Source organism: Rhodococcus sp. NPDC055024 (assembly GCF_053608585.1).
In genome coordinates this window covers 208041-322683 of sequence record NZ_JBSGVT010000002.1, presented here as the reverse complement: position 1 = coordinate 322683, position 114643 = coordinate 208041, and the positions used below count along the sequence as shown (strand labels likewise).

The following is a 114643-nucleotide window of genomic DNA, read 5'->3' as shown; positions in this document are numbered from 1 at the left end:
GGCGGATTTGGAGCCGGAGAGGAAGGTGACGCCGAGAGCTGCGACCGGACGGCCGTCCCGCGTGATCACAGGACTGGCGATGCAATTGATCCCGGATGTCGTCGCATTTTCTTCGACCGCATACCCGCTCTCGCGTGCTGCGGCGAGCAGTTCTCGCAGTTCGGGAAGCGTCGACGGTCCCGTTCCGGTCCGCGTCGGCCAGGTGTATCCCTCGTAGAGAGCGCTGATCTGTTCTGCATCCAGACGGCTCAGAATCGCCCGCCCGACTGCGGTGAGGTGAGCCGGAAGGCGTGTCCCGATTTCGGTCACCAACCGCACGCCCGGCTTGAGCGGTTCACGTTTGTCGAGGTAGATGACATCGGAACCTTGAAGTACCGCCAGATGGGACGTCTCATCCGTCGACTGAGTAAGGGCCAGCATGAATCGTTGGCCCTCGCGGTGCAGTGGGCCGGACCGCATGTACGACGCACCGACTTCGAACGCCGAGACACCCAGGGTCCAGGCGCGTTGATCAGCCCAGTACGAGACGAACCGTCGATCTCGCATGACGTTGAGAAGATGATGCGTCGTGCTCTTCGGTAGCTCGAGGGCGCTGGAGATTTCCGCGGTCGCCAGCGGCACACCCCGGCGAGCCAGGAGATCGAGCACGTCGAGAACACGCTCAGCGGATTTCACGCGGCTCGTGCTCATGTGGGTATGTCCTTACAGGTAGGTCGGAAGGCGGAGCGGGGGAATCACATTGTCTCGGATACGAGACTGGATCGCCAAGTGTTCGGGGCGGTCAGGGAGTCTGGCTGCCGAGTTCCGCGGACAACCGGGCGCAGTGCTCCACCAAGACACGACCGTGGCTGGCGCAGACCTCGTCCGTCAGACGGAATGTCGGGCCGACGACGCTGAGCGCTCCGGCTATCTGACCGACCGCGTTGTAGATCGGCGCGGCAACCCCGGTCGAGTGATCCTCGATTGTGTCGTGCGCAATGGCGTACCCGCTCTCGCCTACCTTGCCGCTCAACGCTGCGCCGACGGCGGTGCCGTCCAAGGGAACGCTCTGGCCCACCCACCCCATGTGGCGGATCGCGTGCGTGCCCTCGATCTGATCGAGATACAGCGCAGTGTCTTTCGGTCCCCTCGTCGACAGGTAGGTCGACTCTCTCGTGGTTTCGGCGATGGCCTTCATCGCGGGCCGGGCTCTCGGCAACAGTTGATTGTCACCGAGAGCGCGAGCCCCGATCTGTAGTAGCCGCGGGCCTACGCGATAGACGTTGTCCTCGCCGCGGACGACGAACTCGGTTTGTTCGAGGCTTCTGATCAGGCGAAGCGCGGTACTGGTTGCCAGATCGGTCGCCTTGGCGGCGTCGCCGAGCGTCAACCCACCGTGCTCGACGATCGCACCGAGAAGTTCGAACGTGCGATTCGCGCTGCGGGTCACGTCGCCGGGGGCCATGTCCTACTCCAAGTGCCGAGGGATGTCTGCGCTGAATCTATCGCGAGCCCGGCAGTACCTCACCGTGGTGCTCGTCCAGCAGGGGGCTGCGGCGAACCCGCGGGCGTCGGCTCTCACCGAACACGACGGGTTGTCGTACGTAGGAGATCTTTCCTGCTACCGGGTGCTCGAACGATTCGACGACCCCCCGATACTCGGCCTGCGCGGAGGTGAGTGCCTGCTGGACGTCCCAGATCTCCGAGCCGGCGAGGCCCGCGTCGCCGAGAATGCCGACCACGCCGGCGACGGTCTTTCCGGCAGCCCAGTTTTCGATCTCCTTACGCAACGCCGGCTCGTTCTCGGTCCGGGCGGTGTCGTCGGCAAAACGAGGATCTGCGATCAGGTCAACGCGATTCATCGTCTGCGCCAATTTCTCGAAGCCCGATTGGCTCGCAACCGCGAGGACAAAGAGTCCGTCGTCGGCCTTGTAGGTGTCGAAGGGTGTGGAGACCGGATGTCGGTTGCCGACGCGTGGGGGAGTGAGCCCGGTGGACTGCAGCTGGCTGTGCGCTGTCGGCAGCATGGCGAGCATGCTGTCGAACATCGCGACGTCCAGGTGCTGCCCGAGTCCTGTCGCCCGTGCACTCAGCAGGGCGGTGCTGATTCCCCAGGCAGCGAACAGCCCGGCGACCAGGTCTCCGAACGACTCACCCAACCGGGTCGGCCCGGATTCTTCCGAACCGGTGATGCTCATGATTCCCGAAAGAGCTTGGACTACAAGATCGTAGGCGGCGGCTCCGGACATCGGTCCGTCCTGTCCGAAACCGGAGATGGACGCGTACACGATCCGGGGATTGCGAGCCCGCGCAGCCTCGTAGTCGATTCCCAGGCGCTTGGTGACACCCGGGCGAAAGTTCTCGACGACGACGTCCGCGGTCTCGATGAGCGTCAGCAGCGCCTCACGGTCCTCGTCGTTCTTGAGGTTGAGCGCCACCGAACGCTTGCCGCGATTGAGCACGTTGAAGTAGATGCTCTCGCCGTCGCGGAACGGGCCGAGGTGCCGAGAGTCTTCACCGTGTTCGGATTCGATCTTGACGACGTCTGCGCCGGCATCGGAAAGCAATGCGGTGCAGTAAGGCCCGGCGAGGACACGTGAGAGGTCGATGACCCGGATGCCGTCGAGTGGGGGAAGTGCAGTCATGTCCGCGCCTTTCAGAATTCGGTGGAACGCGGCGACGGAGCATTGCCGGCAATGGTGAGCAATTGGATCTGCGAGGTGCCCTCGAAGATGCGGAGAATGCGGCAATCGCGGTACAGGCGTTCGATTTCCGATTCGCGCATGAAACCTGCGCCACCGTGGATCTGCACGGTTTGATCGACGATCGAGAAGCAGGCTTCGGTGGCGACGTACTTCGAAATCGATGCGGCGCGGCGGATGTCCTGGCCGGCGTCCTTGACGTCGGCGGCCCAGTCGGCGGTGACGCGTGATGCGACAAGTTGCGCGTCGCAGCCACCGAGAAGTAGCTGGATTGCCTGGAAGTCGAAGATCGGCGTGCCGAACTGCCTTCGCTCCGTTGCGTACTCGCGTCCCAATTCCCAAGCGCGCAAAGCGATGCCGTTTGCCATTGCCGCCACGTCGATGCGCGCGCGGTTCAGGGCGGTCAAGGCGATGTTGCCGCCGCGACCTTCGGTACCGATCACGGAGTCGAGCGGCAGAACGACGTCGTCGAGGTAGACGGTGTACGTCGGAGCCGAACGAATTCCCATCTTGTCCTGCGGCTCCGAGTAGCTGATTCCCGGAGTTCCCTTGGGGACGACGAAGGCGGTGATGCCTCGGAATCCTGCGCTCGGGTCCGTCTTGGCGAAGAGCACGACCAGGTCGGCTTCCTTGGCGTTGGAGATGTACGTCTTGGATCCGGAGAGATGCCAGCCGTCGTCCTCGCGTCGGGCGACGGTACGCATCGAGGCGATGTCGGAGCCGGCATCGGGTTCGGTGAGTGCGAAGCCTGCCAGCAGTTCGCCCGAGGCGAGCCGGGGCAACCAGCGCAGCTTCTGTTCTTCGGACCCGCCGACGAGGATCGGCTCGAGGCCCAGGTAGTGGGCGGTGTAGATCGATGCCAGCGCGGCATCGGTGCGTGCAACTTCTTCGATGGCGACCAGTTGGGTTCGTGTCGACAGACCCAGTCCGCCGAATTCCTCCGGCACGGAAATGCCCATGAGGTCCTGCTGCCCGAGGCGCTTGACCAACCGTGCCGGGAACTCTTTGGACTCGTCGCGTGCGGCTGCTCCCGGGTGGATCTCGGCGTTGGCGAAGGCTCGGACGGTACTGCGGAACTCTGCGAGATCAACGCTGTCGATGTCGTGCGCGGTCTGGGTAGTCACGGGGGCTCCTTCGAGGCGAGGTAGTTACGAATTTCATCTAATGAAATCTAATTGCCACTAGTCGGCATGATTTGACTATGGCTGAGGGTGGCGAATTTGTCCAGGGGTGAAGCTGTTGTGTCGCGGCTCACGTTCTGCAATGATCAACTTGTCTAAGCCTGTATAGACAAGTTGATCGCGGATGGAACCCACTACCAGTCGGAAGCAGCGTGGCTTTCGGCGGAAGGTGCTGACATGAGCCTCGTTTCAGTCGACACGACACCGGACTCCGAGCATGTGAGGAGGGTGTCCAGTACGTATTTCGAGGGCTTGTCGGCTGATCGATACGCGGCGCTTGCCGAAGACCGCAAGCTTGCGATTGTCGCCGCGCACATGGACCTTTCGCACCGAAGAGGACTCAATTCGTCGATCTCGCGACTCGCGCCGGCCGGGGAGTTAGGGGATGGCCCGGCGATTCAATACGTCGGCGACGACATGCCGCAGCTCGTCGAAGCGGTACTGGCGACACTTGCCCGCGCCCGCGTGGAACCGGAATTCGTGGTGCACCCCGTGCTTCGCACAGTCGTGCAACAGGCGCCCAGCACTGAAGACGCCCTGGTTGGGGAGCGCACCGAATCATGGATCCACATAGGACTACCCGCGCATTGTTCGGACGAGCAGGCGCAGTTGATCGCTGACGACGTCGCCGGAATCCTCGACCGTATTGCGCGTGCCTTCCGCGATTCCGTGCCCCTGTGGGATCTCGTCGACGAGGCGCGCGAGCAACTGGACTCGAACGGCTACGCCGAAGAAGCTGACTTTCTCCGGTGGTGCAGCGCCGGAAACTTCAGTGTCGTCGGCGGTGTGCGGACTGTCGACAGTGACGAGCCGTACGCCCTCGGCGTGCTCCCCGATCCGACCGGCTCTTCGGATGCGAAAGCGGCGCCCCTCTCGATCGCAGTGGTGTACCTCCGGCAAGGGTTCGGTGGATCCGAATACGCCACCGAGATCGACATGTCCATCGGTGACCGTGCGTACCGATTCATCGGGTTCTTCACCGCGACCGGTCTGGTCGCCGACGTCAGGCGAACCCCGCTCGTGCGAGGACGCGTCGCAGACATCTTCGATGCCTCCGGATCCACCGTCGATTCGTTTGTCGGACAATCGATGCTGGCAGTTATCCAGTCGATTCCGGTCACAGTGCTCCTGGCAGCCGAGCCGGCCCGAATCGCGGACGCGCTGGACGAACTCACTTCCGTGGACGGCCGAACGTCGATCCATCTGTTCTTGCAACCGGTGGGAAGTTCCCCGGCGACGGGGCGAGATCAAGAGTTGTCGGCTTTGCTCTTCGTTCCGCGCGAGAAATTCAGTACGACGATCAGGACAACGGCCGAGTCGGTATTCGCCGACGCACTCGGTGCCCGCAATATCGAGTTCTCCAGTCGAGTCTCGGAATCCCCCTTGGCCGTCGTACATTTCACGGCCACGGTCGGCGGCGGCGCGAACTTCGCGTCGGCGCGACAAGCACGGGAGATTCGGGACCTCGTCGTCGACGCGTGCCTGACCTGGGACGAGCGGTTCGTTCTGGATGCTTCGAATCACGAAGAGCGGCGCAGGCGTGCTCAGTTCGCCGAGCGAGTTCCGGTGGCGTACAAGCAGGATTTCGACGCCGCCCGAGCCGCCGAGGACATGGTGTTGTTCGAGGGCCTCGCGCCCGGAGAGGTGAGTCCACGACTGGCCCGATCTGTCGACGGACCCGGTACTCACCGACTCGGACTGTACGTATCGGGTGACCCGCTCTCGTTGGGCGAGGTACTGCCGGTATTGCAGAGCCTGGGTGTCGACGTGGTCGACGAACGGCCGTACGAGATCGCACCGGTGGGATCGGAACAGTCCTGGATCTACGAGTTCACGCTCGACTATCCGAGCGCTCCGGTCGAGCGCTTCGACAACTTTGCCGCGCGGTTCGGGGCGGCGTTTGCCGCAGTTCGAAACGGCTCCGCCGAGCCGGACTCGTTCAACGAACTTGTCGCGATCGCGGGACTCGGTTGGAAACAGGTAGTGGTGCTGCGGGCATATGCGGAGTTCTTGCAGCAAGCGGGATTTCCGTACAGCACCAGTCGCGTCGCCGAGGTGCTTGCCGATCATCCCGAGATCGCCGGCAGATTGTGCGAATTGTTCGAGAGCCGTTTCGATCCCGACGTCGTCGACGGCGATAGAGGTACACGTGCAGCAGCGGAGGTGGAAACGGCCGTGGCACAAGTGCAAGGACTCGACGCCGATCGGATCCTGCGCGCATTGTCCGAACTGGTCCGTAACACGTTGCGTACCAACTATTTCGTTTATCCCACTGAATCGATCGGTGCGCTCTCGTTGAAGTTCGATTCGGAGAAAGTGTCCGTATTGCCGTTCCCTCGACCGAAGTTCGAGATATTCGTGTACTCACCCGATGTCGCAGGTGTGCACCTTCGCTTCGGTACGGTGGCTCGCGGCGGCTTGCGCTGGTCGGACCGGAAAGAGGACTTTCGCACCGAGGTACTGGGATTGGTGAAGGCGCAGGCAGTCAAGAACGCAGTCATCGTGCCTGTCGGCGCGAAGGGTGGATTTGTCGTCAAACGCCCACCGGTTCCAGGACTGGGTGCAGACGCAGACCGGGAAGCTGCGTTGGCGGCCGGGATCGATTGCTACCGAACCTTCATCAGCGGACTACTTGATCTGACCGACAACGTCGACAAGCAGAGCGGCGCAGTTGTTGCGGCGCGAAGGGTCGTTCGCCACGACGGTGACGACACGTATCTTGTAGTCGCCGCGGACAAGGGAACTGCAAAGTTCTCCGACATCGCGAACGAGGTGGCCGCGGAGTACGAATTCTGGCTCGGCGACGCCTTTGCATCCGGTGGGTCGGTCGGGTACGACCACAAAGCCATGGGTATCACCGCGAAGGGCGCCTGGGAAAGTGTCAAGCGGCACTTCCGTGAGCTCGGCGTCGACACCCAGAACGACGACTTCACTGCGGTGGGGATCGGAGACATGAGCGGCGATGTCTTCGGCAACGGCATGTTGTGCAGCAAGCACATTCGCCTGATCGCGGCGTTCGATCATCGGCACGTGTTTGTCGACCCGAACCCGTCGCCGGAGCGCTCGTACGTCGAGCGATCACGTCTGTTCGCTCTCCCACGATCCTCGTGGGCCGACTACGACCCGGCGTTGATCAGTGCAGGCGGCGGAGTGTGGGAACGCTCGGCGAAGCGCGTCCCGATCAGTGACGAGATGCGTCAGGCACTCGGTCTCGAAGACGACGTCACCGAACTGACTCCACCGCAGCTGGTTCGGGCGATTCTGTGCTCACCGGCAGATCTGTTGTGGAACGGCGGCATCGGGACGTACGTCAAGGCGTCCGGTGAGTCCGACCTCGAAGTCGGAGACAAGAGCAACGACACGGTTCGGGTGAACGGCAACGAAGTCCGTGCTCGGGTGATCGGTGAGGGAGGCAACCTCGGCCTCACCCAGGCGGGACGAATCGAGTACGCACGCGGCGGCGGGCGGATCAACACAGACGCCCTCGACAATTCCGCGGGAGTCGATTGCTCCGATCACGAGGTGAACATCAAGATTCTTCTCGACTCCCTCATCAGTTCAGGCGCCGTCGCAGACTCGCATCGTGTCGAACTACTGGAATCGTTGACCGACGAGGTCGCCGAACTCGTTCTTGCAGACAACCGTTCACAGAACGAACTGATGGGCACCACGCGTGCGGACGCGGCGGCGATGATCGGTGTGCACGGCAGGGTGATTTCCAGCCTCGAATCCAGAGGGATCGTCGACCGAGCAATCGAGGGGTTTCCGACCAAGAAGCAGTTCGCCGCGGCCGAGAAGACGGGAACGGGGCTGACGTCGCCGGAACTCGCCACACTGATGGCGCACGTCAAGCTCGATCTGAAATCCACGCTGTTGGCGGGAAGTTCGATAGACAATCAGATCTACCGCCAGACGCTGGCGAACTATTTTCCGGAGGGTGTTCGAGATGCCGGGGGTGACGCCCTCGACCGGCACCCGCTGCGGCGCGAGATCGTTGCGACCGTGCTGACGAACAACGTGGTCGATCGTGGCGGCATCACCTATGCGTATCGGCTCGGTGAAGAAGTCGGCGCTGATCCGGAAGACGCAGTACGTGCATTCACCGTGGTCTCCGAGGTATTCGGACTCTGGGAGTTGTGGAACGACATCAGCGAAGCCTCGATCTCGACTGCCGTGTCCGACGAGTTGATCCTGCTCACCAGACGACTGCTCGACCGGGCGTCACGGTGGATGCTGACGCGTCGGCCTCAACCGCTGGCCGTCGGGGCCGAGATCAGCCGATTCGGTGATCGCATCGCGGAGGCGTCGGCAGAACTCGGTGGCTGGCTGGTGGGCGCCGATCAGCGGAACCTGGCTGCGCGAACGGTCCTCATCACGGACAAGGGCGCACCCGAGAACCTGGTCAGGCGAGTGGAGATCCTGCTCGATCAGTTCGGACTGCTCGACGTCGTGGAGATCGCGGACCTCGCCGATCGCGCGATCTCGGAGACCGGCGAACTCTACTTCCGGCTCGGTGAGCACGTCGGGCTCGTGCCGATGCTTAACCGAGTGTCTGCATTGAGCAAGGACGGAAAATGGAATGCGTTGGCGAGGTTGTCGTTGCGTGACGAGCTGTACTCGACGGTGCGAGCCTTGACCCTCGACGTCTTGGCCGACGCGGAAACAGGTGACTCGACAGCGGAAAAACTTGCGAGGTGGGAAGAAAGGAATGCGTCGAGAATAGAGAGGTCGACTCTCGCGCTCGCAGAGATCGAGGCATCCGGGCAACACGATCTTGCTGCGCTTTCGGTTGCGACGAGCCAATTGCGGCGCATGGTGGGCTAGGTCGGGCGCCGGCACTCGCGGTTGGATCGGAAAGGTGCACCAGGCGGATAGACTTCGGAGGCCGAACGGGAGAACCGACTCGGTGGTTTTCGACGAACGGGTGGTGGCGATGGCGATTGCTGAAGTGGACGCAGAACTCGCCGTGCTGTTCAACGAGGCAGGCGGCGAGTCCGCCCCTGCCTACGAACGGGTCAAGAACCTCGTGATCTCGCAGATCAATTCGGGTCGGTGGACCGAAGGTGATCAGTTGCCTTCGGAGAATCAACTGGTCAGTGCGCTGGGGTTGTCACGTATGACGATCAATCGAGCGCTTCGCGAACTCACCAGCGACGGTCTGATCGTGCGGATGATGGGGGTCGGTACCTTTGTCGCCGCCACGAAGACCGCGTCCCCGCTGTTCGAAGTCAAGAACATCGCCGACGAGATTCAGCGGCGCGGCCACCGTCATCGAACCGAGGTCGTGTTCGTTCGTGAGGAAGAAACCGACCACGGGCAGACGTTCCTTCGTGAATCGGTGGGCAAACGGGTGTTCCATTCGCTGATGGTGCACTTCGAGGACGAAACTCCGATTCAGGTGGAAGACCGGTTCGTGAATCCGAACGAGGCGCCCGACTATCTGCGCCAGGACTTCACTGCGATCACCCCCAACAACTACCTGAGTGACGTTGCGCCTCTGGTTCGCGGCGAGCACGTCGTGGAAGCGGTGTTGGGGAGCCCGGACGAATGCGAACTGCTCCGCATAGATCGAGGGGAACCGTGCCTGCTGATTCGCCGCCGCACCTGGTCGGCCAACGGGTTGGTCAGTGCGGCGCGCTTGATCCATCCGGGTTCACGCAATCGCTTGGAAGGAACCTTCGAGCGCTGATCGCTTCGAATGGCGAGACCTGAACACAGGCTCGTCCGATCGCACCATTTTCGGGTGCAACTTCGGTGCAATCGACCAGGACGTGACTGCGAGCACACTGAGATCATGGGTGGACGGTTATCGCTTCCGCAACCTCACGTCCCGACGAGTGAGACCCGAGCGGATCGCAGCAACACCGTCCAAGCCACTCGCTTCCATGATCGAAGGAGTTCGACCTGTGACCGACTTGCCCAAGGACCTACTTGTCGCCCCGAAGTGGCAGGAACGCCTCGACGAACTGGCAGCCAAGCATTCGGTACCGGGTGCGCAGGTCGGTGTGATCGCGCTGGGCGAAGACGGCACTGCGGACATTCGTGTCATCACCACCGGAGTGACGAGCCTGAACACGCGCGTCGACGTCGACGCAGACACGCTGTTCCAGTACGGATCCGCGAGCAAGATCTGGACGACGACGCTGACCATGCAACTCGTCGACGAGGGCAAGCTGACGTTGGACACCCTGGTGGTGGAGGTGCTTCCGGAGTTCACGATCGCAGACCCTTCCAACACGAAGGAAATCACGATCCGCCAGTTGCTCACGCACACAAGCGGTATCGACGGAGACCTGTTCAACGACACCGGTGACGGTGACGACTGCGTCGAGAAGTACGTCGACGAACTCGCTACGGCGATCAGCGTCACCAAGCCCGGTGGGCATCTGAGTTACAGCAACGCGGGTTTTGCCGTTGCCGGCCGCATCGTCGAGGTCCTTCGTGAGATGACGTGGGACGAGGCGTTGGTCGAATACCTCTGGAAGCCACTCGGATTGACGCACATCATCACCAAGGCCAAGGACGCCCCGCTGTTCCGCACCGCCGTCGGCCACGTGGCCAACCCGGATCGGACGGCGCCGGACAAGGTGGTTCCGACCAAACAGTGGCTGCTCCCGCGCGGTATCGGACCGGCCGGCATCATCACCGGATCTGTCAGCTCTCTGCTGACGTTCGGAGCTGCACACATGCGTGACGGACTCGCTCTGACGGGTGAGCGCATTCTGTCCGAAGAATCCGCGCGTCTGATGCGCACCCCGCAGTTCGACCTGACCGCGGTCTCGAGCGTCGATCAGGCTTGGGGTCTCGGCTGGATCCTGTCCGACTGGGGCGGTGTGACGTCCGCGCAGCACGGTGGTGCGACGATCGGCCAGATCACTCGTTTTCACACCTTCCCCGAACTCGGCCTGGCCATGGCCGTTGTCACCAATTCGCGTGGCGGCGGTGCACTCGCCCACGACATCGAGAAAGAGATCGCTCAGGAGCTTGATCTCGTTCTGCCGGAACCGAAGTCCGAGGCAGATGCGGCTGAGATCGACCTGTCGCACATTCTCGGAACCTATGAATCGACCACCGTTCGAATCGAACTCACGCGCGGCGACGACGGCGGATTCCAGGTTCAGAACTTCGCCAAGGTCGAGATCGACGGCGAGCCCCCGGCCCCGCCCACCAAGGTCGTGCCGCTGTCTGCTTCCCGGTTCTCGATCAGTAACGAGAGCGCCTCGGGGGAGATGGCTCATCTCACGATCGATGGCGAAGAATACTTGTACATGACAAGGCTTTTCAAGAAGATTTCCGACTAGCCGCGGCGAGATGATTCTCTCCGCTGAATGAAATCTCGGGCAGGTCGAGGGCGATGAGGGCCCTCGACCTGCCCGCACTACTTTCTCGAGGAAAACTCATGATGAAACCTCTCGCTCCCTTTCCCGACGTGAATCACCCAGCGGCACTGGACGCTTACGGCCTTGCGCCGGTCATCGACGGTCACAACGATCTGGCATGGACGGCTCGCGAGACTGCCGCCTACTCGGTGAAGAATCTCGAGAAGGATTCCATCTTCCAAACCGACATCGACAAACTCGGTCGCGGTGGCGTCGGTGCGCAGTTCTGGTCGGTTTACACCCCGTGTGACATGACCGAGCCAGAGGCGGTTCAGTACACCCTCGAACAGATCGACTTCGTGTATCGGATGATCGAGCGGTACCCGGATACTTTCGAATTCGCGCGCACAGGCGACGACGTGCGTCGAATCTGGAGTGAGGGCAAAGTCGCGTCCTTGTTGGGCGCGGAGGGCGGTCACAGTATCGGCAGCTCGCTCGGTGTCTTGAGAATGATGGCGCGCCTTGGTCTTCGGTACATGACCCTGACGCACAACGACAACACCGGGTGGGCGGACTCCGCGACGGATACGCGAGTGCACGGCGGTCTCACCGACTTCGGTCGCGAGATCGTGCGCGAAATGAATCGGCTCGGCGTACTCGTCGACCTGTCGCACGTCTCGGTGGAAACGATGAGAGATGCCATCGAGACGTCGTCGGCACCGGTGGTCTTCAGTCATTCGTCGTGCTCTCAGCTATGCGGTCACCCCCGCAACGTTCCCGACGACGTCATGCGGTTGCTCGCGGACAACGGTGGTGTGATCATGATCGCCTTTGTGCCCATGTTCCTTTCTACCGAATACAACGAGTGGTTCAAGGGCGGACGGGTCGGCCCACGGCCGGCGATGACGGTGGACCATCTGGCCGATCACGTCGAGCATGCCCGAGACGTCGCGGGCATCGACCACATCGGTTTGGGTAGTGACTACGATGGGTTCGACGACTTTCCGGACGGTATGCAGGACGTATCCGGTTTCGCGGTGTTGATAGACCGTCTGGCGGAACGCGGTTGGTCCGCGGAGGACTTGGCAAAGCTGATGGGCAACAACGTGTTGCGTGTGCTCGACGAGACCAGTGCGGCCTCGATATCGAGCCTTTACTAGCCGTATCGACGCCCGAGAAGATGAGGATGAGAATGAAGAAGATTCGTACCGTTGCACTGAAGGTGGTTGCTTCGGTGTCCGTAGTTCTAGTTGTGCTGGTATCGATTGCGCTCGTGTTCAATGTCAGCTCCAGCAAGGCGAGCGTCCCGACCGGGGACACGGGCAACCAGTTCGTGTCCGTCGACGGAAAGAACATGAGCTACTCGATCCGCGGCAACGGCGATCAGACCATAGTGCTGCTGCCCGGGTTCGGAACGTCCGCACCGATTCTCGACTTCACACCGCTTGTCAACGAGCTGGCGCCTGACTACCGCGTCGTCACGATCGAGCCCTTCGGCTACGGGCACAGTGACCAAACGGACAAGGACCGCACGACTGCGAACATCGTCGAAGAGATTCATACGGCAGTACAGTCGCTGGGGATTGAGGAATACATCCTCATGGGACACTCGATCACTGGTGTCTATGCACTGGACTACACCGCGAAGTACCGCGACGAGGTCACCGCATTCGTGGGCATCGACAGCAGTGTTCCAGGGCAGCCGAATATGGATACCAAATTTCCGATCGACGCACTCCGAGTGGGAAGGCAGTTGGGCTTGTCGGAACTGCTGTCCAAGTTCGTCGGTGGTGAGAACTCGGACGAGTACCTCGACGCTGCAGCAAAGGACGAGATGCGACAGTTGACTGCGAAGAACAACTTCAGCGACACCTACCTCAACGAGATGGACCATCTTTCCAGCAACTTCGCAGAAGCAATCGGCAGGACGTTCCCGGCCGATCTTCCGATTCTGTTGTTCGCCGTGCAGAATTCCGAAGTCGAGGGCTGGACTGCGCTGCACGAAGGGCAGGCCGCCTCCGTTGATCACGGAGAGTTGATCTTGCTGGACGGGGACCACTACCTGCACCACACCCGATCAAAGGAGATCGCCGAGAACGTCAACAGGTTCTTGGGCGAGCTGAACTAGATTTGGTAGACGTTGAGTTGAACGCGGAGTCATCGCATTGCGATGGCTCCGCTTCTTCCATCTCTACCGATCGTTTGGAGGCATTGTGGCGCAGATCTTTTCACGCCTCGAACTGATGAGTGAGCTGGACTCGGCATATTCGAAACTCGACGTGTTACTTGACGGCGCCGCCGAGGCCGATTTGTTCGACGTCATTGCCGTCGATGCGTGGACGGTGCACGACGTACTCGCGGTGCGTGTCTGGTGGGCAGAGGCCGTCGTAGAGTGGATAGGCGCCGGACTGCGTGACGAGACACCACAAACGCCGGCTGCAGGTTACAAGTGGACGCAAACTCCCGCACTGAATCAGTCGGTTGTCGACGCGAGCACCGACGTTCCGATTCCGGTGCTTCGCGATCGATTGCAAGCTGCCGTGGCGTTGTTACGCAGCTACGTCGAGACCCTCGACGACGATCAACTGCTGTCGGTCGGGGTTTTCTCGTGGACCAGGACGTGGCCGGTGTCGAGGTGGATCGCCGTCAATACGATCACCCAATATGCGTCTTTGTCGAAAATGATTCGGCGACTACTGAAATCGGCGAATCAGCTCTGAATGCGGTGCATCCGCCAGACCGTCGGTCCGTCGGTCAGTGAGATTTTGCCTGCGATCGTGAACCCGAATCGTTGGTAGAGCGGGAGATTTCGTTCGGTCGACGTATCGAGCCAGCAATCCTGTTCGGTTCGATCCAGTTCCGCCAAAGCATGTTTCAGTAGCGCGGAACCCAATCCGGTTCCGCGTGAGCGCGGGGTCGTACCGATCGTTGCCAACGACCACGCGTGTTCGGGTACGGGAAGCGCAGACAGTTGTTCGTCAGCCTGAAGTACGCGCTCGAACCGATCTCCGTGCAGTTCGACGATCTTCTCGACAGTCTCTCCATCAGGCTCGGGGGTGTCCGGCGGCAGGACGGCGATGACGCCGTTGCCGGAATCATCGATGTAGGAACGCCCGAACGGTAGTGCCAGGTGTTCGAGGTAGATCCGTTGCAGAGCCGCGACGCGTTCCACGTGGGAGTCTTCGGCGACGCACCAGTTCGTCCAGGGGTAGTCGGCAAACGCCTCACCGAGGACCTCGGCGGCACGGTCGAGGTCGTCGGTGGACAGCGGTCGAACAGAATTCTGCATAGCGCCACTTCAGCACAGTCGAGCCTGACGTCGCCACTCGATTTCGGCGGTGTAGCAGGTGCGCGGGCCGTGGTCACGTACTTGTGAGTTCATTCAAGAAAGTTGGACGCCGCCGTCGAACCTGCGTTCACTGGTAGTGATCGGGTAATCGCCTAGCTGTCAATTCCGGGCATGTGAGATCCGGGTATGGCGATTCTCCGCGAAGGGAACGGATATGAACAGGCTCGAAGGAAAGAACGTAGTGATCACCGGCGCCGCCAGTGGAATCGGGCGTGCAGCAGCAGAACTCATGGCGGAAGAAGGCGCCAAAGTGCTGGTTGCCGACCTCGATCCGGCGCGTGCAGAGGAAGCGGCGGCGGCGATTCGCGAGACCGGTGGCAATGCACTGGGTTTCGGCGTCGACGTCATGAACGAGGACTCCTTGGCTGCGATGATCGAAAGGGCGGTCGCCGAATTCGGCGGCATCAACGTCTTGTGCAATCACGTGGGCGGTAGTAATCCGCGCAAGGATCTCGACCTGCTCCGGATGGACCTGGACGAGTGGGATCGCGTGATGTCGCTCAACGTGCGTAGCACCGTGGTCGCTTCACGCCTTGCCATTCCGCACATGAACAGCGCCGGCGGAGGATCGATCGTCAACACGGCCTCGGTGGGTGGATTGATCGGCGATTCCCTGCAATCTGCCTATGGATCAGCCAAGGCGGCGGTCATCCGGTTGACTCAGTACATTGCAGTCCAGTACGGAGCGAACGGTGTTCGGTGCAACGCCGTAGCGCCGGGTGCGATCATGACACCCGCACTCGTGGACAACATCCCAGCTGACGTCATCGAAGGCATGAAGCAGGCCAACGCCCTGCCTTACCTCGGCGAACCCGAAGACATTGCACACGCCATGGTCTACCTGGCGTCGGACGAATCTCGCTACATGACGGGGCAGACCCTGGTGGTCGACGGCGGCCTCACCAGTAAGAGTCCGCTCGCGACCGGCCGTTTGTCGATGTTGAGCTGAGTCAGCTCCGCCAACCGCTGGGGCCGGCGCCCAGAACCTCGATAGATCCCTGACTGGCGTGTGAATGCTTGGTGCGGTGCGTTATTCGCCACGTGCCATCCACCCGAGCCCACGAATCGTGGTAGTCGCCGAGGGTGAAGAAGTTCAGGTGAGCTTTGCTCCCGGTGCCCACATGCATGTCGCTGACGTAGGAGCGACTGGTGGCGAGATCGCCGACCACCTCGACCAGAACGTTGCCGATCAGATGTTGGGTGGGTCCGCACTCGTCGAGGAACGAGCGGATGGACGCCACGACCTCGGCGGGTCCGCGGAGAGTTCCGGTGCCCAGTTCCGCCGTAGCGTCCGGCGTCATGATCCGGTGGAGTTCATCCCAGTCGCGGGCGTCCATGGCTCGCGCGAACTCGAAGACGGCGCGGGTGATCTCGCGTTCGTCGAGGAGAGTGGTGATGTCGATGCTCATGCTGTGCGCCTTTCTTAACGTCGGGGGGTTAATAAAGGCGCACAGCAGAAGTCAGCGGTTCAGTAGCTTGCGCATCGCTTCGGCAGCGCCCTTCACCATCTTGTCTCGGGGGAAGCCACTGCGCTTCTTGGCGCCTTCGTAGTTTCCTGCGGCGACCCAGATCGGGCCGTCGGCAAGGTGTTCGAGACCTTCACGTGCAACATCTTCGGGCTCTGCGACGTTCATACCCGGGATGTCGAAGTTCAGTCCCGCGCGAATCATAGCCGGTGTGCGAGTGACACCGAGAATGAACTCGACGACGTGAACACCGTACGGCTGGAGTTCGAGCCACAGGCTTTCGGCGAAGATGCGCCCGAATGCCTTGGACGCCGCGTAGATACTCTGGTGCTCGGAACCCATGAAGCCCGCAAGTGAACCGAGCAGCATGATGCCGCCGCGTCCGCGCTCCTTCATCAAACCGCCGAAGTGGTGCGAGAGTTCGAGTTGCTTGTTGATGTTCAGCTCGATAACCCCGGCAAATCCGTTCAGATCGCCGGTGACGAACTCGTGGCCGTAGCTGTTGGCGCCGGCGTTGAAGATGAGCAGGCCCACCTCGACGTCGTCGGTGACGGCTTTGATCTGATCGAGCGCGTCGGGAACGAGCAGATCCAATGCGAGAGTGCGTACTTCGACGCCATTGGCGCGTGCCTTGGCTGCGGTCTCCTCGAGTGGGCCCGGCTTGCGTGCGATGAGAACGAGGTTGATGCCGATCTTGCTGAGCTCGTCGGCGAACCCCGCGCCGACACCTTCGGAACCGCCGGCGATGACTGCCCACGGACCGTAGTACTGAGGATCGATCATTACTACCTTCTTCGAAAGATGTTGACTTGACTAGTGAAACGGAGCCGGTACGGGTTCGCTGTCGTCGACGATCGGCTTGGGCACCGGGTCTTCGTCGAGGATTTCGATCTCCCCGGCATTCGCAGCATCGACGATGGACGCGATCAAGGCGCCACACTCCTTGCGGGGAGCACCGGGTCGGCCCTCTCTTTGCCCGAATTCACGTTCGTCGGCAATTTCAAGGCACTTGGCGCGGGCCTGGTCGCTCCACTGAACAGTGGTGTGTTCCCAACTGTTCTTCTGGACCAGGACCTGCGCCTTGCACTCAGCGCACTGAAGAGGCTGCATCTTCTTCGGCCTTCTTCGCAGCGAGGTTGTCTTCGACTTCCTTCTGCCAGGCGGCGACGGGGCGCGCGGTGTCGAGTTCGAATTCGAATCGCTCGGTCATTTCGGGGGCGATATCCGCCACGTCGACGTAGAACTGCTCGTACCAGCGGCGGAGCTGATAGACCGGGCCGTCTTCTTCACACAGGAGCGGGTTCTCGATGCGAGTCTTGTTCTTCCAGATCTCGACGTCCTGCTCGAAGCCCTTGGCGATGAAGGTGCCGAAGTTCGCGGCCATCGCGTCGGCGGCTTCGCCCTGGAAACGATCCGACTTCTTGACGATGATGCCGTACTGGAGCACGAACTTGTCCGCACTGACCGGGTAGTGGCAGTTGATGAGCACGGAGTCGACGTTGTAGTCCTCGTACTCGTAGGTCAGGTCGTCGACCATGAAGGAGGGCCCGAAGTACGTGGCGACCGAGTTGCTGCCGACCATCTTCGGGGTGCCTGCTGCGTGGGGACGCATGTCCGAGCGAGCGACGCCGCGCATGTACTGCGTTGCAGCGTGGCCTTCGAAGACGTTCTTGAAGTACGTCGGGAACGAGTAGTGCACGTAGAAGAAGTGCGCCATGTCGACGATGTTGTCGACGATTTCACGGCAGTTCGTGTCGACGGTGGTGGTGTACCAGACCCAGTCGCTCCACTCGTCGCTGAGCGCGCCTTCGATGCGGGGGATGGCCACGTCGTCGGTCGGCGGGTTGCCCTCGGGGTCGTGCCAGACGAAGAGCATGCCATCCTGGTCGAGGGTCTGCCAAGCACGCGTCTTGGCCAGCGGGGGAACGCGGCGTGCGTACGGAATCTTCTGGCACTTGCCGTTGCCGCCCCAGCGCCAATCGTGGAACGGACAGGCAATGGCGTCGCCCTTGACGGTGCCCTGGCTGAGGTCGCCACCCATGTGACGGCAGTACGCGTCGAGGATCTTGACGTTGCCTTCACTGTCGGCGAAGACGACAAGTTTGGTGCCGAACGCCTCGATCGAGTGCGGCTGGCCGTCCTTGAAGGACTCCGTGAGTCCAATGCAGTGCCATCCACGTGCAAAGCGAGTGGGCGCGGTTCCAGCTTGGATCTCGCGAACCTCGTCGTTGTCGGACTGAGTGATCGTCACGATGAGTCCCGTCCTTTCCAGGGGCAGTGTCGACGCCCGACGCTAGGGGAGCGTGAATTGCCTCTGGGCCGTCGTCTCACTGGCCGGGACCAGCGGAGAGCACGAGGATCGGGCAGCTGATCCCGGCCTGCGGGACTTCGGATCACCGGAACGCATGATCGACATATCGTGACGGGGCAGCCGTTATGTCTATCTGCCGATCCGCTCCCTCACGGTTCGGTGCGAGGAGTGTCTCCCATGGTCAACAAGGTTCTGAGCACAGTCCGTGATCTGCTTCCGAAGATCGCGGCCCGCGCTCAGAAGGTCGACGATTCGCGCAAGATCTCCGAACGGACCATCCGAGAACTGTCCGAAGCCGGCGTCTTCTCGATGCTGGCGCCGAAGAGATACGGAGGCGCCGAGTGCGACCCGGTCCACTTCTACGAAGTGATCCGGGCCATCTCCGCTGCCTGTGGCTCGACGGGCTGGGTCGCCTCGGTGGTGGGGGTGCACCCGTGGCATCTGGCGCTTTTCGACGACCAAGCCCAGGCCGACGTGTGGGGAGAGGATCAGACGACGCTCATCTCGTCCGCCTACGCACCGGTCGGACGGCTGACGGCGGTGGACGGCGGCTACGAGCTTTCGGGCCAGTGGGGCTTTTCCTCCGGCTGTGATCACGCGAGTTGGGCGTTGCTGGGAGCGATGGTGGTCGGCATGGACGGCCGTCCCGTCGATTTCATGACGGTGTTGGTGCCGCGCACCGACTACGAGATCCGCGACGTCTGGGACGTCGTGGGAATGAGAGGCACCGCGAGCAACGAGATCGTGGTCAAAGACGCGTTCGTTCCCGAGCACCGATTGAAGCGCAACTACGAAACCGCGCAACTGCGTGGACCCGGCCAAGCAGTCAATCCTGGTCCGCTGTACAAACTTCCGTTCGGGAGCATCTTTACCTCGACGGTGGCCGCCCCGTGCGTTGGCATCGTTGCCGGTTGTTACGAGGGGTACCTGGACGTGATGCGTGAGCGCGTCCGTCTGAGCTTGGGTGGTGGACGGTTCAGTGAGGATCAGTTCGCGCAGGTCGCCGTCGCACGTGCGTCGTCGGAGATCGACGCCGCGATTCTGCAGATGGATCGCAACATCCGGGAGATGTACGAACTTGCTGTGGCCGGCCAGGAGTTGCCGCTCTCGATGAGGCTTCGGGCTCGTCGTGATCAGGTTCGCGCGACGGAACGTTCGGTGGAAGCGATCGACATGCTGTTCAAGACGGCAGGCGGCAACTCCCTCTCCCGTGGAAACCCGATCGAGCGCGCGTGGCGCGACGTGCACGCAGGCAGCGTTCACGTTGCCAACGAACCGGAGCGCGCGTTGGCGCTGTACGGCCGGGCAGCGTTCGGGCTGCCGGTGGAGGACAACCTGATCTGACGGGTTGGCGCGACGCCGGGCGGGGTATTTGCCTCTGGATGAGGGAAGTTCCGGCTCTGACCATCGGCTCGCTCGTCGACATGGCAGGTGTCACACGAGCGAAAGTGATGCCTGCGGCCCGAACCGGTGTCTTCGAGGAAGTCGGTGCGGGCGTCTCACCGAGTTGGAACGTCTTCTGTAGCGATGATCGGATTGCGTTCACCGATTCCTTCTCCGTCGTGGGCGATCTCCGATTACGTATCGACCGATCCGACCTCCGGGATCTCGGCGGTGGTGTGTCCTGGGCGCCCGCGACTGTGCACGAGCAGGACGGTTCGACGGCTGCCGTGTGCACGCGATCCGCGCTTGCTGCTGTCGTTGCGCGGCTCGCCTCCGACGGCCTCGAAGCCCGTGTCGGCCATGAGGTCGAGTTCACGCTTTTCGGTGACGCGTGTGGCGGTGAATGGTCGGCCTACGGGCTGGATGCGGTCGTTCGGCATGAGGACTTTCTCAAGGACCTCCTGCACAATGCCGAACGCGCACAACTACATATCGAGCAAGTCCATGCCGAATACGGGCCCGATCAATTCGAGATATCGATCGCTCCGAGCGCTCCTGTTCAAGCCGCCGATCTCGTGGTGTTGGCTCGGATCTTGATCAGCCGTACGGCCAGAGCGCACGGATTGGCGGCCTCGTTCTCGCCGATTCCCACCCTGGGCGGCGCAGGAAACGGCGCACACCAGCACTTTTCGTTGACCGCGAATGGTAGTTCGGTCTTCTCCGGCGGCAGTCGGGAGCATGGAATGACCGACGCTGGAGCTTCCGCTTTGGGCGGAATCCTCGCTCATCTGACGGAGTTCACGGCCGTCTTCGCGTCTTCACCGCTCTCCGGCCTCAGGCTGCGCCCGGACAATTGGTCGGGGGCCTACGTCTGTTGGGGGCTCGAGAACCGCGAAGCGGCACTGAGGTTCTGCGCAGAGTCGCCGTCGAATCCGCACGGCGCCAACGCCGAAGTGAAAATCGTCGATCCGTCGGCCAACCCGTATCTGGCGACCGCTGCGATACTTGGCCTTTCGCATATCGGTATCGGCAATGCCGCGCCATTGCCGCCGGAAATTGTGGTGAACCCGTCGACTCTCACGGAGGCGGAACGTGATGAGCGCGGGGTGACCCGAGTCCCCACCGATCTGCGCGAGATAGTGCAGAAGTTCAACTCCTCCTCGGTGGCGAAGGAAATCTTCGGGGAGTCGATCATCGAAGCGATGGTGTCTGTGAAGGGAGCCGAGCGGAAGACGTTCTCCCAGATGGACGAGGTGACAACCGTCGAGCGGCTTCGATACACCTGGGGTTGAAAAGGGTTGACGCCCAGGCCGCTGAGTTCTATGTTTAAGTTATTCCTTAATTAAGGAGTTGCTTACATGGACGAGCGAAGTGTCCGGCTCGATGCAGTGTTCAGTGCACTGGCCGACCCGACGAGGCGTGAAATGCTCTCTCGCCTGACGGATGGTTCGATGACCGTCGGCGAGTTGGCTGAGCCGTTCGAGATGAGTCGACCCGCCATCTCGCAGCATCTGAAGGTGTTGGAGAAGGCCGGTCTCATCGAACGGACCGCCACTGCGCAATGGCGCACCTGCACCCTTCGCGCAGAGGGGCTCGACGACGCCAGTGCCTGGGTCGACGAACATCGGCGGGGTTGGAACGAACGCTTCGATCTCCTCGACGAGCGTCTACGTGAGCTGAAGCAACGTCGACCGAAGAAGGAGAAGGACAATGAGTGACCAGAACGGCGATGCCACCGCAGAATTCACCATCACCCGAATCTTCGACGCACCACGTGAACTCGTGTGGCAAGCGTGGACCGATCCCGACGAGGCAGCCCGCTGGTGGCATCCCGAGGGCGTCAGCAGCCCCCGTGAGCATGTCACGATCGATCCCAGAGTTGGCGGAACGTACCGCTACCTGATGATCAACGACGAGAACGGAGCCGAGTACCCCACCGGCGGAACCTATCTCGAGGTCGACGAGCCGAAGAGGCTTGTCTTCACCTGGGGAAATCCAGGTGATCCGGTAGGCGCCGCGCCTCGGATAACGGTCACGCTCGCAGAACGGGGTGACAAAACCGAAATGACCTTCCACCTGGTAGGAATTCCGGGATTCAAGGGCGATGGGAATGTGTACGACGGATGGGAATCCGCTTTCGACGTGTTGGAAGAAGTTCGAGCCGGCGACTAGTCGGGAATCGGACACCGCGACAGCGGTGCCGGTGATTGAATGAGACTGATACTTCATTCATCACCGACTCAGGAGAGCCTGATGGCACCAGAAGTTGCGGTAGTTCTCGAGGGATACACCTACTTCGAATGCCCGCGCTGGCACGAGAACCGGATCTGGGTGTCGGACTTCTACACCTACCAGGTGATTTCGGCCCGCGAGGACGGGACCGACATACGCGTCGAGGCGGAGGTTCCAGGGCAGCCGTCCGGGCTGGGGTGGCTTCCGGACGGCAGATTGCTCGTCGTCTCCATGCGGGACCAGAAGATTCTACGGCGAGAATCCGACGGCGAGTTGGTCGTGCACGCAGACTTGTCCGGGTACGTCAGTGCCAACGTCAACGACATGCTGGTCGACGCGCAGGGACGAGCGTACGTGGGCAACTTCGGGTTCGATCTGATGAACCTGGCGCCCGTCGAAACGGCAGATCTACTCCGAATCGACCCGGACGGGTCGGTGCACGTTGTGGCACGAGATCTCCACTTCCCCAATGGAATGGCTTTGACGTCAACCGGAGATCTGCTCGTGGACGAAACCTTGGGGAATCGAATCAGCGCGTTTGCCGTCCAACCGGATGGCTCGCTGGGGGAGCGCCGCGACTGGGCGTCGTTCGGATCGGTGCCTGGTGGCCCCGAGATGGAGACCACGCTTGCACAGATTGTTGTAGCGGCCGATGGTTGTTGCATCGACGGAGACGATTCGATGTGGGTGGCCGATGCCCTCGGAAGTCGAATTCTCCACGTGGACCCGTCTGGCAAAATAATCGATGAAATTGCCTTCGACAGCGGCGTCTTCGCCTGTGGGCTCGGCGGTTCCGACGGTCGTACGCTGTTCGTGTGTGCCGCCCCGGACTTCAACGAACACGCTCGCAAGGTGGCTACCGAAGGAAAGCTGCTGTCGATTCGTCTGGAGCCGTTGGCCTGACATGGAATTGGTGACCTCGCTACCTGCCGATATCCCGCTGCGGCAGGTAGCTCAGCGTGTCAGACGCATCGAGAACCTCGGTTTCGACACGGTACACATCTCCGAGACCATTCGCGATCCGTTTGCGGTGGCGGCACTCGCCGTCGAGCACAGCACCACCCTCACTGTCCGGACGTCGATGGTTGTCGCGTTTGCACGCAGCCCCATGGTGACGGCTTTGGCTGCGTGGGATCTGGCGGACTTCTCGCGTGGACGATTCCAACTGGGGCTCGCGACGCAGGTGCAGGGAAACATCGTCGGGCGGTATTCGATGCCGTGGACGGATCCTGTTGCGCAACTGCGTGATTACGTCAGCGCAGTACGTGAGATCTTCCGAGTGTTCCAGGAGGGCGGTGAACTCGATCACGCCGGAACGCACTACACCTTCAACCGGCTGCAACCCTATTTCAACCCGGGGCCGATCGGCGTCCCCGCACCCGAGATATGGACCGGGGGAGTGAACTCCCGCATGTGCTCACTGGCCGGAGCTGTCGCCGACGGTTTTGTTGCTCACCCCACCAGCTCCCATCCGAAGGTGCTCGCGGAGAAGATCATTCCAGCTTTGGCGGCAGGAGGAAGGAAACCGAGACTGATCGCCGTTCCGAAGACGATCACCGGCAGAGATCGTGCTGCGATAATTGCGCAGCGAGAAGCGGTGCGCAGTGAGCTTGCCTTTCTCTACTCCACACCGGCGTACCGAGTTGCGCTCGAGGTCCTCGGATTGTCCGAGCTCGGGGAGAAGCTGACTGCGATGGCGCGAACGGGCGATTGGGCTCGACTCCCCGCAGTCCTCACCGACGATGTTCTCGACATCTTGGTCACGCAATGCACATACGCCGAACTCCCCGAAGCGCTGAGTTCGAAGTACGCGCACCTCTGCGACGGGATTGCACTGGCAGTGCCGACGGATCCCGCCGACGACGGAGATTTCACAGCGATGTGTGAGGAGCTCCGAACCGCCGCAGCGTCTGCCCCGTGACGTCCAGTCGGCGCGATCTACACTTTCGGCATGGGGCGCGTCTACGAAGGCATCGATGAAAAGCTCACCACGTGGTTGCAGGCTCAACCGCTGTTCGTCGTTGCCACCGCACCGTTGTCTGCTGACGGGTTGATCAATTGCTCACCCAAAGGTGGAGTCGGATCGTTTGTGGTGCTGACATCCACCCGGGTGGCGTACCTCGACCTGACTGGTAGCGGAGTGGAAACTATCGCGCACGTGCGTGAGAACTCGCGAATAACTCTGATGTTCATGGCATTTGGCGGACCGCCGAAGATTGTCCGGCTTCACGGCAATGCGCGCGTTCTACTGGCAGGGTCGGAACCGTTCAACGAGTTGGTCGGTAAGTTCCCCGACCACCCGGGGCTGCGGTCCATCGTCGTGGTTGATCTGACGCGCGTCTCGGATTCGTGCGGATACGCAGTACCGCTGATGGACTACCAATCCGACCGTGACGTGCTCGACCGCGTAGCGGAGAAGAAGGGCCCGGAGCGGCTCATCGCCTATCGCGCCGAGAAGAACGCGAAGAGTGTGGACGGTTTGCCCGGTATCGACCCGGAGTGACGCGCTGGTTCTGTCCTTCGCTCAGTCGCCATCTCACCTGTGACGGGTGATGCGCGAATTCCGCGTGGCCGCCAGATTGGCTGCAGAGGGTTCCGCGTCAGGTCACGGTCCGATGGCATCGCGTGCTTGCGTGGGCGAGAAGACAAGAACCGGAGGAGAGTACTCATGGGTGCTGAGACCAAGCCCGCAACGCCGTTCACGGTCGAGGTCAACCGCGCGGCAGTCGACGATTATCCGATGTCGGACCGCGAGGATTTCGGCGACGCGGACCGCGGATTCATCGCCGGGTGGGAGAACGATCAGGTCTTCAACGACAACGGTGATCTGATCCACGACGGTCAACCGCTCGAATACATCGCCGATGACAAACAGGCTCCGGAGTCGGTGAACCCGAGCCTGTGGAGGCAGTCGCAGTTGGTGAGGCGCTGTGGGCTCTACAAGGTGGTCGACGGTCTGTACCAGGTCAGATTCGCAGTCAACCTGACCATCGTCGACGCTCCCGACGGACTCGTCATCATCGACACCACCACCAGTGCCGATCTCGCCAAAGCTGGGCTGGAGTTGTTCCGTCGTGAACTGGGCAACAACAAGCCGATCGTCGCGATCATCTACACCCATACGCATTTCGACCATTACGCCGGCGTCAAAGGCCTCGTCGACGAGGCAGACGTAGCTTCGGGCAAGATTCCGATCGTCGCACCCGGAACCATCGAATCGTTCAACAAGTTCGCGATCGGTGAGAACGTCATCACCGGCAATGCGATGTCGCGACGTATGGGATACACCTTCGGTCTGATTCTGCCGCAATGCGATTGCGGTCTGGTGACAGTCGGTCTGGGTTCGGGTGCCGACAACATGAACATCCACATGACGTACATTCCGCCCACCGACGGCATCACCAAGACCGGCGAGGTGCGTAATCTCGGCGGGTGGGAATTCGAGTTCCTGTATGCCCCGGACACCGAGGCGCCGGAAGAGATGCACATCTGGATCCCCGCCATCAAAGCGCTCACGTGCGCCGAGAACGCCAACCACTCGATGCACAACATCCAGACGATCCGCGGCGCGCGTACCCGAGACGCGCGCAACTTCGCCAGGTACTTGGATGAGACGTTGGTGCGATGGGGCGCTGACGTCGAAGTACACCACGGCCCGCACACGTGGCCGGTGTGGGGGAACGCCACAGTGGTGGAATTCCTTGAATCACAACGGGACATGTACAAGTTCATTCACGATCAGGCTCTTCGATTCGCCAACCAGGGTTACACGCCGCTCGAAGCTGCAGAGGTCGTGCGACTGCCGGAGGCCATCGGCCAGAAGTGGTACAACCGCTACTACCACGGCGGACTGCACCACAACGTGCGCGCAGTGTTCCACAAGGAGCTCGGCTTCTGGGACGGAGACCCTGCGACGATCTTGCCGTTGCTGCCCGAGGATCACGCCAAGCGGCACGTCGACTTGATCGGGCGGGAGAAGATACTTACCGAGGGCCGCAATGCTTTTGATGCAGGCGACTATCGATGGGCGGTGCAGCTTCTCCATCATCTGGTTTTCGCCGATCCTGGCGACGAGGAAGCGAAGAATCTGCAGGCAGACGCCTACGAGCAGCTCGGGTATCAGCAGGAAGTTCCGCAGTATCGGTCGATCTTCCTCGCCACCGCAATGGAACTGAGGAACGGGGTGACCGGTGCCGGCCAGGTCAACACCGACAGCGCGGACACGATCTTGTCGATGCCGATCGATCTGCTTTTCGACTATGCGGGCGTGCACCTCGTTGCCGAGAAGGCAGACGACGTCGACATCTCCATCAACTTCAGTTTTGTCGACACCAAACAAGATTGGAACATGTGGGTTCGTCGGGCGGTGCTGAACGCACGCTCCGGACGGGCATCCGACGCGCAACTGACGCTCACGGGTCCGAAGCCGCTACTTGCCGGAATCCTGCTCCAACCGGGCAAGGCGTCCGCGATTCTCGAAAGCGGAAAGGTCACGCACTACGGCGACGTCTCGACTCTGTCGCGCTTCGCCGACATCATGGACGTGTTCAACCCGAATTTCAACATCGCGACGCCGTGAGAAAAGAAAGGCCGTGAGAAAGAAAGGCCGTGAGAAAGAAAGTGGGGCAGACGATTGCGATATCGGCTGCCCCACGATCTGTTGCCACACAATGTGATTGAACTACGTTACTTCGCCATGTCCTGGGCTGCTCGGTAGGAGAAGACCATCGCCGTCCCCAGTGGAACTCCGGGGCCGGGGTAGAAACGCCCGCTCAGTGACGCGCTCGTGTTGCCGGCGGCGTACAGACCGTCGACAGCGCTGCCGTCGGCGCGAAGAACGCGACCGTTGACGTCGGTGACCAATCCTCCCTTGGTGCCGAGGTCACTGAGGACGATGCGAGCTGCGTAGAACGGACCGTTTTCGATGGCCGTCAGCGCCGCATTCGCGCCGCCGTTGGGCGGGCAGAAGAATGCGTCGTACGGGTCCTCTCCGCGATGGAACTCTTCATCGACGCCCAGTTTTGCTGCATCGTTGAACTTTTCGACAGTGCTGCGCAGAGCGTCGGCCGGTAGTCCGGTCTTGGCGGCGAGCTCTTCGAGAGTTTCGGCACCCACCCAGGTTCCAGCTTCGAGATGCTTGGCCGGCGCAGTGTTCGGGATGCAGATTGCGGGCAGCCCGCCACCCTCGCGTGAGTCGAAGATCATGAACGACGGTACGGCAGAACCGTTGTCGTCGTGAGCGTCCATGGCTCGGCCGAACTGGTCGTACGGAAGCGACTCGTTGAGGTAGCGCTCGCCCGCCTTGTCGACGACGAGACCGCCGCGAACGCCGACCATGAAGGCGGCGCTGCCGTCGGGCTGCTCGACGCCGGGGCAGAACCATGCCTGATCGAGCAACGCGGTTGCGCCACCGACAGCGACACCGGCAGAGATCGCGTCGCCGGTATTGGCACCGAACGGGCCCATGCTCCAGATTGCCTTGCCAGGGGTGCCGGCCTGCTCACGCATCTCGGCGTTGCCTTCGATACCGCCCGCTGCCATCAGGACACCGCGGTTGGCCTTGATTCGCTGGGTTTCGCCGTCCGATTCGACCTCGGCCCCGACGACTCGTCCGTCTTCGACGATCAGGGAGGTGAGAACGGATTCGGTTCGAAGTTCTGCTTTGCCGGTGCTCTGGACTGCGGCCAGCAGACGGCCGATCAGTGCGCGCCCACCGATCATCGAGCCGGGAGCATGGCCTTGACCGGTGCGGTCTTGGTCCAGTTCCGGACGCACCTTGCCGGCGAGATCACCGATGTCGGCGGGATCAAGATCGAGCGGGTTGATGGAGCGTCCCGTGTCCATCCGGCCCTCGGCCTTGTAGTAGTCGGGAAACGCCCGGAACTCGAATTCGATGTTCGGGTTCTCCTCGAGGAACGCGACCACTGCCGGTGCGGTCTCGACGTAGGCGTCCTGGCGATCGGACTCGGAGTCGCCGAGCAGCGCGCGCAGATAGGTGCGTGCGTTCTCCGTCGAGTCAGGCAGTCCCGCGCGTTCCTGTACCTGGGTTCCCGGCAGCCAGATGGATGCGCCCGAGTACGCGGAAGTTCCGCCGAAGCGATCGGTTTTCTCGAGGACGATCGTCGTCAATCCTCGAGCTGCCGCGGTGTATGCGCCGGTCAGCGCGCCGCCGCCGGAGCCGACTACCAACACGTCGCACTCGGTGGTCCAGTCCTGCATCATTGCGTCCTTACTCCAAGAGGGTGGGGTGTCCACGGAATACCGCACGGAGAGAGAAGGCCATGCCAGGTCCCACTGAGCGGGCAATATGCCGAGATGGGTGATCGAGATGCGAGAATTGGCGAGGTCGTTCGCGACCGAGACACAGAATCGATGATGGGGGCGACGTTGCCGAGAATTGCCGAGGTCAGGGACGCTGCCGAGCCCAGTTCGGACGAGCAGCGGGCGCGCCATGTGCGAATGTTGGAAGCGGCTGCCGAATTGGGGACCGAGAAGGAACTCTCACGGGTTCAGATGCACGAAGTCGCCAAGCGGGCGGGCGTGGCCATCGGCACCCTTTATCGCTACTTCCCCTCGAAGACGCACCTATTCGTCGCGGTGATGGTCGAGCAGATCGATCAGATCGGCGACAGCTTCGCCAAGCATCAGGTTCAGTCGGACAATCCGCAGGACGCGGTGTACGAGGTGTTGGTTCGCGCCACTCGCGGGTTACTGCGTCGGCCGGCTCTCTCGACCGCGATGCTGCAGTCGTCCAGTACCGCCAATGTCGCGACGGTGCCGGACGTGGGCAAGATCGATCGTGGATTCCGGCAGATCATCCTCGATGCGGCCGGAATCGAGAACCCCACCGAGGAAGACAACACAGGTCTGCGTCTGCTGATGCAGCTGTGGTTCGGGGTCATCCAGTCCTGCCTCAATGGTCGAATCTCCATCCCCGATGCGGAGTACGACATCCGCAAAGGGTGCGACCTGCTCCTGGTGAATCTCTCACGACACTGACGTGACCTCGCCCCCTCGGGGGTGAGTTCGTCATAGCTTCAAAATTGAAATCAATTCTATTATTGAAGGTGTCATGGCGCCGAAGTTGCCGTTTGTGGGGGCATTGCCCTCCTATCATCAATAGAATACATTGCAAAAAAGTTGACGGTGAGCCAGCTCACCGACCGAAAACTCCACGAAGGAGCGCACATCATGGGTCATGCAGTCATCGTCGAGGCCGCGCGGACACCGATCGGACGTCGTCGCGGCGCCCTGGCGGGACTGCACCCCGCCGAGATTCTGGGAGCAGCGCAGCTCGGGGTCCTCGAGCGGGCAGGCGTCGCACCGGAAGACATCGGACAGATCATCGGCGGCTGTGTCACGCAGGCGGGCGAACAGTCCAACAACGTCACGCGTCAGGCGTGGCTGCACGCCGGCCTGCCGTACAGCACAGCCGCAACCACCATCGACTGCGCCTGTGGATCTGCGCAGCAGGCAGTGCATTTGATTTCCGGCCTGATTTCGTCGGGTCAGATCTCGGCCGGTATCGGCTGCGGCGTCGAGGCCATGAGTCGTGTGTTCCTGGGCCAGGCCAATGCGCCCGGAACGGGAAACCCGTACCCGGACGACTGGACCATCGACATGGGTGACCAGTTCACCTCTGCTCAGCGTATTGCCGAGAAGCGTGGCATCACACGCGCGGACGTCGACGCCTTCGGTCTCGAGTCGCAGCGCCGCGCAGCCCAGGCCTGGGCAGAAGGCCGTTTCGACCGGGAGATCGTTCCCGTCAAGGGTCCCGTGGTGGACAAGGAAGGCGTGCGTACCGGCGAGATCGCCACCGTCACTCGCGATGGCGGCCTGCGTGAGACGACGGCCGAAGCGCTCGCCGGGCTCAAGCCGGTTATCGAAGGCCATATCCACACCGCCGGCAACTCGTCGCAGATCAGTGATGGCGCGGCTGCGGTACTGCTGATGAGTGAAGAGCGCGCACAGGAACTGGGATTGAAGCCCCGCGCGCGGATCGTCGCGTCCGGCATGGTCGGATCCGATCCCTTCTACCACCTGGACGGACCGATCGAGTCCACCCAGATGGTGCTCGACAAGGCCAAAATGACCTTGGACGACATCGATCTCGTCGAAATCAACGAAGCGTTTGCCTCGGTCGTGCTCTCCTGGGCGCAGGTTCACGGCGCAGACCTGTCCAAGGTCAACGTCAACGGCGGTGCGATCGCGCTCGGACATCCCGTCGGTTCCACGGGCGCTCGTCTGATCACCACGGCGCTGCACGAACTCGAGCGCTCGAACAAGTCGACGGCTCTGGTCACGATGTGCGCCGGTGGCGCTCTCTCGACCGCCACCATCATCGAACGCATCTGACCCGTACTGACACTGTCGAATTGACGAGGTAGACATGACTATTGGATTGAGTGAAGAAGATCGCGACCTCCGCGACTCCGTACGGGGCTGGGCGGCGCGCCACGCAACACCCACCGTCATCCGTGAAGCTGTCGAGGCGAAGATCGAAACCCGCCCGCAACTCTGGAACGGGCTTGCCGAGCAGGGGCTTCTCGGACTGCACATCGCCGAGGAATTCGGTGGCGCCGGGTACGGACTGGTCGAACTCGCTATCGTCGTCGAGGAACTGGGACGCTCCATGGTTCCCGGTCCGTTCCTGCCGACGATAGTGCTCAGCGCTGTTCTCAGTGACGCCGGAGTATCGGGCAGACTGCCGGCGCTCGTGGACGGCAGCACTCTCGGAGCTGTTGCACTGCAGCCGGGTTCGCTCAAGATCGCGCGTCACGGTGACACTGCCACTCTCAGCGGTACGTCCAGTCAGATTCTCGGCGGTCATGTCGGCGACGTGTTCCTGCTCGCTACGGACAGCGGATTCGTGTTGCTCGAACGCGATCGTCTCGAGGTGACAGACCTGGCCAGCTACGACGTTGTACGTCGTAACTCCGAGGTCACCGTCGACGGACTAGTTCTCGCTGATGCGGAAATCCTCACCATCGACACCCAGCGTGTACTCGACATTGCCGCAACGCTGTTCGCGGCCGAGGCATCCGGCTTGGCGGACTGGGCAGTAACGACCTCAGCTGACTACGCGAAGGTGCGTCAGCAGTTCGGTCGTCCGATCGGACAGTTCCAGGGCGTCAAGCACAAGGCTGCCCGGATGCTCGCTCTCGCCGAGCAGGCACGCGTCTGCGCCTGGGATGCTGCACGTGCCCTGACGCCGGCGAACGGTGTCGGTGCCGAAGAGGCTTCTCTCGCAGCAGCCGTCGCCGGTGCAACTGCTCTGGAGGCCGGCTTCTCCGTCACGCGCGACTGCATCCAGGTGCTCGGCGGTATCGGCTACACCTGGGAGCACGACGCACACCTTTACTTGCGTCGTGCGCAGTCCTTGCGAATTCTGCTGGGTTCCACGGCATCCTGGCGTCGTCGCGTTGCCGAGCTGACCATTGCCGGCACCCGTCGCGTGCTCAGTATCGAATTGCCGCCCGAGGCCGAGGCGATCCGCGCCGACGTTCGCGCCGAGCTCGCACCGGCATTGGACCTCGAAGGTGCCGCGCAGAAGACGTATCTCGCGGAAAAGGGTTACACCGCACCACACTTCACGGATCCGTGGGGCAAGTCCGCCGATGCCGTCAGCCAACTGGTCATCGCCGAAGAACTGCGCGCTGCGAAGATCAAGCCGCACGACATGATCATCGGCAACTGGGTCATCCCGACTCTCATCGCGCACGGCAACGAAGAGCAGCTCGCCAAGTTCGTCCCGCCGTCACTGCGCGGCGACATCGTCTGGTGCCAGCTCTTCTCCGAGCCCGGCGCAGGTTCCGACCTCGCGGCTCTGAGCACGAAGGCCACCAAGGTGGACGGTGGCTGGAAGTTGCAGGGCCAGAAGGTATGGACGTCGATGGCACGCGACGCGCACTGGGGAATCTGCCTCGCCCGCACCGACGCCGACGCCCCAAAGCACAAGGGCTTGTCCTACTTTCTCATCGACATCAAGAACAGCGGTCTCGACATTCGCCCGTTGCGCGAGATCACCGGCGAGGCACTCTTCAACGAGGTGTTCTTCGACGACGTCTTCGTTCCGGACGAGTGCCTGGTCGGCGAGCCGGGTGACGGCTGGAAGCTCGCTCGCACCACGCTGGCCAACGAGCGTGTCTCGCTGTCGAACGACTCGTCTCTGGGATCGGGCGGCGAGGCTCTGCTGAGCCTGGTCGATGGACTGCCCGGTGGTATCGACGACGAGCAGCTGACGGTTCTCGGAAAGGTGCTGTGCGACGCGCAATCCGGCGGTCTGCTCGGTCTGCGCACCACACTGCGCTCGCTTACCGGCGCGCAACCGGGGGCTGAGTCCTCGGTGGCGAAGCTGATCGGCGTCGAGCATATCCAGCAGGTCTGGGACGTGGCGATGGAGTGGGCTGGTCCCAGTTCCCTTCTGGGCGATCAGCATCGGATGTCTGCGACGCAGATGTTCCTGAACTCGCAGTGCATGTCCATCGCGGGTGGTACAACCAATGTTCAGCTCAACATCATCGGTGAGCGAATCTTGGGTCTGCCTCGAGACCCCGAACCGGGAAAGTGACCCGCACATGAGCAATCGCACCTTCGTCATCGGCGTGGGCATGACCAAGTTCGAGAAGATCGAGACCCGCGACTGGGAATACCCGGACATGGTGACCGAGGCAGTCTCGAATGCCCTGACCGATGCCGGGATCAACTACGACCAGATCCAGCGTGCTGCAGTCGGTTACGTGTTCAATGCGTCGACTGCCGGCCAGCGAGCCCTCTACGAGATCGGTCTGACCGGCATCCCCATCTTCAACGTCAACAACAACTGCGCTACGGGTTCGACGGCGTTGATGATGGCGCGCGAATGGGTCCAGGCAGGACAGGCGGACTGCGCCTTGGCTGTCGGGTTCGAGAAGATGACCAAAACGGCGTTGACCGGTACCGGTGAGATGCCCAAGGTCACCACCTTGGACTCACAGCTGAAGATCATGGTCGAGGACTACGGCTTCGCCCGCTCGCCCATGACCGCTCAGCTGTTCGGTAACGCTGCCGTCGAACATATGAAGAAGTACGGCACAACCGTCGAGCAAATTGCAGCCGTGGCGGTCAAGAATCACAAGCACTCGGTCAACAATCCGTATGCACAGTTCCGCGACGAGTACACCCTCCAACAGGTTCTCGGCGACAAGATGATTCACGAGCCGCTGACGCGTTCGCAGTGTTCGCCGACTTCGGACGGCGCCGGAGCTGCCATCGTGGTGAGCGAGAAGTTCGTGCGTGAGCACGGTCTCGAAGACCAGGCGATCGAGATCGTCGCGCAGGCGTTGACCACCGACACCGAGGCGGCGTTCGCCGAGAAGTCGATGATCGATGTGGTCGGTGCACCGATGACGGCCGCCGCGGCCGAGCAGGCCTTTGCGCAGGCCGGGATCACCATCGAAGATGTCGACGTCATCGAACTGCACGACTGCTTTGCGATCAACGAGATCATCACCTACGAGGGCCTGGGGATGTGCTCGGTCGGAGAAGGCGGAAGGCTCGTCGAATCAGGCGCGACCACGTACGGCGGCCGATGGGTCGTCAACCCGTCGGGTGGTTTGATCTCGAAGGGACACCCGCTGGGTGCGACGGGCTTGGCACAGTGCGCCGAACTCACGTGGCAGCTCCGCGGGACGGCAGATGCCCGTCAGGTCGACGGCGCTCGAATTGGACTGCAGCACAACCTCGGGCTGGGCGGCGCGTGCGTCGTGACAGTCTACCGAGCTGGAACTTTGGAGAACTGATGGCTATCGATCTTGCGGTGGCATTGGCCGCCGAACCGACTGTGCGCGAAGCGTCGTGGACCGATCGCGACGTCATGCTTTATCAACTGGGGCTCGGGGCCGCCGTGAACGCGCTGGATCCTGCTGAACTCACCTGGGTGTATGAAAAGGGTCTGAAGGTACTCCCGACGTTTGCAATGGTTGCAGGCCAGGGAGTTTCGGCGGGTGTACTGCCGGCTCCGTCGATGAGCATGCCGGGAATCGACATCGACCTACGCAAGATCCTGCACGGCGGGCAGTCGCTGTCACTTCACGCCCCGATCCCGTCGACGGGTACGGCGCGTATTTCCTCCCGAGTTGCCGACGTCTGGGACAAGGGAAAGGCGGCTGTGATCGTTCTCGAGACCGCAGCGCATGACCTTGACGGGAATCCGTTGTGGACCACAGGAATGCAGATCTGGGCGCGCGGCGAAGGCGGATTCGGCGGCAGCGCCGGACCCGAAGTTGTTGCCGGGGTGCCTGATCGAGCGCCGGACAAGGTTCTGACGTCGAGTACCAGTCCCTCGCAGGCGCTGGTGTACCGACTCAGCGGAGACATGAACCCTCTTCACGCCGATCCTGCCTTCGCGAAGATGGCGGGCTTCGACGCACCGATCCTGCATGGTCTCGCGTCGTACGGGATCGTCTGCAAGGCAGTGGTAGACGGGATTCTCGACGGAGATCCGACCCGGGTGAAGAACTACTCGGTTCGGTTTGCCGGTTCGCTGTTCCCCGGCGAATCCATCACCACCTCGGTATGGCAGGACGGCAACACACTGACCTTGGCGGCGACGTGCCCCGAGCGCGAGAACTCCCCGGTTCTCACACACGCAACAATGGAGATCAACTGATGGACCTCGGTACGCACCCCACGGCAGCAACACATCCGGGCGGCACGATTCTGACGTCGCCGCCGCAGGACGCCCCGGTCGACCGGGCGACGGCAGCGGCGCGTCGCGTTGTCGACGCGATGCTGCGGACCGACCGCGGAAACGCCAATCTGGACCGGGTTGCGGAGGAGCTCAACAGCATTGCCGAGCACCTCGAGCAGCACTCGCCCGAGGTGGCCGAGCGGTTGATCGACATGTGGAACGGTGAGGGCGTGACCCGTCACGATCCAGTGACCGGTCCCGAGAACGCCATTGCGCCGCCGCTCGTCCTGGAAGGGCTCGCTGACGGTTCGGTGCAGGGAGTCGTCACGTTGACTCTGCCGTACCAGGGGCCTCCCGGTCACGTGCACGGCGGCGTTTCGGCGCTGCTGCTCGATCACGTTCTCGGTGTCGCCAATGCCTGGGGTGGAACTTCCGGTATGACAGCACAATTGAGCACTCGCTACCACCGCCCGACTCCGCTGTTCGAGCCCCTCACCATCAGCGGCAAGTTCCTTTCCAAGGACGGCCGCAAGATTCACACCGTCGGCGAGATCAAGACGGCGGACGGCGAAGTCTGCGTGTCCGTAGAGGGATTGTTCATCGACAAGACGGTGCCACGCCCCAGGTAGGGGCTTCGCCCCCGTGCGCCTTTTTGGTAGTGGGAACTACCAAAAAGGCGCACAGGGGTTCTGATGAAGGAGGCCCCCGTGGGCAAGCTCGACGGACGTGTAGCAGTGGTCACCGGTGCCGGTATGGGCATCGGTCGCGGAGTGGCAGGCGCGTTTGCACGTGAAGGTGCGGCGGTACTGGTTGCCGAGATCGACGAGGCAGCCGGTATCGAGACGGCGCAGTGGCTGCGCGACGAATGGGGCGTGGAGGCGGAGTTCATCCGCACCGACGTCACTGACAAAGCACAGGTTGTTTCCATGGTTGACCGGGCCGTCGAGCGGTTTGGACGCCTCGACATTCTGGTCAACAATGATTGGCGGACTTTCGGTTTCGCTCGGTTCGAGAAGATGACCGACGAGCAGTTGCGCGGCGGTTTCGACATGGCAGTGATGGCGGCTTTCTGGGCCATGCAGGCTGCACTACCGGAACTCGAGCGTCACGGCACGGGCCGCGTGATCAACATGTGCAGCCTCAATGGCGTCAACGCCCACATGTATTCGGTGCAGTACAACGCGGCCAAGGAAGCTCTGCGGACGCTCACTCGAACCGCCGCGCGTGAGTGGGCTCCTCGGCAGGTGACCTGCAACGTCATCTGCCCCGGCGCGCAGAGCGCCGCGTACAAGCGTGTTGCCGAAGCCAATCCGGAGAACGTGGCCGTCATGGCCGCACAGAATCCGATGGGGCGGATCGGGGACCCTCTCGACGACATCGGTCCCGTTGCGGCCTTCCTGGCGAGTGACGACAGCCGCTACGTCACCGGCAACACCCTCTTCGTCGACGGTGGTGGGCACATCAACGGTGTGCAGTGGGCGCCGACGGTTGACTGAACGACTGTCGCTGGGCTTGTGTTTCCGCCCGCCAATTCGGAGGCGGGCGGATCCATCAACCCTCTGATCTCACATTCTTGCGAGGATGTCCGCCTTTTTCTGGGCGAACTCGTCTTCGGTGAGGATTCCAGCGTCACGGAGCTGACCGAGCTTCGTGAGCTGCTCGATCGCGTCGGGTGCGGTTGTCATTGGCGGGGTTGCCGCTGGCGGTAGCGCAGGCACCGTGGGTGCCGGGTTGGAGGTGAAATGCCGGGTGCTGGCCATCGTGTGCGCACTGATGCGTGCCTGGTTTGCGACCTCGTTGATTATGTTCACCGCCTCGCGCGGACTCGGAACGTCATTCAAGATTCTCCTGGCGGCTCGCGCAGAATCCAGTGGCGTGTGGCGCGGATCCCACGAAGGGCACCGCTCCATCGCTACCCTCTGGAGGGTGGCGTGGGTACCGTCTCGAGTGGACGGCGAAACTCGTCGCCGGCGACGTAGTCTGAGTTCAGATACAGCGGGAACTCGCTTCGAAAGAGAAGAGGCTCGGGATGTCCGAATGGGTGAAGAAGGTCGAAGCTGAAGCCAGGGGGCTCCTCGCCGAGGCGGAAGAAGAGCTGACCGTCCTCGAAGGCGTCGACACCATCGATCCACTTGCTGAAGACAATCCGCCAACAGACGACGATCCAGCACCAGACGTCGACACCAAACCAACGTCAGGCTGACCCCGGCGACGCGCCTCGGCACCTCAGAACGGTGGCGGGTCGTCCCCGTAATCGATGGGTTCTCGGTTGGCGTGCGGTGAATTCCACCGCCCAGTTTGAACGTGCTTCTCTGCTCTTTTCTGAATCCGTCGGCGCTGGGTATTGCGTTCGCTCTGGATACGGGCAGCCTTGTTCTCTGCCTGGGTCCGCCGATTTCGACCACCTTGCGGCGGTATCGGCTCGAGTAGGCCGGCCATCAACCCTGCGGGCCGCGTTCGGTAACTATGCCCGGTCGGCGACATCAGTGACATCGTCCGATCCTCGTTCGACGTGAACCGCCACCGGTCGGAATGCTTGAGGCGATGATGATTGCGGCAGAACGCACTCATATTCGACTCGACTGTTTTACCGCCGCGCTTGGGGTCGCCATGATGGAACGGTTCATTGTGGTCGAGGTCGGAATTCCAGGCCGGGACATCACAATGCAGCCACTGGCAGCTGCCCGCGATGATCCGCAACCAGGTATCAAGTACTGCACCTGGCCGGTAGACAAACGCCGACGCAGCCACCGGTTCGGTGGCGACATCAGCGGGTACGCAGACCTTTCGAATGACGGCGTCTTGCGCGATGTCGCGAGCATGCTCAGCGCTGATCACTCCGTACCCGTCCAGGTGGGCGGGCTCGCCGCCACCGCGCAGAGTGGAATCAGCCATCACGACGTGGACCACGGGCCGGCGAACGACAACAGCACCCCTACGATCCTGTGGGCAATCAGCACGGTCACAGTTACACGGCAAGAACGGTGATCCGTTGGTCAACTCGAAGAGCGCGTCGGCTCGCCGTTGCTCGTAGGTTCGCGAGTCGTGTCGGCACACCGACATCGCCAACTCGCGCAACCGACCGTCGAAGGCCCGAGCCTGCTCGGCCGGAACGCTTCCCAAGATCTTGGCCATCCCGTCCTCGGCGGCACTGACCCCGACGAACCGATCGGTGAGAGCGCGACGTCGACGTTCTCGCATGCCTTCCGGGTCCACCGCCGCCACGATCCGATCGATCGCCGCCGTCAGTCGCCTTCCCGTCAGACCGGTTCCGCCGGCCACTGGCGGAGCGAGGACCTGCTCGAGCAGTAGTCGTTCGACCTCATCGATCAACTCGTCTTTCACGTTCGCCGTTGCGGAATCGATCAAACCCACGCGGTACAGATCCAACTCGCCACGCGCCATCGCCGCTCGAGTGCGATGCAAACGGGTCTTCAACGAGAAACCCAACCCGATCAACTTCCCGGCAGCTGCGCGACCCATCGTGAGCGTCGCACCGATTTCCGATTCCGCCAGCTCGTGTGCGGTCGACGACCAGGTCCCACTCGCGACATGCTCTGAGCTTCGTCGCGAAAAGAACTCGGCAACGACTGCGAGCTTGCGTTCGACCAGCATCGCCTCGCATGCATGCAGATCGGTCATGAGATCAACCAGGGCACAATCAGTTTCGGTACCGGTCAGCTGTGCTGAGATACCGAAAAGCTCCGTCGCGGGGTTGAACATCCATTGATTCTATTCGAATGCGTGTTCGAATAGAATAGATTCCTCAAATCAGTCGGAAAGGTCCGGTTCCTGAATCTCAGTGCATCTCAAGGGTTCGCCGTAATGCTGTCAGAGGATCCGAGGCATCTCGTCGCCCGCGCGGGCCAGGGCCCTCGGGGTTGACGAAGCGACCCTCGTCCGAGCGGGTCCACTCTCGTACGGCCCATCGCTCCTTGATAGCCCAACGTCCATCACGTCGCTCCATATGGTCGATGAATCGCGCACCGCTGGTGAAGTTGACCATCCCGATGCCTTCAGCGCCGCCCCAGTGAGTGGACATCGAGTATGCCTCGCTGATTGCCTGGTCGCCATGCAGTTCGACCAGATGATTGCCGATGTGGTGCATCGTGCCGCCGATCGCCGAGAGTTTCGGTGTGACCCAAGCGATGTACTCGTCGATGTTGCCGTCGAAACCGGTGTGATGGTCGACCGCATCGGGATGATAGGCGCTGCGGACGAGATCGAAGTCGAGGCGATCGATGCCGCGGCAGTATGTCAGAACCACCTCACGAATAGCCTGCTTGTCGATGAGATCCTGCAGTGCCCGGTCCATGTCACGCCTCCTTGATGTTGGACATCCAGTCGATCCATTCTGGCAATTCTTCAGCAGTGCAATCGAATAGGGCAGGTCGGAGCACGACGACGGACGCGCCGCGGTCAAACCAGTGCCGGGCCTTGTCTGCGGTTGCCGAGAGGTCGACGGACCCGTTGTCGCGTCGAACGGGTGCCGCGGACACCTGCACACGTGCGGTGTCCGGCTCGCGGTCATGGGACTCGAACGTGCTGCGCAACAACGCAACACTGTCGGTGAATGTTTCCAGATCGGTCGGGTTCACGGTCCAGCCGTCGGCAACGCGTGCGATGCGGTCGAAGTTCCGCTGACTGGGTCCGAAACCGAAGAGCACCGGTACACGGGATTGTGTCGGCAGTGGGAGGCTGTGGTAGTTCTCGAAAGCGAAGTCGCGACCCGCGAAGGTGGCCGGGGCATTGGTCCACAGTTCGCGGCACGCTGCGACAGTCTCCTCCATGCGGCCGAACCTGGCATCGAAAGGCATGTTGGTGGCGGTGTATTCGGCTTCTTGCCATCCAACGCCGAAGCCCATGACGGTGCGGCCTTCGGACAATGAGTCGAGTGTGGCAACCTGCTTGGCTAGCAGAGCCGCCGGGCGAACAGTGGCGATCAGAACCGACACCCCGAGGCGAGCGCGATCCGTCACCGCGGCGATCGCGGACAGAAGTGAGATCGGTTCGTACCAAGGGTGATCCAAAGGGAACAGGAAGTTGTGTTCGACTACCCGCTGAGCGTGTGCGTCGGCGTTGAACCCGAGATGATCGCCGGTGCAGATCAGATCGATCCCGGCACGGTCAGCGCGCTCGGCGAAGTCGAGAACCGGGCGGACCTTTCCGTCGAACAGGGCCTCGAGACCCAAAATGTTGACGCCGATCTCCACAGATGCTCCTCTACAGCGCCCGCTTGGCATGAGCGGACATGTCGCCCATGTTGTCCATACAGAAGAGTCTCGAGCTGAACTGCCACGTTCCGTCGACGCAGGTGAAGCGATCGAAGTAGCGCCCGGACAGGATAGGTTGCAGGGCAAGCGCTTCAGTACCTTGTATGACCGTGATGTACGAGAGTGCCGACGCCGATTCGCCGTCGACCGCAATCCGGGTGTTGGTCAGCAGATGTTTGGTTCGCGGAATCGGCGGATCTCCGTACATCCGAATGAATCCCGCTGCATGCTGCAAAGACGGCATCGGCGTCGGACGAAATGAGCGTGGTGGCAACTCCGTCCGGCCCGCACTGCCCGTAGTCGGACTGGGCGAACAATGCGGCGACTTCGCGCAATCTGCCCTGATCGATCAGATGCGTGTACTCACAGAGCAGGTCACGGATCGCCGACTCGGCAACGATCCGTGACAGCTCCGCGGTCATACGGTGATCTCGCGCCGAACCATCTTGCCGGTTGCATTGCGAGGCAACAGATCACCAGTGATGCGCCACTTCGACGGAACCTTGAAGTAGGACAGGCGCTCGGCGGCGTAGTCGCGCAACTCTGCCTCCGTGGTCTCTGCTCCGGGACGCAGGACCACCACAGCGGATACTTCCTGGCCGAGGTCGGGGTGCGGCATGCCGATGACAGCGCACTCGATCACGTCGGGGTGTTCGTCGAGCGTCTGCTCGATCTCGGTGGGGTAGACGTTTTCGCCGCCACGCAGGATCAGGTCGGAACGACGGCCGGTGAGACGGAGACGCCCGTTCTCGATGACGCCGAAATCGCCTGTGCGGAGCCAGCGCCCGGGCGCGATTGCCGACTCGGTAGCCTCGTCGTTCTCCCAATATCCGAGCATGACGAACGGGCTGCGTACACACACTTCACCTTCGATGCCGTCCGGCAGCCACTCGCCGAAGGGATCTCGAATCTCCATCGAGACGGTGATGATCGGACGGCCGAGAGTGCCTGGGAACTCTTCGAGTTCGGCGCCTACGGCCACTGCGATGGCGGTGCTGCATTCGGTGAGGCCGTAGCTGTCGACCAGAGCATTGCGTGCGAACGGCACCTGCTCCTTGAGTCGTTCTTTGAAAGCCGGCGACGACGGCGCGGATGCCAGCGAGAAGGAAGTCAGGGAAGAGACGTCGTACTTGGCAATGTTGCCGTGTTCGAGTAGGCGCGACGCCATTGTGGGTACCGCACCCCAGTTGGTCACGCGCTCGCGTTCGACCAGCCCGAGCACCTTGTCGACGTCGAAGCCGCCCTCGGTCAGGATGACGGCGCTGCCGGTCGCGAGACGGGGGACCACCAGATTGTGCAGGCTGGCGATGTGGAAGAGCGGGGACGTGAGCAGATAACGCAGCGGGCTCGGCTTGGAAGCGTCGTACTCACGGCCGGTGAATGCGGCGCCGATTGCGTCGCTGTAGCGGTGGTAGTCGACGACGGCCATCACGTTGCGGTGCGAGTGGAGTGCGCCCTTGGGACGACCGCTGGTTCCGCTGGTGAACAGGATGACGGCGGGGTCGTCTTCGTCGATATCGGTGCTCGGCACGTCGGAGCCTGCATACTCCGAGATCAGCGCGGGCAGATCCTCTTCCATGGTGAGGACCGTGATGTCTGCCGGCAGCTCGGGGAGAGCGGCGCCGCGCTTGGCGTCGACGACAAGAACCTTCGGACGCGAGAGCTCGATCCCGTGGGTTACCTCTCGCGGAACCCACCAACCGTTGAGACCGACCGCGATCGCGCCGAGCGCCTGGGTCGCGAAGAACGTCATGACCCACTCGGGAGTATTGGCGGCGAGGATGCCCACTCGGTCGCCTTTACGGACCCCGTACTTGTCCCGCAGGGCAGTTGCCAGAGCGGCGACGGAGTCGGCGTGCTCGGTGAACGAGATTCGACGATCGCTGGTGACGAGATAGTCGCCGTCGCCCCAGGCCCGAGATGCCGAGATGAGCTCACCGATGGCGCGACCACGGTTCTTCATCACGGGCATGACGGTGCCGAGAACCTCTTCTTCGACGATCTCGAATGGCCCACCTGGACCAGTGAGGCGTGAGACCGCCTGGTCCAGAAGCAACTGCGGATCTGCGGGGGCAGTCATGGAATGGCCTTTCGTATTGTGGCGCTTTTCACGTCACAAAATCTCACGAGAAAATCATATCTGTGGCGGCGGTTACCACTGAGCGAGACTGGGAGGGTTCCGGCTCTGAGGCGTCGATACGTTCGAGTCGTATCGCAGTTGGAGAAATCGACATTCCGATATCGACTAGGACACAGGACACGATGACGAACACCGCCACCGAAGCATCTTCGAACGCAGCGCTTGCAGCACCCCAGCGCGAGGACGTCGCGCAGATGTTGATCGACCGTCTCGGTGATCAGCACCTGGGGCTGCGGACGCGCACGCAGGACTGGAGCTGGGACGAGGTGGTGCGCGAGAGCGCAGCGCGCGGCTCGCTTGCGAAGTCGCTTCGCGCGCCTGGACCGTTTCACATCGGAGTACTTCTCGAGAACGACCCCGAGTTTCTCTTCTGGCTCGGCGGTGCGGCTCTGACCGGGGCCACGATCGTCGGCATCAATCCGACCAGGCGTGGAGCTGAACTCGAGGCTGAGGTCCGGTACGTCGACTGCCAGCTGATCGTCACCGACAAAGCGGGCTACGAGAAATTGGACGGTCTTGACCTCGGTCTGACTGAAGACCGTTTTGTCCTCGTCGACGATGCGTCCTACGTGGACAAGATTTCAGCTCACCAGGTCGAGTCACCTCAGATCGACCTCGGTGTCGACGCGTCGACCCTATTCCTGCTTCTCTTCACCTCGGGCACCACGGGAATGTCCAAGGCAGTGCGGTGCAGCCAGGGACGTTTGACGCGGTTGGCTTACGCGAACTGCGCCAAGTACGACATCGACCGCGACGACGTCTGCTACTGCTGCATGCCGCTCTTCCACGGGAATGCGCTGATGGCCCTCTGGGCGCCGGCGCTCTCGCAAGGAGCCACCGTCTGCCTCGTTCGCAAGTTCACCGCATCGGGCTTCATGCCGGACGTTCGGTTCTACGGCGCAACATATTTCACCTACGTCGGTAAGGCGTTGGGGTATCTCATGGCGACGCCGGAACAGGCCGACGACATCGAGAACACCCTTACTCACGGCTTCGGAACCGAGGCGTCGCCAGGAGACAAGGCGGAGTTCATCCGCCGTTTCGGTGCACAGCTTTTCGAGGGATACGGTTCGAGTGAAGGTGCCGGTTCGGTGGTGCTCGATCCGAACCAGCCTGCCGGCGCACTGGGCCGTCCCGCGAACGAGAACATCGTCATCGTCGATCCCGATACCCGCGAAGAGCGACCCCGCGCAATTCTCGACGAGCACTCTCACGTGCTGAACCCCGACGAAGCCATCGGCGAGATGGTCGACAAGGCCGGGTCGAAGAAGTTCGAGGGGTACTACAAGAACGAAGACGCGATAGCCGAGAAGATTCGCCACGGTTGGTACTGGACAGGCGATCTCGGCTACGTCGACGAGGCCGGGTTCATCTACTTCGCCGGTCGCAAGGGTGACTGGATCCGCGTCGACGGCGAGAATACGTCGGCCCTGATGATCGAGCACATCCTGCGTCGCCACCCCAAGGTGATTGCAACGGGTGTCTTCGCGGTGCCGGATCCGCGTTCGGGTGATCAGGTGATGGCTGCGATCGAGGTCGCCGATTTTGACGATTTCGATCCGGTCGAGTTCGCGGCTTATCTTGCCGCGCAGGCGGATTTGGGTACGAAGGCGGCGCCGCGGTTCGTTCGCGTTTCGACGGACCTGCCGGTCACAGGGTCCAACAAGGTGCTCAAGCGTGAATTGCAGGTCGACCGCTGGCGTACCGACGAACCGGTGTTCCACTGGGTGGGCCGTGGCGCCCCCGAATACACGTTGATGACCGAAGCTGACGTGGTGAATCTGGAGAAGGAGTTCGAGACACACGGCCGTTCGCGGTTCCTGTGAGTGGAGTTGCGCTGGTAACCGGCGCTTCCCGGGGGATCGGCCGAGAGTGCGCGCTTGCCTTCGCGCGCGCCGGATTCGACGTTGCTATCACTGCTCGCACCGTTCGTGAAGGAGAGGGGCGGGCTGCTCCGCGAACCAGGCAGGGCGAGCAAGTGATTCCGGTGCCCGGCAGCCTGGAGACGACGGTCGCAGAGATAGAGGCCATCGGTGTGCGAGCGTTGGCCGTCCCGATGGACCTGCTCGATCTGGCCTCCGTCCGCGGTGCTGGTGAACGCGTTCTGGCGGAGTGGGGACACGTCGACGTGTTGGTGAATAACGCCTACGCACAGACGGTCGGAAACATGGACCGGGTTCTCGACATCGAGATCGACGACGCTCAGGCGATGGTGATCGGGAATTATCTGCACCAACTCGCTCTGGTCCAGGTGATTCTGCCGTCGATGATCAAGAGTGGCAACGGCGTTGTCGTCAACCTGGCATCGGGCTCGGCCACAATGGATCCGCCTGCGCCGCCGGGGGAGGGCGGCTGGGGATTGTCCTACGCTGCCTCGAAGGCGTCGTTCGGACGTATCGCCGGGGCGATCAACTCCGAATATCGGGGCGCCGGGGTCAAGGCGTTCAATCTGAGTCCGGGATTTGTCATTACGGAATCAGGGAAAGCCCGTGGTGGCGCAGACGCGATAGTCGATGCCGGATTCGCTGCCACACCGGCATCCGTGCCGGCTGCAGCGGCGGTGTGGCTTGCAACAGATCCGGATGCGGACCGGTTCCTCGGTCGCGTGGTGGACGGTCCGAAATTGATGGCGACACTGGAGGAAACGGTATGAAGCTCGGCGTAGTCGTTCCGGTCGAATTGGGTCGAAGTGGAGACCCCGAATGGATTCTGCAATTCGCCCGTGCGGCCGAATCGTTGGGTTTCGACGAGATCTCGGCTGTGGAGCACTCGGTGGTCATCGCCGACACCGAGAGTGAATACCCCTATTCTCCGACCGGCAAGTCGCATCTTCCCGATGACTGCGACATCCCGGATCCGCTTGAACTGCTCTCGTTCGTGGCCGGCGCCACAACCACTTTGGGTCTGTCCACCGGAGTTCTGGTGCTGCCCAACCACAATCCGGTAGTGCTTGCCAAGCGCTTGGCGACGCTTGATCGACTTTCGGCTGGGCGCCTGCGCATCTGCCTCGGACTGGGCTGGATGAAGGAAGAGATTGAAGCGTGCGGCGGTGACTTCGAGCGTCGTGGCAAAGTTGCCGACGAGGCAATCGCGGTGATGCGCGCACTCTGGGCAGGCAAGGAAGCGGTTGACTTCGACGGTGATTACTACTCGTTCAAGGGTGCATACAGCTGGCCGAAGCCTCACCGCGAGTCGGGAGTTCCGCTCTACATCGGTGGACACAGTCTCGCGGCCGCGAGGCGAGCAGGCCGGTTGGGTGACGGTTTCCAGCCGCTGGGACTTGCTGGTGAAGACCTCGACAAGGCCGTTGCAGCGATGAAAGCTGCTGCGGTCAAGGTCGACCGAGATCCCGCCGACGTCTCGCTCGTTCTCGGTGCGACATTACCCAGACTCGACGAAGCAAAGCTGGACTGGGCACGCGGTTTGGGAGCCGATCGAATCGTGCTGTCCGCCAGCCGCCGTGGTACGTCGTTGGAACTGATCATCGACGAGATGGCCGAATGCTCGAAGCGGCTGGGGCTCGGAACGTAAATCCCGTACCTGATCAGGGATGGGCCAGCCCGTTCAGGAGCATCGCGCTGACGAAGGCCGCGTTGTCGGCCGGGGAAGTCAGTCGAGGGTGGTGGCGTCCGTTGTCGGTGTCTTGGCGCCAGGAGTCGCTTCGATGTCGAGAACGACCTGGCTGTCGGTGGCGTCTTCGGGGAAGACGTACCGGCGCATGGCCCACCACCGGAAGGCCGTCGCCAGCAGGGTTCCGATGATCGATCCGCTGATGAAGTCAGCGAAATTCTCCATCAGCACCGATACCTCGGGTTGACGCAGGTGGAACACGTACCTGGAGGTCCAGAGCGGTACCTGGTTGATGGCCAAACCGATACCGGCGACGATGAAGAACAGGGCAGCCTCGTGATGGCGCTGTCTACCACCGCGCTGAGCGAACGACCACTCGCGGTTCAGGACGTAGGACAGAACCGTTGCGATCAGGACCGCGAGGATGTTGGCCGTCACCGGGTGCTGAGGCAGAACCGTCCACTTGATGCCGAAGAACAGCACCGTGGTGACGATGAAGGCGATGCCGCCGACCACCAGGAACTTGAGCATTTCTGCGTGCGGCAAGACGCGCACGAGAACCCGCTCAGGAAGCCTATTGACCATCTTTTCGACAAACGCCATTGTTCGAGGCTAACCCTGAATACAGCCGACGGCACAAATCGTCGACGCACGTGTCGGCCAGATCATCAGAATCCGTACCCGAGAATTGCCGGCTTCGATGTGCTGAACGCGAAGTCGAGATTCCGGATTTCCTGCGATTCAGTTGCCTGGAGTCGGTGCGCCGCAGCAAAGGCCTTGGCCTGGTGCTCGCCGAGGTACAGGCTGCTCAGAACGTCGGCGGGCATCGTGATCGCGGGCCCGGCGTCGGTGGCCGTGCACGTGGCTTTGCCTCCCTTGACCTGAAGTGCAAAAGTTCCGCCCGCGCTCAGGAAAGGATCTTCGACCTTGATGACGGTGTCCAGGTCAGCAGCGTATTCACGAGCCTCGAGCGCCGCGGGCACGTCCATGATGCGCAGCCACAGTCGATCGGAGCGCGTCGTTGTCCGGGCAAGGCGGTAGTCCGTCAGCATCAGCCGTAGGGGATCGGCGGGATGCTGGCGTGTCTCGATCCGGGTGACGAGGTCGAGCCCGCAGATCGTGCGCCACAGCGCCGAGTGCGCATCTTCGGTGATCGTCACGAACTCGTCGATCCGGGCGATGCTGTCGCGGCCCTCGCTCGTGTGCCGGTAAGCGATGTATCCGTCCGCGTGTGTCAGAAAGAACAGTCCGGAGGCTCCGTCACGATCCTCGGACGGGTCGGCGAACATGTGATCCCACAGTGGTTGCGGACGGACCTGCGCGCCGGGAGTCTGCAGTCGCCAGCGGTCGTAGATCTCGGGAAGAAGCGTCGTGGCAGCCTTGACGTCGACAATCGACACACCGCCGTTGTCGGGCACCTCCGGGCGGAACTGCGCGAAGCGTCGGTCAAGGGTGATGCCTTCACTAACGGTGGCCGGGCCGTATCCGAAGCGGTTGTAGATGCCGGCCTCGCTGGCCGTCAGCGCTGCAAGCGGCGCGCCGGTCGACTCGATATGGGCGTGAAGTGCAGTGAACATCGAGCGTAGGACGCCGCGGCGACGATGCGTGGGGGCGACGGATACCCAGGTGATCCCGCGCGTGGGGAGTTGGCGTCCGCCGGGCACGGTGAATTCCATGTCGATCTCGATGGCCACGCCGACAGGTACGTCACCGTCGACGGCAAGGATGATGTCCTCGGGCTTGTAGAGCGCCTTTGTCAGCTCGCTGACCGCGGGAGACGGATGAAAACCGAACCCCACCGAGTCGAGTAGTTGGAGAGCCGGCCAGTCACTCTCGGTAGCGGTGCGGATGGTGATCTTGTTTTCGGGGCTCACGTATATCGACTCTGGCATAGATTGCACGAAGACGCACATGAATATCGGAGCCGACGTTTCTGCACCGACTCCCAGGGGTACCGCCCGACGGACCAGTCCTGCGGCACGGAGAAAAACCGATACGGAGAAAACACTGTGGCGATCACCGACATCAAAGAATATGCCCACCTCACCGAGGAAGACGTCGAGGCGCTCGGGCGTGAACTGGACGCCATTCGGGTCGATATCGAGGAGAAGCGCGGCGCGCACGATGCTCGATACATCCAGCGGACAATCGCGTTTCAACGCTCTCTGATGGTGGCCGGCCGCATCGTCTTGTTCGCCAGCAAGAAGAAGCCCGCCTGGATTCTGGGGACTGCGCTCCTGGGGGTCGGCAAGATCATCGAGAACATGGAACTCGGCCACAACATCATCCACGGCCAGTGGGACTGGATGAACGATCCCGAGATTCACTCGAGCAACTGGGAGTGGGACAACACCTGCCCGTCCTCGGGATGGAAGCACTCGCATAACTTCACTCATCACAAGTTCACCAACATCGTCGGTCTGGACAACGATGTGGGTTACGGAATCATGCGCGTCACTCGAGATCAGAAGTGGCACGCCGACTATCTCTTTCAACCGATCACGAATTTCGTGCTCGCGACACTGTTCGAGTGGGGTGTGGCACTGCATCACCTGGAAACGGACAAACTCCGCAAGGGTGAGGTGAAGTGGTCCGAGAAATCGGAGATGGCCAAGGACGTCGGAAAGAAGATCGCGCGGCAGGTGACAAAGGATTACATCCTGTTCCCCGCTCTGACCGGCCCGGCGTGGAAGACCACGTTGACGGCGAACGTCGTTGCGAACCTCATCCGAAATTACTGGAGTTACGCCGTCATCTTCTGCGGGCACTTCCCCGACGGTGCCGAGAAGTTCACGCTCGAGGAATTCGAGAACGAATCGCGCGCTCAGTGGTACCTACGGCAGATGCTGGGCTCCGCCAACTTTCACGCCGGCCCGGTCATGGCCTTCATGAGCGGCAACCTCTGCTATCAGATCGAGCATCACTGCTTCCCGGATCTGCCGAGCAATCGGTACTCGGAAATCGCGGTGCCGTTGCGCGACCTGTGTGACAAGTACGACCTCCCGTACACGACCGGGCCGCTGTGGAAGCAGTACGGATTGACTCTGCGCACCATCTGGAAGTTGTCGCTGCCCAACAGGTTTCTCTCGGCATCCCAGGACGACGCTCCGGAGACGCACTCGGAGTTGAAGTTCCGTATCCGAGGCGGAATCAAGGAAGTGTTCGGCGTCGATCCGCAGACCGGTAAGCGGCGTGGCTTGCGAACAGCGATCGCAATGGTCTCGAGCTGATCAGTCAGCGCTTGTGCGCCATTGAACGAACCACGAGATCACCGGTCGACTGGATTGCCTGCACCAGCACGATCAAGATCACGACTGCGACGAACAGCACCGGTGTGTTGAATCGTTGGTAGCCGTACTTGATTGCGAAGTCGCCGAGTCCACCGGCGCCGATGGCACCTGCCATGGCTGAGAAACCGATCAGCATCACCGCAGTCAGGGTTGCTCCGGCTACAAGTCCTGGAACTGATTCGGGTAGTAGCACTTTGGTGATGATGTCCTTGTCGGTGGCGCCCATGGACCGTGCTGCCTCGACGCGCCCGGAATCGACCTCACGCAAGGCGTTCTCGACGACGCGGGCGAAGAAGGGCACCGAACCGATGGTCAACGGCACGATCGCTGCCGTGGCGCCGAGCGCTGTTCCGACGATCGCCCTCGTTGCCGGGATGAGGAGGACCAACAAGATGACGAACGGCAGCGAACGGCCGATGTTCACGACGGTGCCCAGAACCGAATTGAGGACGCGGTTGGGACGGATTCCGTCGGGAGCGCTCGCGTGCAACAGAACTCCGAGCGCAATACCGATGATCACGGTGAGCACGAACGAGACGCCGACCATGTAGAGCGTGTCGAGTAGGGCTTCCCATGCTTCGCCCAGGGAATCCTGCCAGGACGTCTTGTTCATGAGAACGTCACCTTCACTCCGCGCTGCGAAAGATGTTCTTCGACAGACTTTCTTGTCTCTTCGTTGCTGGTGAGTCCGGTGTGCGAGGCGAACTCCACGCGAAGGCGACCGACCTGATGAGTGCCGATGTTCTCGATACCTCCGGAGATCACCGTGACGTCGACGTCGAGATCTCGCGAGAGTTGGGAAATCACGGGTGAGGTGGACAGTGAATCGACAAAGGTGAGGAGCGCGGGAATTCCGGTCGGGGTAGTTCGCACCGTTCCGGTCGGCAGTAGTGCCTCGCCGAGTGGCGATCCCGGGTCCGCGACCAGTTCGGTGAGAGTTCCCTCGTCGACGATGCGGCCCTGATCGATCAGAGCAGCGCGGTGACAGATCCGTCGAACCACGTTGAGTTCGTGGGTGATCAGAACAATGGTCACACCCAGACGTCGATTTAGGTCGGCGAGCAGGTCGAGGATCGAATCGGTTGTATCCGAGTCGAGGGCGCTCGTGGCTTCGTCGCACAGGAGGACATCGGGAGAAGCCGCCAAGGCCCTCGCGATCCCGACCCGTTGTTTCTGTCCGCCGGACAGTTGCGAGGGGAAGGCGTCACGTCGGTCTTCCAGGCCGACCAGCTCGATCAACTCGTCGACGCGGGCACGGCGATCTGCCCGCGAGTATCCCGCCACTTCGAGAGGAAAGGCGATGTTGGCGGCGACCGAGCGGGAGTGCAGCAGGTTGAAATGCTGGAACACGACACCGATCCGCTTGCGTGTGTCGCGCAGTTGCGCTGGGCTCAGCGCAGTCAGATCGGTGTCGCCCAACAGAATCCGGCCACTGGTCGGGCGTTCGAGCAGGTTGAGGCAGCGCAGCAGAGTCGATTTACCGGCGCCGCTCTTGCCGATGATGCCGAAGATTTCGCCGTCTTCGATTTTCAGGGACACGGAATCGAGTGCATGCAGAACTTTTGTGCCGCTGCAGTATTCCTTGGAGACCGATTCGATCGAGAAGACCATGACGGGTCTCGATCAGGTGGCGCTGGCCGGAATGACCGAGCCCTGGTAGGTCTGCTCGATGAACGTCGCGACGTCGGCGGACGTCAATGCCTCGGCCAACTTCTGTACTCGCGCATCGTTTTCGAGCGAGGTGCGTACGGTCAGGACATTGGCGTACGGGTTGCCCTCGGCCTTCTCGAGCACCAGTGCGTCCTTGGCGGGATTGAGGCCGCCTTCGATTGCGTAGTTGCCGTTGATGATTGCAAGATCGACATTTCCGTCGTCGAGAGTGCGCGGAAGCTGCGGGGGATCGACCTGGGTGAAGGTGAGTCCCTTGGGGTTGTCGATGATGTTCTTCTCGCTGATCTGCGTGATGTCCGTGCCGGGCGCGCCCAACTGCTGATCCAGCTTGATCAATCCGGCCTGCTGCAGCAGGTACAGCCCACGGGCGAAGTTCGTCACGTTGTTGGACAGCGCCACCGTTGCGCCTTGGCGTAGGTCGGCCACGTTGGTGACCTTCTTGGAGTATGCACCGAGCGGCTCGACGTGGACTTTCGCCACTGCGACCAGGTCGTCGACACCCTTCTCCTTCGACCACGATTCCTGATACGGCACGTGCTGGAAGAAGTTGGCATCGGTGTCGCCGGCTTCGAGCACCTCGTTGGCGTCGAGGTCGCCGGTGATCTCGCTGACCTCGATCTTGGTGTCGCCGAGCAGGCCCTTTTCTTCGACGAACTTCAGGATCTCGGCATGCGGAACCGAAGAAGCGACGATACGAAGGGGCGCGTTGGCGTCGGAGGAGCTGTCGCTCGAGCACGCTGCGACGGTTCCGACTGCGACGGCGGCCACTGCGAAGGCAGCGAGGAATCTTCTGGTGCGCGAGCGTGACATGTGAATCTCCAAGACATAGCCGAACGCACGCCGAGATGGCGTGACAGTTGCTGAACGCTAGCCCGGTAAACCTCCCGTGAGGAGATACAGAATCACCGCGATTTTTTCATGTACCTATTGTCCGAGCAGGATGACCGGAACGTCCTCGGCGAAATCGACTACCAATTCACGACGCGAGAACAGCCAGGTGCCGTCGACCTTTTCGAAGCTGTCCTGGTAACGGATCTCGATCCGGTTGTCCCGGTGGCCGTCGCCCCGCGGATAGATGTGGTGAGCGGAGCAGTAGGCCTCGCCGTGTGCGGTGGTGGGGCTGTCGAGGTCGAGGATCTGCTGCTCGACGATGTGCCGTGTCGAGTGCAGATGTGAGACGGCATCGACCACGGAACTGCTGACGACGGAATCTCCACGTATCTCCGTCGGTGCATCGGTTCCGTTCAGCGCCGGCGGCAAGACGAATGCGACATCGTCGGTGAAGAGAGCGGCAAGTGCGGTGGTGTTTCGGCGGTCGACGGCCTGTGCATACCTGGCGGCCAAGTCGGTGAGAGCGACGCGATCCGAGGAGTCCATGCGCATATCTCACCTTATGTGACGCCGCTCATGTTTCGGCTTCCCGCTCAACGAGACATTCACAGCGCCCACCAGGGCATCTGGTTAGCGTCCAGGCCAAGAGTTGCCAGCCATGAATGCCATAGGAGAAACAGCGATGGATCTGAGGGAATCGCCCGAGCAGCAGGAGCTCCGCAAGGAGTTGCGCGCGTACTTCGCGGCGCTGCTGCCGGAAGAGAAGCGTCGCGCGGCCGGCGAGCAAGGTGTGGGCGGCGAGTACTTCCGCGAGATCGTGAAGTTGCTGGGCAAGGACGGCTGGCTCGGGATCGGCTGGCCGAAGGAATTCGGTGGACAGGGACGCTCCATCGAGGAGCAGTTCGTGTTCTTCGACGAGGTTCAGCGTGCAGGACTGCCGTTCCCCTTCGTGACCGTCAATACTGTCGGACCGACGTTGATGAAGTACGGCACCGAAGAGCAGAAGGAACGATTCCTGCCCGGCATCCTTGCCGGTGACATCGTCTTCGCCATCGGGTACACCGAGCCCGAGGCCGGCACCGACCTCGCGTCACTCAAAACTCGTGCGGTTCTCGACGGTGACGAGTGGATCGTCGATGGCAACAAGATCTTCACCAGTGGCGCCAATACTGCCGACTACGTCTGGCTGGCCTGCCGCACTGACTCGGATGCCCCCAAGCACAAGGGCATCTCGATCCTGATCGTTCCCACCGCGGACGCAGGCTTCGAGTGGTCACCGATCAACACTGTCGGCGGCTTGATGGTGACGTCCACGTACTACTCCGGAATTCGCGTCCCGTCGAAGGACGTTGTCGGTGAGGTCAACGGAGGCTGGCAGCTCATCACCGCGCAGCTCAACCACGAGCGAATCGGCCTGGCGGCCATCGGTGGCCGTACCTACGGTCTGTGGAACCTGGTCCTGGACTGGGCCAAGGAGAACGGCGCCATCAACATCCCCTGGGTTCAGCAGGATTTCGCTCGTACGCACGCCAAGCTCGAGGCGATGCGACTGCTGAACTGGAAGATGACGGCAGCCGTCGCGCAGGACACGCTCTCCGGAGCGGACGCGGGAGCCACCAAGACGTATGGCACCGAGACTCACGTCGACGTCTATCGCACCCTGCTCGGAATTCTCGGCTCCGCCGGACGCATCCGCCCCGAGTCGCCGGGCGCTTTGCTGGCCGGTCAGATCGAGCAGATCTCGCGTCAGGGCGTCGTGAACACCTTCGGCGGCGGCGTCAACGAGGTTCTGCGTGACATGGTCGGCACCATCGGGCTCGGCCTCGTTCGCGAAAAGAGGGTCAAGTGAGCGACATTTCGGCGCAACTCGACGCTTTTGTCGGCCAGACCCTGGTTCCCACCACCTGGGGGCCCGACGAGGTCAATCTCCCCATGATCCGGCATTGGGCCGAGACCATGGGTGATACCAATCCCGTCTACCTCGACGACGAAGCCGCCCGCGCCACCGGCCGTGACGGCGTCGTCGCTCCCGCTCAGATGCTCCAGGTCTGGATCATGCGGACGTTCACCGACAAGATGGCGGGCAACGACCCCTCGCAGGTCTGGACCGATCTGATCGCCACCCTCGACGCAGCCGGTTACACCTCCGTCGTGGCCACCGATTCCGATCAGGAGTTCTTCGCCGAACTGCGCCCCGGCGATCGCGTGAACTACACCGAGGTCATCGAGTCGATTTCGCCGGAGAAGAAGACCGGCCTCGGCGTCGGGCACTTCGTCACGACGCTCAAGACCTACCGCAACGGTGACGACCGGGTTGTGGGCACCCAGCGGTGGCGGACGCTGCGGTTCAAGCCTCAGGAATCTGCTGCGCCCGAAGCTCCTCGTGCACTGCGTCCGCGTCCGGCTCTCAACGCGGACAACGCTTTCTGGTTCGAAGCAGCGAAGGAGCACCGTCTGGTGATTCAGCGCTGCACGTCCTGCAAGACGTTGCGTCATCCCACCGGTCCGATGTGCGGGGAGTGCCAGTCACTCGAGTGGGACACGATCGACGCGTCGGGCCGCGGCACGGTGTACAGCTTCGTGGTCAATCACCACCCCAAGATCGACGCGTTCGACTACCCACTGATCGTTGCGGTCGTCGAACTCGAAGAGGGAACCCGATTGATCGCCAACATGGTGGGCATCGCGCCCGAAGATGTCGTGGTCGACATGCCCGTGGAACTTGACTGGATCGACGCCGACCCGGATCTGACGCTTCCCGCGTTCCGGCCGGCCGTACGCGAGGAGCACTGATGGACTTCAATTTCAGCGAAGAGCAGGAAGCAATTCGCGCACTGGCCGACGAGGTCTTCACCAGCAAGGCGACGATCGAGCGCACCAAGGAGATCGAACTCTCCGCTGAGCGCGTCGACCGTGAACTGTGGCGCGAACTCGCGAGCACCGGGTTGCTCGGCATCGCCCTGCCGGAGGAGTTCGGCGGCGGTGGCCTCGGATTGTCGGAGCTGTACGCATTACTCGAACAGCAGGGACGTCACGTTGCGGCCGTGCCGATTTGGGAAACGACCCTTGCGGCACTGGCTGTCGATGAATTCGGCTCTGATTCCCTACGCGCCGAACTCCTTCCGGGAGTTGCCGACGGCAGTCGATTCCTGACCATCGGTCTCGAAGAGTTCGGTCCGTACACGGGCGGCGACCCAATGACCACGGCTGAGCAGGATGCCGAAGGCAATTGGACCGTGACGGGTGAGAAGGCAGTAGTGCCGATGACTCACATCGCGAACCTCGCCCTCGTCTCGGCAACCACCTCCACCGGTACGGCATTGCTGCTGGTGGACCTGAGTGCCGAGGGAGTGACGCTCGAACAGACACAGTCCACCAACTGGGAGATCTGTGCCAACGTCACCTTCGCCGGTGCACCGGCGAAGCTCATCGGCGCGGCCGACGGAACCACCGTTCCATGGCTGATCGACCGAGTCGAACTGGCATTGGCCGCAATTCAATGGGGCGTCGGATCGGGCGCTGTTGCACAGGCCGTCACATATCTGAACGGTCGCAAGCAGTTCGGTCGACCCCTCGCAACGTTCCAGGCGGTCAACCACCAGCTCGCCGATTGCTACATCGATCTCGAGGCAATGCGAGTGACACTGTGGCAGGCAGCATGGCGCATTTCCGAGGGACTGGATCTCGGCACCTCGGTACTGGTCGCCAAGTGGTGGGCTACCGACGGCGGACAGCGCGTCGTGCATCGCACCACGCACGTCCACGGCGGCATGGGCGTCGACACCGACTACCCGGTTCACCGTCACCTGCTGTGGGGTAAGCAGATTGCTGCCACCCTCGGTGGTTCAAGCTCCGACCTCGCGCGTCTGGGTGCGCAGCTCGCATCCGGTGTGGAGGTGCTCGCATGACCGTTCTCGCCGGTCGCAGCTACGCGGACATCATGGTCGGAGAGGCATTGCCCGAGTTGGCGATCCCGTTGACCCGCACGTTGATCGTCGCCACCGCAATTGCCACCCGCGATTTCCAGGACGTGCACCACGACCCGAGCCTGGCTCAGGAACGTGGCTCCAAGGATGTCTTCATGAACATCCTCACGAGCAACGGTCTCGTCGGCCGGTACGTCACGGACTGGGCCGGATCGGCATCGACTTTGCGCCGCATCGCAATCCGTCTCGGGGCGCCCAACTACCCGGGCGACACCATGACGATGACCGGTGAGGTCGTGTCCAAGGAAGACGGAGTGGTCGTGGTCAAGGTGCAGGGTGCAAACAGCCTCGGCAACCATGCATCCGGCACCGTCGCAGTCGCTTTCAAGGAAGAGGAGAGGCCCTGATGGCGATCAGCCCACTCTCGGGAGCCGCCGCCATCGTCGGCATCGGATCCACCGAGTTCTCCAAGAACTCCGGCCGCACTGAACTGCAGTTGGCGTGTGAGGCCATCGTGGCCGCGCTCGCTGACGCCGGTATCGATCCGTCCGAGGTAGACGGACTGTCCACCTATACGTCGGAGACCAACGGCGAAGCCATCGTGGCTCGCAACTGTGGCCTCGGTGAGCTGAAGTTCTTCTCGCGCATTCACTACGGTGGCGGCGCTGCGTGTGCCACGGTGCAACAGGCCGCTATGGCAGTTGCGACGGGTGTTGCCGACGTCGTGGTCTGCTACCGCGCCTTCAACGAGCGCTCCGGTGTGCGCTACGGCCTGGGCCAACACGATCGACCGATGGACAGCACGGCTGACCGCGCCGCGTATGCGTGGATGACTCCTCAGGGCCTGTCGACTCCCGCTCAGTGGGTCGCCATGTTCGCCCGCCGTTACATGCACCAGTACGGTGCGACGAGTGAGGACTTCGGACGAGTTGCAGTGGTGGCGCGCAAGCACGCCGCCAACAACCCGGCTGCTTGGTTCTACGAGCGTCCGATCACACTCGAGGACCATCAGAACTCGCGCTGGATCGCCGAGCCGCTGCACCTCCTCGACTGCTGCCAGGAAACCGACGGTGGCCAGGCGCTGGTCATCGTCTCTGCCGAGCGCGCAAAGGATCTGGCTAACAAGCCCGTCGTCATCAAGGGTGCCGCTCAAGGCAGTAGCAAGGATCAGCACATGATGACCAGCTACTACCGGCCCGACATCTCCGGTATCCCGGAGATGGGCCTGGTTGCTCGTCAGCTGTACGGCCAGAGCGGCCTGACACCGGACGACATCAACGCCGCGATCCTGTACGACCACTTCACTCCGTTGGTGCTTCCCCAGCTCGAAGAACTGGGCTTCTGCAAGCCAGGCGAAGCAAAGGACTTCATCCGCGAAGGCAACCTCGAGATCGGTGGACGCCTGCCGTCCAACACTCACGGTGGTCAGGTCGGCGAGGCGTACCTGCACGGTGTCAACGGAATTGCCGAAGGTGTGCGACTGGTGCGAGGCACGTCGACCAACCAGCCCGAGGGCGTCGAAAACGTATTGGTCACAGCCGGAACAGCAGTACCCACCAGCGGTCTCGTTCTCGGCGCTGTTTGAGAGAGGAAAAGACAGTGACAACTTCGGAAGCTGCGAAGACCGCCGGCGATTGGCGTGGAGCCGATCTCGGGACCCGCACCGTGTCGTACACCGAGCGCGACGCGATCCTGTACGCACTTGCCGTGGGCGCCAAGGCGACCGAGCTGGACCTCGTCTTCGAGGATCAGCTTCGGGTACTGCCGACCTTTGCTCTGACGCTGGCGCAGTGGGCTCCCGACGCGCTGGGGTCAGCGGGAGCCTTCGACACCAAGACGGCGCTCCACGGCTCGCAAGAGCTGAAAGTGCTTGCCCCGCTGCCGCGTAGCGGTGACGTGACCTTGAAGGCTTCGGTCGGCGAGGTGTGGGACAAGGGTGCGGCTGCGGTGTTCGAGGTCAGGGTGGAGTGCGAATACTTCGTCGCGACCTGGTCACTTTTTGCTCCCGGTGCCGGTGGATTCGGCGGAGAACGTGGACCCTCACGTCCGGCGGAGCCGACGGGCGAGCCTTCGCTCACCGGTGTGCTGACCACCGCGGAGAATCAGACAGCGATGTACCGCCTGCTGGGCGACAAACACCACATCCACATCGATCCCGAGGCTGCGGCGCGGATCAACCAGCCGCGTCCGATCATGCACGGACTGTGCACGTTGGCCGCCTGCACGCTCGAGCTCGCTCGGGTCGCCGGAGTACATCCCGCAGACCTCGTCAGCCTCGAAGGCCGATTCGCTGCGGCAATCCATCCGGGTGAGGCGCCGTCCATCGTTGCGTGGGGAACTCCCGACGACCTGGCGTTCCAGATCAACAAGGGTGATCAGGTGGCGATTTCCGGTGCACGAGTGAGCTTCTCCACTCACTAGTCCCTCCATACTCAACTGCGGGGTGCTTGACCTCTCGTCGCACCCCGCAGTTGTTCGCACGAAGAAGCAGCCCCTGAGCGAATTCGCTCAGGGGCTGCTTTGTGAGTGATTCAGTCCTGATGGGTCGCCATGTAGCGAGCCGGGTATTCGCCGCCGCCGTGGACGGCGATGTCGGCGCCGTTCACGTACGAGGAGAGTGGGCTCGCCAGGAACAGGCAGGAGTTGGCGATATCGGTCGGCACGGCCATACGCTCCATCGGAATGGTCCTGGTGACAGCAGCGCCGCCGTCGGCACCGTAGACCTCGGCGGCTGCCTCCGTGCGGATCAGGCCCGTGGTGATGTGGTTGATCCGGACCTTGGGCGCCCATTCGAGGGCCAACGCCTTGGTCAGAACGAGGAGGCCGGCCTTGGCTGCGCTGTACGCCGCGGTTCCGGGCTGAGGATCGATTGCCGAGACGCTGCCGATGTTGATGATGGCACCGCCGTCGTCCTGCGTCTGCATCACTGCGTTGGCAGCCTGGGCAACATTGAAGGGCGCCAACAAGTTCAGTGCCACGATCTTCTCGACGAAGCGGGGCGACACCGTCGCAGCATCGGCGTCGGGAGAGCCACCGGCGTTGTTGACGAGGACGTCCAGACGGCCGAAGCGCTCGACGGCGTCCTGGACGAGGGCTGCGGCGTCGGCGGGGTCACGGACGTCCGTGGCGCGAAAGGCTGCGCTACGACCGTCGGCCGTGGGCAGAGTTTCGGGTTCGTTGCGGCCACAGACCAGCACGTTCGCACCCGCGGCGAGGAAGGTTTCGGCGATGACGAAGCCGATGCCTTTGGTGCCGCCGGTGACGATCACCGAGCGTCCTCTGAAATCGACGGGGTTGGGCAGTGTCACGGTGGAGCCTTCCTGGTGCGGTGCCGAGCTGAATTGCCGCCCAATGTGATTGACGCGACGCGGTCGCACACCTTAGGGTCAAGCAAGTGCTTGGTTGTTTTGTAGGTCGAGTGTAGACGACAAACACCGGCAGTCACCAGAATCGACCGGTCGCTCTCGCAAAAAGGGCTCCGCACGTCGAAGGACATTGGAGTAGTCACATGGGCAAGCTCGAAGGCAAAGTCGCACTCATCACGGGTGCGGGTCAGGGAATCGGGCAGGGGATTGCCCTGGCCTTGGCCAAAGAGGGCGCCGTGATCGCCGTTGCCGGCCGTACCGAATCCAAGTTGCACACCACCTGCGGACTACTGGCTGACATCGGTGCGCGCGGAGAGGCCGTGGTTTGTGACGTCAGCAAGAAGGACGACATCACCGCGGCCGTGGACCGTACCGTCGAACTGTTCGGCGGAATCGACATCCTGGTCAACAACGCCAACGACTGCAAGCCCGGCCCGCTCTTGAGCGTGCTCGACGAAGACTTCGAGCGTTCCTTCGCGACGGGCCCACTCGCCACCCTGCGCATGATGCAGGCGTCGTACCCGCACATGAACAGTCGAGGGGGCGGCGTCATCATCAACATGGTCACCTCGGCGGCCGTGCGGTGGGACGCCAGCAACTACGGCGCCTACGGGTCCATCAAAGAAGGGATGCGCTCGTTGACCCGCGCCGCAGCCTGCGAATGGGGCAAGGACAACATTCGAGTTCTCAACGTCGCCCCGCACGCCAAGACCCCCGCGTTGCAGTGGTGGATGGACAAGAATCCGGAAGAAGCGGCGGCTTTTGTCGCGGGTATCCCGCTGGGTCGCGTCGGAGATCCCGAGACCGACATCGGTCGTGCCGTCGTCTTCCTCGTCAGCGAAGACGCCGGGTACCTTACGGGTGCAACGATCCCGCTCGACGGCGGTCAGTCGCGCTGGGGCTGACCGCCATCGACTCGGTCAGGTCATCACGGCGCCGCCGTCGACGGCAATCGTCTGCCCGGTGACATTGCGAGCCCTGTCGCTCAGCAAGAACGCGACCATTTCGGCGATGTCTCCGGGCGTCTGGGCTCGACCCATCGGAACCATCTGGGCCACAAAAGAATCGAAGACGTCAGCATCGGAAACGTCTGCCAGCGCAGGATCGCGTCGGCGCAGTTCCTTGATGGTTCGCAGCCACATGTCGGTGAGGATCAGTCCGGGCATGACCGTGTTCGAACGGAGTCCTCGAGTCGCGCCGATCCTGGCGACGCTGTGACTCATCTCGATCACGGCGGCCTTCGACGGTCCGTAGTGCGCGAGCATGTCACCGCCCAAGCGGGCACCGATCGACGCGATGTTGACGATCGCTGCCGGCCCCTCAGTTCTGCTGACGAATTCGCGGCACATCAGGAAGCTGCCCTTGGTGTTCACAGCAAACGTGTTGTCCCACTGATCCTCGGTGATCTCGAGGAACGGAGTGAAGACGCCGATTCCGGCGCCGTTGACGAGTGCCGTCGGACTTCCGATCGACGTCGCCACGTCGAACGCGTTCTTGACGTCGCCTTCACGTCGAACGTCGCATCGTGCCGTGTGGACCGCTACGCCAAGGCTTTCCAGGCGTGCTGCGGTGTCGGCGAGTGCAGCTTCTTTGATGTCGAGGAGAAGCAGGGTGCCGAAGTCCTCGGCAAGGCGCTCGGCAATAGCGGCGCCCAACCCGGCAGCTGCGCCGGTGACAAGCGCTACCGGCGCGCTCACGGCAGGTGCGTTTCGAGCAGTGGGGCAAGCAGTTCGGCCGCGCGCGCTGCCGTGATGACCTCGCTCGGGTCGACCTTGGTCACGACTTTCGAGGCAGAATCTTCGTAGACATGCTCACCGATGAGTCGCCCCTGCTCGTCGTACGGCCAGACGAATGCCAAGGTCCGACGCACGAGATACCAACCGTCGGGGTCAATATCCGAGGACTGTTCGGGGTCGGGGGCGGTGGGTGTGGATCCACCCGATTCGTGCACCGCGCCGAACACCCCGTCTCCCAGAATCGATCCTGGGACGAATTGACTGAAGAGGGTCTCGCCCGAGAATCCGCTGTCGGAGACCGCGAAGTCGGACTGTCCGGTCCACATGACAAGGGTGTCCGTCTCGGCGAGTGACTGGTAGAAGTTGGTGACGGCGTCCATACCGTCCAGAACAATCGACTGCCCGTCTTCGAACAACCGGTAGACGGGTTCTTCGACGGTCATGTCGGGCGAGAGGATTTCCTTGTAACGACCGGAGACCTCGAGCAACGCGTGCCGTCGGTAGTTTCGGAGGATCTTCTGGTGCCGCGGATTGTCGATGGTTTCCAATTGCTTTTCGACGCCATCCATCATGTGGACGAATTCATGCTCGTACTTGCTCATCACATCTCCTGGTTTCGCAGATTCGGCGGGCTGTCCGGATCTGTGCCAACTGTGACCTGGCGAGGCATTCGCTGTACATGTAGAACTTCATTTGACAATTGCCGGTTTGCTTAACTCTGCTGTTCAGATACCGTGATGGTCATCACTTTGTCGGTTAACCGCCGTCGAAAACAACCGAATGGACGGTAATGAAGAAGACGAGAAGAGGCGAAGATCTGAATCTGCGCTTGGTGTCCTCATTGCTCGTCGTCGTGACGGAAGGACACTTCGGGCGAGCAGCAGATCGGCTGTTCGTCACCGCGCCCGCCCTCAGTCAGCAGATTCGCCGACTCGAGGAACAGGTGGGTGTCGAGTTGGTTGATCGCAGTTCGCACCCGGTGGTGCTCACCGCCGCGGGCGAGGTGTTTGTCGCGGATGCGCGACCCGCTCTCGATTTCGCCATTCGCGCGATGAACGGACTCGATGCGCTCGAGCGTCGGCGGGCCCGGAGATTGAGGATCGGATTCATCAATGGGGCTGCTGGAAGTTTGGGGCGTGCGGTGATCGATTCGTTGCACGCGGAGGTGGAACTGGTCCAATTGGATTGGTCTCAACAGGTTTCGGCGGTAGCGAGCGCGACCGTCGACGCGGCATTCGTGCGTCCACCGCTACCGGTGCTCGACGGTGTGGTGCTCGAACGGATCGGCGTCGAACCGCGGGTTGTAGCCCTGCCTCGGGGGCACAGGCTGGCGGGCCGTACGAGCATCGAGATTTCTGAAATAGATGGGATAGTGCAGGTTTCAAGTGACGGCGCACCACCCGAATGGGTGAAATGGTGGTCGGTGGACCCACGCCCCAGTGGTGTGCCCGTCCGGTACGGCCCCTCTGTCCGCACGATGGACGAAGCGCTCGAGGTTGTCGCCAACGGTCGAGCGGTGGTGATAACGGCAGCAACGATCGCCGAGTACTACACCCGCTCGGATATCAGTTTCGTGCGAATCTCCGACATCGAGCAATGTTCGATCGATCTGTGCACGCGCGATGGAGACGGTAGTCCGGCGGTGATCGAGCTACGTAGGGCTGTTGCGGCCCTCGGTGCCGGCAGATGATTGTCGTTGCCGTGTTCTCCATGTAATGCGCATCTGCCCGCTCCATGTAATGCGCATCTGCCCGGATGAAATGCGCGCTCTTGCCGACATGGTTTTAGTCAGTTAGACTAAAACCATGTCCACGACGAGCAATGCACTTGAAACAGTCGAGACGGCAAAGGTTTCGACTGATGTGTTCGGAGGAGTCTCCAATGATCTCGACTCCCGCCGTGCTGCACAGCGTCGTTTTCATCGGCTCGCCTCCGCCATTCATCCGGACCGGGTGAAGCCCGAAGATCGGGTGCGGTACTCGGCCGCGGCGTCCCGATTGAACGAGCTTTACCGGAGTTGGACGGCGGAGTCCGAGCCGGCGGATTCTCGGCCCGCTTATATCGGAGAGCGGGGAGAGTATGCGTTGGGTGGACTGGTAGCGCGCGGGTCGGTCGCCAACCTGTACCGGTCCGATGCCGGCGTCGTACTCAAGATTCCGCGAAACCCTCGGGCGAACTCCATGATCGAGGCGGAGCGAAATGCGCTGACGGACATCGAGAATTCGTCCGATGCCGGTTGGGTAGTGCCGTACTTCCCGCGGTTGATCGATCGAATCACCCATGTGGACAGCGGCACGAGGCGTCAGATCGACGTGCTCGACGATCTGACTGAAGGTTTTGTGAGTCTCGCCGACGTTCGTGCCGCATATCCAGGTGGCCTCGATCCACGGGACTGGGCCTGGATGCACCGACGGCTACTTCGGGCTCTAGCGGCAGCGCACGCTATCGGTTGGGTGCACACCGCGATCACTGCGGACAACGTGCTGATCGAGCCTGATCGGCACGGGGTGGTGCTGGTGGGCTGGTCGTTTGCCACCCGTGCGGGCAGTCGCCCGGTCGCGACGATCGGTTCCGATCGTGATTCCTACCCAACGGAACTCGGCGAAGCAGCTTCGTCGGCGTGGGACATCTACATGGCTCATCGCTTGATGCTCCGAATGCTGGGCGAGCAGACCCACGAACGGATGAAGGCGTTTGCAAGCGGCTGCATGCAGGACAACCCCAGACTGCGTCCCGACGCGATCGATCTACTGGGTGAGTTCGACGAACTCCTCGATCTTCTCTATGGCCAGCGGACATTTCGTCCGTTCGCCGTTCCCTCCACGAAAGGACAGTGATCACCATGGGCTACGGATACTGGGATGACAACACGTACGTGGCGGGCAAGACTTTTCGTGCCGCGCGTGGTGTCGACGACTTCGGCTACACCGATTCGCTCCGGGCGCGTCCGCGGAGCAGTTGGAAAGCGGACCCGACGCTCGACCCCTTCGGTGTCGACAAGCGTGAGTGCCGAGATTCGGACGGGCACCCCGATTCGCTGCCGATAGCAGTGCTTTTCGATGTCACCGGTTCGATGGGTGCGGTTCCTCGCATCATGCAGGACAAGCTCGGGAAGCTGCACGGACTGCTGCAACGCAAAGGATATGCCGACGATCCGCAGATTCTGTTCGGCGGTATCGGCGACGCAGATTCCGACCGGGTGCCACTGCAAGTCGGGCAGTTCGAGTCAGGAAACGCGATGGACGAACAGCTCCGAACCATTTTCCTCGAAGGTAACGGGGGTGGTCAGAAGTCGGAAAGCTATGAATTGGCAGCATATTTCATGGCGCGCCACACGAGCACCGATGCCTGGGAGAAGCGTGGACGGAAAGGCTACCTCTTCATCATCGGCGACGAGTTGAACAAGCCCCGGCTCTCGGCTCGCCACATCCGTTCGGTGATCGGTGACAAGGTTCGTCAGGACGTATCGGTACCGTCGATCTACCGTGAACTCGAAGAGCGGTGGAATGTCTATTACGTTCTGCCCGATCAGTCCTCGTACTTCAACGATCCGGAAATCGCGGATCACTGGAGGGGGCTACTCGGTGAGCGGTTCGTCAAACTCGACGACCCCGCCGCAGTGTGCGAATTGATCGCGCTGACGGTCGGAATCGGCGAAGATCGCATCGATTTGCGCGACGGACTGGCGGATCTCCGCGACATCGGTTCCACGGCCGAAGCGAAGACCGTCGGAAAGGCCCTGGCTCTGATTCCACGACGTACCGCTGCGACGGTGGCCGGGTTGCCCCGTGATCTCGGAACCGGCACGGACGACGTCGATTTCGTTTAGAAGGAGAAAGTCTGTGAGTGCTTTCGAAGGTCGTGACATCGTCGTCGTGGATCTCGGTTTCGGCGACGCGGGCAAGGGAGCAACGGTCGACTGGCTTTGCTCCGAGCAAGCCGATCTCGGTGTGGCCGCCGTGGTTCGGTTCAACGGCGGAGCGCAGGCAGCGCACAACGTGACGGTTGGCGAGCGGCACCACACGTTTTCGCAGTTCGGCTCGGGTACTTTGTCCGGTGTCCCGACGTATCTCTCGAGATTCGTGTTGGTCGAGCCCATCGCGCTCGCCCGGGAGGCGCGCGCTCTGGAGTCGATCGGAGTTCGAAGCCCTTTCGACCTGATACGTATCGACGCGCGCGCATTGTTGACAACGCCGATTCACGTCGCAGCCAACAGAGCCCGCGAGGATGCTCGCGGCGGCCACCGGCACGGCTCGTGTGGCAAGGGGATCGGTGAGACTGCGGCGTATGCGCTGGGCCACAGTGCGCCGACAGTTGGGGACTGCTTGCGGCCGGATTCCTTGCGTTTCAAGTTGTCGGCGTTGGCGGCCCACTACGGACCACTGGTCGCGGAGAGCCGCCACGGGTTTCCACCGATCGACGACATGGTCGACATGTACGCGGAATTCGGAGCTGTCGTGGACATTGCCGGCCCGGGCGCACTGGGCGGGTTGAGTGCCCGTGGTCGTCTGGTATTCGAGGGAGCGCAAGGTGTCCTTCTCGACGAGTGGCGGGGGTTTCACCCACACACCACGTGGTCGACGGTCGAGCCGTCCAATGCGCGAGCGATGATCGACGAGTTGGGCCGGGACAGTTACGTACTCGGTGTCACCCGCACATACATGACACGACACGGAGCTGGACCGTTCCCGACCGAGGATCCGGATCTGGCGAAGGTGTTGCCAGAGATGCACAACGGGGCCGGCGAGTATCAAGGTGGATTGCGGATGGGTCACCTCGACGAGTTGTTGTTGCGCTACGCAATCGAGGTGAGCGGCGGTGTCGACGGATTGGCGCTGACTCATCTCGATGCGATGGATCGTGCGCGGGCTGCCGGCACCCCGATCCACGGAGTGCAGGCGTACGAAGGACTGTCATCCGTTCCCGTCGGAGAGTGGAAGGATCTCGATCACCAACAGGCGCTGACAGATTCCTTGAAAGCCGTGGGGGTTGTGCCGAAGGAACTTCCGGCCGACCCGGACGATTTCGCCCGGTATCTGAGCGAGGAAATGGGGGCGCCGGTGGTTCTGACCGCGGACGGTGCCGACCGGGCCGATCGCCAGGTGCGATGCCCAGTGCCTGCATGATGGACGGTGTGGACCAGTCACTTGTCTCGATCGATGTCATCGCGCTCCGGTTCGGCAAACCGGAGCCCGGGATGTTGCGATTTGCCGTCACACCGCGGCAAGCGGAGCCGTACACCGGGCAGTTAGCGCTGCCCGGTGTACTGCTGGGCGCCGGTGAGCGGTTGCAGGACGCCGCCAGACGGGCGGTGACCACCAAGCTCGGAATTCCGGATGGGAAGATCGTCGCCAGCGGGCAATTGACCGTGTTCGACGAGCCCAATCGCGACCCACGCGGGCCGACGCTCTCGGTGACCATGTGGGCAGTGATCTCGTCTGACGAGGTGCCGAATTCAGCCGAGTGGGTGAGCTGGGACAACCCGGGTGACCTTGCGTTCGACCACAATCGGATAGTCGCCGATACTCGCCCGATCCTTGCGGACACCCTGTTGTGGCGAGATCAGGCTTTCACGCGTGCACTGCTGGGACCGTCGTTCCCGGCGTCGTATGCGCTGGCCGTGGCGGAGGAACTTTCCGGTGAACGTCCGGACCCGGGCAACTTGAACCGGACGCTCAAGGCGTTGCCAGGGCTGGAACGTACGGACGAACGTGTGCGGGTCAGTGCCACCGGGCGACCCGCGGTGGTCTGGGCGTGGACCGAGAACAGCTGACCTACCTCAGAAGTTGCCCCGCGCAGCCTGCTCACGCTCGATTGCTTCGAACAGGGCTTTGAAGTTTCCGAGTCCGAATCCCAGCGATCCATGGCGTTCGATGATCTCGAAGAACACGGTGGGCCGATCACCGATCGGCTTGGTGAAGATTTGTAGAAGATAGCCGTCTTCGTCGCGGTCGACGAGGATGCCTCGCTTCTGCAATTCTTCGATCGGGACTCGAACCTCGCCGATGCGCGCACGCAGCTCGGGATCCTCGTAATACGAAGCAGGAGTGGAGAGAAACTCGATTCCCTCGTCGACCAGAGCGTCCACCGCTGCGAGGATGTCGTTGGTCGCAAGTGCAAGATGCTGAGCGCCTGGGCCTTGGTAGAACTCCAGGTATTCGTCGATCTGTGACCGCTTCTTCGCGATGGCGGGTTCGTTGAGTGGGAACTTGACTCGGTGATTTCCGCTCGAGACGACCTTGCTCATCAGTGCCGAGTAGTCGGTCGCGATGTCGCCACCCACGAACTCGGCCATGTTGGTGAATCCCATGACCCGGTTGTAGAAGTCGACCCACTGGTCCATCTTGCCCAGTTCGACGTTTCCGACGACGTGGTCGAGGGCCTGGAAGATGCGCTTCGGTGCGCCGTCACGCTTGCGGTACGACGACGTCCGTTCGACGTAGCCGGGGAGGTAAGGGCCGGTGTAGCGGGAACGGTCGACGAGGGTGTGCCGAGTCTCGCCGTACGTAGCGAGGGTGGCCAGGCGAACGGTGCCGTGCTCGTCGGTGACGTCGTGCGGTTCGCTCAGCACCGTCGCACCTTGGGTGATGGCGTGCGCGATGCACTTGTCCACGTCGGGGACGCTGAGCGCGATGTCGCGGATGCCGTCGCCGTGACGGCTGTGATGCGCGATCAACTCGCTTGCCGGATCCACAGCACCTTTGACGACAAAGCGCACGGCACCGCTCTTGAGTACAAACGCGTGATGGTCGCGGTTTCCGGTGGACGGACCCGAATACGCCACCAATTCCATGCCGAATGCGGACTGGAAGAAATGTGAAGTCTGCGTGGCATTTCCGACGATCCATTCGAGGCCGTCCCAACCACTCACCGGGAAGGGATCGTGATCGCTGTCGTACTCGACCAATCCGACCAACTGGCGTAATTGCTCCAGATCCAGGCCTGCTAACTGTTCGTCGTCGGTGAGAGTCTGTTCGACGGTCATGATGAGTCCCCTCTGAGTGCGAAGTCCACAGTGCGGTGCTCGAGTTATGTTCGGCACTGCCAGTACAAACAGATAAGTCCTTCAAAGGTTGGGTAGTCAACGGAGGTAGTTGAAAGTAGACATAGCGCCGGAATCCGAAGATTGTGGCACTGTTTTATAGGCAATGTGCATAGTTGAATGACGAGTGGGGCAAACGTGAATCTCGACGCAGTGGATCTGGCTCTGTTGGACGCGATGAACAAGCACCCGCGTGCCGGTGCTTTGGAGCTCTCGCGTCAGGTCAAGGTTGCCCGGGCGACGGTGCAGGCGAGACTGAAAAGGATGGAAGATGCAGGAGTCATCGCCGGGTATGCTCCGCACATCAACTTGGCTGCAGCGGGTTTCGGAGTGCAGGCATTCGTGACTTTGCAGATCGCACAGGGGGCGCTCGACACCGTCACCGCCGAACTCGAAGCCATACCCGGTGTTCTCGAAGCCTTTGCCACCACCGGCTCCGGCGACGTGCTGTGCCGGATTGCCGCTGCTTCACACGAGGATTTGCAGGCGACTCTGCTCGAACTGAACCGGTCGGGGGTAGCCACTCGCTCGACCAGCGTCATGGTTCTCTCGGTTGTGGTGCCGCTTCGGTCGATGCCCCTACTTCAGACTTTGCAGTCTAAGCATACGACCAAGGCTCCGGCGTATCGACACGACGATCAGTCTCGCTGACGGCCCGGAGCCCAGAATCCGAGGACGATCGCGGATACCCACATGATCGCGGCGAGTGTGAGAGCTCCTTGGTCCATACCTTTGATGAAGGCTTCACGGGCGAATTCGGCCAACTGTGCGCCCTGCGGTCCGGCTGCTTCGGCGACGTGAAGTGCGGCAGCGAGGGAGCCGGAGACCGGCTCCTTGGCGGGTTCTGGCAGCAAGTCGACCGCTGGCTGAACATGATTGCCGTACCCGGCGGCGAGGATGCTTCCAGCGAGTGCAACGCCGATGGCAGAGCCGATTTCACGGGTCGCATCGTTGACTGCTGATGCAACGCCCTGTTTGGAGTCTGGTGCATTGGAGACGATGGCAGCAGTTGCGGGGGTTGTCGACAAACCCAATCCAATGGCGGCCACTACCAAGGGGACACAGACTTCGGCATAGGTCGAACTGGCGTCCAAGCGCGTCAAGAGTGCAATTCCGGTTCCGAGGAAGGCGACTCCGGTTGCGGTGAGGGCGCGTAGACCGATACGCGGAATCAGCAGGGGCGCAACCACGGACAGGGCCATCACCGGCACAGCGATCGGCATGAGGGCTAGCGCAGATTGCAGAGGAGAGTAGTCGAGCACCAGTTGCAGATACTGCACGATCAGAAAGAACAGGCCGAAGGTCGCCAGGAACTGCAGTGTCAGTGACGCTGCGCCACTGCCGAATGCGCGATTGGCAAACAGCCGGACATCCAGAAGTGGATGGCGAGTGCGTAATTCGACCCAGCTGAAGACTACCGTCATGGCAATTCCGCCGACCAGTAGAGCAAGGACCACCGGATCGAGCCAACCACGGGCGGGTGCCTCGATCATCCCCAGGACAAACAGTCCGATCGAGCCGGCGATCAGTGCGGTGCCTGGAAGATCGAGTGGAGTTGCTTCCGAGTCCTTCGACGTCACGATCGTGAACGACACCACGAGGATCAGGACGGAGACGACGGCCAGGCTGACGAATATCGAATGCCACGACCATTTTTCGAGGAGCAGGCCGGAGACGACCAGTCCGGCGATTGCACCGGAACCAGCCACCCCGGACCAGACTCCGACGGCGCGGGCACGCTGGGCCGGCGGAAAGCCTGCGGTGAGCAGAGACAATGTCGCGGGCATGACAAATGCGGCGCCGACACCGGAGATCACTCGGGAGACGATGATCCACGACGGTTCGTCGGCGAAGACCGGAATCGACGAGCCGGCAGCAAAAACGAGTAGTCCGAACATGAGAAGTTCGCGTCGACCGTAACGATCGCCGAGTGCGCCCGCCGGTAACAGGAGACAAGCCAGTGTGAGCGTGTACCCGTCTACGATCCACGTGAGCTGGCTTTGTGTTGCACCGGTATCGCGGGCCAAGTCGGGAAGGGCTGTGTTGAGCGCGGCCATCGCTGCGACGACCAGTGCGACAGCGCAGCACGCGACCGTCAGCATCCAGATCTGTCGGATGGTCCACGAGGACTGTTCGAGCGTCGTATCGCTACTCACGAAACCTCCCGATAGAAACAAGACCATCAGTATCGTTACAAGAACAGCAGTTCCACAACCCCCAAGTGGGTATAACTGAAGTTGTGACGGCGGGAATCGACAAGCAGGAAATCGACAAGCAGGTCAGCGACGAGGACCCGCGTAAACAACGCTCCCGGTCCCGGTTGCTCGACGCGGCGACCAAGCTGCTCGCAGAGGGCGGCGTGGACGCGGTGACGATCGATGCCGTCACCAAGTTGGCCAACGTCGCACGTGCGACGTTGTATCGCCATTTCGACAGTGGAACCGAGTTGCTCGCCGCGGCATTTGCACGCCTGTTACCTCCAGTGCCGGAGATGACCGGTGAAGGCGACCTCCGCGCGCAGTTGCTCGAGTTGTTGACCAGTCAGGCCAAGGCCATCGAAAGCGCACCGATCCAGGTGACGGCAATGTGCTGGCTCGGCTTGGGGCCGGAACTGAAGGGCTACTCGAGCGTCGACGCGCTGTCCACGGACAAGCCCGAATTGCGATCACTGCGCCAGACGGTCTTCGAGCAGTATCGGCATGCGTTCGATCGGATCTTGCGCTCGCCGGAGGCAATCGACGCGTTGGGGGAGTACGACTACGACGTCGCGCTCGCACAGTTGGTCGGCCCGTTGGTGCTCACCAAGCTGGCCACGCTGACGCCTCTCGGGGAGGCCGCGTGCGAGCAGATCGTGGACGATTTTCTGGTTGCACGCGGGGTGTCGAGCTGACGCTCACGGCTCCAGATTGCGTCGTAGAACGTACTGTTCGAGCCTGTCGATTCCGCGCACTCGCCGCGGACGAAGGTGCCGCAGTTTGAAATTGGCGTCCGAGCCGAGCTGGTTGGCCAACTCGGAATCGATCAGCACGGTGCCGGGACGAGCGGAACTGGTCAGGCGCGCGGCCTTGTTGACCACCGAACCGTACAGATCTCCGAAGCGAACCAACGTCGGACCCATGGCCAGACCGACCCGAAGCTGCGGATCGTCGTGATCGGCGAGGACGGCTTGCTGGATCTGCAAAGCGATCTCGGCGGCGTGGTGGGGACTTTCGGCGGCAAACATGACTTCGTCACCGACGGTCTTGACCACCCAGCCGTAGTTGCGCCCGATGATTTCGGTGGACGCCGACTCGAACCGCTCGAGCAGATCGTTGAGTTCGGCGGAGTCGAGGCCGCGGGTCAGCGAGGTGTACCCCACGATGTCGGCGAAACCCACGACCAGAACACGACTCGCGACTTCTTCGCCCGGGTTTCCGACGTTGCGGCCCGTCGAGGACGCGACGTGGCGCTTCCAGACGTACGTCTGCAGAGATTCGACCGTGGGGATGATCTCAGCGCCGAGGCTCAGAACGATTTTCCGGATCGCTTCGGGCTCGTGATCCGCCGAGTCGGCGAGCTGGTCGATGATGTGGGTGCTGATCAGCGAGACCTGCCACTCAGCCAACCTCGACATCGACTGCCCGAGTGAGCGGGCGGCAGCCACCTCACTGCTCTGCGAGATGACTCCTCGATTCACCATGTCGATGATCGTCTTGAGGGCGTTGGCGTCCTGCTGGGTGAACATGACTGCGTCGGGATCCTCGTCGACTGCAAAGCCCATCGCGACCCACAAACGATCGGCACGCTCGCGTGTCACACCGGCGAATTCCGCGATCTGCGACTGAGTGAAGCAACGGGGCCCGCCGAGGAGAGACTCCTCGATGTCGGCTTGAATTCGGCTGAGCAGATGAGCATCCACGTCGACCGGATCAGCAGCGTGAGGTTCGGCAGCGTGAGATTCAGCAGGGGCGGGTTCGGTGACCTCGTCGATCCACTCTGACTCCGAACTGCTCACCGTGCTCCTTCTTGCCGCAACGAATTACTGTCCACCATCTTCCACGCGGTGCCCCGAGAACAGTACTGAATCGGCCGAACCGCCTCCGAATCCTCGGGCTCAGGCGGGCGGTGAGAGCGAACACGTCGGTGGCTTGTGCAAGAGTTGCCCCGAGAAAAGCACTATCGATACTGAAATTCACCACATTCTTCTGAAAGGACTTGCGCATGCCACCCCGTAGACGTTCCGGCGCTGCCGCATCAACGCCGGATCACCTCACTGCGGAAAATCTGGCAGCGCTCGCCACGGCTGTCGCCGAAGGTAAGCGCGCCACCGTCTATCTGCGCGAGGCAACCCCCAGCTTGGGGATCGAAGCCGGTACCTCGGCGAAAGTCGTGTCGGTGGAGGGCAATACCGTGCTCATCCGTCCCAAAGGTGTCAACGACGAATTGCCTTTCGAGGCAGAAGAATTGCGCATCAATCGTGTGTCCGCGTCACCGGCCAAACCGGCCCCGCGGCCCAAACCAGTTGTGGAGTCCGAACCCCTTATGGAGCCACTCGTAGAACCCGTTCGGCCCAAGCCGCGGGCGCAGGCTGCACCCGCCCCGGTGTCGGCGACTCCGCCGGTGGCTCCTGCCGCGACACCTCGCCCCGCCGTCAAGCGTGCGAAGAAACTGCCGGCCGGCATCAGCGTCACCATCCATGCGGGCGCGGACAACGACTGGAGCGTGACGGTCACACAGGGCGCGAAGCGTCCGGGCAAAGCGGTTCCGGTCGCACCGGATGCGGTCGAGCGAGCTGTCCGCGAGTTGGGCGAGCCCACCGCCATCGAAGCCGTCGAGTCCATCATCGTCGCTGCGCGAGACATGGCTGCAGCGCGAGTCGACGAGTTGAGTCGTCAGCTCGAGGAGGCGCGCAAGATGCTCGAGGCGCTCGGAGCTACCGACTAGAACCGGTGCGTAAGTCCGCACTTTCCGGGGTATGCGTTTTTTGCAGCGGGGAGATTACCGGCGGAGAGATTGTGATGTTGCAGCGAATTGTTTCGGCTCTGGCAGCGTTGGTCTTGGCACTCGGACTCGGCTTCATCGTCAGCAGTAACGCGGTTGCTGCACCCACGCCCATGGGCGGTGGCTCGGGCATCATCATCGACAACCAGCTGGTGTGTACGTTGACCACCATCGGTCATGACAACGGCGGCAGACTTGTCGGTATTACCGCTGGTCACTGCGGTGGACCCGGGTCTTTCGTGATCCCGGAAAGCAACGAGGACGCGGGCGTGGTCGGCACGTTCGTCGAGTCGAACCCGGAGTTGGACTACGGGGTCATCCAGTTCGATCCGGCGAAAGTCACACCAGTGCGAACGGTGGGCGCCGCCACCATCACGTCGATCGGCGCTCCGGCCAGCTTCCCGGCCACAGCCTGCAAGGAAGGCCGAACGACAGGCACCACCTGCGGCGTCGTCTGGGGAGACCTGAGCGCCGACGCATCCACCTGGACTCAGATCTGCGTCGACCACGGTGATTCGGGAGCACCGGTCACGGTCGGCACGACACTGGTCGCGATGGTGAACGCCTATCTCTGGGTGCCGTGCCTGGGGCCGGAACTCGGCACCAACATGACCTCCATCGTGGACACGATCAATGCCCACGGAGGAGTTGGCGCCGGGTACCGGCCCATCTAGCAGCGAGCTGGGATCAGCCGCAGACCGCTCCACCCGAGGCTGATCCCACGAGCTTGGAGTACTTGGCCAGCACGCCACGGGTGTAGCGAGGCGGCAACGGCTCCCAGCCCTCCTTACGGGCTTCCAATTCGGAATCGTCGACCAACAATTCGAGCTGTCCGGTACCCACGTCGAGCCGGATCTGATCGCCGTCACGAACGAACGCGATGGGACCGCCGTCGACGGCCTCGGGCGCAACGTGTCCGACACACAGGCCGGTGGTGCCGCCGGAGAATCGTCCGTCCGTCAGCAGCAGGACGTCCTTGCCGAGGCCCGCACCCTTGATCGCGCCCGTGATCGCCAGCATCTCGCGCATTCCGGGGCCGCCCTTCGGGCCCTCGTAGCGGATGACGACAACGTCGCCACCAGTGATGGTTCCGTCTTCGAGTGCGTCCATTGCGGCGCGCTCGCGTTCGAAAACCCGTGCAGTTCCGGTGAATACGTCGGATTCGAATCCGGCCGACTTGACGACTGCTCCGCCGGGAGCGAGCGAACCCTTCAGGATCGTGATGCCTCCGGTCGGGTGAATGGGCTTGTTCATCGCCCGCAGAACCTTGCCGTCGGGATCGGGCGGGGTGATGTGCGCCAGATTCTCCGCCACGGTCTTGCCGGTGACGGTCAGGCAATCTCCGTGCATGAGTCCGGCGTCGAGCAATGCCTTCATGATGACGGGGACGCCGCCGATACGGTCGACGTCTGTCATGACGTGCTTTCCGAAAGGCTTGACGTCGGCGAGGTGCGGGACCTTGGCGCCGACGCGAGCGAAGTCGTCGAGCGTCAGCGGGACGTACGCTTCGTGCGCGATCGCGAGGAGATGGAGCACCGCATTGGTGGAACCGCCGAAAGCCATGACCACCGCGATGGCGTTCTCGAATGCTTCCTTGGTGAGGATGTCCCTGGCGGTGATGCCTCGACGCAGGAGTTCGACCACGGCTTTGCCGCTCTCGCGGGCGAATCCGTCTCGGCGACGATCCGGTGCGGGCGGTGAAGCGCTGCCGGGCAGCGACATTCCCATTGCCTCAGCGGCGCTGGCCATCGTGTTTGCGGTGTACATGCCGCCGCACGCGCCTTCGCCCGGGCAGATCGCCCGTTCGATGGTGTCGACGTCGGCGCGGCTCATCAGCCCACGCGAGCAGGCGCCAACCGCCTCGAACGCGTCGATGACGGTGACTTCCCGCTCGGTGCCGTCGGAAAGCTTGGCGACGCCGGGGAGGGTGGAACCGGCGTAGAGGAACACGCTGGCGAGGTCGAGGCGGGCCGCCGCCATCATCATGCCCGGCAACGACTTGTCGCAGCCGGCAAGAAGAACCGATCCGTCGAGGCGCTCGGCCTGCATGACGGTCTCGACGCTGTCCGCGATCACTTCACGGGAGACGAGGGAGAAGTGCATGCCCTCGTGACCCATCGAAATACCGTCGGAGACGGAGATAGTGCCGAATTCGAGGGGGAACCCGCCGGCTTCCCGCACGCCCTCCTTGACGGCCTTGGCCAGGCGATCGAGGGACAGGTTGCACGGCGTGATCTCGTTCCAGGACGAGGCGACGCCGATTTGCGACTTGACCCAGTCGTCGTCGCCCATTCCTACTGCACGCAACATGCCGCGCGCTGCGGTCTTTTCGAGTCCGTCGGTGACGTCACGACTTCTGGGCTTGATGTCGGGTTCGGTCATTTTCCAAGCATAGGCGTCGGCGGGGTGTCTTTCCGGCAGACGAGCGACTCGAGTTGTCACGAAACGTCGTCGGTCGTGAATAGACTCGTTCCATCACAGTCGGGGCTGAGTGTGCATGCGATTGACGTACAGGGGGATTCACGTGGAGTCGGAATTGATTTCGGCTATCGGGCTTGCAGTTCTGGCGGCTTTCTTGACCGGTAGTGGTGTCTTCCTGGTTGTTCTGACGGTTCTGCACGAGATTGCCCGGTGGAGGGGCCGCTTCGTATCGGTGTGGTTGACGTTCTTTGCCGCACTGCTGATTCTGCCCGTGCTGTTCGGTGCGTTGATCGCCGGCTATTCCGCGTTTTCGGAGGTCGACGGGTCCGAGGCTCTGATTCCGCCGGCGTTCTGGATCCTGATTGTGGCCGGGGGTGCACTCGGCGGTTACATCGGTGTCAAGGTCGGTGTGGTTCGGGGCTCGGTCCTCGACTACCGGTTGTAAACGGGATCGACTGGATCAAACTTCCAGAGAAGCGCAGGCGAAACCTGGGTGAACATCCCGAAGCTCTCTTGAACGGCCGTTCAGGTGCGGGTTCACTCCTAGCGTGCACACGAATGCCTTCGATCAAATATCCAGACGTGGCCTGCTGCAGGGATCGGCGGCCCTCGCCGGCGCAGTAGGTCTCGGTGTCGCTTCGGCGAGCCACGCCGGTGCCGCGGTTCCGGGTGGCAGCCCGGGCTTCGCGCACGGCGTGGCATCCGGTGACCCGTTGCCGGATGCGGTGATCATCTGGACCCGCATCACCCCAACGGCAGAGGCGACGCCGGGTTCGGGCGTCGGGCCGACAGTGACGCTCAACTGGCAGGTCGCGACCGATGAGGGGTTCGCGAGCGTCGTGGCGTCAGGAATTGTCGCTGCTTCGGCAGATTCCGATCACACCGCGAAGGTCGACGTCACCGGACTCGATTCGTCGACGATGTACTGGTACCGATTCACTGCGGGTTCGGCCGTTTCTCCGGTGGGCCGCACCCGCACGGCTCCGTCGAACACGGCAGATCTCGATCGGCTCCGCTTCGGCGTGGTGTCCTGCTCCAACTGGGAGGCAGGGTATTTCGGTGCCTACCGCCACCTCGCATTCCGCGAGGACCTCGACGCGATCATCCATCTCGGTGACTACATCTACGAGTACGGGCAGGGGGAGTACGGCGCGAGGAACGGATCCATCCGTTTGCACGAGCCGGCTCACGAGATCATCTCGCTGGCCGACTACCGAATTCGGCACGCGCAGTACAAGACCGACCCGGATCTGGCAGCACTTCACCTGAAGCTCCCGTTCATCGCCACGTGGGACGATCACGAATCGGCTGACAACGCGTACCGGGACGGCGCCGAAAACCACACGCCAGGGGTCGAAGGCGATTGGGCTGATCGAAAGGCGAACTCGGCCAAGGCATATTTCGAGTGGATGCCCGTCCGCCCCTCGGGTAGTGGTTCGAATGTTCAGCTGTATCGACGGTTCCGCTTCGGGAATCTTGCCGAGATCTCGATGCTGGATCTGCGTACCTACCGTGACGAGCAGCCGACGATGAAGCAGGTCGACGATCCGTCGCGCACCATTACCGGACGCGCACAGATGGATTGGTTGACCAACGGGATCGTCAGCTCCCCGACACAGTGGAAGATCGTCGGCAATCCGGTCATGATCACGCCGTGCGTTTTCCCGCCGCTCGAACCGGCGACCACCGCGGCGTTGACCGAACTGGTGGGAGTGCCGCACGCCGGAATCCCATACAACACCGATCAGTGGGACGGGTACACCGCCGACCGCACCAGGCTTTTCGACGCGATCACCACGAACGGCGTGGACAACACCGTCTTCATCACCGGTGACATCCACACGTCGTGGGCGTGCGACTTGCCGACCAACGCCGCCAACTATCCGGGTGGACCGACTGTCGGCGCCGAGTTCGTCGTCCCGTCGGTGACTTCCCCCAACATCGACGACATGCTGAAAGTGCCGCCGCGCACGGTAACCGTTGCGGCAGAAGAAGCATTCAAGGCAGTGAACCGACACGTGCGGTACGTCGAACTGGATTCGCACGGCTACGGCGTCTTCGAAATCGCCCGCGAAGGTACCCAGATGGACTGGTACTACGTCGACGATCTCACCAATCCGCAGAGCAACGCGCACTACGCCGTGAGCTACCGCCTGCCGGCAGGCGCGGGCAGTAGAGTCTCACCCACCTCGGCCGCCCTCGATCAGGCCTCGTACCGACCAGGAGTCGACCAGTGAGTATCGAAGTTTCGCGTCGCAGCGTGCTGATCGGTGGAAGTGTTGTTGCGGGAACGGCATTGCTCGGCACGCCCGCTCGCGCGAGTGTGCCCACCAGCGCTGGCATCCCGGACCTGGACGTGCATGTCATCGTCGTCGACGGCATGCGTCCGGACGAGCTGCGATCGGAGCTCACCCCGACGCTGACCGGGCTGGCGGCCGGCGGTATTCACTACCCGGACGCGAGCGCCATCACGATCGCGGAGACGCTGCCGAACCACACGGCGATGATGACGGGAGTGCTGCCGGCGCGTTCGGGAGTGCCGGCCAACTCCGTCTACGATCCGGCCGTCGACAAGAAGCGCGACCTCGATCGGCCTTCCGACCTGCAGACGTCGACGGTGCTGGATCGGGTGCGCACCGAACTCGGATTGACCACTGCGAGTGTGCTGTCGAAGCGCTACCTGCACGGGCTGTTCGGTGATCGAGCCTCACTGGTGTGGGATCCCCAGCCGCTCGTTCCCGGTACGGAGCATGCGCCGGACAACTTCACGATCGACGCCCTGATCCGTATCGTCGGCGGAAACTCGCCGCGACTGTCGTTCACGAATCTCGGTGACGTCGACCGCGTCGGGCACCTGGATCTGTCCGGTCCGTCCATTCGTATCGCCCGCACAGCCGCACTTCAGAACACCGACAACCAGGTTCGCCGCTTCGTCGACTTCCTTCACGACACCGGCCGTTGGAATCGGAGCATTCTGATCGTGTTGGCCGACCACTCGATGGACTGGTCGGAACCCGCGAGGCTCATCGGCCTGGATCGACCGCTGAACGCGGACCCGTTGCTGTCAGGCAAGATTCGGATCGCCCAGAACGGTGGCGCAGACCTGATCTACTTCGTCGGCCCCGATGGCGAACGGGCGGAAGCCGTCAGCCGGATTCAGCAGATCGTGGACGGCGTCGACGGCGTCGAATCCAGCCACCTTCCGGCCGAATTCGATCTCGGCACCAATGCCGGTGACGTCGTTGCGTTTTGCGCTCAGGGTTGGCGGTTCAGTGATCCGACTCCACTGTCCAACCCGATTCCCGGCAACCACGGTCACTTCGTGACGCTGCCCATCCCGTTCTTCTTCAGTGGTGGGCATCCCGCTCTCGACGGCGGACGGAAGATCGACACGCAGGCTCGCACGATCGACGTCGCGCCGACGGTTGCTGCTTTGCTCGGCCTCGGTGCACCTGCCGGTGGTTGGGACGGCGTCGCCCGCACGGCGGGTGTGTCGCTGAACGTCTAGCGAGGGTCGCGGCCGGTCAGGGCAATCAGCTTGTCCTGCAACGACGCATCGTCAGGAAGTTCGACGGGAGCGGAGAACAGGCCGCTCTCGGCGAGCATGTCGCGCTGCCCGTCGAGGTCGGACCAGACGGCTTCGACGAGGTCGGGATCGAGGCGCTCGTCCGCGCCGACCGCTCGCGCGAGATCCCAGGCGTGGATCGTGACGTCCGAGGTCTGCTGGCGTAGATACGGTTCCACCTTCACGGTGCCGTACGAGAGGTGAACGTGGGCACTGAGGTCCGTCGATTTCCACGCCTTGATGGCAGCATCGGAATACTTCTGCCATTCGGTCCACAGATCGTCCCCGACGGGAACGATGTCCGGAGTTGCCTCGCCGACTGTCAGTCCGGCCAGGAGCGGCGGTACCCACTGCTGCTCCTCGATGACGTGGCGAACGAGGTGTTCGACGTGCCAGTCGGAGTCGGGCGTGGGTGCGTTCCAGTCCTCGACTGCGGCGAGGCGTGAACCGAATTCGCGGTGGGCGGTGAGCACGAGTTCGAGCCAATCGAATGCCATCACTCGAGGGTAACCCGATCAGCGTGACGTTAATCGGTGCGTGAGGCGTCGATTCGGTGAAGACTGTCGAGGTTGTCGCTCAGTCGAATCGAGGAGTTTTCATGACCGTCCCCACCGTCACTCTGGCCGAAGGTCTCACCGTCAGTGCCCAGGGATACGGCGCGATGTCCGTCGCCCCTGTCTACGGCCCCGTTGATCCGGCCGAGGCGCTCGCCACGTTGCATCATGCGGTGGACATCGGGATCACCTTCATCGACACCGCCAACGTGTACGGCGAGGGCTCGAGTGAGCGTGCGGTGGGAGAACTTCTCAAAGACCGTCGAGACGAGGTGCAGTTGGCGACGAAGTTCGGGCTGGTCGGCAACATCGCCAACGGTCAGCGCGGGATCAACGGAGACCCGGCGTACGTACCGCAGGCACTCGACGAGTCTCTGGGACGACTCGGCGTCGATCACGTGGACCTCTACTACTTACACCGGGTCGACCCGAACGTGCCGATCGAAGACACCGTCGGCGCGATCGCCGAGCAGGTGAAGGCGGGCAAGGTCCGCAACATCGGCCTGTCCGAGGCGACCGGTGACGAACTGCGTCGTGCGTACGGGGTGCATCCGATCGCGGCGATCCAGTCGGAGTGGAGCATCTGGAGTCGGGACGTCGAGAACAAGGTGGTGCCGGCTGCCGCGGAACTCGGAGTCGGATTCGTGCCCTTCTCACCCGTCGGTCGGGGCTTCTTGGCGGGGTCGTTCGATGCGGAGACGCTTGGTGACAACGACCTGCGTCGACGCTTTCCTCGCTTCTCAGAGAGCGCGCTCCCTGCTAATCAGAAGGTTCTCGACGTGGTCCGTGCGGTGGGCGACGAGCTCGGCGCGACGCCCGCACAGGTTTCCCTGGCATGGCTCGACGCCAAGGGCCGTCAGTACGGATTGCCTTCCGTATCGATTCCCGGCACTCGGTTTGCTGCCCGCGTCACGGAAAACGCCGGAGCATTGGACGTCGTTCTGAGCGAAGACCAGATCGTGCGTCTCGACTCACTCGCCGCGATCACCGAAGGGTTCCGTTCAGCAGATCTGAACTGGGTGTCACAGGGTCGCGAATAATCATGTCCTGAGCCTTGCGAAAGACAGGAGTAACATACAGACCCGATGAAAAAAGTGTGGTTGGTCTGGGGTGTCGGTGTTTTTGCCTACGTGATCGCCGTGCTTCACCGCACTTCCTTCGGTGTCTCGGGTCTGTCTGCCGCTGACCGGTTCTCGATCTCTCCCAGCGTCCTGTCGAGCTTCGTCGTGCTGCAGATCGTCGTGTACGCGGGCATGCAGATTCCAGCGGGCGTTCTCCTCGACCGCTACGGTTCGCGGATCATGATCGCTGTCGGTGCGTTCATCATGATGTCCGCGCAGTTGGCGCTTGCGTTCACCGAATCGCTGCCCGTTGCGATCGGTGCGCGCATCGCCGTCGGTGCGGGAGACGCTCTGACCTTCATCTCGGTGCTGCGATTGGTACCGCAGTGGTTCCCGCCCCGGCAGGTGCCACTGGTCTCGCAGTTCACCGGCATTCTCGGTCAGCTGGGTCAGGTTCTGTCCGCCCTGCCGTTCATGCTTCTGCTGACCGGGCCGGGCTGGACGTTCGCCTACGGCAGCGCGGCGGCCGTCGGGGTTCTGGCCTTCGTTCTTGCGCTGACGGTCATTCGCGATGCGCCGCCCGGCGCCGAAGTGGTGGCAGCGCCGGCCGGTGCCAAGGAGATCGGTCGACAGATCAAGACGGTGTGGATGCGACCCGGCACACGTCTCGGGTTCTTCAGTCACATGGGCACGCAGTTTTCGATCACCACCTTCGCGTTGTTGTGGGGTGTGCCCTATCTGAAGTCGGCTCAGGGCCTCGATTCCGCGACCGTCGGCTCGCTGCTGACTCTGTCGGTCATCTCGGCAATCGTGGCCGGCCCGATCCTGGGAATCTTGACCGGCCGCTATCCCATGCGTCGATCGTGGTTGGTTCTCACCATCATGGTGGCCAGTGCGCTCATGTGGACGATCGTGCTCTCACGCAGTGAACCGTCGCCGCTCTGGCTGTTGACGATCCTGGTGATCGTGATCTCGGTGGGCGGGCCGGGTTCGGTGATCGGCTTCGATTACGCGCGCACGTCCAATCCGAGTTCGGCGATGGGCACAGCGCAGGGCATGGTCAACATCGGCGGATTCCTCGCTTCGCTCATCGTGATTCAAGTGATGGGCGTGATCCTCGGACACATGGGCGGATACACGTTCGACGGTTTCCGCGTCGCCTGGATGGTGCAGTTTCCCGTCTGGGTTCTTGGCATCATCGGCGTACTCGTCACCAGAGGTAAAGCCCGACGCGAACTCGCGGCAGAGGGCGTACACGTGCGCCCGATTCGCGAAGTCATACGCCGCAACAAATAGTTCGATCGCGGCAGGTAATTCATCCCCTGCGGGTGAGGTTACTGCGCGCCGGAGCCACCAGGCTTGATGGATGAACGACGCAATGAACATCGGACCGGTCGAGCTCGTGGTGCTGGCATTCCCAGGTTCTACTGTGGATCCCGAAGCGGTTGCCGCGCTGCAAAACGTGGTGGAACGAGGTTTTGTCACTCTGCTCGACCTCGTCTACATCGCCAAGGACGCCGACGGACGGGTGTCGCAGATCGACGTCGACGAAGATCTCACCGACATCGGACTGGCAATACTGTCCATCGAAGCCAAGGCATTGATCAGTGACGAGGATCTGGACGTGGTCCGCGAGTCACTCGAACCAGGCACATCCGCCGCAGTCATCGTCTACGAGCAGACGTGGGCGCGTGAACTCGCGTCGACGGTTCGCGGCGGCGGCGGCGAAGTAGTCCTACACGTTCAGATCCCGCGCGAGGTAGTCGTCGCAGCGGTCGAAGCAGCATTTCAGTAGCGACAATTACCTAAGGAGTTCAGCATGGTTTTTCGAGGTGGACGCAGAGGGCGGCCCGGATTGCTCGGCACGGTGGCGCGCACTGCGGTAGTGGCTGGAACTGCAAAAGCGACGTCCAACGCCATGGATCGACGGAGCCAGCGCAAGGCTGACGAGCAGCAGCAGGAGTACCAGCAGCAACAGGCCCCGCCGGCCCAGGTCGCTCCCGTACAGTCCGTTCCCCCTTCGGGCGCCGACGATCTTGTCTCCAAGTTGCAAGAACTGGGGCAGCTGCATCAGTCCGGCTTGTTGACGGACGCAGAGTTTGCGGCTGCAAAGGCGCAGTTGCTGAGCTAGCCCTGCTTTTTCCCCATTCGAACGGCAACACGGCGTTGCCGTAATTCTGCATGAAAGGCTGGCCCATGATCGACCCCCGCGCAGCATCGGCCGCAATCGAAGCGGCGAACTCCCGAGTCGCCGAGACTCTGCCGTTCTCCGATAACGCCGATTTCACCGATGCGAAGCGGGGTTTCGTCGCAGAGCTCGATCCGGGAGTGGTTGCCGGTTCGGACGGAAAAGTTGTGTGGAACAACGATTCCTACGCTTTCCTTGATGAGGAGTGCCCGCCAACGGTCAATCCGAGCTTGTGGCGTCAGTCGAGGTTGGTCGCCAAGCAGGGACTTTTTGCGGTGACGGATTCGATCTATCAGATTCGGGGACTTGATCTGTCGAACATGACGCTGGTCGAGGGGGAGACCGGAATCATCGTCATCGATCCACTGATCTCTCGGGAAACCGCTGCCGCTGGGCTCGCGTTGTACCGGGAGCACCGTGGTGATCGACCAGTCGTCGCGGTGATCTACACGCATTCACACATCGACCACTTCGGCGGGGTCAAAGGGGTGACCACCGACGACGACGTCGCTGCCGGGCGATGCGTGATCGTCGCCCCCGCGGGCCTCGTGGAGCATGCTGTCGAGGAAAACGTCTATGCGGGAACGGCAATGGCTCGACGCGCGGCGTACATGTATGGGGCTGCGTTACCCCGAGGTCCTCGCGGTGCCGTCGGAGCCGGGTTGGGGCAGACCACCTCCACCGGCACTCCGACGCTCATTTCGCCGACGGTGTCGATCTCGGAAACGGGTCATACCGAGACGATCGACGGTGTTCGGATCGAGTTCCAGATGACGCCCGGTACCGAGGCGCCGTCCGAGATGAACTTCTACTTCCCGGAGTTGCGCGCACTGTGTATGGCGGAGAACGCAACTCATACCCTGCACAACCTGCTCACGCTTCGCGGAGCCCTGGTGCGAGATCCTCACGTCTGGTCTGCGTACCTGACGGAAACGATCAATCGCTACGCCTCGCGATCCGACGTTCTGTTTGCGTCCCACCACTGGCCGACGTGGGGGACCGAACGGCTCACCGAGTTCCTGTCCCTTCAGCGCGACCTCTACGGGTACCTCCACGATCAGACACTTCGTCGAATCAACCAGGGGTGGACCGGTCTCGAAATAGCCGAATCGATCGAACTGCCACCTGCATTGGCTCAGGCGTGGCACACGCACGGGTACTACGGTTCCGTCAGTCACAACGTCAAGGCCATCTACCAGCGCTACATGGGCTGGTTCGACGGCAACCCTGCGCATCTGTGGGAGCATCCACCCGTCGAATCGGCCAAGCGTCACGTGGAGTTCATGGGCGGATCAGCAGAAGTGTTACGAAAAGCTCGGGAATCGTACGAGCGCGGCGACTTTCGCTGGGTTGCGCAGGTAGTGAACTACGTCGTCTTCGCTGAACCGGACAACGTCGAGGCCAAGAACCTGCAGGCCGATACTTTCGAGCAACTCGGGTACGGCGCCGAGAACGGCACATGGCGGAACTTCTACCTCACCGGTGCATACGAACTGCGCAACGGCTCAGTGGGAACGCCCACGGTTGCCGCGGCGCCCGACATCGCCGCGGCGCTGTCGGTGAGTCAAGTCTTCGATGCAGTATCGCTTCGCGTGGACGGAGTGCGCGCAGCGGGATCGCACATCGTCATCGATTGGAACATCACTGACGAAAACATCGTTCACCGAACGGAACTCAGCAACGGCGTATTGATTCATTTCGATATCGATGCTGGGTCTGTGAATGCCGAGTCTGTGAATGCAACGTTCAGTTTGAGTCGGCTCGGCTTGCTCGGTGTGCTGCTCGGTGGTGCGGACTTGGGTGCTGAGATCGCGAATGGAACTATCTCGGTTTCCGGCGACCCTGCGAAGCTCGCAGAACTTGCCGGGTACTTTGACGAGCCGGATCCGAACTTTGCGATAGTCACCCCGACCTAGTGCCGTTTCCCTCGCGAACAAGTTTGTACTTCAACAGGTCTCGTGTTGTGGTGTTCTCGGAAGTTGTCCGTTATGTCCCTAGATATCGAAAGTATGTTCGATTAAACTTTCGGCATGGACAGCCGGGAAGCGTGGCAGCTGGATGGTGAGGATCTCAAAAGTGAGGTTCTTGATCTGGTACGCGTGCGGCACGAATTGCAGTCGCGGATGGTGCTGCTGATCGTGGAGATATTTTCCCGGGAGACTCTGGTCGGGAAGGGTTTTCGGGCGATCGCGCAATGGCTGCACGGTTCGACGAATCTGGAGATCGGTGAGTGCAGCCTGTTGGTCAGTCTGGCGCGATTGCTGTTGCTCGAACCTGTTGTCGCGGATGCTTTTCACCGCGGCGACCTTGATGCGTTGAAAGCTCGTCAGGTGGCGTCGTTTTGTCAGCATCCACCGAAGAACATGACGCCGACGGATGTGGACAAGGCCCGCGGGATCCTGCTTGACCTGGCGTCGAAAAACATCGCGGATTGTGATGCGGTGCGGGCAGCGATCCGACGGATCGAGAAGCAGCACGGAAAACGTGAAGACGGCGTCCCGGTCGGGGAAGATTCGGAGCGTAACGAGTTCTATGCCTCGAAAGGCCTGTACGGGCGCGTGTCGGTGAAAGGTGATCTGGATGCCGTGAACGGGGCACGTTTGATCACGTTGTTGTCGAGTTTGTCGGCGCCGACGCCGGAGAAGGACGGCGTCAAAGACACGCGTACTCCGGCGCTGCGGCGGGCGGACGGGTTCTGCGAACTACTGCGCCGGTACGAGCGGGCGGGGTTGGGTCCGATCGAGGGCGGGGTGAAACCGCACATCACGGTCACCGCCAGCGCAAAAGACATGACGGATCTGCAGGCACTCAAAGACCTCCTGCCGTCCACCGAGGAACTCGGATTTGCGTGGACGGATTGGGTGGGCCCGATCAGCATCGACACTGCACGGATGTTGGCGTGCGACTGCACGGTCACCCGGATTCTGTTGGATGAGAACGGTGTTCCGCTCGACTGCGGTAAGGAAGCAAGGACCGCGACGGTTCCGCAGCGGCGAGCGTTGGCCGTCCGTGATGGTGGGTGTGCGTTTCCGGGGTGCGGGACTCCGTCGGGGTGGTGCGATGCTCATCATATTGTTCACTGGGGTGATGGTGGCCCAACGGATCTCGACAATCTGGTTTTGTTGTGTGGCCATCATCATCGGACGATGCACCACACGCAGTGGCGGGTGGAGATCGGCCCGGATCGGAAGACGGTGTTCTATCCGCCGATGTCGGTGGATCCGTATCAGCATCCGATCGGCGGGAACAGCCCACCCACAGCCGCCTGAACGGGCACAAACTGCAGACGCGAGCACCGGGGCATAACCATGCCCCGGTGCTTGCTCGATCCAGTATCTACTCAAGCCAACGTGATGTCGGCAATCAAGCCGTGGTGATCGGATCCCTCGATCTTGATCCGTTCGAGGGAAGTCGCCACGGCGCCTTTCGTGATGATGTGGTCGATACCGACCACGGCCGGAAACCATTTGTCGGTCGGATAGGTCGGGATCAGGCCGGAACCCAATTGGTCGGCGGCGCTGGTGTATCCGTTCGTGAGGAGATTCCGGAACTGTTTGTTCGAGTACGACGCGTTGAAGTCGCCGCTCACTATCACGTTGTCCCGCCCGGCGACTTTGTCGATGTAGGACCCGAGCCTTCTCTGCTCGGCCGCCCACTCCGAGGCCGGTGAGATGTAGGCCGGTGCCGGATGTACTGCGAAAAGCGTGACCGGTTGAGACAAGCCGACATTTAGCTCGGCGGAGAGTGTTTCAGGTGAAAATCCGTCGAGGCTACGCGGATTGGAGAGCGGAAAGCGACTGTAGATGCCGGCTCCGCCACCGCCGTCGGTGTACGGGACCAGGAATTGGTGGCTCAGAACTTCTTCCAGTCCCGCGGCTTTCAGGGCTTCGGCTTCCTGGTATGTCAACTCCTGGACGGTCACGACGTCGATGTTGCGTTCGCGAACCGTCGCCACAAGCGACTCCGGATCCACTGCACCGACCATCAAGTTGGTCTGCATGATTCGAATCGACGGGCCGGTCGCGGACGTCGATTCCCCAGTGCCACCGATGTACAGCGGGCTCACAGACCATCCGAACAACCCAAGGACGAGGATCGAGGCGGCGCACACGATCCACTGGCGCCCGATACCCGAGACCACGGCGCCGATCAGCGGTGCGATCATCAGCAGAGGCGCTACGGACGCCAGAACGATCACGATGTTGTGATCGACGTCGAGCACGGTCGCGGCCAACGCGGCCAGACCAGTCGCGATTCCGGCAACACCAACCACGGCAGTAAGGCGGCGAAGAACACGCCGGCGCGGGGTCATGGTATCGGGTTGCATGACCTCCATGGAAGCAGAAGAGCGTTGTACCTCCGGGAAACTGCAGGTGGAGGCGGTGCATCCGATTGTTTGCGCCCGACTGTTTGCGCCCGACTGTTTGCGTCCTATCGTTGCGGATACGGCAGATGACTACTGCTGTTCTCGCTGACGGAGATCGAGCGGCCGAGTTGAGGGAAAGCGCGTTGAGAGCACGCCGGTCTGTCGCAGACCTTGCACCCCGCACCGATCGGCACGATGGTCGCGGGGTCGTCCGTCTGGATTCCGTGGGAGTAGACCATGCGATCGGCGTAGCCGATGTCGCAACCGAGCCCGACGGCGAAGTTCCGCTCCGGCGCGAGATATCCGAGTCCGCCGCTGTGAGTAGTGCGCGCCACCCAGAGGTATGTCCGACCGTCGGGCATCTTCGCAACCTGGGTGAGGATGCGTCCGGGACTCGCGAATGCCTCATGGATGACCCACAGCGGGCAACTTCCGCCAACTCGCGAGAAGTGAAAAGCGGTAGCAGACTGACGCTTCGAAATATTTCCGGCACGATCAGTTCGGACGAAGAAAAAGGGAATGCCGCGCTGGCCGTGTCGTTGGAGGGTGGACAACCGGTGACAGACGGTTTCGAAGCCGACCTCGAATTTGAGGCTGAGCAGGTCGATGTCGTATCGCAGGACCTCGGCGGATTCCAGGAATTGGGAGTACGGGAGTAGCAGTGCGCCGGCAAAGTAGTGCGCGAGGCCGATGCGCGCCAGTGCTGCGGACTCGGAACTGAGCGATTCATCCTCAGCGACAAGGGAATCGATCACGTCAGCCTGCGTGAAGAAGGCCAACTGCATCGCGATCTGGAACGCGCGTTGTCCTGCCGACAGACGCCGCGCCAGGGTGAGGATCGACTTGTCTGGATCGTAGAAGCGCTTGGGGCCGAGCTTGTCTGGTTCGTCCGTGCGGATCGTCACGGTGACGCCGTGCTGATCGCGAAGTAGTCGTGCCAGTTGCAAATCCACTGCGCCCACGGACAATCCGTTGTCCAGGAACATCTGCTCGGCAGCGTCGTCCAGAACGGCGATGTGATTCTTTCGGTCGTAGAAGAAGTCCCGAACTTCCTCGTAGGGCATCGGTACGAGTGACACATCGGACGCTGGTTCGCCGGACAACTGCGTCGAGAACTGGTCCAACTGCTCGGTTGCGGCGTGAAGGCGGCGGTGCAACATCACGAGGGTGCGTCCGACCGCCGGCATGCGGGCCACCAATTCGTCCACCTCGGCCAGCGATACGTCCCCAGATTCCGAGGTTTCGGCCAAGGCGTGATGAACGTCCGCAACCAGGCGTGCGTCGGAATCGGAGGCGAAGAATTGCACGTCGAGATCGAACTCGGCGTTGAGCTTGAGAAGGACGGGCACCGTCAGCGGTCGTTGATCGTTCTCTAGTTGATTGACATAGCTGGGGGAGAGTTCGAGTGCCTTCGCCAGTGCGGACTGTGACAGGTTTCGTTCTTCTCGCAGTCGTCGCAGCCGCGCTCCCGCATACATCTTCTTCATCGAATCTCCTCGGTGCCGATCGCGTTCACCCTACCGAGTAGACATTCGCAATATTCGCAACATTGCAGGATTGTTGTTGCACAAATAGGCAATTGCGAGGGCCTATCCCGCGGTGAACGAGCTGCGTAGCGTGCAAATAGATACCGAAGCACGTGAGAAGAGGATCGATGAAGACGCATCTCGTACGCACCCACCGCTCTGCCGAAGAGTTCCCCAAGGAAGACCACCTCGCGTGGAAGATCGCGGAAGTTGCGACGGATTCCGTCGACGTCACCGACGCCACGTCCGACATGATCATCAATCGGATCATCGACAACGCGGCTGTTGCTGCCGCCTCCCTGGTGCGCCGTCCCGTGGTGAATGCGCGGGCGCAAGCACGGTCGCATCCGTATACGCCAGGCTCAACCGTGTTCGGTATCCCCGGTACCTTCTCGCCTGAATGGGCCGCCTGGGCCAACGGCGTCGCGGTTCGTGAACTCGACTTCCACGACACGTTCCTCGCCGCCGAGTACTCGCACCCCGGTGACAACATCCCGCCGATCCTCGCCGTCGCTCAGCACACCGGCCGCGACGGTAAGGATCTGATTCGTGGCCTGGCAACCGGCTACGAGATCCAGATCGACCTGGTTCGGGCTATCTGCCTGCACGAGCACAAGATCGACCACGTCGCACACCTCGGCCCCTCGGCCGCCGCCGGAATCGGAACTCTGCTCGGCCTGGGCACCGAGACTGTCTACCAGGCAATCGGCCAGGCACTGCACCTCACGACGGCGACACGGCAGTCCCGCAAGGGTGAGATCTCCAGTTGGAAGGCATACGCGCCTGCGCTGGCCGGCAAGGTTGCCGTCGAGGCAGTCGACCGTGCGATGCGCGGTGAAGGTGCACCTTCACCGATCTGGGAAGGCGAAGACGGCGTCATCGCCTGGCTGCTCGGTGGGCCGGACAAGGAGTATCACGTTCCGCTTCCGGGTTCGGGCGAGGCGAAGCGCGCCATCCTCGACTCGTACACCAAGGAACACTCCGCGGAATACCAGAGCCAGGCACCGATCGACCTGGCTCGCCGGATGCGTTCTCGTGTAGGTGATCTTGACCAGATCGCGTCGATCGTCCTGCACACCAGCCACCACACCCACGTCGTCATCGGCACCGGTTCTGGTGATCCGCAGAAGTTCGACCCCACCGCGTCACGCGAAACCCTCGACCACTCGGTGATGTACATCTTTGCCGTTGCGCTACAGGACGGTACGTGGCACCACGAGCATTCCTACGCGCCCGAGCGTGCACAGCGCGAGGACACGATCGAGCTGTGGAACAAGATCTCCACGCGCGAAGATCCCGAATGGACACGTCGTTACCATTCGACGGATCCGGACGAGAAGGCTTTCGGTGCTCGTGCCGAGATCACCTTGAAGAGCGGCGAAGTCATCGTCGACGAGCTGGCGGTAGCCGACGCGCACCCACTCGGCGCACGTCCGTTCGCTCGCGATCAGTACGTCGCGAAGTTTCGCACCCTCGCCGAGGGCGTCATCGAGCCGTGCGAACAGGATCGTTTCCTGGACGCCGCACAACGCACAGCGCAGCTGAAGGCCGGCGAGCTCGATCAGCTGACCTTCACCGTCTCCGAAAACGTTCTTGCTCGGGCACCCAAGGTCGCGAAGGGACTCTTCTGATGACGGGCCTCATCGCAGCATCGACGTCCGCGGCCGACAAGCGCGTCGCTTTCCGCGCCGGGCTGACCTCCGGCAAGATTCAGCGCTTGCCCGGTGCCATCAATCCGCTGACAGCCAAGCTGATTCAGGAAATCGGGTTCGAAGGAGTCTACGTATCCGGCGGTGCGTATTCCGCCGGGTTGGCGCTTCCCGACATCGGACTGACCACGTTGACCGAAGTCGCCGGCCACAGCAAGCAGATCGCGCGGGTCACCGACCTTCCCACGCTCATCGACGCTGACACCGGATTCGGTGAACCCATGAGCGCCGCCCGCACTGTCACCATCTTCGAGGACGACGGTATCGCCGGTCTGCATCTCGAGGACCAGATCAACCCCAAGCGCTGCGGGCACCTCGACGGCAAAGCGATCGTGCCCACCGAAGACATGGTTCGCCGTGTTCGTGCTGCGGTGTCGGCGCGCCGTGACCCCAACTTCGTCATCTGTGCACGCACAGATGCTGCCGGTATCGACGGTATCGACGCCGCGATCGAGCGAGCAAAAGCCTATGCGGACGCCGGTGCCGACTTGATCTTCACAGAAGCCTTGGCCACCGAGGCCGACTTCGAGAAGTTCCGCGCAGCAGTCGACACTCCGCTCCTCGCGAACATGACCGAGTTCGGGAAGTCGAATCTTATTTCGGCGAAGACATTGGAAGAGATCGGTTTCAACGCCGTCATCTACCCCGTCACCACCTTGCGGTTGGCGATGTTCGCCATCGAAAAGGGCCTGCGCGAAATTTTTGCGGAGGGCACTCAAGAAGGACTGCTCGGTGAGATGCAGCATCGGAGCAGGTTGTACGAGATTCTCGAGTACGAGCGCTACAACGAATTCGACAGTGGCATTTTCAATTTCAGCTTGGATGGGAGTAGGACATGACCGAACAGATTCCGACGATCTACAAGGGCTTGGCCGGAGTTGTCGTCGACACGACGGCTATCTCCAAGGTAGTGCCCGAGACGAATTCGTTGACGTATCGCGGTTACGCAGTGCAGGATCTTGCCGCGAACTGCAGCTTCGAAGAAGTTGCGTACCTGCTTTGGTACGGCGAGTTGCCGACTCCCGAGCAGCTCGAATTACTCTGTCTGCGTGAGCGTGCAGCCCGCCGCGCCGATCGCTCGCTTCTCTCACTCCTCACCAAGATGCCAGACAATTGTCACCCGATGGACGTGGTCCGGACGGCGATCAGTTACCTCGGCGCCGAGGATCCGGCGGAGGATGACAACTCGGAGAAGGCCAATCTGGTCAAGGCACTGCGGATGACGGCTGTACTGCCGACCATCGTGGCAGCCGATTTCCGGCGCCGCCGCGGTCAGGATCCCATTGCGCCCCAGTCGGATCTGGGATTCGCCGAGAACTTCCTGAACATGTGCTTCGGCGCCGTTCCGGAGTCGGCGATCGTGAAGGCCTTCGAAGTCTCGCTGATCCTGTACGCGGAGCACTCCTTCAACGCCTCGACGTTTGCCGCACGTGTTGTGACGTCGACACTCTCGGACATCTACAGCGCAGTGACCGCCGCTATCGGCACGCTCAAGGGCCCGTTGCATGGCGGCGCGAACGAAGCCGTCATGCACGACATGCTCGAGATCGACGACCCCGACCGCGCGGAAGCCTGGATGTCGGAGAAGTTGGCTGCCAAGGAAAAAGTCATGGGCTTCGGGCACCGCGTCTACAAGAACGGTGATTCGCGTGTTCCGACCATGAAGCAGGCGCTCCTCGACGTCGCGGCGGCGACCGACGGCGAGAAGTGGGTGCAGATGTACGAGATCCTCGAAAAGACGATGGTCAGTGCAACCGGAATCAAGCCGAATCTCGATTTCCCTACCGGCCCTGCGTATTACCTCATGGGTTTCGACGTCGAGATCTTCACGCCGATCTTCGTGATGAGTCGTATCACCGGATGGACGGCGCACATCATCGAGCAGGGGCAGTCCAATGCGCTGATCCGGCCGCTGAGCCAGTACTCGGGCGTGCCACAGCGAACTGTCGTGGCATGACGGTGGCATGACGCCCCTTTGATACTGCGTCGGCGAGGTTCGGTTCTGGCATCACCGTCTCCTGGCCTCGTCGACGCTTCTCCACGCATGGCCCGCACTTTCCCGTGCGGGCCATGTTCATTTCGCGTACTGACACTCTCGACAGCGAAGGTTTTCCATGTTCTCCAAAGTGCTTGTCGCCAACCGAGGCGAAATCGCCATTCGTGCGTTCCGCGCCGCCTACGAACTAGGTGCCGGAACCGTGGCCGTGTTTCCGTACGAGGATCGAAACTCGATCCACCGCACCAAGGCCGACGAGAGTTACCAGATCGGGGAGGTAGGTCACCCGGTTCGGGCGTATCTTTCGGTGCCCGAGATCATCGCCGCTGCCCAGAAGGCTGGCGCCGACGCGATCTACCCCGGCTACGGATTCCTTTCGGAGAACCCTGAACTGGCTGCCGCATGTGCGGACGCCGATATCACCTTCGTCGGCCCGTCGGCCGAGGTACTGGAGTTGACGGGAAACAAGGCCCGTGCTGTCGCGGCTGCGCGGGCGGCAGGGCTTCCCGTCCTCGAGTCGTCCGAACCGTCCACCGACATCGAAGCCCTGATGAGCGCGTCGGAGCTCATGGAGTTTCCGCTCTTTGTCAAGGCAGTTGCCGGAGGCGGCGGACGAGGGATGCGGCGTGTCGCGGAGCGGGGCCAGCTGAGAGAATCGATCGAAGCTGCTGCGCGCGAAGCTGAATCAGCGTTCGGTGATGCGACGGTATTCCTCGAACAGGCGGTGGTCGACCCGCGGCACATCGAAGTGCAGATCCTCGCAGACGGTGAAGGAAACGTCATTCACCTCTTCGAACGAGACTGCAGTGTGCAACGGCGCCATCAGAAGGTAATCGAACTTGCGCCCGCTCCGAACCTTCCAGCCGGACTTCGGGGGAAGATCTGTGCCGATGCTGTGGCGTTTGCGAAAGCTATCAACTACTCGTGTGCAGGCACTGTCGAGTTTCTGGTCGATACCCGTGGCAATCACGTGTTCATCGAGATGAACCCGCGAATCCAGGTGGAGCACACCGTCACCGAGGAGGTGACCGACGTCGACCTGGTTCAGGCTCAGCTGCGAATTGCTTCTGGTGAATCGTTGTCCGACTTGGGTCTTCGCCAGGAGTCGATTGTTCTGCGCGGCGCTGCACTGCAACTGCGCATCACCACCGAGGATCCCTCCAACGGATTCCGACCGGATACCGGGCGCATCACGGCCTACCGAACCCCGGGTGGTGCCGGCGTTCGCCTGGACGGCGGGGCTACCCTCGGGGCAGAGGTCGGTGCCCATTTCGACTCCATGCTGGTGAAGCTGACCTGCCGCGGGCGCGACCTACCCACTGCGATTTCGCGGGCAAGGCGCGCGGTCACCGAATTCCGAATCCGAGGGGTTTCTACCAACATTCCCTTCCTACAGGCAGTGCTCGACGACGCAGATTTCCGGGCAGGGGAGGTGACGACGTCGTTCATCGAGGAACGTCCGGGACTACTTACGTCGCGGGTCTCCGCGGATCGTGGCACCAAAATCCTCACGTATCTTGCCGACGTGACGGTGAACCGGCCGCACGGGGAGCGGAAGTCGACCGTCTACCCGCACGACAAGCTGCCGAAGATCGATCTGACTGCTCCGCCGAAGGACGGTTCCAAGCAGCGGCTGATGAATCTGGGGCCGACCGGATTTGCTGCGGCCTTGCGTGAACAGAAAGCGGTGGCGGTCACCGATACTACCTTCCGCGATGCGCATCAGTCGTTGCTTGCGACCCGGGTTCGTACAAGCGGTCTGCTGGCGGTGGCCGGTCACGTCTCCCGAATGACTCCGGAACTGTTGTCGCTCGAGGCGTGGGGCGGAGCTACTTACGACGTCGCTCTGCGTTTCTTGAAGGAAGACCCGTGGGAGAGGCTCGCCGCACTGCGTGAGGCCGTGCCTAACATCTGCCTGCAGATGCTTCTGCGCGGACGCAATACCGTGGGGTACACGCCCTATCCGGAGAAAGTGACCACGGCATTCGTAGCCGAAGCAGCGAGAACTGGGATCGACATCTTCCGAATCTTCGACGCTCTCAACAACGTCGATCAGATGCGGCCGGCGATCGACGCAGTACGTGAAACCGGTACGAGTGTGGCGGAGGTGGCACTGAGTTACACCGGCGATCTGTCTGATCCGGCGGAGACGCTGTACACACTCGACTACTACCTGCGGTTGGCGGAGCAGATAGTCGATGCCGGGGCACACGTTCTGGCGATCAAGGACATGGCAGGACTGCTTCGTGCACCTGCAGCCGCGACACTTGTATCTGCACTGCGCAGCAACTTCGACCTCCCGGTTCACGTGCATACTCATGACACTCCGGGTGGTCAGTTGGCTACGTACCTGGCAGCATGGCAGGCCGGGGCCGACGCAGTGGACGGGGCGTCTGCCCCGATGGCGGGGACAACCAGTCAGCCTGCACTCTCGGCGATCGTTGCGGCGGCTGCACATACGGAGTTCGATACCGGTCTGGAACTTGGATCGGTGTGCGATCTCGAACCGTACTGGGAAGCGCTGCGAAGGGTCTACGCACCGTTCGAGTCCGGCGTGCCCGCACCGACGGGTCGCGTCTACACCCATGAGATCCCGGGTGGCCAGCTCTCGAACCTCCGCACCCAGGCGACCGCCTTGGGTCTCGGTGACCAATTCGAAGACGTGGAAGCGAATTACGCTGCTGCGGATCGGATGCTCGGACGGCTGGTGAAGGTGACGCCGTCGTCCAAGGTAGTCGGTGATCTTGCGCTCCATCTTGTGGGTGCAGGTGTCAGTTCGGACGAGTTCGCCTCGGATCCAGCCAAGTTCGATCTACCGGAATCGGTGATCGGCTTCTTGCGCGGGGATCTGGGTACACCGCCGGCCGGATGGCCGGAGCCGTTCCGCACGAAGGCGTTGGAGGGGCGGGGCGCGGCGAAACCTGAAGTGTCGCTTTCGGAGGATGAGAGCAAAGCGTTGAGCGCCGACCCCGCACAGGTGCGCTCCACGCTAAACCGCTTGCTGTTTCCTGGTCCGAGCAAGGAGTTCCTCGATCACCAGGAACTGTACGGAGACACGTCGCGATTGTCGGCGAATCAATTCTTCTACGGTCTGCGTCGTGGTGACGAGCACCGAGTTCAGCTCGAGCAGGGCGTCGAACTGATCATCGGACTCGAAGCGATCTCGGAACCGGACGAGCGCGGATTCCGAACCGTGATGTGCATCCTCAACGGTCAATTGCGGCCGGTGTCGGTGCGAGACAGAAGCATCGCGGATACCGTTCCGGTGGCTGAGAAGGCTGACCGAAGCGTTCCTGGGCAGGTACCGGCACCGTTCGCCGGTGTGGTCACACTCACTGTGGCACAGGGGCAGAGCGTCGAGGCCGGTGATACTGTCGCGACGATCGAAGCGATGAAAATGGAGGCTGCGATCACCGCGCCCCGCGCCGGTACTGTCGCCCGACTTGCGATCGCCGAAGTCCAACAAGTTGAGGGCAGTGATCTGCTTCTGGTTATCGAGTAGGCGCAGGCTGGGTGAGGTTCGCACTATCTGCAACTTTGCAGCGAGGATTCGCAAAGATATTCAAGTGCAATGTGTTTCGTCTATTCGAGGTCGAAATAGTGTGAGTGTCATGACTGAAACGCACGCAGACATCTCGATCATCCGTCGTGGCCATACGCTTGACGTCGTGTTCAACCGGCCGGAAAAGCGCAACGCATTGACCCCGCAGATGTACGACGCCATTGCCGGAGCTTGCCGACGCGCCGATTCCGACCGCGAGATCCGGTTGCTTACCCTCCGCGGAGCTGGGGGAGAGGCATTCTCGGCGGGCTCCGACATACGCCACTTTCAGACTTTCTCGAGCTTTCACGACGGTCTCGACTACGAAAGTCGGTTCGTCTGCGTGCTGACCGAACTCGAGAAAGTGCGGGTCCCCACACTGGCGGTCATCGACGGAGTGTGCGCGGGCGCAGGGCTGTTGCTGTCGGCAGCGTGCGATGTGCGGATCGCGACGCACGGGTCCCGCTTCTGTCTTCCGATCGCGCGCACACTCGGAAACTCGTTGTCGATCCATTCCGTGGCGTTGCTGGCGGACAGGATCGGCAGTTCGCGTCTGATGTCGTTGGTCGCTCGGGCGGGGGTCATGTCGAGCGACGAGGCACTACGGAACGGCTTCCTCAGTGACTGCGCAGCGGAGACCGAGTTCGCGGGCCTGACTGCCCAGGTCTCGCGGGAACTGCTGGCCGCTGCTCCGATGACCGTGTGGACGATCCGAGAGTCCCTGCGACGCATCAGGACCCGATCGATCACCGACAACGATGATCTGATGAGCATGATCTACAGCAGTGACGACTTCAAAGCCGGCGTCGACGGTTTCCTTCGCGGCGAGCGACCGGTCTGGGCCGGCGTGTAGTTCGGCGGTAGAACTAAAGGCTTGCGTTGGAGCGCGCTCTAACCCCTAGCGTTGCCGAACATGACAACAAAGACCTAGATCATCACTGGAGTTTCTCAGGGTTTCGGACGTGAACTCGCACTGTCCGCACTTCGATCGGGGGACGCGGTAGTCGCTGCAGTTCGTCGTCCCGAGTCCGTTGCAGATATTGCGTCGGCGAATCCGGATCGGTTCTCGGCGGTGACGTTCGACGTCAGAGATACCGCAGCAGCTCCGGGCGTCGTCGAACATGCGCTCGGGCGTTTCGGTCGCGTCGACGTGCTGGTCAACAATGCCGGTCGTGGGATGGTCGGCGCGGCGGAGATGGTGGACGATTCGACCTTGCGGGATCTCATGGAACTGCACCTGATCGGACCCGCCGCGTTGGTGCGCGCCGTCCTCCCGTCGATGCGGGCGCAGGGCAGCGGGACGATCGTGCAGATGAGCAGTCAAGGCGGCCGGATGTCGTTTCCCGGTGTCGGGGCATATTCGGCGTCGAAGTTCGCTCTCGAGGGTTGGTCGGAGGCTCTTGCCGGTGAGGTCGCGCAGTTCGGCGTTCGGGTGATGATCGTCGAGCCCAGTCGATTCCGTACGGCATTCAACACACCTGGCGTTCTGAGCTTCGCCGAATCATCTTCGGAATACAGTGATTTGCTCGATCCCGTTCTGCGGGACATGGCGGCGGCAGACGGTGTTCAGGAGGGTGATCCGGAGAAGGCAGCAGAGATCATCATCTCGCTTGTGCACAGCGAGAATATGCCACTTCGTCTGCCACTCGGAAAGGAAGCCGTGGAGCGGGTGTCCGCGTCGTATCGGAAGAATCTCGCCGAGGTATCCGTCTGGGCCGACCTGGCTCGCAGCGCCGATTTCGCGGATGCTGCCGGACCTGTCCGCCCGTTCTAGGCTGAGAGTCATGGCTACCGAAGACTTGATGCGTAAGGCGCTCGAGGCACTTGGGGAAGTGGACGGGCCAATGTCGATCGAGGTGATTCACCGACTCGTCGATGCAGGGGACGTTCAGGAGCCGATGTCGATCGCCGAAGTCTCGGACCTGCTGGATGTCTCGGCACATACGCTGCGCTACTACGAGAAGATCGGTCTGGTCGAGGTCGATCGTGACTCGAGCGGATATCGTGTGTACGGTCCGGAATCTGTTCGCAGGCTGGTGTTTCTGACCCGCATGCGCATCTCGGGTATGGCGATTCGCGACCTGCAGCACTACGTCGAACTGGTCGACGCCGGTGAAGGGACAGTTCCGGAGAGGCTCGACATGCTGCTCGAGCACCGGGACACCGTTCGGCGGCAGATCAAGGAACTCACGCTGTCTCTGGCCGCGACGGAGTACAAGATTGCAACGTACGGTGGGCGAACCGGGGAGCAGGAGTAGCGCCGGTTACTTGTCCTGCATTCGATCGAGCCCACTTTCCATGGATACTGCCAGTCGCTCGAGCGCGGCAAGGACCTTCCCTCGGTCTCGCCCGAGTTGGGTGAACAATTCACCGTGAGCGGCGAGTTCGAGTGGGAAGACGTCGTCGACAACTTTCTTTCCCTGGGCGGTCATCGTGATCAGTGCAGACCGCCGATCTTCGGGATTGCTCGCGCGGGAGACAAGGCCTCGCCTCTCCAGTCGTGCGAGTGCCTTGCTGACCCCGGCCCGAGACATACCGAGGCGTTCGGCGAGACGAATAGCGGTGACAGGTTCGTCTGCGTACCTCAGTGGCACAAGCAGTTCCACTTCCGACACGGTGAGATCCGCGGTTTGGTATACCGGTTCGACTGCTAGTTCGAGAAGCGCCGTAATCCGTTTGAGTTGCGCGACTACTTCCATGGGCGAGGTGTCGAGGTCGGGATTGTTTTCGGCCCAGAGGTTGCAGGTACGGGAGCGGAGTGTTGGTTCGTTCACGATTCCTCAACTTTGTTAACCGGTAAACAAATTTGCTAGATTGCCAGAATAGCCCACCGTCTCGGGTGGGACGAACTGCGGACTGGGGGAGCACATGAGGTTCGACGTGGTGATTGTCGGTGGCGGTGCGGCGGGGTTGAGTGCCGCGCTTGTTCTGGCTCGGGCTCGGCGGCGAGTGACGATCGTCGATGCAGGTAACCCGCGCAATAGTGTCTCCGAGCACCTGCACGGGTACCTGACGCGGGATGGGGAGAGCCCTACGCAATTACTTGCGGCCGGCCGCAAGGAGGTTCTCAAGTACGGCGGCGAAATGACGACAGGCACCGCAATCCGAATCGAGCGCACGGATGACGGTGGATTTCTTGTGCAAACCGATGCGACCGCGCCGCTTGAGGCGCGGACTGTTCTGGTGGCCACTGGGTTACGTGACGAGCTGCCGAACATCGCTGGGCTGCACGATCGGTGGGGAGTCGATGTTCTGCATTGTCCCTACTGTCACGGATACGAAGTTCGTGATTCCCCGATCGGTGTGCTCGGTGGTGACAACAGGCCGTTCACCATTCATCAGGCGTCGTTGGTGCGCCAATGGTCGGAGGATGTCGTCTTCTTTCCGAATCGCATCGAGCTGACCGGAGCCGAACGGGAGCGGCTGACTGCCAGGGGGATTCGCATTGTCGAAGGCGACGTGGCCGGGGTGTCGGTTGGCGATGGTCGATTGGACGGCATCGAGCTGGCCTCCGGTCAGGTAATTCCGCGAAGCGTGGTGTTTGTCGGCCCACGGTTTGTTCCGCGAGGTCATCTGTTGACTGACCTGGGGTGTGAAGCCGACGAAAACGGTTGGGTGGTAACTGATCCTGCGGGCAGCACAAGCGTGCCTGGAGCCTGGGCCGCGGGGAATGTGTCGGACTCGCCGGCGCAGTTGATCACCGCCGCCGCTGCTGGATCAAAGGCTGCGATTGCACTGAATCACTATCTGCTCGAGCAGGATATCGCGCGAGCGGTGGCGATCGCAGCCGAACTTCAGCCGAGTGTCACCGGAAGCAGCCCTCGCGGGGTCTCCTGAGCGATCTGGTCCAGCGCCGACTCCAACGTCGGGAATTGATATCGGAAGTTGTTGTCAGCGAGCACCCCTGGTGCTACCCAGCGACTCTTGAGCACCAACTCGGCCTCGGTGCGGATGACCCGAGCCCCGAACTCCAGCATCCAGCCGGGTGTGGGCAAACCGTACCGTCGACCCAACGATGCGCGCACCTGTCGCATCATCTCGTCATTGGTGACTGGGTACGGGGATGCGATGTTGACCGGGCCTGAGATCTCCGGATGCTCGTAGATGTGGATGATCGAGCGAACGACATCGGCAATGTGAATCCAGCTGAACATTTGTCGTCCGTCGCCCATCCTGCCGCCGAAGCCCATTCGGGCGAGGTTGACGAATGGGTTGATCGCCCCGCCGCCCGCGCCGAGGACGATCGACATCCGAAGTGCCACTTTGCGAACAGGTGTTGGTGCTGAGAACAATTCGTGTTCCCATGCTCGCGCGACCGCGACGGAGAACCCCTTACCCAGTTCTCCGTTCTTCTCGTCCATCGGTCGGTCCCGCGCGTCTCGGTAGATCGTGCCGGTACTGGCATTCGCCCAGAGTGAGGGTGGCTGCGGCGTACGGGTCAGCGCACGACCCAACAGTGCAGTCGTTTCCACTCGGGAGGAGAAGATGTCGTCGGCATTGCGCTTGTTGTAGCGGCAGCTCACGGAGCGGCCGGCGAGGTTGACGAGCAGATCCGTGCCGCTGAGTACATCGGCGACGCCGTGCTCGTCGGACCACGTGGCATCGCTCATTCCTCCCTGGCCGATCGTCCGAACGTCGACCCCGTTGGATTCGAGCGTTCGAAGAAGGTGTTGGCCTACGTAACCCGACGCACCACAGACAACAACGGTCTTCATGATTTTGTGTTCCCCTCTGCCGAAACGACTTTTGTCATCAAGGCGGCGACATCGCCGACCAGACCTCGTGCCACTGGCAGCCGGGCGAGTGTGAGCGCTTTCGCGATGATCGGTACCAGGCCGTCGACCAGCGAACGTGTGCGCGTTTGCCCCGGAGACGAGTCGGTAACCCAGTGCAGCGTCACGCCCAGATAGCTGAGCCACAAGAGCGTGGGGAGCTGGGTCTCCAAAGACGCCGGCGTCTTCTGCTTCGACGCCGCCAGTGCTTCGCGCATCAGTTCGACGGCCATCGATCTCGCATCGGTCGACTCGGCCGAGAACGGGCTGGACCGTGATGTGGTGGGCAGGGCAACGTGCAGAAACGTGCTGCCGAAGCCGTGATAGGGGCCCATGACATCGAGCCCGGTGTGCAGAACAATCCTGAGATTTTCTGTCAGTGACCCACCTTCGCGAAGGAGTGGAAGCGCCAGCGCGCGGTGATCGCGTTGGATGACGAGATACAGCTCGTGAACCAGTTCGTCTTTACTGGCGAAGTAGTAGTAGGCATTCCCGAGCGAGACCTCTGCTTCATTTGCGATCTTGCGCATGGTCGTCGCTGCGAAGCCTTCGTTGCGGAAGAGCCGCAATGCTGTTGCCACCAGCTTTTCCCTGGTCTCGATCCCGCGACTACTCATCGACACTCCTTCTTTGAACATGTTCAAGTGCAGCGTACGCCCTGGAGTTGAACACGTTCAAGATCCAATCTGTTGCGAGGAGGATAATAAGCGCGCATACTAAATGCATGAATGAATGTGCTTTCGGTTCGCCAGGGGGCCGGCGATGAATGCCTGGTTAGGGGTTGTCTCTGCCGAACATGTGCGTCGCGCAGTGGATCTCGGCATCGCACAGATCGGGCACGGAAAGAGAGCCGGATTGGCACGGATGAAAGCAGGTGACGTGCTGGTCTACTATTCGCCGGTCGAGTCCATCGGCGACCGAGATCCGTTGCGCGAGTTTACAGCTCTCGGTGTGATCGAAGAGGGTGAGATCTGGCAGGCGGACGAGGGGTGTTTCAAGCCGTTTCGGCGGCGAGTTCGGTACGAACACTTCAACCCCGTTCCTCTCGACGCAGTCCGGAGTCGATTGGCGCTGACCTCGGCACCGAATTGGGGGTATCAACTCCGGCGTGGCTTGATTCCGTTGGATGACAACGACGTCGACGTTCTGCGTTCGACGACGAGCTGACACACTGGCGCTGTGGCGAAGAAACTGGAAACCGACTTCGAGGACGCGGACGAGAGTCCCGGCCTGATGTTGTGGCGTGTCACCAATGCTTGGCAAGCCTCGATTCGCGCGGCGCTGCGACCTTTCGACCTGACCCACGTGCAGTTCGTTCTGCTCGCAGCACTGACCTGGCTGGATGCAGAGACGCCGATAACTCAACGCGGTCTTGCCGAGTACGCGCGCACCGACCCGATGATGACGTCACAGGTGATCCGGACCCTCGAATCCAAGGGGTTTGTCGAACGACGTCCACATCCGACAGATGCGCGGGCTCGCTCGCTTGCCGTCACGCCGGTGGGTGCGGCCTTGGCCGGCAAGGCGAACCGCGCGGTGGAATCTTCGGACCGGGAATTCTTCGCCGCTCTCGGGGATCGTCAGGTGGCCTTCGTCGCGATGCTCGGCGCGCTCGATCGGCGGTAACAATCCTCAGCGTCGAGGAGATTGCTCTGTAGTTCTTTGCAGCAGTGAGTATTTGGCTTCCAGCCCGTCCAGTATGGATTCCAGTGCGAGTTCGAAGCTGGCGCCGTCGATCTCGGCGGCACGCTCACGCAACAGGTGTGCTCGCGTGAGGTGCGGGTAACGCTCGGCGTAGATAGCGGGATCGTCCACGAATCCGCCGGAGAACGTTGCCGTCGCAGCACCCATGACCACGTATTTGACGGAAGCGCCGATCAGCGTTGCCGTGCGCTGAGGCCATCCGGCGCGCACCAGGCCGCCGTGGATGGCGTTCGCGCGATCGAGGGCGATGGGCCTGACGCTCGGACCGTAGGCCAGATAGGGAACGATGTTGGGATGCTTGCCCAGGGCAGCGTGGTAGGACCGCGCCCACGTACGCAGCGCGCCGCGCCAATCGTCGGAGTCGAAGCCGCTCACGTCGACGGACTCCATGATGACGTTCGCGACGTCGTCGAGTAACTCGTCCTTGTTGGCGTAATGGCTGTACAGCGACGGTGCCTGTACACCGAGAACGGTGGCGAGTTTGCGCATCGAGAAGTCGGTCAAACCGTGCTCGTCCACCAGTTTCAGGGCGGTGTCCCTGATGATCGGCTTGCTCAGTAGTGGAACCCGCGGTCGCGCCATCGCACAGAACCCTTTCGTCTGAAAGTACTGGACAACCTTACACCGTGAGTTTATTATCGAATTAACCTAACAGTGTTCGGGAACGTGGAGGATCAGATGACACGGGTGTTCGAGAACAAGTCCGATCTCCTGGGGGCAGTCGGTGAAACGCTGGGTTCGAGCGAGTGGGTCGAGGTCACCCGCGAGATGGTCCATCAATTCGCCGACGCGACCGGTGACCATCAGTGGATTCACGTCGACGACGAAAGAGCCAGGCGCGAATCACCTTTCGGTGGACCGATTGCACACGGGTATCTGACGCTCTCACTCCTGCCGCTTCTGTCGAAGTCCGTGTATCGCATCGACGGCGCGAAAATGGTCATCAACTACGGGTCTGACAAGGTTCGCTTCCCGAGTCCGGTGCCCGTCGGGGCCAAGGTTCGAAATACCGCAGTGCTCTCCGCAATCGAAGAACTGCCGAACGGTTCACTACAGAGTCAGATCACCAACACCGTCGAGATCGAAGGCGTGGACAAACCTGCCGTTGTTGCGCAGACCGTCGCGCGAATCTTGTTCTGAAATCCTGCAAGAAGAAAGCAGACTCCACATGAATCTCGAACTGACCACTGAGGAAGTTGCGTTCCGCGAGGAGATGCGAAAGTTCTTCACCACCGAATTCTCACCCGAACTTCGAGCACGTGCAGCCGGATTCGGCAAGCTGACGCGTGAGGACATCGTTGCGGGCCAACAGATTCTGAACGCACACGGGTTGGCAGTTCCACACTGGCCGGTCGAGTGGGGCGGCAAGGACTGGACTCCGATTCAGCGGCACATCTATTCCGAGGAAATGCAGTTGGCGTCGGTACCCAACCCGTTGCCGTTCAACGTGAGTATGGTCGGACCCGTTATCGCAGCCTTCGGCTCGCAGGAGCAGAAGGAGAAGTTTCTCCCCGCTACTGCCAACGCCGATATCTGGTGGTGCCAGGGTTTTTCGGAACCCGAAGCCGGTTCGGATCTCGCTTCACTCAAGACTGCTGCTGTTCGTGACGGCGCAGACTACATCGTCAACGGCCAGAAGACATGGACCACTCTCGCGCAGCACGCCGAGTGGATCTTCTGTCTGGTTCGCACAGATGCCAGTGCCCAGAAGCGGCAGGCCGGAATTTCGTTCTTGCTCATCGATCTGGCAACTCCCGGCATCACGGTTCGCCCCATCAAACTGATCGACGGCAGCATCGAGGTCAACGAGGTGTTCTTCGACAACGTCCGCGTACCTGCGGAGAATCTCGTCGGCGAGGAGAACAAAGGCTGGGACTACGCCAAATTCCTGCTCGGCAACGAACGCACGGGAGTCACGCGGGTCGGGTTCTCCAAAACCCTTGTCGCCACGGCAAAGGAGAAGGCACGGGAGGTTCGCGTCGGAACCGGCACCCTCCTCGATGATCCGTTGTTCGCCGCTCGGTTGGCTGAGCTGGAGAACGATTTGCTTGCACTGGATCTGACTCAACTGCGAGTTGTGGCGAGTTCGGCAGACGGCAAGCCGAATCCGGCGTCCTCGCTGCTCAAGCTCCGCGGCTCCGAATTGCAGCAGGCAGCAACGGAATTGCTGATGGATGTTGCGGGTCCGGACTCGTTGCCGGTGAATACGGCCGAGATCGACTCGCCGGAGTGGGCGCAGCAAGCGGCGCCGCGCTACCTGAACTACCGGAAGGTTTCCATCTACAGCGGATCAAGTGAGGTGCAGCGCTCCATCATTGCCTCCTCGATTCTCGGATTGTGAGCATCTGACATGAATTTCGAACTCGACGACGAGCAGACGATGCTTCGCGACACGACGCGCGAATTGCTCAGCCGCAGCTACGACGCGGAGAAGCGCAACGCCACCTCGGCCACTGACGAGGGATGGAATGCTGCGGTCTGGAAGCAGTTCGCGGAGCTGGGGCTGCTCGGCCTGCCGTTCACGGAGGCTGACGGCGGAATGGGCGCTGGACCGGTCGAGACCATGGTCGTGATGACCGAACTGGGCCGCGCGCTTGCACCCGAGCCATACTTGGGTGGTGTTCTGATCCCCGGCGGTTTGATCGCTGCGCTCGGTTCGGCGGATCAGCGGGCGCGACTCCTGCCGTCGCTCAGCGACGGGACCACTCTGTCGGCCTTCGCGCATACGGAACCTGGCACGCGCTGGCCGGTTGCCACCGTCACGGCCGCGGCTTCACAGTCGGGATCGGGGTGGACGATCACCGGCGTCAAGAACCCGGTCCTGCAGGGCGACAGCGCGCACGTCGTGATTGTCAGCGCCGCACTTCCAGGCGGCGGCACTGGGCTCTTCCTGGTAGATGCAGACGGTTCGGGTGTCGTACGGCGCACGTACGCCACTCACGACGGCCGGCGCGGTGCGCAGTTCACGTTCACCGATGCCGCGGCCGAACAACTCGGTGAGGGCGGCGATGTCACGGAGGCGATCGTCGAAGCAGAGGTTCGGGCGCAGGCAGCTCTGTGCGCCGAGGCAATCGGGATCATGACCGAAGCGCTGCGACTGACGACGGATTACCTGAAGCAGCGCAAGCAGTTCGGTGTTCCGCTCGCGAAGTTCCAAACATTGGCGCATCGGGCCGCCGACATGTACGTGGCGCTCGAACTGGCGAGCAGCATGAGTCTGTACGCCACTATGTCCATCGCCGACGGCGTGATCGATCCGACCATCGCGTCGCGCGCGAAGCTGGCTGTCGGTCGCGCCGCGCATCAGATCGGACAGGAAGCGATTCAGATGCACGGCGGTATCGGAATGACAGCCGAGTATCCGGTCGGGCATTACGTCTCGCGACTGGTGGCCATCGAACACACTTTGGGTGCCTCGGACGATCACCTTCGGGTGCTGGCCGGCGGCGTCTCGAAGAATCGATGAGCAGGCCGACCGTCTGGGACAGAAAGGCCGGTTAGCGGATTCTACGAATGCAACTGTGGTGACAGACACCGCGGATGCACCACCCGCTAGTGCTGTGGTCACGAGGTCAGCTCGGAGGCGGCGCGACCGTTCATTCTTGTAGTCGTCGTATATGCCGAGCTATCACGTGCCGATCCGAGGAAGTTCGCACCGGTGTCGACCCTTTCTCCACTGTCGCAGCAGAATGATCTGCGCCCGGCTTTGATTGACTTACTTCGCTTGAGTTGCTCAGCGGCGTTCAATCCAGGCAAGGATCGCTTTGACGCGCCGATTATCTTCCCCGGGAGGCAAACCCAACTTGAGAAAGACGTTGGCAACGTGCTTGCTGACTGCCGCCCTGGACAGATACAGAGTGTCGGCGATCTCGCCGTTGGATTTACCTTCCGCCATCAACGCGAGAACTTCGCTCTCGCGTCCAGTGAGCCTGCCGATCGGACCGGGGGAGGCGTCCTGTCGGATGACATAACGCACTACCTCCGGATCGACCACTACGCCTCCACTGGCAACCGTTTCCACTGCTCGAAGGAAGTCTCCAACCCGTCCCACTTTCTCCTTGAGTAAGTAGCCGACACCGTCCGCGCCCGGGCCACTGAGCAGTTCCTTCACATATGGACCGGTGACGTATGCAGACAACACCAGGATCGGGAGATCGCGATGGCGGGCGCGCAGATCCATCGCGGCGCGCAATCCGTCATCCGTATGTTCAGGCGGCATTCGTACGTCTGTGACGACCAGGTCCGGCAATTCACCTGAGTTGGCCATGTCGTCGACGGTCGTAACCAGCGAGGGGGCGTCTTCACATTCGCGGACGACCTCGTGGCCGCTCGCGGTCAGGATTTCCTTGATGCCGGCGCGAATGAGTGCGGCATCATCGGCCAGCACGATCTTCATGGCGTGTTCGTTCCTCGTCTGTTCGGTGTCGGACTGTCACCATGGTGGTTCGGCAGGGGCCGTCACTGTCAGAGTAGTTCCCTTCTCCGGAGGACTGACGACCTGAATTTCGCCACCGACGCTTCGCATTCGTTCCCGCAGTCCCGCCAAACCAGTGCCCCGGCCATCGGTAAGGTCAAGGCCTCCGACCCCGCGGTCGACAATTTTGGCCATCACACCGTAAGGCGAACAGTGAAGTTCGATCAGGACGTGGTCGACGCCGGCATGCTTTACGACATTGGTGAGGGCTTCCGAAATAGTGAAGTAGACGGCACCGGCTACGGGTCCTGACAGATTCGAGTCGTCACCCTCGGTATCGAGCTCGACGGTTAGGGATGACCGGGCTACCAGTTCGCGAACCGCCGCCATCAACCCTAAGTCACTGAGATCGCGGGGGTGGATGCCGCGCACCGTTTCGCGTAAGCGTTCCAAAGCGCGTTCTGCTTGCGCTTGCGAGCGTGACGCCAGTGCACTGATGCGTTCGTTGTCTGCGCCGGAATCGGCGGCGGCTTGAAGTAGTCCGAGGCTGAGTACCACCGCAACGAGATCCTGCTGCGCGCCATCGTGCAGATCGCGCTCAATGCGTTGTCGTTCCAGTTCGAAGGCCTCGGTCAACGAGGCCCGGCTCGTGCGAAGGTCGAGAAGTTGATTTTGTAGATCGAAGTCGTTTCGGTCCGAAAGCGCGAGCAATATCAGGTCGCGAAGCCAGGAAATTCCGGACAACAGCGCTGCCGTCAGTGCTGCGAGAACAAACCCGGTTGGAACGGCCGCGACCGACTGGCCTGCGGACGTCGGCGTGAACGGTCCCACCTGCGCCGCGATACCGAAGAACCAGAAGACGGGTGAGAAAACCAGCGCCAAGGCTCCGATGAAGCCGAAGAACGCCACAAGCAGAGAAGGCAACGACAAGACCACGGCAATCAGCATCACCGGCAGGTCTGTTCGCCAGAGCGCGGATGTGCGGACCCGTAGTCGAATCCAACTGACCCAGGGTTCGTTCGCAGGCCGCAGAGGTGCGCTCGGCGCGCCGCAGGCTCTGGCACGCACACGATCAAGTTCGGCTACCACGATCGCGGTGATCGGCAGCAGCGGTATCAGTACCAAGGACAGGAGAAATAGTGGAAGGAGGGCTGCGGCGACGATCTCCAGCACTACTCGTCGCGCCAGCACGGAAATCGACATGACGTCACACTCTCCCAGACGACGGTGGAGGAAGAGGTAGTGCTGGTTCTACCCCTTGAGGGAGACAGCACCAGTGTTTTCCAGGATCGAGAATGTTGAGATTCTTACATGCCGAACGAATCCATCACCAGTACCACTCCTTGTGTCCGACTTCGTGGACTGCGGATGGATTTCCCCGTTCTTGGCCGCAGTGGCGAAACCAACCGGGTACTGCACGACCTCGATCTCGACATACCCGCGGGGCACCTCACCGCAGTCGTCGGACCGTCCGGTTCTGGCAAATCGACTCTGCTGTTCTGCGCGGCAGGGCTCGAGGAGCCGACCGGAGGCACCGTGGAAGTGCTCGGCACCGATCTCCACTCCCTGAACGCACGCAAACGTGCAGCGTTCCGGAGCAAACACATCGGTTTCGTATTTCAGGAGTACAACCTGGTCAGCTCGCTCACCGTCGAAGAGAACATCGCCCTCCCCGCTCGCCTCGCGGGTCACAAAGTGCCCAAAGCTCGAATTCGCGAGGCAATGGACCGCCTCGGCATCGGTAATCACGCCGCCCGACGACCCGACCAACTCTCCGGTGGCGAGCGGCAGCGTGTCGCGGTCGCCCGCGTCGTTGCCAATCAGCCACGCATCGTCTTTGCCGACGAGCCCACAGGCGCACTCGATCTCGTGTCAGGGCAAGTAGTACTGGATTGGCTGCAAGCTCTACCGGCACACGGCACCTCCGTGGTGATGGTCACTCATGACCCATATGCTGCTGCCCGTGCTGATCATGTGGTCGTCATGGGTTCTGGGCGTGTGCACAATGTCATGCCCGGTGGAGACGGACATGCGGTGGGCGAGGCCATAATGGCCGCGCAATCGGCGGCTGTTGGGGATGTGCTTGCATGATTCGGTTGGTTCTCGCAGATATTCGTCGTCAATTCGCAATGTGGCTGTGGACCGTCTTGTGTGCCACCGTGGGTGGAGCCTGCGCCGCTGGCGTGGTGATCGCGATGTTGGCCGGCATGAGTGCGACGCGGGTGGCCGGTGATGCAGCCATGACTCAGGCGTCCATAGCGCTTGGCGGAAACATCGTCTTCTTCACCGTTCTTGCCGCAATCGCAGTCGTCGCCTCCACGGTGGGACTGACATTGACAACGCAGCGCCGCGAGCACGCGCTCTGGATAATTCTCGGGATTCCGCGCCACCATGTACGGCGCGTGCTGATCATCGAATTGGTGGTTCTCGGAATGGTGGCGGGTTTGGTCGCGTTGCCACTGGCGCTCGTAGTCGGTCGCGTGGCCCTGATGCAATGGACGGAGACCGGGCTCGATCTGCACGGTGCTCATGTCGGTTTTCAACTGTGGTACGTCGGGGTCGCGCTGGCAGCGGGGATTGCACCGTGTCTGCTCGGAGGGTGGGGTGCTGCTCGGCGTGCATCGAAGACAGGGGAGATGCGCGCTTTTCGTGAGACTGCCGAGTTAGTGGCTCGTCCAGGCATCGGCCGAAGTGTCCTCGCGGCGTGCCTGTTCGCTGGTGTGCTCGGAATGTGGATTCCAGGTCTTGGGTCTGAACTGAGCGGACCCGAGCAGCGCACTGCCTTTGCCTTCGCCGGCAATCTCTTCTTGGTGTGTCTGCTGCTTCTGATGGGCCCGTGGACTATTGCGCCTTTGATGAAGCTGTGGACTGCGATGGTTCCAGTCGGTGACGTCGCTTGGCGGCTGGCGATACAGTCGTGTCGCGCCCGTGCTGCGCGGAGTGTCACCACTGTTTTGCCATTCGCGCTGGCATTGTCGATGGTGAGCATCTTCATGGTGATCGGCAATGTGATGCCTGACGACTCCACCGGTCTCGGCGACGTCCTTGTCGTGCTCGGTTGGGTGTTCGTCGTTTCCTGGGTTGGAGGACTTGCGGTCATCGCGTTAGTCGGTCGTGAACGACGCCGCGACGCGGCGCTGATCGGTATCGCCGGTGCCCCGCCAGCCGTAATAGCCCGTTCGACAATGTATGAAGGCTTGATATACGCCACTACCGCAGTCCTTTTCGGAGTTCTGACGTTGCTGGTATCTTGCTGGACAGTCGCACTGGCCGCACGAATGTCAGTCTCGTCGGTATTGGGCGGCCTGCCGTGGCCGATGCTCACTGCGCTGGCAGTCATGACGCTGATCATGACCAGCGCAGCATTGATCTGGCCGACGATCACCACTTCACGGGCCAATCTCGCCCAGCAACTTCGCGCCTGACCGACGGCAACTTCGACGAGATGCGAGGTGCGTCTGAAGCGTTGTCGTCCCTATCCCAGAATCGAACAAATGACAGGAAATCCTTTGTCCAAGAATGAAAATCATTCAGAACGACTGGAAGTGGCCGACTTCGATCGAAGGCCGCGACGCCCAAGGCTGATGGCGCTCATCACCACACCGATAATCGCAGCCGTCGCGCTGTCGGCATGTTCCGCCAATCCCGACGACAGAGCATTGGGTATCGATGCGGAGACGTCAATGCCCACAAACGAAGTCAATCCCGAGGTACGCGAACTCATGGCTGGACCCCCGTGGGAATCGGGTCAGTGGGGTGTTCTCGTAGCGGACGAAGCGACGGGGGAGATCGTGCAGTCGCTGAACCCGGAATCACAGTTCGTCACGGGGTCCACGGCGAAGACCTTCGCAGTCGGGGCGGCATTGGATATTCTCGGCAGTGACCACCGATTCCAGACTCCGATCGCCCATACCGGAGAAGTCACGGCAGACGGTCGACTCTCGGGCGATCTGATCATGGTCGGCAGCGGAGATCTTGCGCTCGGCGGTCGCTCGGCATCGCCCGACACCCTCGAGGTTCCCGATTTCGATCACTTCGACGCCAACGCCGTTCCAGGCATGGCGACCATCACCCCTCAAGACCCGTTGGCCGGACTCGACGAACTTGCCGGCCAGATCGCTGCCGAAGGAATTCGCAAGATCGACGGCGACGTTGTCGTCGACAACCGCCTCTGGGACCCGATTTCTGTTGGCGGTGTACCGATTACGCCCACGATGATCAACGACAACCTCATAGATCTGCTCATCAGCCCGCTCGATCGAGGACAACCCGCCACTGTCGACTGGCGACCGAAAACCGCAGCCTTCACGGTCGAGTCGGACGTGATGACAACACCGATCGGCACCAAGCCTGCGGTCACTGTCGACGCCGCCGACTCGGGGCACATCATCGTGCATGGAACTGTCCCCGCCGACGCGAAAACACCATTCGTCGCAACCTACCAAGTACCAGACCCTCCGGCATTTGCGCGGACCTTGCTGATCGAGGCACTTGCCCGCCACGGCGTCACAACCAGCGCGCCGACATTGGGTACGAACCCCAGCGACATCCTCCCGTCACAAGATCGTGTTGCGGCACTGCCAGTCTCGGCGTCCTACACCTCACCTCCCTTCAGTGAATACGCAAAGCTGATCAACAAGGTCAGCCACAACCTCGGGGCGAATCTCTTGCCGCCGCTGATGGCTGCGCAACGAGGTCTCCAGACCTACGAAGAGGGCATGCAGATCGAACGAGAATTCCTCGCAAAAAGTGGCGTCGACCCAGCGTCGTTTACGTTAGTCGACGCCCAAGGCCTACCTGGGGACAAAGCCACGCCTCTGGCACAGACCGAACTTCTTCGAGCCCTCGCCCGCCGCGACGATTTCGAAGTATTTTACGATTCGATGCCCAGCCTGGGCCTCGATGGATCGCTCGCCGACGTCATCGATCGCACCGATCCGGCGGCGGGACAGATCCGCGCAAAAACCGGTACCTTGGTCGACGCGCCCGACGGGAACATGCAACTCACCACGAAAGCGCTGGCTGGATATATGAACTCGCAAAGTGGCCGGCGACTCGTCTTCGCGATATACGTCAACAACATCCCTGTGCCTAGCGGAACCGTCGAAGATGCGATCGACTTAGCCCTCGATGCCAACAAGCAACTCGGAGCGATCGCTGCTGCGATCTATCGCTCATCGTAGCGGGATCCTAGACGGCTCGTCGGACACATAGGGGTGCAACCCGAATTCGCAAGGGGATCGATGTCGTCCGATGGCTATCCAGACAAACCATCACTGGACCATCGGTGTCGCACAAGAGATCGGGTTTCTCGTTGACCGTTCGGCAACGCTTCACCTCGCGAAACCCACTACCGTTCGACTCCGAGCTCTGGCCGGTGAACCATCGAGGACTATGACGATGGTAAATACCGCCGCACTCGCGCCTTGGCGTAAAGCTCCGTTGGGCGGCGAGTGAAGGCTTGAAGTCATTGCGGCTCAACCGGGTAGATTGTCAACACCCGTCCGCGTGAGCGTGGTGAGTTGAATGTTCGGCTCACCGTCAATGTCCACGTAGACGAACCCAGGACTGTTCAGTTCACGGCGAACTACAGGCATTGTGCCCTATCTGGATCAAAATAGGTGGAACCCGCTGCGAAAGGAAAGTAGTGCTGAGCTCAGACATGGGGAATGTGCGTCGGCGAGCGTTCTTCGTCTCACGTATGTTGTTGTGTGGAATGGATTTCGGGTTTCCACCAGTATGTTTGTGAAGGGTTGTCGGCAGTGATGGTTGAGGGTGGGGCAGTCACGCGACGTGCGTTTTTGGTTGCGGCGGTGTTGATTCCGGTCGTGGGATGTTCGGCGAAGAGTAATCAGATTGCAGTTGCCGGGCCGTCGAAAGTTGGCGGGGGAGATCCGAGTGATCTTCTGGTCGAACTCGAAGGCCGATACGATGCGAGGCTGGGTGTGTATGCGAGTCGTTCGAACACCGGGAGGGTGGTGGAGTATCGCGCCGACGAGCGGTTCGCGTTCTGCTCCACATTCAAAACCCTCGCTGTCGCAGCTGTATTGGGTAAGTATCCATTGAGTTATCTCGATACAGTAGTCCACTACACTGCCGCTGATCTGCAGTCGTACGCCCCGATCGCGGAGCAAAAGCTCGATACCGGGATGACGGTTGGTGAATTATGCTCCGCAGCAGTGCAATACAGTGACAATACCGCCGCCAACCTCCTGCTGCAGATGCTTGGCGGACCTTCCGCCGTCAATGCGTATCTACGCGGTATCGGTGATGATGTGACTCGGCTGGATCGGATCGAACCCGAGCTCAATACCGCCATTCCAGGCGATGATCGTGACACGACGTCCCCGCGGGCGATCGGTACGGACTATGAGCGTCTTGTCCTCGGCGATGCACTGACGCCGGACAAGCGTGAGGTGCTCGCGGGTTGGCTTCGAGGCAATACCACTGGTGCGGAGCAGATACGGGCCGGTGTTCCCCACGGGTGGACGGTCGCCGACAAGACTGGCAGCGGCGACTACGGAACCAGTAACGACGTCGGTGTCGTGTGGACGGATACTTCAGATGCGGTGACGATTTCTATCCTGACGACACGGTCGGATAGAGACGACACCGCGGACAAAGCGATCATCGCCGACGCCACACGTCTCGTCGTCTCAGCGCTCACCTGACGTCGGTGAAGAACCGATCCCGAAGTCTCGGGGTTTATCGGCACCCGCAACCGCGTAGCGCCGTTGCTACGGCGTCGAGGGCGGGTCTTGCTGCCTCGGGTGCGGTGCCGTTGGACATGAGCGTGAATGTCAGGACGCGCTGGTCGTTGTCGACGACGATACCGGCCAGCGAACTGACACCGGAGAGGGAGCCGGTTTTCGCGCGCACCCACCCTGCTGCCGGGGACGGCGGGTTGAATCGATCCGCCAAGGTGCCTGTCGCTCCGGCGACGGGGAGTGTGTCGAGCAGTGGGCGAAGTTCCGGGGTGTCGGGCCCGGCTGCCGCGGTGAGCACCTGATCGATGAGGCGTGCCGAGATGCGGTCGTCGGTGGATAATCCGCTTGAGTCTCGCAATTGTGTTCCGGTGGTGTCGAATCCGCTCTCTTGCAGTGTGTGAGTGATGGCGTCGACCGCTCCGTCGAAAGTTGCGGGTAACCCACGGGCGAGTGCAATCTCGAACCCCACCGTCTCGGCGAGTACGTCGTCGGAGTGCACCATCAGGTCGTGTAAGCGTGTGCTCAACGGAGCAGATTGAACCGAGGCCACCACGGGTGCCGCTGGTGTGGCCGTAGAAGGTGTGGTGCCTTCGGTGACAGATGCCGGGTCCAGTCCGAGTTGTTCAGCGAGGGCTCGGCCGGTGTCCAGTGCGGGAGTGTGGGTGCGCGGAGAGTAGTCAGCCAAGGGGTCTGCGCGGCCGCCGTCGAGCATGATCGATTCGATAGGGGTGATACTCCCGCCAGCGATGTCGGCGGTGTCCCATCCGGGGGCAATTGCCGGGCCTGCAAATATTGTGTTGTCCACAATGAGGCTGCTGACGTGTATACCGGAACGGTGGATCTGGTTGATCAGGTCATCGAGATGTGGGGCGTCGGTGTAATAGCCTTGCGTGCCGGTAGGTTTCGCGGTCAGTGTCGGGTCGCCGCCGCCGACGAGCACAAGTTGGCCGGGGTTGGCGCCTTGGACGACGGTTGTTGTAGTTCGGTGATCGGCCGGCAGTGTGAGTAATGCGGCGGCGGTCGTGAGAACTTTGACTATGGAACCAGGTACTTGCGGGGTGTCGGTCTGTTGTTGCCACAGTGTTGCGCCGGTCTGGGCGTCTGTGACATGACCTGTCAAACTTCCGAGGTCGGGGTTGCCGAGTGCGGGTTGGAGCACTGCCGAGAGTATTTCAGGACTGGGTGAGGGGGCATCCGTCGGCACCGGCGTGATTTTCGGGTGCGGAGTAATCAGTTGTGGGGCCGTTACTGTCGGGGGAGGGGCGGGGGTGGGGTCGAGTTGGCTGCACCCGGCAGTGAAGGCCGCCACCATCGTCGTTGCTGCGTATGCGAGAAGGGATCCAGACCGTCTGTTTGTCATTGTTCTGAGTCGTTTCTTCGACATTCGATGTCAACCTCATTACCGCACTTCTTGGGGGTCGCCGATCCGATTGTGGCGATCATCGACCTGACGTGTGTTGTCGCCCTGGCTGACAACTCTAAGCAATCGCCGTGGAAGCCGCGAAAGGGGCCTGTCCGGCGCTCTCCGGGACGGGGGGGGGGCAGTGGGCGATTGCGATATCGCGCATACGAAGACAGTCATTGGAACCGCCACCGTTGCCGCGAGTACACCGGTGAGCACACCGAATGGTCGTGGATCGAGGGCCAGAACGATCACCGTCGTCGCTACTGGCCCACCCACCAGCGTGGCCACCAACATGAAC

General features: G+C 61.8%; 110 protein-coding genes (2 of these 110 only partly in view). 70 read left to right on the top strand and 40 right to left on the bottom strand.

The features are described from left to right. From ACWF6P_RS07985 to ACWF6P_RS07970, 4 genes are all read right to left on the bottom strand, one after another. Positions 1-690, bottom strand: the 5' portion of a protein-coding gene (locus ACWF6P_RS07985; protein WP_452620658.1) for an IclR family transcriptional regulator. It extends 102 nt beyond the left edge of the window; 690 of the gene's 792 nt are visible here — the first part of the coding sequence; the start codon lies at positions 688-690; its stop codon lies off the left edge, out of view. A gap of 91 nt (positions 691-781) precedes the next feature. Beyond that, positions 782-1444: an IclR family transcriptional regulator gene (locus ACWF6P_RS07980; protein WP_378504408.1), complete on the bottom strand. Its 663-nt coding sequence runs from the start codon at positions 1442-1444 to the stop codon at positions 782-784. 37 nt (positions 1445-1481) lie between these two features. Continuing rightward, positions 1482-2624: a CaiB/BaiF CoA transferase family protein gene (locus tag ACWF6P_RS07975; RefSeq protein WP_452620657.1), complete on the bottom strand. Its 1143-nt coding sequence runs from the start codon at positions 2622-2624 to the stop codon at positions 1482-1484. A gap of 11 nt (positions 2625-2635) precedes the next feature. Further along, entirely contained in the window at positions 2636-3805 is a 1170-nt protein-coding gene (locus ACWF6P_RS07970) for an acyl-CoA dehydrogenase family protein (RefSeq protein WP_452620656.1), read from the bottom strand. Positions 3806-4039: 234 nt separating this feature from the next. Between ACWF6P_RS07970 and ACWF6P_RS07965 the strand changes: the two genes are divergently transcribed. From ACWF6P_RS07965 to ACWF6P_RS07940, 6 genes are all read left to right on the top strand, one after another. Beyond that, entirely contained in the window at positions 4040-8686 is a 4647-nt protein-coding gene (locus tag ACWF6P_RS07965; protein ID WP_452620655.1) for an NAD-glutamate dehydrogenase, read from the top strand. 109 nt (positions 8687-8795) lie between these two features. Then, positions 8796-9551 carry a histidine utilization repressor gene (gene hutC, locus ACWF6P_RS07960; RefSeq protein ID WP_378446969.1) on the top strand — a complete coding sequence of 252 codons (756 nt, stop codon included), beginning with the start codon at positions 8796-8798 and terminating at the stop codon, positions 9549-9551. A 217-nt stretch (positions 9552-9768) separates the two neighbouring features. Further along, positions 9769-11163: a serine hydrolase domain-containing protein gene (locus tag ACWF6P_RS07955; protein ID WP_452620654.1), complete on the top strand. Its 1395-nt coding sequence runs from the start codon at positions 9769-9771 to the stop codon at positions 11161-11163. Positions 11164-11261: 98 nt separating this feature from the next. After that, positions 11262-12341: a dipeptidase gene (locus tag ACWF6P_RS07950; RefSeq protein ID WP_452620653.1), complete on the top strand. Its 1080-nt coding sequence runs from the start codon at positions 11262-11264 to the stop codon at positions 12339-12341. Between the two features lie 32 nt (positions 12342-12373). After that, the gene (locus tag ACWF6P_RS07945) at positions 12374-13309 is read left to right on the top strand and encodes an alpha/beta fold hydrolase (RefSeq protein WP_452620652.1); all 936 of its coding nucleotides are present in this window, start codon (positions 12374-12376) and stop codon (positions 13307-13309) included. 85 nt (positions 13310-13394) lie between these two features. Continuing rightward, positions 13395-13901, top strand: coding sequence for a ClbS/DfsB family four-helix bundle protein (locus tag ACWF6P_RS07940; protein WP_452620651.1), 507 nt, complete (start codon positions 13395-13397; stop codon positions 13899-13901). On the opposite strand, the gene ACWF6P_RS07935 is transcribed toward ACWF6P_RS07940, so the two are convergent. Beyond that, on the bottom strand, positions 13892-14470 hold the full coding sequence (locus tag ACWF6P_RS07935) for a GNAT family N-acetyltransferase (protein WP_452620650.1): 579 nt from the start codon (positions 14468-14470) through the stop codon (positions 13892-13894). The genes ACWF6P_RS07940 and ACWF6P_RS07935 overlap by 10 nt on opposite strands. Before the next feature lie 214 nt (positions 14471-14684). On the opposite strand from ACWF6P_RS07935, the gene ACWF6P_RS07930 reads away from it, so the two are divergent. Continuing rightward, positions 14685-15479 (top strand): SDR family NAD(P)-dependent oxidoreductase, encoded by a 795-nt coding sequence (locus ACWF6P_RS07930; protein ID WP_452620649.1) that lies wholly within the window; start codon positions 14685-14687, stop codon positions 15477-15479. A gap of 1 nt (position 15480) precedes the next feature. Here the strand turns inward: ACWF6P_RS07930 and ACWF6P_RS07925 are convergent, their stop codons facing one another. From ACWF6P_RS07925 to ACWF6P_RS07910, 4 genes are read right to left on the bottom strand one after another with little or no spacing between them, the layout of a single operon-like run. Beyond that, complete coding sequence (locus ACWF6P_RS07925) at positions 15481-15939, bottom strand: nuclear transport factor 2 family protein (protein WP_452620648.1); 459 nt, start codon at positions 15937-15939, stop codon at positions 15481-15483. A gap of 51 nt (positions 15940-15990) precedes the next feature. Continuing rightward, on the bottom strand, positions 15991-16779 hold the full coding sequence (locus ACWF6P_RS07920; RefSeq protein ID WP_452620647.1) for an SDR family NAD(P)-dependent oxidoreductase: 789 nt from the start codon (positions 16777-16779) through the stop codon (positions 15991-15993). A gap of 30 nt (positions 16780-16809) precedes the next feature. Further along, on the bottom strand, positions 16810-17106 hold the full coding sequence (locus tag ACWF6P_RS07915) for a hypothetical protein (RefSeq protein ID WP_452620646.1): 297 nt from the start codon (positions 17104-17106) through the stop codon (positions 16810-16812). After that, entirely contained in the window at positions 17084-18247 is a 1164-nt protein-coding gene (locus tag ACWF6P_RS07910) for a Rieske 2Fe-2S domain-containing protein (protein ID WP_452620645.1), read from the bottom strand. The genes ACWF6P_RS07915 and ACWF6P_RS07910 overlap by 23 nt, the downstream gene beginning before the upstream one ends. 237 nt (positions 18248-18484) lie before the next feature. On the opposite strand from ACWF6P_RS07910, the gene hsaA reads away from it, so the two are divergent. From hsaA to ACWF6P_RS07870, 8 genes are all read left to right on the top strand, one after another. Then, positions 18485-19651: a 3-hydroxy-9,10-secoandrosta-1,3,5(10)-triene-9,17-dione monooxygenase oxygenase subunit gene (hsaA, locus tag ACWF6P_RS07905; RefSeq protein ID WP_452620644.1), complete on the top strand. Its 1167-nt coding sequence runs from the start codon at positions 18485-18487 to the stop codon at positions 19649-19651. Positions 19652-19689: 38 nt separating this feature from the next. Then, complete coding sequence (locus ACWF6P_RS07900; protein WP_452620643.1) at positions 19690-20982, top strand: glutamine synthetase family protein; 1293 nt, start codon at positions 19690-19692, stop codon at positions 20980-20982. A gap of 66 nt (positions 20983-21048) precedes the next feature. Further along, positions 21049-21408: an ArsR/SmtB family transcription factor gene (locus ACWF6P_RS07895; RefSeq protein ID WP_452620642.1), complete on the top strand. Its 360-nt coding sequence runs from the start codon at positions 21049-21051 to the stop codon at positions 21406-21408. Further along, a complete protein-coding gene (locus ACWF6P_RS07890; protein ID WP_452620641.1) occupies positions 21401-21862 on the top strand; it encodes an SRPBCC family protein in 462 nt (153 codons plus the stop codon). Before ACWF6P_RS07895 ends, ACWF6P_RS07890 begins: the two co-directional genes overlap by 8 nt. Positions 21863-21943: 81 nt before the next feature. After that, the gene (locus ACWF6P_RS07885) at positions 21944-22825 is read left to right on the top strand and encodes an SMP-30/gluconolactonase/LRE family protein (RefSeq protein WP_452620640.1); all 882 of its coding nucleotides are present in this window, start codon (positions 21944-21946) and stop codon (positions 22823-22825) included. Position 22826: 1 nt separating this feature from the next. Continuing rightward, on the top strand, positions 22827-23843 hold the full coding sequence (locus tag ACWF6P_RS07880) for a TIGR03617 family F420-dependent LLM class oxidoreductase (protein ID WP_452620639.1): 1017 nt from the start codon (positions 22827-22829) through the stop codon (positions 23841-23843). Positions 23844-23873: 30 nt separating this feature from the next. Continuing rightward, positions 23874-24425, top strand: a complete 552-nt coding sequence (locus ACWF6P_RS07875) for a pyridoxamine 5'-phosphate oxidase family protein (protein ID WP_378446796.1) — start codon at positions 23874-23876, stop codon at positions 24423-24425. Positions 24426-24590: 165 nt separating this feature from the next. Further along, complete coding sequence (locus tag ACWF6P_RS07870; RefSeq protein WP_452620638.1) at positions 24591-26501, top strand: alkyl/aryl-sulfatase; 1911 nt, start codon at positions 24591-24593, stop codon at positions 26499-26501. Positions 26502-26608: 107 nt separating this feature from the next. Here the strand turns inward: ACWF6P_RS07870 and ACWF6P_RS07865 are convergent, their stop codons facing one another. Then, positions 26609-28141 carry an FAD-dependent oxidoreductase gene (locus ACWF6P_RS07865; protein WP_452620785.1) on the bottom strand — a complete coding sequence of 511 codons (1533 nt, stop codon included), beginning with the start codon at positions 28139-28141 and terminating at the stop codon, positions 26609-26611. A gap of 153 nt (positions 28142-28294) precedes the next feature. On the opposite strand from ACWF6P_RS07865, the gene ACWF6P_RS07860 reads away from it, so the two are divergent. From ACWF6P_RS07860 to ACWF6P_RS07830, 7 genes are all read left to right on the top strand, one after another. Beyond that, positions 28295-28921, top strand: coding sequence for a TetR family transcriptional regulator (locus ACWF6P_RS07860; RefSeq protein WP_452620784.1), 627 nt, complete (start codon positions 28295-28297; stop codon positions 28919-28921). Positions 28922-29113: 192 nt separating this feature from the next. Beyond that, the gene (locus tag ACWF6P_RS07855; protein ID WP_452620637.1) at positions 29114-30277 is read left to right on the top strand and encodes a steroid 3-ketoacyl-CoA thiolase; all 1164 of its coding nucleotides are present in this window, start codon (positions 29114-29116) and stop codon (positions 30275-30277) included. A 34-nt stretch (positions 30278-30311) separates the two neighbouring features. Further along, complete coding sequence (locus ACWF6P_RS07850; protein WP_452620636.1) at positions 30312-32492, top strand: acyl-CoA dehydrogenase; 2181 nt, start codon at positions 30312-30314, stop codon at positions 32490-32492. A 7-nt stretch (positions 32493-32499) separates the two neighbouring features. After that, the gene (locus ACWF6P_RS07845; RefSeq protein WP_452620635.1) at positions 32500-33702 is read left to right on the top strand and encodes a lipid-transfer protein; all 1203 of its coding nucleotides are present in this window, start codon (positions 32500-32502) and stop codon (positions 33700-33702) included. Then, positions 33702-34571 carry a MaoC/PaaZ C-terminal domain-containing protein gene (locus ACWF6P_RS07840; protein WP_452620634.1) on the top strand — a complete coding sequence of 290 codons (870 nt, stop codon included), beginning with the start codon at positions 33702-33704 and terminating at the stop codon, positions 34569-34571. The genes ACWF6P_RS07845 and ACWF6P_RS07840 overlap by 1 nt, the downstream gene beginning before the upstream one ends. After that, entirely contained in the window at positions 34571-35221 is a 651-nt protein-coding gene (locus tag ACWF6P_RS07835; RefSeq protein ID WP_378446788.1) for a PaaI family thioesterase, read from the top strand. The genes ACWF6P_RS07840 and ACWF6P_RS07835 overlap by 1 nt, the downstream gene beginning before the upstream one ends. 78 nt (positions 35222-35299) lie before the next feature. Beyond that, positions 35300-36088, top strand: coding sequence for an SDR family NAD(P)-dependent oxidoreductase (locus ACWF6P_RS07830; protein WP_452620783.1), 789 nt, complete (start codon positions 35300-35302; stop codon positions 36086-36088). Positions 36089-36157: 69 nt separating this feature from the next. On the opposite strand, the gene ACWF6P_RS07825 is transcribed toward ACWF6P_RS07830, so the two are convergent. Beyond that, complete coding sequence (locus ACWF6P_RS07825) at positions 36158-36433, bottom strand: SHOCT domain-containing protein (protein ID WP_452620633.1); 276 nt, start codon at positions 36431-36433, stop codon at positions 36158-36160. A gap of 188 nt (positions 36434-36621) precedes the next feature. Here ACWF6P_RS07825 and ACWF6P_RS07820 point away from each other — a divergent pair, with 188 nt between their 5' ends. After that, positions 36622-36795: a hypothetical protein gene (locus ACWF6P_RS07820; protein ID WP_452620632.1), complete on the top strand. Its 174-nt coding sequence runs from the start codon at positions 36622-36624 to the stop codon at positions 36793-36795. A 23-nt stretch (positions 36796-36818) separates the two neighbouring features. On the opposite strand, the gene ACWF6P_RS07815 is transcribed toward ACWF6P_RS07820, so the two are convergent. The 4 genes from ACWF6P_RS07815 to ACWF6P_RS07800 form a co-directional block, all read right to left on the bottom strand. Then, the gene (locus ACWF6P_RS07815; RefSeq protein WP_452620631.1) at positions 36819-38315 is read right to left on the bottom strand and encodes a DUF222 domain-containing protein; all 1497 of its coding nucleotides are present in this window, start codon (positions 38313-38315) and stop codon (positions 36819-36821) included. Between the two features lie 76 nt (positions 38316-38391). Then, positions 38392-38907, bottom strand: coding sequence for a nuclear transport factor 2 family protein (locus tag ACWF6P_RS07810; RefSeq protein WP_452620630.1), 516 nt, complete (start codon positions 38905-38907; stop codon positions 38392-38394). Between the two features lies 1 nt (position 38908). After that, on the bottom strand, positions 38909-39805 hold the full coding sequence (locus ACWF6P_RS07805; RefSeq protein ID WP_452620629.1) for a TIGR03619 family F420-dependent LLM class oxidoreductase: 897 nt from the start codon (positions 39803-39805) through the stop codon (positions 38909-38911). A gap of 10 nt (positions 39806-39815) precedes the next feature. Beyond that, positions 39816-40073, bottom strand: coding sequence for a nuclear transport factor 2 family protein (locus tag ACWF6P_RS07800; RefSeq protein ID WP_452620628.1), 258 nt, complete (start codon positions 40071-40073; stop codon positions 39816-39818). Positions 40074-40077: 4 nt separating this feature from the next. On the opposite strand from ACWF6P_RS07800, the gene ACWF6P_RS07795 reads away from it, so the two are divergent. After that, positions 40078-40272 carry a hypothetical protein gene (locus ACWF6P_RS07795; protein WP_452620627.1) on the top strand — a complete coding sequence of 65 codons (195 nt, stop codon included), beginning with the start codon at positions 40078-40080 and terminating at the stop codon, positions 40270-40272. An 11-nt stretch (positions 40273-40283) separates the two neighbouring features. On the opposite strand, the gene ACWF6P_RS07790 is transcribed toward ACWF6P_RS07795, so the two are convergent. Beyond that, positions 40284-41945, bottom strand: coding sequence for a class I adenylate-forming enzyme family protein (locus ACWF6P_RS07790; protein WP_378629171.1), 1662 nt, complete (start codon positions 41943-41945; stop codon positions 40284-40286). 254 nt (positions 41946-42199) lie between these two features. Here ACWF6P_RS07790 and ACWF6P_RS07785 point away from each other — a divergent pair, with 254 nt between their 5' ends. Genes ACWF6P_RS07785 through ACWF6P_RS07775 form a run of 3 tightly spaced genes read left to right on the top strand, consistent with a single transcriptional unit; the run spans position 42200 to position 45536 of the window. Further along, a complete protein-coding gene (locus ACWF6P_RS07785; protein ID WP_452620782.1) occupies positions 42200-43831 on the top strand; it encodes an AMP-binding protein in 1632 nt (543 codons plus the stop codon). Further along, entirely contained in the window at positions 43828-44658 is an 831-nt protein-coding gene (locus ACWF6P_RS07780; protein ID WP_452620626.1) for an SDR family NAD(P)-dependent oxidoreductase, read from the top strand. The genes ACWF6P_RS07785 and ACWF6P_RS07780 overlap by 4 nt, the downstream gene beginning before the upstream one ends. After that, entirely contained in the window at positions 44655-45536 is an 882-nt protein-coding gene (locus ACWF6P_RS07775; protein ID WP_452620625.1) for an LLM class F420-dependent oxidoreductase, read from the top strand. The genes ACWF6P_RS07780 and ACWF6P_RS07775 overlap by 4 nt, the downstream gene beginning before the upstream one ends. A gap of 78 nt (positions 45537-45614) precedes the next feature. Here the strand turns inward: ACWF6P_RS07775 and ACWF6P_RS07770 are convergent, their stop codons facing one another. Both ACWF6P_RS07770 and ACWF6P_RS07765 read right to left on the bottom strand, forming a co-directional pair. Further along, positions 45615-46178, bottom strand: a complete 564-nt coding sequence (locus ACWF6P_RS07770) for a GtrA family protein (protein WP_317825746.1) — start codon at positions 46176-46178, stop codon at positions 45615-45617. Between the two features lie 65 nt (positions 46179-46243). Next, on the bottom strand, positions 46244-47449 hold the full coding sequence (locus ACWF6P_RS07765) for an enhanced intracellular survival protein Eis (protein WP_452620624.1): 1206 nt from the start codon (positions 47447-47449) through the stop codon (positions 46244-46246). A 135-nt stretch (positions 47450-47584) separates the two neighbouring features. Between ACWF6P_RS07765 and ACWF6P_RS07760 the strand changes: the two genes are divergently transcribed. Then, a complete protein-coding gene (locus ACWF6P_RS07760; protein ID WP_317552019.1) occupies positions 47585-48805 on the top strand; it encodes a fatty acid desaturase family protein in 1221 nt (406 codons plus the stop codon). A 4-nt stretch (positions 48806-48809) separates the two neighbouring features. Here ACWF6P_RS07760 and ACWF6P_RS07755 read toward each other — a convergent pair whose 3' ends face one another. The 4 genes from ACWF6P_RS07755 to ACWF6P_RS07740 form a co-directional block, all read right to left on the bottom strand. Beyond that, the gene (locus ACWF6P_RS07755) at positions 48810-49478 is read right to left on the bottom strand and encodes a methionine ABC transporter permease (protein ID WP_007732650.1); all 669 of its coding nucleotides are present in this window, start codon (positions 49476-49478) and stop codon (positions 48810-48812) included. Continuing rightward, positions 49475-50476: a methionine ABC transporter ATP-binding protein gene (locus tag ACWF6P_RS07750; RefSeq protein ID WP_452620623.1), complete on the bottom strand. Its 1002-nt coding sequence runs from the start codon at positions 50474-50476 to the stop codon at positions 49475-49477. The genes ACWF6P_RS07755 and ACWF6P_RS07750 overlap by 4 nt, the downstream gene beginning before the upstream one ends. A gap of 12 nt (positions 50477-50488) precedes the next feature. Next, positions 50489-51346 (bottom strand): MetQ/NlpA family ABC transporter substrate-binding protein, encoded by an 858-nt coding sequence (locus ACWF6P_RS07745; protein ID WP_378629183.1) that lies wholly within the window; start codon positions 51344-51346, stop codon positions 50489-50491. Between the two features lie 114 nt (positions 51347-51460). Further along, a complete protein-coding gene (locus tag ACWF6P_RS07740; RefSeq protein ID WP_452620622.1) occupies positions 51461-51919 on the bottom strand; it encodes a nuclear transport factor 2 family protein in 459 nt (152 codons plus the stop codon). Between the two features lie 130 nt (positions 51920-52049). Between ACWF6P_RS07740 and ACWF6P_RS07735 the strand changes: the two genes are divergently transcribed. The 6 genes from ACWF6P_RS07735 to ACWF6P_RS07710 are packed head-to-tail and all read left to right on the top strand — an operon-like array spanning position 52050 to position 57714. Continuing rightward, positions 52050-53216: an acyl-CoA dehydrogenase family protein gene (locus tag ACWF6P_RS07735; protein ID WP_452620621.1), complete on the top strand. Its 1167-nt coding sequence runs from the start codon at positions 52050-52052 to the stop codon at positions 53214-53216. Next, positions 53213-54160, top strand: a complete 948-nt coding sequence (locus tag ACWF6P_RS07730) for a bifunctional MaoC family dehydratase N-terminal/OB-fold nucleic acid binding domain-containing protein (protein ID WP_452620620.1) — start codon at positions 53213-53215, stop codon at positions 54158-54160. The genes ACWF6P_RS07735 and ACWF6P_RS07730 overlap by 4 nt, the downstream gene beginning before the upstream one ends. Next, complete coding sequence (locus ACWF6P_RS07725; protein ID WP_452620619.1) at positions 54160-55275, top strand: acyl-CoA dehydrogenase family protein; 1116 nt, start codon at positions 54160-54162, stop codon at positions 55273-55275. Before ACWF6P_RS07730 ends, ACWF6P_RS07725 begins: the two co-directional genes overlap by 1 nt. Continuing rightward, positions 55272-55700: a MaoC family dehydratase gene (locus ACWF6P_RS07720; protein ID WP_452620618.1), complete on the top strand. Its 429-nt coding sequence runs from the start codon at positions 55272-55274 to the stop codon at positions 55698-55700. Before ACWF6P_RS07725 ends, ACWF6P_RS07720 begins: the two co-directional genes overlap by 4 nt. Beyond that, a complete protein-coding gene (locus ACWF6P_RS07715; protein WP_003940050.1) occupies positions 55700-56878 on the top strand; it encodes a lipid-transfer protein in 1179 nt (392 codons plus the stop codon). Before ACWF6P_RS07720 ends, ACWF6P_RS07715 begins: the two co-directional genes overlap by 1 nt. Positions 56879-56892: 14 nt before the next feature. Then, complete coding sequence (locus ACWF6P_RS07710; protein WP_452620617.1) at positions 56893-57714, top strand: MaoC/PaaZ C-terminal domain-containing protein; 822 nt, start codon at positions 56893-56895, stop codon at positions 57712-57714. A 110-nt stretch (positions 57715-57824) separates the two neighbouring features. On the opposite strand, the gene ACWF6P_RS07705 is transcribed toward ACWF6P_RS07710, so the two are convergent. Beyond that, positions 57825-58601, bottom strand: a complete 777-nt coding sequence (locus tag ACWF6P_RS07705) for an SDR family oxidoreductase (RefSeq protein WP_452620616.1) — start codon at positions 58599-58601, stop codon at positions 57825-57827. A gap of 200 nt (positions 58602-58801) precedes the next feature. Between ACWF6P_RS07705 and ACWF6P_RS07700 the strand changes: the two genes are divergently transcribed. Further along, positions 58802-59563 (top strand): SDR family NAD(P)-dependent oxidoreductase, encoded by a 762-nt coding sequence (locus ACWF6P_RS07700; protein WP_020909130.1) that lies wholly within the window; start codon positions 58802-58804, stop codon positions 59561-59563. A 15-nt stretch (positions 59564-59578) separates the two neighbouring features. Here the strand turns inward: ACWF6P_RS07700 and ACWF6P_RS07695 are convergent, their stop codons facing one another. Next, complete coding sequence (locus ACWF6P_RS07695; RefSeq protein WP_452620615.1) at positions 59579-60355, bottom strand: SDR family NAD(P)-dependent oxidoreductase; 777 nt, start codon at positions 60353-60355, stop codon at positions 59579-59581. Further along, positions 60352-60996, bottom strand: a complete 645-nt coding sequence (locus ACWF6P_RS07690; RefSeq protein WP_378446765.1) for a hypothetical protein — start codon at positions 60994-60996, stop codon at positions 60352-60354. Before ACWF6P_RS07690 ends, ACWF6P_RS07695 begins: the two co-directional genes overlap by 4 nt. A gap of 188 nt (positions 60997-61184) precedes the next feature. Here ACWF6P_RS07690 and ACWF6P_RS07685 point away from each other — a divergent pair, with 188 nt between their 5' ends. From ACWF6P_RS07685 to ACWF6P_RS07665, 5 genes are all read left to right on the top strand, one after another. Next, a complete protein-coding gene (locus tag ACWF6P_RS07685) occupies positions 61185-62084 on the top strand; it encodes a LysR family transcriptional regulator (RefSeq protein WP_452620614.1) in 900 nt (299 codons plus the stop codon). Positions 62085-62199: 115 nt separating this feature from the next. Continuing rightward, the gene (locus tag ACWF6P_RS07680) at positions 62200-63231 is read left to right on the top strand and encodes a hypothetical protein (RefSeq protein WP_452620613.1); all 1032 of its coding nucleotides are present in this window, start codon (positions 62200-62202) and stop codon (positions 63229-63231) included. Positions 63232-63236: 5 nt separating this feature from the next. Beyond that, the gene (locus ACWF6P_RS07675) at positions 63237-64223 is read left to right on the top strand and encodes a hypothetical protein (RefSeq protein WP_452620781.1); all 987 of its coding nucleotides are present in this window, start codon (positions 63237-63239) and stop codon (positions 64221-64223) included. A gap of 13 nt (positions 64224-64236) precedes the next feature. Continuing rightward, positions 64237-65520, top strand: coding sequence for an adenylosuccinate synthetase (locus ACWF6P_RS07670; RefSeq protein WP_452620612.1), 1284 nt, complete (start codon positions 64237-64239; stop codon positions 65518-65520). Further along, positions 65517-66167: an NUDIX domain-containing protein gene (locus ACWF6P_RS07665; RefSeq protein WP_452620611.1), complete on the top strand. Its 651-nt coding sequence runs from the start codon at positions 65517-65519 to the stop codon at positions 66165-66167. Before ACWF6P_RS07670 ends, ACWF6P_RS07665 begins: the two co-directional genes overlap by 4 nt. A gap of 6 nt (positions 66168-66173) precedes the next feature. Here the strand turns inward: ACWF6P_RS07665 and hppD are convergent, their stop codons facing one another. After that, the gene (hppD, locus tag ACWF6P_RS07660) at positions 66174-67379 is read right to left on the bottom strand and encodes a 4-hydroxyphenylpyruvate dioxygenase (protein WP_452620610.1); all 1206 of its coding nucleotides are present in this window, start codon (positions 67377-67379) and stop codon (positions 66174-66176) included. A gap of 177 nt (positions 67380-67556) precedes the next feature. On the opposite strand from hppD, the gene ACWF6P_RS07655 reads away from it, so the two are divergent. Further along, the gene (locus ACWF6P_RS07655) at positions 67557-68087 is read left to right on the top strand and encodes an Lrp/AsnC family transcriptional regulator (RefSeq protein ID WP_452620609.1); all 531 of its coding nucleotides are present in this window, start codon (positions 67557-67559) and stop codon (positions 68085-68087) included. Here ACWF6P_RS07655 and ACWF6P_RS07650 read toward each other — a convergent pair. Continuing rightward, positions 68075-69619, bottom strand: coding sequence for an MFS transporter (locus ACWF6P_RS07650; RefSeq protein ID WP_452620608.1), 1545 nt, complete (start codon positions 69617-69619; stop codon positions 68075-68077). The two genes, ACWF6P_RS07655 and ACWF6P_RS07650, sit on opposite strands and share 13 nt — an antisense overlap. A gap of 56 nt (positions 69620-69675) precedes the next feature. Between ACWF6P_RS07650 and ACWF6P_RS07645 the strand changes: the two genes are divergently transcribed. Further along, entirely contained in the window at positions 69676-70326 is a 651-nt protein-coding gene (locus ACWF6P_RS07645; RefSeq protein WP_378446757.1) for a TetR/AcrR family transcriptional regulator, read from the top strand. A gap of 3 nt (positions 70327-70329) precedes the next feature. On the opposite strand, the gene ACWF6P_RS07640 is transcribed toward ACWF6P_RS07645, so the two are convergent. Then, positions 70330-71334 carry an adenylate/guanylate cyclase domain-containing protein gene (locus ACWF6P_RS07640; protein ID WP_452620780.1) on the bottom strand — a complete coding sequence of 335 codons (1005 nt, stop codon included), beginning with the start codon at positions 71332-71334 and terminating at the stop codon, positions 70330-70332. 302 nt (positions 71335-71636) lie between these two features. Here ACWF6P_RS07640 and ACWF6P_RS07635 point away from each other — a divergent pair, with 302 nt between their 5' ends. Both ACWF6P_RS07635 and ACWF6P_RS07630 read left to right on the top strand, forming a co-directional pair. Continuing rightward, on the top strand, positions 71637-72359 hold the full coding sequence (locus ACWF6P_RS07635) for a DUF6319 family protein (RefSeq protein WP_452620607.1): 723 nt from the start codon (positions 71637-71639) through the stop codon (positions 72357-72359). Between the two features lie 74 nt (positions 72360-72433). Further along, the gene (locus ACWF6P_RS07630; protein ID WP_452620606.1) at positions 72434-73090 is read left to right on the top strand and encodes a S1 family peptidase; all 657 of its coding nucleotides are present in this window, start codon (positions 72434-72436) and stop codon (positions 73088-73090) included. A gap of 13 nt (positions 73091-73103) precedes the next feature. On the opposite strand, the gene ilvD is transcribed toward ACWF6P_RS07630, so the two are convergent. Further along, complete coding sequence (gene ilvD / locus ACWF6P_RS07625) at positions 73104-74798, bottom strand: dihydroxy-acid dehydratase (RefSeq protein ID WP_452620605.1); 1695 nt, start codon at positions 74796-74798, stop codon at positions 73104-73106. 142 nt (positions 74799-74940) lie between these two features. Between ilvD and ACWF6P_RS07620 the strand changes: the two genes are divergently transcribed. The 3 genes from ACWF6P_RS07620 (at position 74941) to ACWF6P_RS07610 (ending at position 78345) form a co-directional block, all read left to right on the top strand. Further along, a complete protein-coding gene (locus ACWF6P_RS07620; RefSeq protein ID WP_452620604.1) occupies positions 74941-75282 on the top strand; it encodes a hypothetical protein in 342 nt (113 codons plus the stop codon). A gap of 103 nt (positions 75283-75385) precedes the next feature. Then, on the top strand, positions 75386-77074 hold the full coding sequence (locus ACWF6P_RS07615) for an alkaline phosphatase D family protein (RefSeq protein WP_452620603.1): 1689 nt from the start codon (positions 75386-75388) through the stop codon (positions 77072-77074). Beyond that, entirely contained in the window at positions 77071-78345 is a 1275-nt protein-coding gene (locus ACWF6P_RS07610; RefSeq protein ID WP_452620602.1) for an alkaline phosphatase family protein, read from the top strand. The genes ACWF6P_RS07615 and ACWF6P_RS07610 overlap by 4 nt, the downstream gene beginning before the upstream one ends. On the opposite strand, the gene ACWF6P_RS07605 is transcribed toward ACWF6P_RS07610, so the two are convergent. After that, the gene (locus ACWF6P_RS07605; protein WP_452620601.1) at positions 78342-78899 is read right to left on the bottom strand and encodes a TIGR03086 family metal-binding protein; all 558 of its coding nucleotides are present in this window, start codon (positions 78897-78899) and stop codon (positions 78342-78344) included. The two genes, ACWF6P_RS07610 and ACWF6P_RS07605, sit on opposite strands and share 4 nt — an antisense overlap. A gap of 101 nt (positions 78900-79000) precedes the next feature. On the opposite strand from ACWF6P_RS07605, the gene ACWF6P_RS07600 reads away from it, so the two are divergent. The 6 genes from ACWF6P_RS07600 (at position 79001) to ACWF6P_RS07575 (ending at position 85474) form a co-directional block, all read left to right on the top strand. After that, entirely contained in the window at positions 79001-79996 is a 996-nt protein-coding gene (locus ACWF6P_RS07600; protein ID WP_452620600.1) for an aldo/keto reductase, read from the top strand. Positions 79997-80041: 45 nt separating this feature from the next. Continuing rightward, the gene (locus ACWF6P_RS07595; RefSeq protein ID WP_452620599.1) at positions 80042-81313 is read left to right on the top strand and encodes an MFS transporter; all 1272 of its coding nucleotides are present in this window, start codon (positions 80042-80044) and stop codon (positions 81311-81313) included. A 70-nt stretch (positions 81314-81383) separates the two neighbouring features. After that, positions 81384-81812 carry a DUF6325 family protein gene (locus tag ACWF6P_RS07590; protein ID WP_452620598.1) on the top strand — a complete coding sequence of 143 codons (429 nt, stop codon included), beginning with the start codon at positions 81384-81386 and terminating at the stop codon, positions 81810-81812. 24 nt (positions 81813-81836) lie between these two features. After that, the gene (locus ACWF6P_RS07585) at positions 81837-82148 is read left to right on the top strand and encodes an SHOCT domain-containing protein (protein WP_452620597.1); all 312 of its coding nucleotides are present in this window, start codon (positions 81837-81839) and stop codon (positions 82146-82148) included. 65 nt (positions 82149-82213) lie between these two features. Beyond that, positions 82214-84121: an alkyl/aryl-sulfatase gene (locus tag ACWF6P_RS07580; protein WP_452620596.1), complete on the top strand. Its 1908-nt coding sequence runs from the start codon at positions 82214-82216 to the stop codon at positions 84119-84121. A 114-nt stretch (positions 84122-84235) separates the two neighbouring features. Beyond that, the gene (locus tag ACWF6P_RS07575) at positions 84236-85474 is read left to right on the top strand and encodes a DUF222 domain-containing protein (RefSeq protein ID WP_452620595.1); all 1239 of its coding nucleotides are present in this window, start codon (positions 84236-84238) and stop codon (positions 85472-85474) included. 71 nt (positions 85475-85545) lie between these two features. Here ACWF6P_RS07575 and ACWF6P_RS07570 read toward each other — a convergent pair whose 3' ends face one another. Further along, the gene (locus tag ACWF6P_RS07570) at positions 85546-86541 is read right to left on the bottom strand and encodes an endonuclease/exonuclease/phosphatase family protein (RefSeq protein ID WP_452620594.1); all 996 of its coding nucleotides are present in this window, start codon (positions 86539-86541) and stop codon (positions 85546-85548) included. Positions 86542-86636: 95 nt separating this feature from the next. Then, a complete protein-coding gene (locus ACWF6P_RS07565) occupies positions 86637-88058 on the bottom strand; it encodes a short-chain fatty acyl-CoA regulator family protein (RefSeq protein ID WP_452620593.1) in 1422 nt (473 codons plus the stop codon). A 167-nt stretch (positions 88059-88225) separates the two neighbouring features. Here ACWF6P_RS07565 and prpD point away from each other — a divergent pair, with 167 nt between their 5' ends. From prpD to ACWF6P_RS07530, 7 genes are all read left to right on the top strand, one after another. Continuing rightward, entirely contained in the window at positions 88226-89728 is a 1503-nt protein-coding gene (prpD, locus tag ACWF6P_RS07560) for a 2-methylcitrate dehydratase PrpD (RefSeq protein WP_452620592.1), read from the top strand. After that, positions 89728-90645 (top strand): methylisocitrate lyase, encoded by a 918-nt coding sequence (prpB, locus tag ACWF6P_RS07555; RefSeq protein WP_452620591.1) that lies wholly within the window; start codon positions 89728-89730, stop codon positions 90643-90645. The genes prpD and prpB overlap by 1 nt, the downstream gene beginning before the upstream one ends. Further along, on the top strand, positions 90642-91763 hold the full coding sequence (locus ACWF6P_RS07550; RefSeq protein ID WP_452620590.1) for a bifunctional 2-methylcitrate synthase/citrate synthase: 1122 nt from the start codon (positions 90642-90644) through the stop codon (positions 91761-91763). Before prpB ends, ACWF6P_RS07550 begins: the two co-directional genes overlap by 4 nt. 157 nt (positions 91764-91920) lie before the next feature. Continuing rightward, the gene (locus ACWF6P_RS07545; protein ID WP_452620589.1) at positions 91921-95304 is read left to right on the top strand and encodes a pyruvate carboxylase; all 3384 of its coding nucleotides are present in this window, start codon (positions 91921-91923) and stop codon (positions 95302-95304) included. Positions 95305-95413: 109 nt separating this feature from the next. Beyond that, positions 95414-96196 (top strand): enoyl-CoA hydratase, encoded by a 783-nt coding sequence (locus ACWF6P_RS07540; protein WP_452620588.1) that lies wholly within the window; start codon positions 95414-95416, stop codon positions 96194-96196. 78 nt (positions 96197-96274) lie between these two features. Then, positions 96275-97117, top strand: coding sequence for an SDR family NAD(P)-dependent oxidoreductase (locus ACWF6P_RS07535; RefSeq protein ID WP_452620779.1), 843 nt, complete (start codon positions 96275-96277; stop codon positions 97115-97117). 10 nt (positions 97118-97127) lie between these two features. Next, positions 97128-97601: a MerR family transcriptional regulator gene (locus ACWF6P_RS07530; protein WP_452620587.1), complete on the top strand. Its 474-nt coding sequence runs from the start codon at positions 97128-97130 to the stop codon at positions 97599-97601. Between the two features lie 6 nt (positions 97602-97607). Here ACWF6P_RS07530 and ACWF6P_RS07525 read toward each other — a convergent pair whose 3' ends face one another. Further along, a complete protein-coding gene (locus ACWF6P_RS07525) occupies positions 97608-98117 on the bottom strand; it encodes a MarR family winged helix-turn-helix transcriptional regulator (RefSeq protein ID WP_452620586.1) in 510 nt (169 codons plus the stop codon). Between the two features lie 94 nt (positions 98118-98211). On the opposite strand from ACWF6P_RS07525, the gene ACWF6P_RS07520 reads away from it, so the two are divergent. Then, positions 98212-99180, top strand: a complete 969-nt coding sequence (locus ACWF6P_RS07520; protein ID WP_452620585.1) for an NAD(P)/FAD-dependent oxidoreductase — start codon at positions 98212-98214, stop codon at positions 99178-99180. Here ACWF6P_RS07520 and ACWF6P_RS07515 read toward each other — a convergent pair. After that, complete coding sequence (locus ACWF6P_RS07515) at positions 99138-100058, bottom strand: TIGR01777 family oxidoreductase (RefSeq protein ID WP_452620584.1); 921 nt, start codon at positions 100056-100058, stop codon at positions 99138-99140. The two genes, ACWF6P_RS07520 and ACWF6P_RS07515, sit on opposite strands and share 43 nt — an antisense overlap. Further along, positions 100055-100732 carry a TetR family transcriptional regulator gene (locus ACWF6P_RS07510; protein WP_452620583.1) on the bottom strand — a complete coding sequence of 226 codons (678 nt, stop codon included), beginning with the start codon at positions 100730-100732 and terminating at the stop codon, positions 100055-100057. Before ACWF6P_RS07510 ends, ACWF6P_RS07515 begins: the two co-directional genes overlap by 4 nt. Positions 100733-100877: 145 nt before the next feature. Between ACWF6P_RS07510 and ACWF6P_RS07505 the strand changes: the two genes are divergently transcribed. Beyond that, positions 100878-101282, top strand: a complete 405-nt coding sequence (locus ACWF6P_RS07505) for an EVE domain-containing protein (protein ID WP_452620582.1) — start codon at positions 100878-100880, stop codon at positions 101280-101282. Positions 101283-101294: 12 nt separating this feature from the next. Next, on the top strand, positions 101295-101741 hold the full coding sequence (locus ACWF6P_RS07500; protein ID WP_452620581.1) for a MarR family winged helix-turn-helix transcriptional regulator: 447 nt from the start codon (positions 101295-101297) through the stop codon (positions 101739-101741). Between the two features lie 6 nt (positions 101742-101747). Here the strand turns inward: ACWF6P_RS07500 and ACWF6P_RS07495 are convergent, their stop codons facing one another. Continuing rightward, a complete protein-coding gene (locus ACWF6P_RS07495) occupies positions 101748-102401 on the bottom strand; it encodes a TetR/AcrR family transcriptional regulator (protein WP_452620580.1) in 654 nt (217 codons plus the stop codon). 96 nt (positions 102402-102497) lie between these two features. Here ACWF6P_RS07495 and ACWF6P_RS07490 point away from each other — a divergent pair, with 96 nt between their 5' ends. Genes ACWF6P_RS07490 through ACWF6P_RS07480 form a run of 3 tightly spaced genes read left to right on the top strand, consistent with a single transcriptional unit; the run spans position 102498 to position 105285 of the window. After that, positions 102498-102959, top strand: coding sequence for a MaoC family dehydratase (locus ACWF6P_RS07490; protein ID WP_054781524.1), 462 nt, complete (start codon positions 102498-102500; stop codon positions 102957-102959). Positions 102960-102987: 28 nt separating this feature from the next. Further along, a complete protein-coding gene (locus tag ACWF6P_RS07485; protein WP_452620579.1) occupies positions 102988-104160 on the top strand; it encodes an acyl-CoA dehydrogenase family protein in 1173 nt (390 codons plus the stop codon). 9 nt (positions 104161-104169) lie between these two features. Continuing rightward, on the top strand, positions 104170-105285 hold the full coding sequence (locus ACWF6P_RS07480) for an acyl-CoA dehydrogenase family protein (RefSeq protein WP_452620578.1): 1116 nt from the start codon (positions 104170-104172) through the stop codon (positions 105283-105285). A 267-nt stretch (positions 105286-105552) separates the two neighbouring features. Here ACWF6P_RS07480 and ACWF6P_RS07475 read toward each other — a convergent pair whose 3' ends face one another. After that, positions 105553-106215 carry a response regulator transcription factor gene (locus ACWF6P_RS07475; protein ID WP_452620577.1) on the bottom strand — a complete coding sequence of 221 codons (663 nt, stop codon included), beginning with the start codon at positions 106213-106215 and terminating at the stop codon, positions 105553-105555. Between the two features lie 36 nt (positions 106216-106251). Beyond that, positions 106252-107436, bottom strand: coding sequence for a histidine kinase (locus ACWF6P_RS07470; protein WP_452620576.1), 1185 nt, complete (start codon positions 107434-107436; stop codon positions 106252-106254). Between the two features lie 165 nt (positions 107437-107601). Here ACWF6P_RS07470 and ACWF6P_RS07465 point away from each other — a divergent pair, with 165 nt between their 5' ends. From ACWF6P_RS07465 to bla, 4 genes are all read left to right on the top strand, one after another. Further along, positions 107602-108324 carry an ABC transporter ATP-binding protein gene (locus tag ACWF6P_RS07465; RefSeq protein ID WP_452620575.1) on the top strand — a complete coding sequence of 241 codons (723 nt, stop codon included), beginning with the start codon at positions 107602-107604 and terminating at the stop codon, positions 108322-108324. Then, positions 108321-109658 carry an FtsX-like permease family protein gene (locus tag ACWF6P_RS07460; protein WP_452620574.1) on the top strand — a complete coding sequence of 446 codons (1338 nt, stop codon included), beginning with the start codon at positions 108321-108323 and terminating at the stop codon, positions 109656-109658. Before ACWF6P_RS07465 ends, ACWF6P_RS07460 begins: the two co-directional genes overlap by 4 nt. 258 nt (positions 109659-109916) lie before the next feature. Continuing rightward, positions 109917-111416, top strand: coding sequence for a D-alanyl-D-alanine carboxypeptidase/D-alanyl-D-alanine endopeptidase (dacB, locus tag ACWF6P_RS07455; RefSeq protein WP_452620573.1), 1500 nt, complete (start codon positions 109917-109919; stop codon positions 111414-111416). 582 nt (positions 111417-111998) lie between these two features. Beyond that, the gene (gene bla / locus ACWF6P_RS07450; RefSeq protein WP_452620572.1) at positions 111999-112904 is read left to right on the top strand and encodes a class A beta-lactamase; all 906 of its coding nucleotides are present in this window, start codon (positions 111999-112001) and stop codon (positions 112902-112904) included. A gap of 34 nt (positions 112905-112938) precedes the next feature. Here bla and dacB (ACWF6P_RS07445) read toward each other — a convergent pair whose 3' ends face one another. Beyond that, positions 112939-114324 (bottom strand): D-alanyl-D-alanine carboxypeptidase/D-alanyl-D-alanine endopeptidase, encoded by a 1386-nt coding sequence (dacB, locus tag ACWF6P_RS07445; protein ID WP_452620571.1) that lies wholly within the window; start codon positions 114322-114324, stop codon positions 112939-112941. Positions 114325-114339: 15 nt separating this feature from the next. Then, a protein-coding gene (locus ACWF6P_RS07440) for a phosphatase PAP2 family protein (RefSeq protein ID WP_452620570.1) crosses the window boundary here: on the bottom strand, positions 114340-114643 show its 3' portion. 650 nt of this gene lie beyond the right edge of the window; only the last 304 of its 954 coding nucleotides appear in the window; its start codon lies off the right edge, out of view — the gene reads right to left on this strand; the stop codon is at positions 114340-114342.

Coding starts and splice junctions, on each gene's coding strand:
- ACWF6P_RS07790 (WP_378629171.1), bottom strand. CDS start 41,945: ATGACTGCCCCCGCAGATCCGCAGTTGCTTCTGGACCAGGCGGTCTCA.
- ACWF6P_RS07600 (WP_452620600.1), top strand. CDS start 79,001: ATGACCGTCCCCACCGTCACTCTGGCCGAAGGTCTCACCGTCAGTGCC.
- ACWF6P_RS07530 (WP_452620587.1), top strand. CDS start 97,128: ATGGCTACCGAAGACTTGATGCGTAAGGCGCTCGAGGCACTTGGGGAA.
- ACWF6P_RS07850 (WP_452620636.1), top strand. CDS start 30,312: ATGACTATTGGATTGAGTGAAGAAGATCGCGACCTCCGCGACTCCGTA.
- ACWF6P_RS07815 (WP_452620631.1), bottom strand. CDS start 38,315: ATGTTCAACCCCGCGACGGAGCTTTTCGGTATCTCAGCACAGCTGACC.
- ACWF6P_RS07495 (WP_452620580.1), bottom strand. CDS start 102,401: ATGGCGCGACCGCGGGTTCCACTACTGAGCAAGCCGATCATCAGGGAC.
- ACWF6P_RS07810 (WP_452620630.1), bottom strand. CDS start 38,907: ATGGACCGGGCACTGCAGGATCTCATCGACAAGCAGGCTATTCGTGAG.
- ACWF6P_RS07490 (WP_054781524.1), top strand. CDS start 102,498: ATGACACGGGTGTTCGAGAACAAGTCCGATCTCCTGGGGGCAGTCGGT.
- ACWF6P_RS07740 (WP_452620622.1), bottom strand. CDS start 51,919: ATGCGCATGGACTCCTCGGATCGCGTCGCTCTCACCGACTTGGCCGCC.
- ACWF6P_RS07950 (WP_452620653.1), top strand. CDS start 11,262: ATGATGAAACCTCTCGCTCCCTTTCCCGACGTGAATCACCCAGCGGCA.
- ACWF6P_RS07520 (WP_452620585.1), top strand. CDS start 98,212: ATGAGGTTCGACGTGGTGATTGTCGGTGGCGGTGCGGCGGGGTTGAGT.
- hutC (WP_378446969.1), top strand. CDS start 8,796: ATGGCGATTGCTGAAGTGGACGCAGAACTCGCCGTGCTGTTCAACGAG.
- ACWF6P_RS07605 (WP_452620601.1), bottom strand. CDS start 78,899: ATGGCATTCGATTGGCTCGAACTCGTGCTCACCGCCCACCGCGAATTC.
- ACWF6P_RS07505 (WP_452620582.1), top strand. CDS start 100,878: ATGAATGCCTGGTTAGGGGTTGTCTCTGCCGAACATGTGCGTCGCGCA.
- ACWF6P_RS07595 (WP_452620599.1), top strand. CDS start 80,042: ATGAAAAAAGTGTGGTTGGTCTGGGGTGTCGGTGTTTTTGCCTACGTG.
- ACWF6P_RS07930 (WP_452620649.1), top strand. CDS start 14,685: ATGAACAGGCTCGAAGGAAAGAACGTAGTGATCACCGGCGCCGCCAGT.
- ACWF6P_RS07935 (WP_452620650.1), bottom strand. CDS start 14,470: ATGCAGAATTCTGTTCGACCGCTGTCCACCGACGACCTCGACCGTGCC.
- ACWF6P_RS07655 (WP_452620609.1), top strand. CDS start 67,557: ATGACGAGTGGGGCAAACGTGAATCTCGACGCAGTGGATCTGGCTCTG.
- ACWF6P_RS07975 (WP_452620657.1), bottom strand. CDS start 2,624: ATGACTGCACTTCCCCCACTCGACGGCATCCGGGTCATCGACCTCTCA.
- ACWF6P_RS07700 (WP_020909130.1), top strand. CDS start 58,802: ATGGGCAAGCTCGAAGGCAAAGTCGCACTCATCACGGGTGCGGGTCAG.
- ACWF6P_RS07735 (WP_452620621.1), top strand. CDS start 52,050: ATGGATCTGAGGGAATCGCCCGAGCAGCAGGAGCTCCGCAAGGAGTTG.
- ACWF6P_RS07795 (WP_452620627.1), top strand. CDS start 40,078: ATGAATCCCGCTGCATGCTGCAAAGACGGCATCGGCGTCGGACGAAAT.
- ACWF6P_RS07470 (WP_452620576.1), bottom strand. CDS start 107,436: ATGTCGATTTCCGTGCTGGCGCGACGAGTAGTGCTGGAGATCGTCGCC.
- ACWF6P_RS07460 (WP_452620574.1), top strand. CDS start 108,321: ATGATTCGGTTGGTTCTCGCAGATATTCGTCGTCAATTCGCAATGTGG.
- ACWF6P_RS07675 (WP_452620781.1), top strand. CDS start 63,237: ATGGGCTACGGATACTGGGATGACAACACGTACGTGGCGGGCAAGACT.
- ACWF6P_RS07900 (WP_452620643.1), top strand. CDS start 19,690: ATGAGGGAAGTTCCGGCTCTGACCATCGGCTCGCTCGTCGACATGGCA.
- ACWF6P_RS07575 (WP_452620595.1), top strand. CDS start 84,236: ATGGACAGCCGGGAAGCGTGGCAGCTGGATGGTGAGGATCTCAAAAGT.
- ACWF6P_RS07680 (WP_452620613.1), top strand. CDS start 62,200: ATGTCCACGACGAGCAATGCACTTGAAACAGTCGAGACGGCAAAGGTT.
- ACWF6P_RS07590 (WP_452620598.1), top strand. CDS start 81,384: ATGAACGACGCAATGAACATCGGACCGGTCGAGCTCGTGGTGCTGGCA.
- ACWF6P_RS07915 (WP_452620646.1), bottom strand. CDS start 17,106: ATGCAGCCTCTTCAGTGCGCTGAGTGCAAGGCGCAGGTCCTGGTCCAG.
- ACWF6P_RS07925 (WP_452620648.1), bottom strand. CDS start 15,939: ATGAGCATCGACATCACCACTCTCCTCGACGAACGCGAGATCACCCGC.
- ACWF6P_RS07755 (WP_007732650.1), bottom strand. CDS start 49,478: ATGAACAAGACGTCCTGGCAGGATTCCCTGGGCGAAGCATGGGAAGCC.
- ACWF6P_RS07725 (WP_452620619.1), top strand. CDS start 54,160: ATGGACTTCAATTTCAGCGAAGAGCAGGAAGCAATTCGCGCACTGGCC.
- ACWF6P_RS07835 (WP_378446788.1), top strand. CDS start 34,571: ATGGACCTCGGTACGCACCCCACGGCAGCAACACATCCGGGCGGCACG.
- ACWF6P_RS07745 (WP_378629183.1), bottom strand. CDS start 51,346: ATGTCACGCTCGCGCACCAGAAGATTCCTCGCTGCCTTCGCAGTGGCC.
- bla (WP_452620572.1), top strand. CDS start 111,999: ATGGTTGAGGGTGGGGCAGTCACGCGACGTGCGTTTTTGGTTGCGGCG.
- ACWF6P_RS07665 (WP_452620611.1), top strand. CDS start 65,517: ATGATGGACGGTGTGGACCAGTCACTTGTCTCGATCGATGTCATCGCG.
- ACWF6P_RS07545 (WP_452620589.1), top strand. CDS start 91,921: ATGTTCTCCAAAGTGCTTGTCGCCAACCGAGGCGAAATCGCCATTCGT.
- ACWF6P_RS07845 (WP_452620635.1), top strand. CDS start 32,500: ATGAGCAATCGCACCTTCGTCATCGGCGTGGGCATGACCAAGTTCGAG.
- prpB (WP_452620591.1), top strand. CDS start 89,728: ATGACGGGCCTCATCGCAGCATCGACGTCCGCGGCCGACAAGCGCGTC.
- ACWF6P_RS07945 (WP_452620652.1), top strand. CDS start 12,374: ATGAAGAAGATTCGTACCGTTGCACTGAAGGTGGTTGCTTCGGTGTCC.
- ACWF6P_RS07465 (WP_452620575.1), top strand. CDS start 107,602: ATGGATTTCCCCGTTCTTGGCCGCAGTGGCGAAACCAACCGGGTACTG.
- dacB (WP_452620571.1), bottom strand. CDS start 114,324: ATGTCGAAGAAACGACTCAGAACAATGACAAACAGACGGTCTGGATCC.
- ACWF6P_RS07635 (WP_452620607.1), top strand. CDS start 71,637: ATGCCACCCCGTAGACGTTCCGGCGCTGCCGCATCAACGCCGGATCAC.
- ACWF6P_RS07840 (WP_452620634.1), top strand. CDS start 33,702: ATGGCTATCGATCTTGCGGTGGCATTGGCCGCCGAACCGACTGTGCGC.
- ACWF6P_RS07580 (WP_452620596.1), top strand. CDS start 82,214: ATGATCGACCCCCGCGCAGCATCGGCCGCAATCGAAGCGGCGAACTCC.
- ACWF6P_RS07865 (WP_452620785.1), bottom strand. CDS start 28,141: ATGCAGGACTGGACCACCGAGTGCGACGTGTTGGTAGTCGGCTCCGGC.
- ACWF6P_RS07870 (WP_452620638.1), top strand. CDS start 24,591: ATGGGTGCTGAGACCAAGCCCGCAACGCCGTTCACGGTCGAGGTCAAC.
- ACWF6P_RS07980 (WP_378504408.1), bottom strand. CDS start 1,444: ATGGCCCCCGGCGACGTGACCCGCAGCGCGAATCGCACGTTCGAACTT.
- ACWF6P_RS07550 (WP_452620590.1), top strand. CDS start 90,642: ATGACCGAACAGATTCCGACGATCTACAAGGGCTTGGCCGGAGTTGTC.
- ACWF6P_RS07875 (WP_378446796.1), top strand. CDS start 23,874: ATGGGGCGCGTCTACGAAGGCATCGATGAAAAGCTCACCACGTGGTTG.
- ACWF6P_RS07485 (WP_452620579.1), top strand. CDS start 102,988: ATGAATCTCGAACTGACCACTGAGGAAGTTGCGTTCCGCGAGGAGATG.
- ACWF6P_RS07570 (WP_452620594.1), bottom strand. CDS start 86,541: ATGGAGGTCATGCAACCCGATACCATGACCCCGCGCCGGCGTGTTCTT.
- ACWF6P_RS07890 (WP_452620641.1), top strand. CDS start 21,401: ATGAGTGACCAGAACGGCGATGCCACCGCAGAATTCACCATCACCCGA.
- hsaA (WP_452620644.1), top strand. CDS start 18,485: ATGGTCAACAAGGTTCTGAGCACAGTCCGTGATCTGCTTCCGAAGATC.
- ACWF6P_RS07630 (WP_452620606.1), top strand. CDS start 72,434: ATGTTGCAGCGAATTGTTTCGGCTCTGGCAGCGTTGGTCTTGGCACTC.
- ACWF6P_RS07860 (WP_452620784.1), top strand. CDS start 28,295: ATGATGGGGGCGACGTTGCCGAGAATTGCCGAGGTCAGGGACGCTGCC.
- prpD (WP_452620592.1), top strand. CDS start 88,226: ATGAAGACGCATCTCGTACGCACCCACCGCTCTGCCGAAGAGTTCCCC.
- ACWF6P_RS07920 (WP_452620647.1), bottom strand. CDS start 16,779: ATGATCGATCCTCAGTACTACGGTCCGTGGGCAGTCATCGCCGGCGGT.
- ilvD (WP_452620605.1), bottom strand. CDS start 74,798: ATGACCGAACCCGACATCAAGCCCAGAAGTCGTGACGTCACCGACGGA.
- dacB (WP_452620573.1), top strand. CDS start 109,917: ATGCCCACAAACGAAGTCAATCCCGAGGTACGCGAACTCATGGCTGGA.
- ACWF6P_RS07750 (WP_452620623.1), bottom strand. CDS start 50,476: ATGGTCTTCTCGATCGAATCGGTCTCCAAGGAATACTGCAGCGGCACA.
- ACWF6P_RS07565 (WP_452620593.1), bottom strand. CDS start 88,058: ATGAAGAAGATGTATGCGGGAGCGCGGCTGCGACGACTGCGAGAAGAA.
- ACWF6P_RS07475 (WP_452620577.1), bottom strand. CDS start 106,215: ATGAAGATCGTGCTGGCCGATGATGCCGCACTCATTCGCGCCGGCATC.
- ACWF6P_RS07775 (WP_452620625.1), top strand. CDS start 44,655: ATGAAGCTCGGCGTAGTCGTTCCGGTCGAATTGGGTCGAAGTGGAGAC.
- ACWF6P_RS07685 (WP_452620614.1), top strand. CDS start 61,185: ATGAAGAAGACGAGAAGAGGCGAAGATCTGAATCTGCGCTTGGTGTCC.
- ACWF6P_RS07720 (WP_452620618.1), top strand. CDS start 55,272: ATGACCGTTCTCGCCGGTCGCAGCTACGCGGACATCATGGTCGGAGAG.
- ACWF6P_RS07690 (WP_378446765.1), bottom strand. CDS start 60,996: ATGAGCAAGTACGAGCATGAATTCGTCCACATGATGGATGGCGTCGAA.
- ACWF6P_RS07515 (WP_452620584.1), bottom strand. CDS start 100,058: ATGAAGACCGTTGTTGTCTGTGGTGCGTCGGGTTACGTAGGCCAACAC.
- ACWF6P_RS07715 (WP_003940050.1), top strand. CDS start 55,700: ATGGCGATCAGCCCACTCTCGGGAGCCGCCGCCATCGTCGGCATCGGA.
- ACWF6P_RS07540 (WP_452620588.1), top strand. CDS start 95,414: ATGACTGAAACGCACGCAGACATCTCGATCATCCGTCGTGGCCATACG.
- ACWF6P_RS07650 (WP_452620608.1), bottom strand. CDS start 69,619: ATGGTCTTGTTTCTATCGGGAGGTTTCGTGAGTAGCGATACGACGCTC.
- ACWF6P_RS07965 (WP_452620655.1), top strand. CDS start 4,040: ATGAGCCTCGTTTCAGTCGACACGACACCGGACTCCGAGCATGTGAGG.
- hppD (WP_452620610.1), bottom strand. CDS start 67,379: ATGACCGTCGAACAGACTCTCACCGACGACGAACAGTTAGCAGGCCTG.
- ACWF6P_RS07895 (WP_452620642.1), top strand. CDS start 21,049: ATGGACGAGCGAAGTGTCCGGCTCGATGCAGTGTTCAGTGCACTGGCC.
- ACWF6P_RS07480 (WP_452620578.1), top strand. CDS start 104,170: ATGAATTTCGAACTCGACGACGAGCAGACGATGCTTCGCGACACGACG.
- ACWF6P_RS07785 (WP_452620782.1), top strand. CDS start 42,200: ATGTTGATCGACCGTCTCGGTGATCAGCACCTGGGGCTGCGGACGCGC.
- ACWF6P_RS07880 (WP_452620639.1), top strand. CDS start 22,827: ATGGAATTGGTGACCTCGCTACCTGCCGATATCCCGCTGCGGCAGGTA.
- ACWF6P_RS07820 (WP_452620632.1), top strand. CDS start 36,622: ATGTCCGAATGGGTGAAGAAGGTCGAAGCTGAAGCCAGGGGGCTCCTC.
- ACWF6P_RS07770 (WP_317825746.1), bottom strand. CDS start 46,178: ATGGCGTTTGTCGAAAAGATGGTCAATAGGCTTCCTGAGCGGGTTCTC.
- ACWF6P_RS07510 (WP_452620583.1), bottom strand. CDS start 100,732: ATGAGTAGTCGCGGGATCGAGACCAGGGAAAAGCTGGTGGCAACAGCA.
- ACWF6P_RS07885 (WP_452620640.1), top strand. CDS start 21,944: ATGGCACCAGAAGTTGCGGTAGTTCTCGAGGGATACACCTACTTCGAA.
- ACWF6P_RS07855 (WP_452620637.1), top strand. CDS start 29,114: ATGGGTCATGCAGTCATCGTCGAGGCCGCGCGGACACCGATCGGACGT.
- ACWF6P_RS07585 (WP_452620597.1), top strand. CDS start 81,837: ATGGTTTTTCGAGGTGGACGCAGAGGGCGGCCCGGATTGCTCGGCACG.
- ACWF6P_RS07800 (WP_452620628.1), bottom strand. CDS start 40,073: ATGTACGGAGATCCGCCGATTCCGCGAACCAAACATCTGCTGACCAAC.